Source organism: Altererythrobacter sp. KTW20L, from assembly GCF_023501975.1.
In the GTDB taxonomy this organism is placed as follows: domain Bacteria; phylum Pseudomonadota; class Alphaproteobacteria; order Sphingomonadales; family Sphingomonadaceae; genus Alteraurantiacibacter.
The window spans coordinates 1-113010 of record NZ_JAMFLH010000009.1 but is presented as its reverse complement, the minus strand read 5'-3'; the positions used below and the strand labels follow the sequence as shown (position 1 = coordinate 113010).

The window sequence follows — 113010 nt, the reverse complement described above, 5'->3', positions numbered from 1 at the left end:
GGGGGCGGGCGAAAATCCGTAGAAGTTCGGCTGGCTTTCGGGGCTGGTCAGCTGCACCACTTTCATCCCGTTAACGCCATCGGCGACATAGGCGAACAGGCTGGCGTTGGTGCTGGCGACGATCACGTCCTCCACATCGTTCATCGTCCCGCCGAAAGTCTCGCGGCGGTAAACGGTGGGGGCCAGAGGGCGAGTCACGTTGACGATCACCAGCCCCTCGGCCTTGCCCGCGACATAGGCATAGGTGCGGGCGAGGTAGATCTTCTGCGCGTTTGCCATGGCCACGAAGCCCTCGGGCCGCTCGACCGGATTGCGGAGGCTCGTCACGTCGAACAGCTTCATGCCATCGGCGTCGCTCACCCACAGGTAGCGGAACTGGATCGCGCTGGCCCGTGCATCGCGCATTTCGCGCACGGCGGCCAATTGCGGATTGGCCGGGTCAGCCAGGTCCACCACCACCAGGCCAATGTCCGCCGTGATATAGGCAATCTCGCCTGCCAGTGTGATGTGCCGCGCTCCGCGAAGCACGCCATCGGGGTTCCACGCATCGCGGCCATTGCCGAAGGTCAGCCGCGACACATTGTTGTTGCGCAGTTCGCCATCGGCAAAGGTATCGACATCGACCAGGATCAGTCCTTCGACCGCATCGGTCACCACGGCATAGGAGTAGATCGGCAGGAACGGCTGCTCCTCGTTCATCAGGCGCAGCGCTTCGGTGTTCCGCGTGGGTGCGATGGCCTGCATCGTGGGCAGGGCCATGCAGGTGGCATTGCGGCTGGGCACCCGGGTGTTGTTGCTCAGGGGGCTGAACGGGGCGGTGATGATCCGTTCGGACACGCCCTTGTTGGCGATCGAGGCAATGTCATAGACGCGGAAGCCCCCGCGCCCTTCGGCCACGAACATGTATTCGCCGCGCATTTGCAGGCAGCGCACGGCATCGCGCGTGCCTTCGTGCACGTTGAAGAATTCCTCCATCGCGCGCGTTTCGCCCGACAGACCGTCGCTGAAGGTGGGGCCACGGGTCCAGTTCTTCAGCTCGCGCCCGTTATCCTCCACGTGGCGGCGGAAATAGTCGGGGTACGAGAACCGCTGGAGGTACGAGCCGATCACCGCCTGCGGCTCGTCCCATTCGGTCACGCGGGTGGCCTGGAAGCCGCCTTCCAGCCCGGTCCAGGCATTGAGCCCCACGAAGTTGACGTAGTTGGTGCCCAGCAGCAGCAGCTGCGCCATGATGGCGTTGTTGTCCTCGTTCTCGGACAGGTGGCAATCGGTGCAGGTCTTGGTCTCGGTCAGCCGCACGGTATGCGGGAAGTGCGGGGCGAAGGCCTGGCTGGAAAAGCCGATCGAGCTGATCGGCGGCTGCTGGATATAGATCCGCTCGCGGTTGATGTTGGTCGAGCTGAGGACCAGCGCGCTGGACGACCGCACCGGAGCCACCTGGTTGCCCTTGGTGGTCTGGTGAATGCCAAGCTGGAACATCTCGTCACGCGCCACCTGCGGGTTGTAGGTGGCGAAATTGCGGGTGCTTTCGCCTTCATAGCGGTGGATGGGCGAGCTCCAGTTGGCCTCGATTGGCAGGTGGCAGCCGCCGCAGCTGGTGGTCCAGCTAAGGTGGCAGGTGAAGCAGGCCATCTCCTCCTCGCCATGGGCGCGGTTATCGCGGCCGATGCCGAGGCCGAATTCGAAATTGCCGGTTTCCGCGCCATCGCGGCTCATCAGCTTGGCGCGCGCGCTCTTGCCGTTGAAATCGGGGCTGGCGGGATCGACCGTGTCGCGCACCAGGCTCATTTCCCATTCAATGCTGGGATCGACCAGCGAGCGCTGGATCAGCGTGCGGCGGCCATTGGGCCCATCGATCCATTCGAACCGGCGGCGGCCATCGGGGTTGCGCAGGATCGACAGGTCATGCCCGCCGGGAGGGGCAGCGGGGCCAGAGGTGCGCAGGTTGGGCAGGGCATCGGCCGTGCCGTGGCAGTCCTTGCAGCCGATCTCGATCGCATTGGCCACTTCGCCATAGATCAGGCCGTTGCCGTGGCTATCCTGCGCAAAGTGGCAATCGGCGCACTGCATGCCCTTTTCGGCATGGATATCCATCATGTGGACCGTCTTGCCGGGGTTTATGCCTGCGGGAACGAATTGTTCCTCGCCCTCGCGCCGCCAGCGTTCGGGATCGTCGGGCGCGACAATGCCGCCTTCGGCATCGAGCAGGTTGCCTTCGCGGTCACGCTTCAAGATGGCGCGGAAGTTCCAGCCGTGGCCGTGGTAATCGCCGAACTGGGTGTGCTCCAGTTCGGGGTTCAGGTCATAGACGTTGCGCAGGAAATCGATGTCGCCCCACAGCCCGCGCGGCGCGGCGCCTTCGGGGTTGCGATCGTTGATCTCGCGCACCTGGGCGGCGGTGGGATAGCGCTGGGTCAAGTAGGTCGCGGCATAGTCCGTTTCGCTCATCCCCGCCGGGCGCGGGGTGCGGTTCTCAGGCCCGGGCCACATGAACGGCGCATCGGCCTCGTAATCCCACATGGTGTAGCCGAGGAACGAATTGAGGAAGATATTGGGCTGGTGCATGTGGCAGTTCATGCACTGCGCAGTGGGAATGGCGCGGGTGAACACGTGCTGCAGCGGATGGCCGCTCTCGCGTACGGGTTCTTCGTGTTGATCGCCAGCACGGATCAGCGCGCCGTGGCCGGTGTTATGGTCCTTGCGCATCAGCCGGTTGATTGTGGGATCGACTGTCACCGTCTGCCCGTCACGCCCGTGCTGGGCATAGACCAGCGAATGGCGCGGCTCGCGGTCATTGGCATAGACCACGTGACAGCTCGCGCAGCCCGAATGGCGATAGTCGCCCGGCTGGTCATTCGTGCCCATGAACCAGGTGAACGGATCGTTGAGGCGGGTCTTGTGGATGTTGAGCACCGGGATCGCGGCACGCAGGCCCGTGGCTGGGCCGCGGTTGGACTGCCGCAGGTCGGGGCGGCCCGGTTCTTCCAGCCGCTGGATCAGGCCGGTGGGATTGGGCAAGCCGATCTCGGGAAACTGGCTGGCGATATTGCGCCCGCCGCGCTCGAACACGCGGAAGATATCGCCCGGCGGCACCACGTGCCAGGTGGGCAGCGGATAGAGCGCACCCAGCGCCCCGCGTGCTTCCTGTTCCGGGGTGACCGTGCCGAACGGCTCACCCGGAGCGAGGATCATGGCCGGTTCGCCATCGCGCGTATAGGCTTCGCCCAGGGCGTAGTTCTTGAACGGCAGGATGCCGTTGTTGTAGCTCGCCCCGCCCCACAGCATCGCGCCGGTGGCCATGAGCGAACGCTCGGCCGCCTCGATCACCGGCATGTGGCAGGCCCCGCAGGCCTCTCGCGCCACGCGGTAGTCGCTGGGATTGACGAAGCGCAGGAAGGCGGGATCCTCGCGGTTCAATAGCGAGTAGGACCGCACCGGATTGGCGGACGAAGGGAAATGCCAGCTTTCGGGCAGGGTCGGCAGGACGTGGGCGGAATCGCGCGCCATCACATAGTCCGGATGGTCGAAATCCAGCTCCGGATTGCCGCGCACCGTGGGATTGCCGCCATGGCAATCGACGCAGCCCAGCACCACGGCATCGCTCACATGCATGGTCGGCGCATCGGTCTGGACGTGGCACGAATTGCAGCCATCAGACTTGGCCATCATCTCGGCGCGCGACTGGTTCTGCGGCGCGGGCGCGGCAAGGACCAGGCTGTAATCGCGCGGCACAGGGGTCTCGCCCTCGGCAGCGCGGGTCTGCGGGCCGAGCACCAAGGCAACGGCGGTGATGGCCAGGCTGGCAGCCAGGACAAATTGGCGTGGGGCGATATGGCGGCGGGCGATCATCATCAGTATGTCAGTGTCACATTAGCGAGCACCGAAACATAGGCCCGGTGGTCATTGAAATTGTCGAACAGGTCACGAAAGCCCGCGCCGGGGATCAGCGCGGCGGCGCTGAGGCGCGCGACGATGTTCTGCGTGGCCTGAGGGCGCCAGATCGCCGCGGCGGACAGATCGAAGCCGATGTCGCGCGGGATCGATCCCTCCACCCGCAGGGCCTGCAGGCTGGAGGTATTCTCGAACCACAGGTGGTTGGCATTGGCGGACAGCCGCAGTTCGGGCGAGATGTCGAAATCGGCCCCCAATCCAACCAGCATCAGGCCCGGGTTGTTGAAGTTGGACTGGCCCTGTTCTTTCGATGACCGCAGCGAATTGAGGATGCCGTTGCGGCCATTCAGGCTGATCGCCCGCCCGCCGCCGGCAAAGGGGATGGTCTGGCGGATCCAGTAGCTTGTGTCGGCCCCGGCAAACACGGGGTTCTCGAAAATCGCGTCGAACCCGGTTACCTTGTCGTCGAACGGATCGCCGTCGCCGCTGGCCCATGCGCCGGACAGGCGGAAACGCATCCAGTCCCGGTCATAGGAGAGCTCGGTCGCGGCGAAGAAGGCGCGGATATCGGCTGGGCGGTCGGTGAAGAAGTTGTTCCGATCTTCCCCCAGCGCGGCATAGGTGCTGGCGGTGACATTGATCCGGCCGATCCGTCCGTCGGCGTTATAGCCCAGGTACACCACGTCATAATCGCGGCCCCGCAGGCTTCCGAGCAGGCCGGGGCGGACGGGAAAGCCGTTGGTGTCCACCTCCACATTGTCACCTTCGCGGTTGCGGTTGTAGACCACGGTCACCTGGCTGGTCAGCGCCGGGATCAGGAAATCCTGGCGGTAGAGATTGGCGAGGAAAACCAGGTCATCGCGCGGGCGCTGGACCACGGAATTGAGGCCGGAATTGGTGTCCTTCTCCAGCCGCCAGAATGCGCCAAGGTTGAACTGGAAGCGGTTGTTGTCGCGGTTGCCGAACAATCGCACGCCAAGCTGGCTGTCGTTGAACAGGAAACCACGGAAATCGGACTGGAACGGCTGGATGCCGGCGCGGATCGAGATGAAATCGTAGCGCTCGGTATCGTACTTGCTGAAGTGATAGTCGATGAAAGCTTCCTGCACGCCTAGGAAATGATCGGTCCGATGGGTCGGTTTGGAAGGTTCGACAAACAGCACGCGGCGTTCGGGCACGTCCACGTGGTTGATGTTGTAGGCCAGCGTCAGGCGATATTCGACCGACGGCGGGGCATAGGCGGTGGAGCCCTTGAGCAGGGCGAACCCGGCAATGAAGGTCTGCGACAGGACATAGGACACATCGCGCCCGAACACGTCGAGCCGGTCCGGGTCCTGCGTGGTCTGCACGCCAACGGGAATGGGGAAGGTGCGCGGTTCGATTACCGTGTCCGAAATGGCATTGACGATGAAGAACCATTTGTCGCTGGAAAGGCCGAGGAAGGCAGGCGTGCGGCATACCGCGCTGCCATAGGGAGGCTCCTCGCCGCGCTCGGCCGCAGCTTCGCGCAGCAGGCGGCGGCGTTCGTTGTCCTCTGCATTGTTGGGGCAGATCGGGCGATCGCCCTTGTAGGTGTTCTGGTTGTAGGGATCGAGCGGGTTTTCCACCACCAGCCCCAGGTTCTCGATCAGCCGCCAGCGATCGGGAATGGCAATCTGGTCTGTCGGGAAGGCCGATGGCGGTGGCGCGCGGACAGCGCCGGGATTGTCCTGCCGCATTTGGTCGGGAAGGTCGGCATTGAAGCCGGGGCGGGTGCGGCCTTCGAGGACTCCGGGATCGACCGGGCCTGCGGGCGGTTCGATCATGGTGCCCAAACCGCCTTGGGGGCCGCCCCTGGGAGCAGTCTCGGCAGGCACTTCGGGCGGCGGTGGCGGTTCCTCCGGCTGGGCCGCGAGTGCCAGCAGGGGCAATATGGCCAGTCCCGCGCTCACAGGCCCTGGCACACGTTCTGCGCCGCCGTGTCGAGGAACGGGGCGAAGGGGCAGGAGACATAGCGCAGCCGCACTTCGCGCCCGTCTCCCAGATCCACCACGATGCGATCGGCCCGAATGCCAGGCGCGGCATTGCCGATGCCGCCTACCCGCAGGCCTGCGTTATGGAGGCCGAGGAAGCTCACCATGTCGTCCTGGTCGATCCCGTCACCCGATACGCCGATGCCGCCCACCAGTTGCCCGCCGCGATAGATCGGGACGGAACCGGGGAATATCTGGATGCCGTTGGCCAGCCGCTTCTGTCCCGCAACCACATCGGGCACAGTGCCGCAGCCGACCGGCGTATCCGCGCCTGCGCCGCCATTGGCGATGAAGGTGACGTGCTGCACCACGTTGCCGCCGATCAGGTCCGATTGCAGGCCCACGGCAAAGGGGCTGAACTGCGCGGTGTTCTGCACCGAAAGCGGTCCCGGCGGGCGGCTCACCTCGCCATCTGGGAAATATGGGCGGGCAAGGTTGCCGCCCGACCGGTCGGCAAAGGCCACGGTGCCGGTCAACGCGGCAGGATCGCCAAGGAAAGTGCGCAAGCGCTGGACATAGGGCGATACCGCGCCGCCTGCCGCCTGCAACTGCGCGGCGGCGGCGGGGTTGGAAAAGAATGTGGCCGTGCGCGCCTTCTGCAGGCTCACGTCCACCCCGAATACCGGGCCATCGGGCGAACGCACGAGGCCGAGCACTGCGCCGTGGGTATCGACCACACTGACGCTCGCCTGCATCCGGCTGTCGAGCGGGCGGCGGATCTGCGCGCGGGCGCGGCTGAGGACGGCGAAGGCCTCCTCCATCACCGCGCGCACTTCGGCGGCGGTCAGCGGCTGGGCCACGCTCGCACCGTCGGTGCCGCCCCTGATCGGATAGCGCGGGTTGCCGCTGCCATCGGTCAGGACAAAGGCATCGCGGTTGGAGAACTCTGCCGGAGTGGCGGCGCGCAGGCCCGAAGCCTCGGTGCCATAGGCCGTGCCGGGGCGCAGGGTGCCGTCGCTGTAGCCTGCCACCGGCTGCAGGCTGCCGAGCGCGGGGCTGACCGTGGCGAAGGCGGTGACAAGCGGGCCGAGCTGGGCAGGGGTGGCATCGGAGAACCGCAGCGACGTGCCATCCACGAAGATGCGGTCGGCGCGGATGTCCTCGGGTGGGGTAAAGCCGATGGTGCCTGCCAGTGCGATGGCTTCCTCGGCGTCCATGTCGGTGTCGAGCACATTGGCATCGAAGCCATAGTCGCCATCGCCCATCACGCCGACACCGCCGACGACCACGCCGTTCTTGTAGAGCGGGAAGCCGCCGGGGTCTGCCGCCAGGCCCAGTGGACTGCGCTTGGGGCCGATCAAGGCGCCCGCACCGCCGCCGGGCAGGAACCGGGCATTGAGGTCCGAACACGGAAGCTGGCTGAACTGCACGCCGAACAGCGGTCCGGATTCCAGGCCCACGGTGGTGGGGGCAGGCGGGAAATGCTCCTGCACGATCATGCTGGCCGTGCGGCTGGAAAAGGCATTGCCGCTGCTGGAAAGGTAGGCGCCGGTAATCGCCTTGGCGATGGCCGCCGCGCTGGCTGGGATCATCGCGCCCTGCAGGCCGATCTCGCTGCCCGGCGCGGCATTGCCGCCGATGGTGCGGGTGGACACGCGGGTGAGATCGGGCGCGCCGGTCATGCGGAAAGTGGCGAGCACGTTGCCCACCCGGTCGGTCACGGCGATCCAGCTCGGCTGGCCGCGCCGGTTGGCCTCGCCCACGGCCTGGGCCAGCACCTGCTGCACATCGGCCGTGGTGAGGAATTCGAGCGCGGGCGAGGTGAAAAGGCCGCCTGCCGAGGGGGGCGTTGGAGTGGGGGTGGGGGTCGGCCCGCCTCCGCCTCCGCCCGGAGTGGAGCTGCCGCCGCAGCCCGACAGGACCAGCGCGGCGCTGGCGAAAAGAGCAGTGGTCCCCCGCAATGCCATCAGCGCAGCCGCCCGATCGCGCCGACAGCCTGGCCCAGCGCGGCGCGGAAATCGCCGGGGTTATAGCTTTCCGGACTGCGCACGGCGGCATAGGCGCGGTTGATATCCGCCCGGATGCTCGCCGCCGCGCCCACGGTAATGCGGCCCTGCGTCACCAGCGAATTGAGGAGGGTATCGACCGCCATCACCGCCTGGGCCGATCCGGCATAGTCGGTGAACCGGCTGCTGGTCGCCCTACCGCCAATGATCGCCACCACTTCGAAGGCATCGTTGCCGCCATAGGACCGCGCCGCCAGGGCATCGGACAGCCGCTGCGCCTCGGCATTCAGGGTGGCTGCGGCGGCCACGGCAGGCTCGCGTCCGCGGTTCATCGCGGCGTGGAATTCGCGGCTGGCGCTGCGGAAGCCCTCGGCGCGGGCGGGGGCCAGAGCGGTCGCCACGGCGTCGAGCATGATCACGTTCTCGTCATTGAACGGCGGCTGGCCGAAGATGATCGGGCGGCCAGGATTGACCTCGAAAGTCAGCCGCCGCTCGGCCCCGTCGGTGATCTGGCGGTGGCAGCTGTGGCAATCGAAGAAGGTCAGTTGCGGGAACAGCCCTTCGGTGGCGAGGCGCGGGTTGGTGAACAGGTCGGTCGCGCGGGCCACGGCTTCGGCCTGGCCCACGGCCCACAGCTGCACGCCATCGGCCACGCCCTTGCGCGCCATGTAGTCGGCATCGACATCGTGGTGCTGCTGGAAGCTGGAGAACAGGTCGAGCTCGAACGAGATGCGCGGATGGCCTGCCGCCATCATCGCATGGGTCACGAACTGGCCTTCCTTCTCGCTGCCGTAATGGCAATCGAGGCAGACGCCGGCGCGGACCTGCGGCTGGTCCAGCGCCACCATGCCGCGGCTGATATTGGCTGCATGGGTACCGCCGACTTCGTAATGGCTCGCCAGCCAGCCCGCCGCCGGGCCGTGGCAGCTTTCGCAGCCCACGCCATCGGTCACCTGGAAGCGCGGTCCGCGATCGCTGGCGGGGACATAGGTGGCATGGCACCCCAGGCATTCGCCGCGCGAGGTGGCATCGTCCCACCCCAGCGACTGGGCGATCTGCTGCCCGCGCCGACCGCTTAGGACGGCATAGGCGCGGCTGTGGGCGCCGCTGACGGCGAAGGGCGATTGCCAGGTGGCGATCTCGTCCTGCCGCACAACTGCGCCATTGCCTTCGCTGCGTCCATGGCAGGTGGAGCCTGCGCAAGTCGCCACGCCGGTATAGGAATAGCCGCCCTGGGCTTGCGCGCTGGAATCCTGCGGCAGGCCGATGAACAGGCCGCCTGCCACCAGGGCGAGGCCGGACAGCGCGGACAGGATGGCGCGGGGCGACAGCAGGCGCGCAAGGCCGGGGCGTGCCGCCGTGCCGGTGCGCGCGTCGCGTTTCGTCATGCCCAACCCCCCACGTTAATTCACTCGCCGGCGCCCCCGCGCCCGATTGCGCGGAACGCTATTCGGTCGTCATCATGGCTGCCGACATCTGTTCCACCTGCACCATGCAGCCGTTGGAAATGAGCGTTGCCGCCAGGTCTTCCGGCGCTTCCGGCACCTGGTCGAGGAATACAAAACGCACCTCCACCGGGCCGGTGTTGATGCCGTGGCCGATGCGATAGGCCGTGCCGGGGGCAGGCGCGCTGCCCGCGGCCCAACCGGCCAGCATCTCGCCCGCCGGGAATGTCACGCTGGTGGCGGCCTCGCTGCCTTCGGCGGCAATGGCATAGGTGCTGGCGGCCTGGGTATCGGCGCGCCACAGGCGCACGTTGCTGCCCGCTGGCAGGCAGACGGTGCCGGGCCTGGCCACATCGACATACCACAGGCTGGGATTGCTCACCTCGGTCGATCCGGTGGAGCGGACCGCCCCGGTGCGGGCCCGAGCGGCGGCGCGCTGGGTGGTGAGCGAGGCGAAGGCGCGGTTGCTGCTGGCGGCGCTGGCCGATCCCAGCGAATGGCTGCCTGCCCCGCGGAACACGCGGGTGCCGCCGTTTTCAAGGATCGTCACCGTGTCCCCGTCGCGCAGGGTGATCGTGGCACTGGACGCGATCTGGCGACCGACCGGGTACTGGCCTGCCGATGGCCCGCTGGACGAGACAACCACGCCTGCTTCGGCCGGTTCCGGCGTGAACATGATCGCCGAGGCGGCCAGCGCGGTTCCGGCGAGTATTCCCTTAGCCCAGGACATAAGACCCTTCCTCGTTCAATGCTTGCATCCGCACTAGCAGATTTTCGAGCGCCTTGTCAGCCGCATTGCGTTCCACAAGTCCGGCCATGATCGCCACGGCCTGTGCCGGGTCGCTACTGGACAGTTGCACGGCCTGCGCCAGCAGGGCGCGCTCATCCGCCGGAAAATCGGGCGCGGGTTCGAACAGGTCCACCGGCTTTGCCCTGCCGCGCAGGCTGACGCGGCCCATCGGCCGCCACCAGTCCAGCGTTGTGCGGCTGGCGAATTCCGCGCTTGCCATCACCGAACTGTCGAGCGCCTTGTTGGCGGCTTCCAGCCGGGCGGCGGTATTCATGGAATCGCCGAGGGCCGTGTACTGGATGCGGTTTTCGCCGCCGAAATTGCCCACCACGGCCTCGCCGAAATGCATGCCCACGCGGGTCTTGCCGATCTTCGGCAGGTCGGGGTCCATCGCCGCCACTTCGGCGCGGAACGCCTCGCCCGCCTGCCACAGGGCATAGCCTGCGCGCGCGGCATTGTCGGCATCGTCGGGCCGGCTGATCGGCGCGCCCCAGAAAGCCACCACCGCATCGCCCACGAACTTGTCGAGGATGCCGCCATGGTCGAGCACCACCTGGCTAAGCATTTCGAGATAGCGGTTGAGCAGCTTGGCGACCATTTCCGGCGGAATCGCATGGCTCATCTTGGTGAAGCCTTCGAGATCGGAGAAAATCACGTAGATCTCGCGCTTGGCCCCGCCCAGTTGCAGCAGTTCTGGCTTGTCGATGATTTCCTGCGCGATGGAAGCGGGCAGGTACTTGCCCAGCGCTCCTTGCGCGAAACGCCGCTGCACTGCCCCAGCGGCACGGGCTGCCGAAGTGACGGCCACGAAGGCCAGCACCCAGCCGAGCACCGGGCCGATCGCGGGGAAGCCATAGGTATCCATCCCCTGCCAGTGGAGGACAAATGGCAGGCCGAGGAACAGCGCCAGCTGGACCACCAGCAGCGGCACGAACCGCCAGCTGCGTGCTTCGAGCAGGCCGGTCAGCGCGGCGGCGATCACGGTCAGGAAAGCAAAGGCCCACAGGTAGGCGGACGATACCTGTGGCAGGCGTGCGCCATCGAGCATCTGGGCGATCTTGTGGGCGTGGATCTCGATCCCCGGCGGGCGGACATTGCGCGCGCCGCCTGCCACGGCATCATCGTCGATCCCGGAAAACGGCGTCAGCGCCCGGTCATAGTCGAGGATATCGCCGCCGATCAGCACATAGGCATCGCGGATCGCGATTTCGGCTTCGGCGCGCACTGCGGGGATCGCCATCAGTTCGTCGTCGGCGAAAAATTCGATGCTGGAAGTGGGGAAGATCGGCACTTCGACCAGCGCCGGCTTGCGATAGCGGATCGCGCCTTCATAGCCGGGGAAGGTGCTTGTTTCGGGTTCCCCTGCGCTGGCCAGCATGGACCGGCCAAGCAGCGGCACCCCGCCCGGCACGAGTTCGGGCCAGGTTCTTGTCACGCCGCCGCGTTCGCTCAAGGTGACGCTTGCAGGCCGGGCATTGCTGCCTTCCAGCCGGGCCATGAAGCTGTCGAGAAACTGCTGCTGTTCGAACTGGATATCGAGCGCGTTGATATCGGTCTGGGCATAGCCGACCGAAACCGGCGTCTGCATGCTGCGCAAGGTGGCGATCAGGTCGTCATCCTCGTCCTGCGGCTGGTCGAACAGCATATCGATGCCGATCGCCCTGGCGCCCATGCCATCAATGTTGCGCAGCGCCCGCGCCAGCATCCCGCGATCAAGCGGCGAACGCTTGCGCAACTGGATCAATGTGTTGTCGGTATAGGCGATGATCTGGATGCGCTCGTCGCGCTCAACCTGTTCCGCGAGCACGTAGCTGCGCCAGTCGAACAGGGCGCGCTCGGCATTGTCGGTAAACGGCAGGACCCACGAAAACCGCGCCAGCAGCAGGGCCAGCACCAGCAGCAGCCCGGTCAGCGCCAGCCGCTGCGGCCCCGCCTCGCGCACGTTGCGCCAGCCGGCGGTGAGGCCGAGGGACAGGAACCTGCGTGCAGCGCTGCGTGGAATGTCCGGTCTCCCCCCAAATCCCCGACCGGCCTTAAGCCTGCGGCATGGGGCCAATCAAGGCAAGGGCAAAGCCGCGCTTTATTTCGCCCACGCGAAGTGTTCTGATGCGCGCGGCAAATAGCGGTCGAGTCGCGGCGGGCGGAATGGTCGGCCCTGCACCTCCGGCCACAGCCTTGGGGGAAATATCATGGCCGTTACCGATCACGTCGACTTTCCGACATTCATGGAAGGCGTCAAGAAGCGCAATCCGCACCAGCCCGAATTCGTCCAGGCGGTGCAGGAAGTGGCCGAGGACATCTTCGATTTCATCGAGGACAAGGAGGATTACCACTCCGAACAGATCCTGCGCCGCATCGCAGAACCTGACCGGGTGGTATCGTTCCGCGTCTGCTGGGAAGACGATGCCGGCAACATCCGTGTCCAGCGTGGCTGGCGGGTGCAGAACAACAACGCCATCGGCCCCTACAAGGGCGGTATCCGCTTCCACCCCTCGGTCAACGAAAGCGTGCTCAAGTTCCTGGCTTTCGAGCAGACCTTCAAGAACGCGCTGACCGGCCTGCCGATGGGCGGCGGCAAGGGCGGGTCCAATTTCAATCCCAAGGGCAAGAGCGTGCGCGAGATCATGCGCTTCTGCCAGTCGTTCATGACCGAACTCTACCGCCACATCGGTGCGGACGTTGACGTTCCGGCCGGCGATATCGGCGTGGGCGGGCGCGAGATCGGATTCATGTTCGGCCAGTACAAGCGCATCACCGGCGAATTCACCGGCGTGCTGACCGGCAAGGGGCTGGAATGGGGCGGCAGCCTGATCCGCACCGAGGCGACGGGCTATGGCGCGGTCTATTTCCTCGAGAACATGCTCAAGCACCGGGGCGAAAGCCTCGATGGCAAGACGGCGGTGATTTCGGGCTCGGGCAACGTGGCCACGCACGCGGCGGAAAAGATCGTCCAGCTGGGCGGCAAGGTGCTGACCCTGTCGGACAGTGGGGGCTTCATCCACGATCCCGATGGCCTGACCCAGGAGAAGATCGACTGGGTGAAGACCCACAAGACCCACCGCCGCGGGCGGATCAGCGAATACGCCGATCACTTCACCGGGGCCACCTTCCATCCCGATGCCACCCCGTGGAACGTGCCGTGCGACTTGGCGCTGCCCTGTGCCACGCAGAACGAACTGCTCGGGCCCGATGCCAGGGCGCTGGTCGAGAACGGCTGCACGGCGGTGTCCGAAGGGGCCAACATGCCGAGCGACCTTGAGGCGGTCCACGTGTTCAAGGACGCCAAGATCATGTTCGCCCCGGGCAAGGCGGCCAATGCCGGCGGCGTGGCGGTGTCGGGCCTGGAGATGAGCCAGAACTCCGAACGCCGGGCGTGGAAGGAGGATGAACTCCAGGCCATGCTGCACGACATCATGGACGGCATCCACGATCGCTGCATCACCTATGGCGACCAGGGAGGCGGCTATGTGGACTATGTGAAGGGCGCGAATATCGCCGGGTTCAAGAAGGTGGCCGACGCGATGCTGGCTTTCGGTGTGGTCTGACGGGTATCAGGGGACAGTCCCGATTGGATCGAACGGGACGGTCCGGATACTGAGCCTGCCGTAACCCCCGGTTAACCATGATGGGGAGCCGGGAGTTTACTTCATTGCGCCTATGATGCGGTCCATGCGCATCAAGACCCTCCCGATTGCACTGTTCCGCGCGCTGATGCGCGACTTGACAGCGGGCGTCACTACGCTTGCCACGCTGGCTCTGCCGGTCCTGATCGGCGCAGGCGGGCTCGCTTTCGACCTGAACCGGGGATACCAGCAGCGGGTCATCAGCCAGCGCGCGGCGGACATGGCCGCGCTGGGCACGGCGATGGCCTTCGTCCAGTCACAAAGCGCCGGCATCCTCAACCCGACAGCGCAGGATATCGTCCTGGCCAACGGGTTGGCCGATTCCACCGTGGCCGCGAGCCTCGTGGCCGACTATCCGACTGCCGGAAACCAGGCGGTGCGGGTCACGATCGATTCCGAGCTGCCCTTTTCGCTGGCATCGGTTCTGGGCTTCTCCGGCACGTTCGGCGTCAGCGTGGAATCCTACGCCAGCCTCAATTCCACGCCTGATTTCGCCGCCCCCTGCTTTCTCGCGCTCGATGGCGGATCGGCTGCGATTTCGGTCACCGGCGGCGCTTCGATCAACGCGCCGACCTGTTCGATCGCGGCCGTGGGCACGATCGAGAACAAGGGGCAGCTGATCCGCGGGGCCGACATCATTTCGGGCAGCGCCGACGTGACGGTCAATTATGGCACCCTGGATGCCAACACCCTGCGCTATGCCGGGATATTCTCGGCACCGGCATGGAACACGAATGTTCCGCCCGCGGCAGACCGCGTCAACCAGCCGACCACTCTGGTCGATCCGTGGGCGACCAACGCGGCCCTGCTGGCAGCCTATGACCAGATCGGCGACTACCAGGCACCGGTGACTATCGCCCAGCCCAGCCTGGCATCTGGCACCAACTGGAATGTCCGCAACAACAACCCGACCTCGGCAATTTCGGCCTTCCAGCAATCGAACAAGGCCCACTTCGTATTTCCCGCAGGCACCTACAATATCGGCAACCTGACCATTGCCGGCGGGATGAATGTCAGCTTTGCCGATGGCTCGACCATCAACGTGGCGGGCAATGTCTCGATCGGCGGAGGTTCGACGGTCAACTTCGGCAACAGCGACATCACCGTAACGGGCAATTTCGCCAGCGGATCGAGCGGCGTCACCATCGGTGACGGTGGTCTGTGGATCGGCGGATCGGCCAAGTTCGAAGGCACCAATTCAAAGGGCAACGGCGATGTGTTCATCGCCGGGGCGACCGACTTCTGGGGCGGCTCCACCACAGTCATGGGTGCAGGCGATCACCTGTTCGGCGCTGTCGGTGTGGGCGGCGGAGGCAAGGTGCGCCTTGGCGCGGGCCGGTTCCAGGCGACTTCCGGCGTCAACATGAGCGGCGACAGCGAACTGGCGCTCGGCAACGGCAACGTGGTGATCGGCCCGGGCAACGGCAACAACGCGATCAAGATGATGGGCTCGGCCCGCTTCTTCATGGGCGATGGCACCTTCTCGGCCAACGGCTCGATCGATACGGCAGGCGGCACCCGGCTGGTGTTCGGCCAGACGGCCAACCATTACATCAACGGCGACCTCAAGCCCAAGGGATCGGTCCTGTTCGGGCGCGGGCGCTATACCATTGCCGGTGATTTCGAGAACGGGACCGGCGGCACAACCTGGCCCTACACCTCGTCGCTGACCGGCCAGACTTATGGTGACGTGGTCGAAGGCGTCAGCGGTTCGGGCTACGACATGGTCGGCGTCGATGTGACCTTCATCCTTGGCGGGGTCATCAAGCTGGCGGGTGGCGCCAGGACCAGGCTCTACGCCGCGACCTACAGCACTACAGGCGCCCAGATTTCCGAACTGCTCGCCTCCAGCCAGAGCAGCGACGATGCCAACTGGACGGGCGGCTCGGTCAACTCCTTCTCGGGAACGATCCACTTTCCCAATGCCCAGGTGAAAATGGCGGGCGGAAACACCACCGATCCCAACGGGCGCTGCATGACGCTGATTGCCGATACCATCCGCGTGAACGGCGGGGCGGCAGCGGGCACGGCCTGCAACATGATGGATAATTCGATTGGCGGCGGGGGCGGAAACGCTTCGATAAGGATTATCGGCTAGTTAACCATCATGATCAGCCGTTTCTTCCATTCCTTGCGCCAAGACCAGCGCGGCGTTGCGGCGGTGGAATTCGCGCTGTGGACCACGTCGTTCTTTTTCGTGATCATGATCGCCATTGATTTCGGCGGCTATTACATGCAGCGCAGCAAGCTGAACACGGCGGTGGGCGCGGCCGCCGTGGCGGCGTTCAACGATGCCGACAACGTCAACTTCACCGACATGCCCGGCTATGTCCGCAGCCTGAGCGGCGACCAGTCCGCCACCGTCGGACTGAGCTGCAACGGGGTGGCGGCCAGCTGCACCAATCTCAACCGCACCTGTTCCTGCCTCAAGACCGATGGCACCTATGCTTCGGCCGCGTGCGGGGCCAGTTGCACCGGCACCGGCATGACCGCCGGTTCGACCGCCGGCTACTACTTCACGATCGATGCTTCCCGGCCGTTCAATGCGATGATTATTCCGCACTCGGTTCTCGACGGGGTCGCCGTAGCCCAGCGCGCCACGGTGCGGCTGCAATGAGCGCTCGGCGCAGCCAGATGAAGGCCCTTTTGAAGGCCCTGATGCAGGATCGGTCCGGCGCGACAATTGTCGAATTTGCCATACTTGCCCCGATCTTCTTCACCTTCCTGTTCGGTACGATCGAAGGCAGCCGCCTGATGTGGGTCCAGCAGACGCTGGAAACCGTGGCCTATTCGACCTCGCGCTGTGCTTCGGTCAGCGATGACTGCGCCACGTCCGCCACGCAGCAAAGCTATGCCGTGGCGCGGGCTGCCGGCTTCGGTATCACCATTGCCTCCTCAGACGTGGTGGCCCAGGCCAATGTGACCTGCGGCGGGTTCCCGGCCTCGAACAGGGTGGCGATTACCACGTCCTTCAATTCGGTGCTGGGCGGGCTGGTGCCGGTCTTCCCCGACACCCTGACGGCGGAAAGCTGTTATCCGGTTCTGGCTGCTGCCTGACCGGGCGCCTGACCGGGCGCCGCCAGCAGGCACTGGCCTGCTGCATCTATCTGCACTTCTGCCAGGCTGGCCGCCAGGGCGCACTGCCCCGGCTTGGCGGGCTCGCCTGCCACCACCACATCGCCTGCCAGGGGAATCACCAGCAAGGCGCCGGGATAACGTGCGGCGGCTTCCTCTTTCAGCGGGCCTTCCACGCGGTCGAGCACGAAATGCGGACCATCGACCAGCGTCACATTGCCGCTGTCGGCAAGGTGGCGGCGCAGCGCCGGATCGTGCGGCTGGCCGCGGGCCACGGCGATGCCTGCATCAAGGTGCAGTTCGCGCGGGCGGCCATAGTCGTAGAGGCGATAGGTGATGTCGGAGTTCTGCTGGATCTCGATGATCGAAACGCCGCCGCCGATGGCGTGGACCGTGCCTGCCGGGATATAGAAGAAATCTCCCGGCGCCACCTCGTGCCAAGCCAGTAGCTGTTCGATCGACCCGTCGAGCGAGGCACTGCGCATGGCGTCGCCGTCTATCGCTTCGGCAAAGCCCACACCCAGCCGCGCGCCCGGCTGGGCATCGATCACCAGCCAGCATTCTTCCTTGCCCTGGCGGCCCAGTCCGTCAGCCTGCGTTTGCGCGTCCGACGGATGGACCTGGACCGACAGCTTCTCGCTGGTGAAGATATATTTCACCAGCAGCTGGGGCAGTTCCGGCGGCGGCTCGAACCAGATCTCACCGATGCGCTCACCCCCCTCGGTACTGGCCGTGCCGGTGAACGGCGCGGGCAACTCGGCGCGGCCCCAGGGCTTTTCGACGGTGCGGGTGAGAAGGATCATCTTGGTCGTTCTCCAGCCGGGGTGCCCGCGGCGGCGGTAGCGAATGCCGCAGATCGTTTCGCCGGAATGGGTGGACTGCGTCAAGGTTCCCTGTACGCCCCCCGAGCGTTCGTGTGCCGATCAGGCGGAATCGCGCAGGAAGATGTCCTCGATCGGCATGGCGAACAGGTCGGCAATGCGGAAGGCGAGCGGGAGGGAGGGATCGTACTTCCCCGTCTCGATAGCATTGACGCTCTGCCGGCTGACGCCCAGCCGGTCGGCCAAGTCCTGCTGGCTCCACTGCCGCTCGGCGCGCAGGACGCGGAGGCGGTTGTTCATGAGCGCCATCTCACGATGGGTGCGGCGATGCCGAATGCCGCCAGCCATATGACGCCAACCCATGCCGGTCCCTCGGTTAGTACCTCGTAGACTACGAGGTACTGCCAACAGGTGGTTATCGCCAGGGTGAGGGCGGTCGCCAGCAGTGTCTGTTTTACCAGCAGCAGCCGCTGGTACTCGTCATCGCATTCGGCAAGCAGCCGGAAGATCGCCCAGAACACGCCCAGGATCATCGCTGCATTAAGGAAAGCGAGGAACACCCGAACAGGCAAGGGAATGCCTGCCATTGCTATGTAAAGGCCGCCGATCAGGACGGCGGCATAGGCTGCCATGAATCCGCCAAGCCGACGGTAGTAGCGCCGCATATACTGCGGGATTTGGCGCGGGAATGGGGCAGTCATTTGTCAAGCTCCATTGAAACTATGTCAAGGTAACTAGACACGATTCGCTGCGATGTCAAGGTCGATTGACATGCTTCCTCAGCGCAGGTCTATCTATGCCTAAGGCGAAAAAGAAAGGCCCGGCTGCGCCATGCAATGGCAGCCGGGCCTTCCCATCAGCGGGTGGTGCCACGCGATCAGCACCACCTGCCCGCAAGCTCGTCAGAACCTCTTGGTCACTCCCACCCGCACCTGGCGTGGCTCCACGATGCGGCTGTTGATGCCCGCCACGCCTTCTGCCGGTTCGCCGGGGAAGCGGGTCTCGTAGAAATAGGTGATGTCGCGGTCCTTGCTGTCGAGCGCGTTGAGCAGTTCGGCATGGAACTCGAACCCGCCCAGGTTGCGCGGCGTCCAGGCGGCGCGCAGGTTGAGCAGGACGGTGGGATCGGACCGTTCCGAATTGTCCTCGATCAGCGATGCCGGGCCGAGATAGCGCAGCCGCGCCGCCGCGTTGAACTCGCGGAAGATCGCCGACAGGCCCAGCTCGCCCGCACTGTCCAGCGCGCCGGGCAGGAAGTTCTCGCCATCGGGCAGGCCGACGATGCGGGCCCGCGATCCGGTCCACACGGCATCGACCGCCAGCCAGTTGTTGGGCTTCCAGAAGGCAGTCAACTCATAGCCGCGGCGCTTGCTGGGATCGTTGGGCTCCACCGCGCCAGCATCGCCGACATAGATGAGCTCGCTGTCGATGGAGCTCCACCAGTAAACGCCGGTAAAGATCAGCCCGCCGCGCTCGAACCGCAGGCCCACTTCCTGGAAATCGCCTTCGACCAGGCCGGGGGCCGGGCTGTCTGGATTGGTGACACCGCGGGCATCGTTGGAATGGAAACCTTCGCCATAGTTGGCATAGAGCGCGATCCCGTCGGCCACTTCGTAGTTCGCGCCGATCTTCAGGCCCAGGGCATCGTCGGAGACATTGCCGTCCCAGGCATCGGCCCCGTCGAGTGCGCGGGTCTTGAAGCCATACCAGTCGTTGCGCACCCCGCCGATCAGCATCAGCCGATCGACCGGCTGCCAGATCACTTCGGCATAGGTGCCGAGCGAAGTCTCGTCTGCCGAGAAGGCGCCGACGGTGAATTCCTTCACCCCGTCGATCGTCTCGTCGAGGCCGACGCGGGCGATGTCGTCATAGCGGCCTTCCGCCCCGACACGCAGCGACAGGTTGTCAGTCAGTTCGGCGGTGTGCTCGATCCGCCCGCCATAGGTCCACAGGTCGCTGTACTGGCGCAACTGGTCGCCATTGACCGGATCGTCGAGGAAGAATGTGAAGTTCGATAGCAGCTCCCAGTTGTAATGCTGGACGTAGCCTGTGATCCGCCAGTTGTCGGACTGATAGTTGGCGGTCAGGATCTGGCGTTCGGTAAAGCCGTTCTGCGTGCCATCGAGCGAGCAGAACGCATCCTCGCACAGCGGCGTGCCGATCAGGCGCTCGGGGATTTGCTCGGTCGGGTTCCAGCTTGCATCGAACAGGTTAAGCGAGACCTGGAAATCGCCGTCACCAAGCGGAGTGGAGTACTTGAGCAGGCCCGAATAGCCTTCGAAATCCTCGGGCAATTCCCACGGCCCGTCGTTCAGTTTCACCTGACCGATCGCCAGCAGGTCGCCGGTGCCCAGGCTCAGCGATCCACCGGCTACCAAGCGGCGATAACCGAACGAGCCGACTTCTGCCGTGGCAAACGGATCGATCCGGTCACGCGTGGTGATAAAACTGGCGCCGACAAAGCTGAAATCGCCGGTATCGGCCCGGTAAGGCCCCTTGCGGTAATCGACTCGTTCGACACTCTCGGGGATCAGCCCGTTCACATCAAGGTAGCCCTGGCCGTGTCCGTGGGTGCGGAAATTGAGCGGCATGTCATCGACATAGACGGCATAGTCGGTGCCGTGGTCGAGGTTGTAGCCGCGCAGGAAAAACTGGTTGGCCTTGCCACCGCCCGAATGCTGGGTTGCCATCAGGCCGGGCGTGGCCTCAAGGATTTCGCCGGGTCGCAGCAGCGGACGGACTTCCAGATCGGCACCCGCTACGCCGCCTTCGCTGGCCGCGCCAGCCTCACCGATGCGCCGTTCGCCGCGGCCATAGACATAGATGATATCGCCGCTGGCCGTATCCCGCACCACGCCGATGTCCTCGCGCTCCTGTTCCTGCACCTCGTCCTGCGCTACAGCGGGGTGGGCAACGGTAGCGCAGGCGAGGGCAGCCGAGCCAGCCATGAAAGCGGCGCGGAAAGACTGGGCAAACTTGACAGAACCGGGCTTGGACAAGATGTAACGGACCTTGATGGTTGACGTGCGAGCCAGATGGTTCACCCTCGCGCGTGAAGCTACGTAAATTACGGTAATCGGCCCGTTACAAGGACGTTACATTGCCAGCAGGATCACACTTTGGACGCTCGCCTGACCAGTAACGTTGCCCAGGATGCCTTCCGCGCAGAGGTCGAGCGACTGCGCGAAACTGGTGCTCCGGGCCGCAGCGGGCGGTTGCGCGAATTGTTCGACTACCTGGCCGAGCGTGGCCCAGATGCGCCCTCTGCAACCCAGGGCGAGATCGCCGCCGCCGTTTTCCACCAGGCCGAACCCGATGCCGACGATGCGACGGTGCGGGTCTATGTCCACCGCCTGCGCAAGAAGCTGGAAGACCATTACCGCGACCATCCGCCTGCCGCCGGCGCACCGGTGCTGGAGATTCCCTCGGGCATCTATGCCCTGCAACTGGCGGGTTCCGATGAGCCAGCCCTCGCCGCGCCGGACGTTGGGGTGGGACGCGCCGTTCCCCGATCCTGGGCCGTCCTTGCCGCCCTGGCGCTGCTCGCAGCATTCCTTGGCGGCTGGGGGTTCAACCGTGGGCCAGGCACCCCTTCCAACACCATCTGGGATCCGCTGGTGGCATCGGACCGGCCGGTGCTGCTGGTGTTGGGCGATTACTACCTGTTCGGCGAGATCGATCCGGTCAGGCCCGAGGAAGGCCGACTGATCCGCGATTTCCGGGTCAATTCGGCGGAAGACCTGCTACGCCTGCAGGAGGCCGATCCAGCGCGTTTCGGCATGGCCGAGGATGTCGGCCTCAACTATCTGCCGTTCCAGACGGCCTTTGCGATCGAACGGATCGCTCCACTGCTGGCGAGCGGCGGCAAACAGGTGCAGGTAATTCCCGCATCGGAACTGACCTCCACCATGCTGACCAGTCACGATGTGGTCTATCTCGGGCTGTTGTCAGGCATGGGCCTGCTCGAACAGATTGCCTTTGAAGGCAGCGGATTCCGCATCGGCGACAGCTATGACGAGATCATCGACCGCGAGACCGGTCAGCGCTGGGCGAGCGACGAGGCGAGGCGGCTTGCCTCGCCTGCCTTCTACCGCGATTTTGCCTATGTCACCCGACTGCGCGCACCGGGCGGCGGACTGGTCACCGTGGTGGCGAGCGAAAGGGTCACCGGCCTGCGCGGCATCGGTGCGATCGTGTCGGCTGTCGATCTGCCAGACGAGTTGGCAGACAGCGCAGGCGAGGAAGAGTTCGAGGCCTTGTTCCAGATCACCGGGCAGCAGGGGGCGGACCTTTCGGACCGGTTGATCCTCGCCCGCGCCCGCCAGTAGGAAATTCGGGCAGCAGGAATCTGTCTCTCCGTTATCTTGCCATTCACCGGGCAAATCCTACATTGGACGCCTGAAAGGAATCTCCTGAACATGAGCGACAATCGCGAACCCGAGAACAATGCCAATCCGTGGATGAAAAGCCTGATGGTCTGGGGCGGCATTTTTGTAGCCCTGCTGCTTGTTGTTTCCCTGTTCAGCAATTCGGGCCAGACCCCCGGAACGCAGATTTCCTATTCCGATTTCCGTGCCAAGGTTGCCGAAGGCAGCGTGGCACAGGTCGAGATTTCGCCCAACCGCATCGTCGGCACGATGAAGAATGCCGAGGCCTTTACCACGGTGCCGGTCAGCAGCGATCCGTCGCTGACCACGCTGCTCGAAGAGAACGGCGTTCAGTATTCCGGCGCGCAGCCCGAACAGATGAACGTGTTCTGGGCGATCCTGATCAACACCCTGCCCTTCCTGCTGATCCTGGGTGTGGCGTTCTTCGCACTGCGCCAGGTGCAGAAGGGCGGTGGTTCGGGCGCCATGGGCTTCGGCAAGTCGAAAGCCAAGCTGTTGACCGAGAAGCAGGGCCGCGTGACTTTCAACGACGTGGCCGGCATTGACGAGGCGCGCGAGGAGCTGGAGGAAATCGTCGAATTCCTGCGCGATCCGCAGCGCTTTTCCAAGCTGGGCGGCCAGATCCCCAAGGGCGCCCTGCTGGTCGGATCGCCCGGCACCGGCAAGACCCTGCTGGCCCGCGCCATTGCGGGTGAGGCGCGGGTGCCGTTCTTCACCATTTCGGGTTCCGACTTTGTCGAGATGTTCGTTGGCGTGGGCGCGAGCCGCGTGCGCGACATGTTCGAACAGGCCAAGAAGAACGCGCCGTGCATCGTCTTCATCGACGAAATCGACGCAGTGGGTCGCCATCGCGGCCATGGCCTCGGCAATTCGAACGACGAGCGCGAACAGACATTGAACCAGCTCCTGGTCGAAATGGACGGCTTCGAGGCGAACGAAGGCATCATCATCATCGCCGCCACCAACCGGCCCGACGTGCTCGACCCCGCGCTGCTGCGCCCGGGCCGGTTCGATCGCCAGGTGGTCGTGCCGATCCCCGACATCGACGGACGCGAGAAGATCCTTGCCGTGCACATGAAGAAGGTGCCGCTGGCGCCCGATGTGAACCCGCGCGTGATCGCCCGCGGTACGCCGGGCTTCTCGGGCGCGGACCTCGCCAACCTGGTCAACGAGGCTGCCCTGCTGGCTGCCCGCCGCAACAAGCGGCTGGTCGCCATGCAGGAATTCGAGGACGCCAAGGACAAGGTCATGATGGGCGCGGAACGCCGATCCATGGTCATGACCGACGACGAGAAGAAGATGACCGCCTATCACGAGGCCGGCCACGCGCTGGTTTCGGTGAACGAGCCGGCATCGGACCCGATCCACAAGGCCACGATCATTCCGCGTGGCCGCGCGCTGGGCATGGTGATGCGCCTGCCCGAGCGGGATAACTACAGCTACCACCGCGACAAGATGCACGCCAACCTGTCGGTTTCGATGGGCGGGCGCGTGGCCGAGGAAATCATCTTCGGCTATGACAAGGTCTCGTCCGGCGCTTCGTCCGACATCCAGTATGCCACCAGCCTGGCGCGCAACATGGTCACCCGCTGGGGCATGTCCGACAAGCTGGGGCCGCTGCAGTACGAGGAAACGCAGGAAGGCTATCTCGGCTATGGCGGCAGCCAGCGGACGATGAATTCGCCCGAGACCAACAAGCTGATCGATGCCGAAATCCGCAGCCTGGTCGATGGTGCCCATGCGCGGGCGACCGATATCCTCAAGACGCAGGAGGACAAGCTCCACCTGCTGGCCCAGGCGCTGCTCGAATACGAAACGCTGAATGGCGAGGAGATCGACCAGTTGCTCGAAAGCGGCAAGATCGACCGTCCGGACGTTCCCAAGGGCCCGTCCAACGTGCAGCCGGTGCGCGGTTCCGCCATTCCCAAGGCCGGCAAGCGCTTCGGCGGCGGCGAGGCTCCGGCGGGAGCCTAGCGGTCGCTCGCTACTGTCGCCCAACGAAAAAGGGCCGCTCCTTGTTCAGGAGCGGCCCTTTTTTCATGCGGCTTCGCGTGAAGCTGCGGCTTAGCCGTCGTAGTCGCTGCCCAGCGATGATGTGCGGGCGGGGGCGGCAGCCGACAGGCGCATGGCTTCGGCCGACTGGCTGAGCGAACCGATCTCGTCTGCCTCGTCTTCCTCATCGGGCAGGAAGTTCTGCATCGACTGCACCAGCGATTCCTTCAGTTCCTTCGGGCGCACGGTCTCGTCGGCAATTTCGCGCAGGGCCACGACGGGGTTCTTGTCGCGGTCGCGATCGATGGTGAGTTCCGCGCCGCCCGAAATCTCTCGCGCACGCTGGGCAGCGAGCAGGACGAGGTCGAAACGGTTGGGGATCTTGTCGACGCAATCTTCGACTGTAACGCGCGCCATAGGGGCACTCCAGAATCAGGGCAGCTTGTGCGGTAAGGTGGGGCAGATAGGCGGGCATGCTGCCAGCGTCAAGGTTTTCCCCGGTGCCCGACCTCGCTACAAGCGGGCCGATGGCAGAGCAAATCCAGACAGCAGCGGCGTTCCGCGACCCGCCGCCCTTCGCTGTCGAGGCTGTCGGGCTGTCGCTCGAATTCCTTCCCGGCGGGCCTGACCGGCTCGAGCACCTGCTGGCCATGATCGACGGGGCGCGGGCCAGCCTCAAGATGGTGTTCTATATCTTTGAGTGTGACGCATCGGGAGGAAGGGTGCGCGATGCCCTGGCCGCTGCTGCCGGGCGCGGGGTCGATGTCTGCGTGATCGTGGACGGCTTTGGCGCCAATGCCGAGGAGGAATGGTTCGCCCCGCTGGTGGAGGCGGGCGGGACTTTCCTGCGCTTCCATCCCAAGTGGACACGCCGCTATCTCATCCGCAATCACCAGAAGATGGTGATCGCCGACGGGCGGTTGGCCATGATGGGTGGTTTCAACGTATCCGATGCCTACTTCGCCTCCCCCGAGGCCGAGGGGTGGAACGACCTTGCCTTCACCATCGAAGGGCCGGTCGTGGCGCGGATAGAGGAGTGGTTCGGCCAGCTGGAGGACTGGGTCGCCCGTCCCAGGGCGCAGTTCCTCGCCATCCGCCGTGCCGTGCGCGAATGGGACGCGGGGACGGGGCCGGTGCGGCTGTTGATCGGCGGGCCAACACGCGGGCTGTCCACCTGGGCCAGGGCCGTGGGCGAGGACCTGATCCATTGCCGCCGGATGGACATGATGATGGCCTACTTCACGCCCCCGCGCCGCCTGCGCAGGCGGATGCGGCAGGTCGCGTCGCACGGGCAGACCCGGTTGCTGATGGCCGGCAAGTCCGACAACGGCGCCACCATCGGGGCGAGCCGCCTGCTCTATCGCCGCCTGCTGAAGGCCGGGGCGAAGATCTGGGAGTTCCAGCCCACCAAGCTGCACACCAAGCTGATCGTGCTGGATGACGCGGTCTATCTCGGCAGTGCCAACTTCGACATGCGCAGCCTCTACCTCAACCTAGAGATCGTACTCAGGATCGAGGACGCCGGGCTGGCCGAGCGGATGCGCGCCCATATCGACCACCACATTGCCGCGTCCGAGGCGATCACGCCGCAAGTGCTGGCGGCCAAGGGCGGCGGGCTCACCCGGCTGAAATGGATGGCGAGCTGGCTGCTGGTGGGTGTGATCGACTACACCGTCAGCCGCCGCCTCAACCTGGGGCTTTAGGGGCGGATCACTCGAAGTCGCTGCGCTGTCCCGGATGAAGGTCGCCGAACTTGGTGAACTCGCTCTGGAACATCAGCTGGACATTGCCGGTCGAGCCGTGGCGCTGCTTGGAAATGATGACCGTGGCCTTGTTCATCACTTCCAGATGCCGCGCCATCCAGGTGTCGTACTTGGCGATGGCATCGGCCGAACTGGTCTCGCTCGGATCCTCGGGCTTGGCGGCGTTGTGGTAATACTCCTCGCGGAAAATGAACCACACCATGTCGGCGTCCTGCTCGATCGAGCCCGATTCGCGCAGGTCGGACAGCTGCGGGCGCTTGTCCTCGCGACTTTCCACCGCGCGGGACAGCTGCGACAGGGCGATTACCGGCACAGACAGTTCCTTGGCCAGGGTCTTGAGGCCCCGGCTGATCTCGGAAATCTCGTTCACCCGGTTGTCGTTGCCCCGGCCCGAACCTTGCAGCAGCTGCAGGTAATCGACCACCACCAGCCCGATATCGTGCCGCCGCTTCAGCCGCCTGGCGCGGGCGCGCAGGGCAGCGATCGACAGGGCTGGGGTATCGTCGATGTACAGCGGCAGGTTGGCGAGCCGCTGGCTGGCGAACGAGATGCGCTGGAAATCGTCGCGGCTGATTTTGCCCATGCGCAAGAGTTCACTGCTGATTTCCGACTGTTCGGCCAGGATACGGGTAGCGAGCTGGTCGGCGCTCATTTCCAGGCTGAAGAAGGCGACGGGCGAGCCGACCGACTTGGCGGGATCGATCCCGTCCTTCAGGTCGGTCTGGTAGCGGTGCGCGCAATTGAAGGCGATGTTCATGGCCAGCGACGTCTTGCCCATGGCGGGACGGCCGGCGAGGATTATGAGATCGCTGTCGTGTAGGCCGCCGACCTTGCTGTTGAGGTCGCTGAGGCCCGTGGTCTTGCCGGAGATGTGGCCGCCTGAATTGAGCGCCCGCTCGATCTGCTGCAGGGCGGCGACGCTGGATTGCCGGAAGCTTTCGGCCTCGTTCCCGCTGGAGGCGCCTTCGGCCACGCGATAGAGCGCGGCTTCGGCCTCCTCGATCTGGCGCATCGGTTCTACTTCGACCGAGGTGTCGAGCGCGCTTTCCACCAGTTCGCGGCCGACGCTGACCAGTTCGCGCAGCAGCGCCAGGTCATAGATCTGCTGGGCCAGTTCTCGTGGGGCGAGCAAGCCCTGGCCGTCGGCCGTCAGCCGCGCAAGGTAGGCCGTGCCGCCCAGGTCCCTCAGCGCCTCGTCGGTCTCGAAATAGGGTTTCAGGGTAACCGGCGTGACCACCATCTGCCGGTCAACCAGGGTCAGCACCCGCTCGAACACGCGGGCGTGGACCGGGACGAAGAAATGCTCGGGCCGCAGGGGAACGGTCAGTTCCTCCAGCACGCGGTTGTCGATCAGCACGGCACCGAGGAAGGCGGCCTCGGCCTCCATGTTGGCGGGCAGAGCGCGGCCGGCAGGTTCGGCATTGCCGGTTGTTCCGGCAGAGGATTGAGGGCGGATCAGCAGCTCTTCATCGGTCATAGGGGCCTGATGCGCGCCCGCGCGGCCTATCGCAAGATGCCAAGGGGCCGAACTCGCCCTAGCCCCCTGTGGATAGCGGGAAGAACTTTTCGCCGCCGCATTTCGCGCCCTGGTCTGCATTTCGCATTTGCAGCACTGCGCCGGGTCTGCGAAACCCGCTGCCCCATGACACCTGCCGCCCACCTCGACCGGATCGCCTCCATCACCCTCGACGAGGCGACGATCCTGGCGCGCAGCGAGCAAGTGGAAAGCGAGCGGGCCGTGGCCCTGCGCGACCTGGTGGAGGCCAACAGCTTCATCCCGCTGCGCGCGCTGGAGCGGGGGCACCATGGTCCGTGGGCGCTGCACCTGTCGGTGATCGACGGCAAGCTGGCGATCAGCTTGCGCGATCATGTCGGCGAAGATGCGGGCACCATCGGTCTGGGGCTGGCGCGGCTGCGGCGGGTGATCCGCGAATATTTCGCCATCTGCGATTCCTATTACAAGGCGCTGAGGAAGGCCACGGCAGCCGAGATCGAAACGCTCGACATGGCCCGCAGGGCGATCCACGATCGCGGCACGCGGCACCTCGTCGAAGTGCTTGATGGCAAGATCGAAACCGATTTCGATACGGCAAGGCGGCTGTTCACATTGGTCTGCGTGCTGCATATAAAAGCCTGAGGCAGCGGGGTCGGTTCAAGCAATCATGGGCAGGAAAAGGGCATTGTCCTGGCGGACGCGCATTGCCGCAGCAGTGGTGTTGCTGGCTCTGGCGGGCGCTGTGTGGCTGTGGTGGACCGCCCAGCACTGGACCCCGTCGCGCGCCGAGTTTCCCACCCAGGGCGTGCTGGTGGGCGCGGCCGACGGGCCGGTGGATTTCCGCGCCCTGACGGCCGTGGGTGCCAATTTCGCCTATATCGAGGCGAGCAAGGGCGAGCGCGAACGCGACGCCATGCTGGCAGAGAACCTGCGCGCGCTGGCTGCGGCAGACCTGCCCTATGGCGTGGTCCATGCCTATGATCCGTGCCTTCCGGCCGAGCGGCAGGCGGGCAATTTCGTCACCATCGTGCCGCGCGATGCGGCCATGCTGCCGCCGGTGATCGCGTTGGAAACTACTGCTGCCGAATGCGCCGATCCGGTGACCGAGGCGGGCGTGGAAAGCGAACTCACCACTTTCATCAACCAGGTGGAAAGCCACATGGGCCAGGCCGCGATCCTGAAACTGGGCGAGGACTTCCAGCAGCGCCACCCCATTGCCGCGCGGATAGAACGCAACCTGTGGCTCGATCGCGCCTTCCTCCAGCCCGAATATGCCGGACGGCCTTTCACCCTGTGGACCGCCAACCCGCGCCTGTGGAGCGATGTGACCAGCCAGCCGGTACGCTGGGTGGTGGTGCAACCGTGAGTTTTGATCGCGAAGCCCTGGTCGAAGCGGCCCGCGCGGCGGCGGACATGGCCCATGCGCCCTATTCGCAGTTCCGCGTGGGCGCGGCGCTGCTGTTTGCCGATGGTGCGGTGGTGACCGGCGCCAATGTCGAGAATGCCAGTTACGGCCTGTCGCTCTGCGCCGAGACTGTCGCGGTGGCGAAAGCCATGAGCGAAGGGCGGCGCGGCGGACTGGTGGCAGTGGCGGTGTCCGGTCCCGACGCAGCCGAGATCAGCCCCTGCGGGCGGTGCCGCCAGGTGCTGACCGAGCTTGCCGGACTTGATGGTAGCGACCCGTTAGTGCTGGGCGCGGGAACCGGAGGGGCGCGTGAGTGGCACCTGTCGGACCTGCTGCCCGATGCCTTCGGGCCGGATGCGATTGCAACCAAACCCTGATCGGCATAGCCTGCCCGCCGAGGGACTTTTCGGAGAGGGTTGAGCCATGAAAATTGTTCGTTTTGCCGGGGTTGCACTGGTTGCATCGCTGGTCGCCATGCCTGCCTTGGCGCAGGATTCGCCGGTTGTCGGCGTGTGGAATACGCAAGCCGTGACCGATTTCGGCACCTTTGCCAGCACGGTCACCGTGATTGAGGACGAGGGCGGCTATCTCGTCACCATCGAAGATGCGCCCGCCGAAGGAATGCCGCCGATGGAAGGCTCGGTCAGCGACGTGGTGGTCGAAGGCGCGAGCTTCTCGTTCAAGCGTAACCTCGCCGGGCCTTAGGGGCCGATGGTGCTGGCCTATACCGGCAATGTCGAAGGCGATGCGCTGACCGCCACGGTGGCCAGCGATTTCGGCAATATCCCGGTGACCGGAACCCGCGCAGACTAGGGTTCGAACCCTAACCTCTCAGCGCTGCTCCAGCCATTCGAGCAGCGCGCCGAGGCAATCGCGGCCCAGCGCCTGGCAGCGTTCCGGACTCCACCCTTGTGCCAGGTCGGGCAGGGGATCGTGGTCCTTGAACGGCATTTCCAGCGTCATCGCCACTGCTCCAAAGCGTTCGGCCAGCTGGTTGGTGCTCATCGACAGGTTGGCCTTGCCCGGCCCTGCGGCTGGATAGCCCAGCGCGGTCTGGAAGTCGGGCGTGCGGCGTTCGAGGATCTGGCGATAGAGCTTGAAGCCCGCGCCCTGTTCGTCGGTCCATGAGGGAATGCCCTCGAACCCGGCGAGGAAATTGGCGGCAATCGCCTCGTCCCCGTGCACGTCCATCGCGAAGTGGACGCCCGTGGCGTCCATCGCGTTGCGGATCGCCAGCACTTCGGGTGAGCGCTCGGGCGAGGGATTGGCCCATTCGCGGTTGAGGTTCACGCCTGCTGCATTGGTGCGCAGGTGCCCGCGAACTGAGCCATCGGGATTGCAGTTGGGCACCACATGGAAAGTGCAGAGCTGGCGCAGGCGGCGGCCGACGGGGTCCGACGGGTCGCACAGCATGTCGAGTGCCCCGTCCATCCACCATTCGGCCATCGATTCGCCCGGATGCTGGCGGGCATAGAGCCAGACCTGCTTGTCACCTGTGCCGAGGTCGAGGCAGTCGATGGTGCGTCCATCAAGCGTAAGGCCGAGCGTGCGGTGCGTCACGCCCTCGCACAGGGCCGCATCGGCCACCAGGTCCTGGTGCTGCTCCCAAGAATAGGGCGCGAAATAGGCGAACCAGGCGAGGTCTCCCACTGGCTGGAAGCGGATCGTCAGCGTGCCGCCCTGTTCGGCCTTGTCATAGCTCGTGTCGGCGCGCCCCCAGTAGGCGCGGTCTTCAGAATAGCAGGCGCGATAGTCCGGCCAGCCACCTGGATAGGCCGATTGCTCCAGCCCGGTGATCTTCAGCTCAATTTCGCGTCCGCCACAGCCCGAAACCCGGAAATGGAACCACTGGAAGAACTCGCTGTCCTTGTCCTTGCGGATGGCGAGGCGCGCCTTGGTGCCGGAAATTTCCAGCACCTCGATGTTGCCCGAATCGAATGCGGCATTGACCTGGATATCACTCATTCGAATTCGACCGTCTCGCCCGAATTGCCCGGGAAATCGGCGAACAGTGCACCCATCGAGCGCGTCGCGGCGGTGGCTGGCTGGGCGAGTTCGTGGTTGACCGTGGCGGCATAGGTCGCCCGCCCTTCCCACAGGTTCTGGCCGCCCGCCGCGGGCCGGATGGTGACGGCAACCTCGCGCTCAACCCGGTCGGCGGGGGGCGGTGTCAGGTCGATACCGAGGCCGAGGCCCACGCTCGATCCATAGGAGCCAACGCCAGCACCTCCGCCCACGCTGACAGGGCCGCGCCGCTGGCCTGCAGGAACCACCCGCTCGTCAACGGACAGGGTGGCCACCTGCGCCGCCTGGCCATCGACCACGCGATAGCCCAGCGCCGCCAGCTCGGCCGCCAGGGCATCGCGATAGAGGCCATATTCGACAGAAGCGTCTGCCAGCATGGAGTCCGATGAAATGCTGATCGTGCCCGTGCCCAGCTGCGCCGGGGCGGAGCCGACAAACCGCGTGACCTCGACCGGCGAGACCCATGCGGGGGTGGAACAGGCTGCCAGCGTGGTGGCGGCAAGGGCGGAGAGGATCAGGGATCGGTTCATGCCAGCCAAACGCCTGAAAAGGCGAAGGGTTGCGGCTTCGAGACCAATGGTGCGATTATTGGTGCTCACAGTTAATGCTTGCTTTGCCTTGTGGTGGTATCGCGACTGCATGAGCACTTCACTCCCCGTACTTGTCACAGGTGGCGCCGGCTATATCGGCAGCCACGCGGTGCTGGCCCTGCGCGACCGTGGCACCCCGGTGGCCGTAATCGACAACCTTTCAACCGGTTTCCGCTTCGCCATACCCGACGATGTCGCCTTCTACGAGGGGGATGTGGCGGACGAGGCGCTGCTGGCGCGGATTTTTGCCGAACAGCAGATTGGCGCGGTGATGCATTTTGCCGGATCGATCATCGTGCCCGAATCGGTCGAGGATCCGCTCAAGTACTATCACAACAATACTGCCAAGAGCCGGGCGCTGATCGAAGCCGTGGTCAAGGCGGGCGTGCCGCACATGATCTTTTCGAGCACGGCGGCGACCTATGGCATTCCTGCAGTGTCGCCGGTATCGGAAGACATCCCGAAGCAGCCGATCAATCCCTATGGCTGGTCCAAGCTGATGACCGAGCAGATGCTGGCCGACACGGCCTTTGCGCATCCTTTCAACTATTGCGCGCTCCGGTATTTCAACGTGGCAGGGGCCGATCCGCAGGGTCGCTCGGGTCAATCGACCGCAGGCGCGACACACCTCATCAAGGTGGCGGTGGAAGCTGCGCTGGGCATGCGGCCCAGCGTGGGGGTGTTCGGCACCGACTATGCCACGCCCGATGGCACCGGCGTGCGCGACTATATCCATGTCAGCGACCTCGCCCAGGCCCATGTGCTGGCGCTCGATGCACTGGTGGAGCAGCCGGAAAGCTCGCTGACGATGAACTGCGGCTATGGCCGGGGTTTCTCGGTGTTCGAAGTGCTTGATGCGGTGGACCGGGTAACCGGCGGCACACTGACCCGCGTGCTCGGCCCGCGCCGCGCAGGCGATCCCGATTCGCTGGTGTCCGATCCTGGCCGCATCAAGGCGACCCTGCCGTGGGTTCCACGCCATGCCGATCTCGACGAAATCGTCGCCCATGCGCTGGCCTGGGAGCGGAAACTGGCCGACCTGCCGCAGAACCATCAGTCTGCCGCCTAAACCACGCCTGACTCCTGTTGACTTTGCAGGGGGGCTTGCGTAACCGCGCCTCCATGAATTCCGGCATCGGAGAGACAAACTCCGGTGCCGCTTATTTTTCAGGATTTGTAGTCATGAAGATCGTCAACAGCCTCAAGTCGCTCAAGGGCCGTCACCGCGACAACCGCGTGATCCGTCGTCGCGGCCGGGTCTATGTCATCAACAAGACCAACCGCCGCTTCAAGGCCCGCCAGGGCTGATGCCGGCCGTGCCGCGACCTGTTCGCGGTTCGGGTCTTTTGCAAAGCCCCCGCCACCGCGGGGGCTTTTTGCATGTCTGAGGGTCAGGAGCGGATGGGCCGTCCGGTCGCGGTTGTGTGGGACGTGGGCCGCGTCCTCTACCAGTGGAACCTGCGGTTCCTGTTTGCCAAGCTGATCGCCGATCCGGACGAACTGGAATGGTTCGTAGCGAACGTGGTGACCGAAGAATGGCATTTCCAGAGCGATGCCGGACGCCCGCTGGCCGAGATGGTGCCGGAACTCAAAGCGCTCCATCCCCGGCATTCGGACCTGATCGACGCCTATGTCGAACGGTTCGTGGAAACCCTGCCGCACGCGGTGCCGGGCACCCATGCGCTGGTCGAGCGACTGGGCGCGCGCGGGGTGAAGCAGTTCGCCCTGTCCAACTTCGGGGCCGAATTCTGGGCCAAGCTCCGTCCGCAGTCGCGCATTTTCGATCACTTTGCCGATTGCGTGATTTCCGGCGAGGAACGCTGCGCCAAGCCGCACCCGCAGATTTATGCCGTGCTGGAACGGCGTGCGGGGCTGGCGGGGACTGACCTGCTGTTTATCGACGATCGGGCCGACAATATCGCCGCAGCCCGGGCGCTGGGCTGGCACGGCCACCTGTTCACCGATGCCGCAGCGCTCGAAGCGGACCTTGCGGCCCACGGCCTGATCGCCTGACGACAAAAAGGCCCCGGCACGCAATGTGCCGAGGCCCTGAGGCTTGTCCCGGGATGGATTGCGGGACTGGAAGGGTGTTCAGCCGTTGCAGCGGGCGAGGTCAGCCTCTGCCAACACCGCGTCCCCGGCCGAGAAGCTTACAACCTGGCCGAGCTTGCGATTCAGTTCGCGGCAGACGCGCAAGGGCCGGGTTCCGTTGACGGGGGCCGAACAGGTCGTGCCTTCACACCGCCAGGCAATGCCGCCTGCCACCACCCGCGCATCGGCAACCGGCGCGGCCAGCTCGGCCGTAAACCGCGCGGCAGGCGCCTGGGCCGAAATGGCCGCAGGGGCCAGCGACAGACCGACAGCCATGGCGGCAAGAATGGCGAAGCGGGGGCGGAGCGACATGGCGATTCCTTCTCAACAGTTTCATTGAACAACTGGTTTCGAATCGCTACCTATGTTGGTGCATTTCAAAATGCAACGGGAATTGCTGCGCGAAGCGAATTTTTTTGGCTTTGTCCCGATTGGTTGTAGGACGAATACAGGAATGGGACCGAGCGATGGGTGAATTGCGCGAACAGTTGCGGGACATGACCGATTGCGGCTTGCCGCAGGCGCTTGAAGTCATGGGCGAGCGGTGGTCGTTCCTGATCCTGCGCGCCGCCTTCAACGGCTTCATCCATTTCGAGGAATTTTCCAGCGAACTGGGCATTGCCCGCAACATCCTGTCCAACCGGCTGGGGCGGCTGGTGGAGCACGGCGTGCTGACGCGCGAGCCCTGCGCGGTGGACAAGCGCAAGATCGAATACCGCCTGACGCCCAAGGGCGTGGACCTGCTGCCCGCCATGCTGGCGCTGCGCCAGTGGGGCGAAAAGCACGGGGTGAATGTCGATCCCGAACTTGTCCTGGTCGATGCCGCGAACGGCCAGCCGGTGGCCCCCATCGCCATCCACGCGGACGACGGGCGCGAACTGGGCTGGCACGATCTTGCCTGGCAGAAGCGCGAGGATGTGGGCAAGGGCGGCCCCGGCTGCTGCTGAGCCTTGGTCCGCCTGCGTCTAGCCCAGGTGTTCGAGCAGGATCTTCGCGCCCAGCCCCACCAGCACCACGCCGCCGGCCCCTTCCGCCAAGCGGCCATATTTCCCGCCGATGCGGCTGGCGAACCAGTATCCCGGCACGCACAGCGCGGCTGTAACCAGCGCGATCACCGCGCAGGCGAGCCACACCGGATAGCCGAACAGATCCAATGTCAGCCCGGCAGCGGCAGCATCGATCGAGGTGGCGATTGCCGCTGCTCCCAAGGCCAGCCAGTGCGCGCGCAAGCTGGTGCCCGCGCCCTCCACCGCGTCCTCCGCATCGGCGGAAAAGGCGGCGATGAGCATGCGTATGCCGAGGAAGGTCAGCAGCCCAAAGGCGATCCAGTGGTCGAATGCCTCGATCCATCCGGCGAACAGTGCGCCAAGGCTCCACCCCAGCAGCGGCATGAGTCCCTGCGCCGCACCAAACACCAGCCCGGTTTCCAGCGCGCGGCCCAGCGAATGCTGCCCGCCCGCCCCGCGCGCGATGGAAACGGCAAAGGCATCGGCGGCCAGCGCCAGCGCGAGGAGGAACAGTCCGATCATTGCGCGCCTTCCAGCTTACGATACATGACCAGGGCATCGACCGTGCTGCCATCGGGCAGGCGGAAGGCATCGGGCAGGCGGCCCACCTCTTCCATCCCGACCGATTGCCACAGGTGCAGCGCTGCCGCATTCGTCGCCACCACCAGGTTGAACTGCATGGCGGCGAAGCCCTGCACCGCCGAGCGGGCAAAGCTGTCGTGCGCCATGGCCCGCGCCACGCCGCGTCCGCGTGCTGCGGGATGGACCATGTATCCGGCGTTGGCGACATGGGCGGCGGGGCCGGTGGAATTGGGTTTCAGGTAATAGGTGCCGACCAGCACACCGCCCGTCTCCGCCACGAAGACCTGCTTGTCCGATGCGAACCAGTAGGCGAACACCTGCTCGCGGCTGGCACCGGGATCGACGGGGTAGGTTGTTCCTTCGCGCACGACCGGTTCGAGGATCGCCCATAAGGGATCGTCGTCAGCCGGGCGCATGGCCGGGCGAAACACCAGATCAGCCACGCCGCCCCCCGTCGAACAGCCCCGCAGCAACAAGCCCGAACAGGAAACCGCCAAGGTGCGCTTCCCATGCGATCATGATGCCGGTGCCCCCCAGGAAGAACGGCACGGCAAAGATCGCGATCAGGATCAGATTGGCCTTGGCAAATTGCCAGATCCGCCGCCCCAGTTCGCGGCTGAACAAGGGCAGCAGCCGCCCCTTGCTGCCGACCCGCGAGACATAGCCGATCATGCCGGAAATCGCGCCCGATGCGCCGACTGCCGGGATGGCGCCGTCAGGGTTGAGGCCGACGAACATCGCTGCCCCCGCCAGTCCCGACAGGAAGTAGAAGGCGAAGAACCGCAGGCTCCCCCCGGTCCAGTCGCCGAATGACGCGCCCATCGCCCAGACCAGCGGCCCGGCAAAGCCCAGCAGCACCGCGCTGTTCATCCCGATATGCAGCAGCCCCGCATGGGCGAACATGTTGAGCACGATCGTATCGTATCGCCCCTGCTCCAGCGCGAGGGCCGAAATGCCCCATTCGCGCATGTCGCCTGTCGGCAGGTGCGACAGCCAGGCCGCCCAGATCAGCGCCAGCAGCACTGCGGCGGGGATGTGGACGGCCTTGGGCAGGTGCATCCTGCCCGGCGCGGTGCGAGGGACAGACACGGTGACCTGCGGCTTCTGTTCTTCTTCAGGCACGGGGCGCCTGCCGCCGATAGCTCAGCGCCTCGGCCACATGGATCCGGGTGACCTGCTCACTGCCGGCGAGGTCGGCAATGGTCCGCGCCACGCGCAACATGCGGGTATAGGACCGGGCAGAGAGGCGCATGGCGGCGGCGGCCTGCATCAGCAGCTGCTTGCCCGCATCGTCGGGCGTGGCGTGTTGTTCCAGCAATTCGCCGTCCAGCTCCGCGTTGGAGCGCACCCCGCGTGCGGTCTGCAAGGTGCGGGCCGCCAGCACGCGGGCGGCCACCTGGGCGCTGCCTTCGGCGGGAGGGGGCAAGGCAAGGTCGGCGGCGCTGACGGGATCGACTTCCACATGCAGGTCGATCCGGTCGAGCATGGGACCGGACACCCGCGTCTGGTAGTCCGCCGCGCAGCGGGGCGCGCGCGAACAGGCCAGCGCCGCATCGCCCAGGTGCCCGCAGCGGCACGGGTTCATCGCGGCGACCAGCTGCACCCGTGCTGGAAAGCTGACATGGGCATTGGCCCGCGCCACATCGACCTTGCCCGTTTCCAGCGGCTGGCGCAGCGAATCGAGCACCGGGCGCTGGAATTCGGGCAGTTCATCAAGGAACAGCACGCCGAGATGGGCCAGGCTGACTTCGCCCGGACGCACTTTCAGTCCGCCGCCGGTGAGCGCGGCCATGGAGGCGGAATGGTGTGGCGCGCGGAACGGGCGGGTGCGGCTGATCCGGCCGCCTTCGAGTGTGCCCGCCACGCTCGCGACCATGCTCACTTCCAGCGCCTCGGCAGCGGTGAGCGGGGGGAGGATGCCCGGCAGACAGCTCGCCAGCAGGCTTTTGCCTGCGCCCGGCGGCCCGACCATCAGCAGGTTGTGCCCGCCCGCTGCAGCGATTTCGAGAGCGCGCTTGGCCACTTCCTGGCCTTTGACCTGTTTCAGGTCCGATCCGTGGTCGGGTTCGTCCACTTCGCCCGGTGGCGGGTCGGGCAGGGGGCCGATGCCTTTGAGGTGGTTGAGCAGGCTGACAAGATCGGGCGCGGCCACCACCGGTACGCCGCTGGCCCAACGCGCTTCGGAGCCCTGGGCAGCGGGGCAGATCAGGCCCAGTTCGCGTTCGCTGGCGTGCATGGCGGCCAGCAACACGCCGGGCGAGGCAACGATCCGGCCATCCAGCGCCAGTTCGCCCACGGCGACATATTCGGTCAGTTGTTCGGCATCGGCCACGCCCATCGCCGCCAGCAAGGCCAGCGCGATCGGCAGGTCATAGTGGCTGCCTTCCTTGGGCAGGTCGGCGGGCGACAGGTTGATGGTGATGCGCTTGGGCGGCAGGGCGAGGCCCATGGCGGCGAGTGCGGACTGCACCCGCTCGCGGCTTTCGCCCACGGCCTTGTCGGGCAGGCCTACCACCGCAAAGCGCGGCATGCCGGCCGCCACCTGGCACTGCACCTCCACGGCGCGTGCATCGAGCCCCAGATAGGCGACGGTTGAAACCAGAGCGACCAAGCGAAAACCCTTCCTCCTGCCCCTGATAGCGATGCCGCCTGCCGTGTCGAGCGGCGGCTATGGTAAATCCCTCGAAAACCGTGCTTCTTCATCTTTCGGCAGGGCGCGGCGCGCAGTGCATGGGCCATGCGTTTTGCCGCTGCCCTTGCTGCCCTGTTCGCCATCGGCCTTTCCGCGCCTGCCGCGGCGCAGACCTATGTCTATGAAGTGATGGTCGAGGAATGGGTCGAGACCACCTCCTCGCGTTTCGTGTCGCCTGCGCTGGCCGAGGCGGAAAGCCACGCCGTCGCCGCCTACGGCCCCTTTCGCGTGCTCGGCAATGGCCGCGCCGCGCTGGTGGGGGTGACCGATTTCCACTCGCCCCGGCAGTTCGCGGCCATGCTGGCGGCCTATCCCGGCATCGACACGCTGGAATTCGTCGAATGTCCCGGCACCTATGACGACCGGGCGAATCTGGCGCTTGGCCGGATGATTCGCGTCGCCGGGATTGCCGCCGTGGTGCCGGAAGGCGGATCGGTCCGCTCGGGCGCGGTCGAGCTGTTCCTGGCGGGCGCGGAACGCTCGATTTCCGACGGGGCGGAATTTGCCGTCCACGCCTGGCTCGATGACCGGGGCATGGGCGCGCACGACTATGCCGCCGATTCGCCCGAACATGCCAAGTACCTCGCCTATTACCGCGAAATGGGCATGGCGGCGGACGAGGCTGCGCGGTTCTATGCCATGACCAATTCGGTGCCGTTCGAGGACGCGCTGTGGCTGACGGGTGAGGAGATGCGCGATTGGGTCGGGCTGGAGCGCCCTGTGCCCGCGCAGCAGGAACTGCCGCGGCTGGCATATCTTGACTTGGAGGCTGGCCTCAACTAATCGCCCGCCCCAACACGGTTGCCCCTGTCGGCGGCCCTTTTGCCTATTCTATTTTGCAGGAATTACCCATGAAGCGCACTTTCCAGCCGAGCAACCTCGTTCGCGCCCGCCGCCACGGCTTCTTCGCCCGCAAGGGGACAGTCGGTGGCCGCAAGATCCTTGCCGCCCGCCGTCGCCGCGGCCGCAAGACGCTCTGCGCGTAACCTGTTTTTCGAAGGGCCATCCGGCCCTTCGTCCTCGGTGCTGATCCCTCCACTTCGTTGCGGGGCACCTGCGGGCGCGCAGTCGCGCTTGCGGGCCACTTTCAGCGGCCCGTCTTCTTACCTATATCTGCGACCGTGACTCTTACGGTTCTCACCAAGCGCGCGGATTTCCTCGCCGCCAACCGCGGACTGCGCAATGCGCGGCCAGGGTTTGTGCTGCTTACCAGGCCGAACGACGGGCGGGGCGTGCGGTTCGGCATCACGGTGACCAAGAAGGTCGGCAATGCCGTGGTGCGCAACCGGATGAAGCGGCGGTTCCGCGAATTGCTGCGCGATGCGCTGCCGGTGCAGGGCCTGCCGGATCATGACCATGTGCTGATCGGGCGCGATGGCGGGATCGAGCGGGACTTTGCGCGGATGAAGCTGGAACTGGGCCACGCGCTCGTCGCTGCCGCCGAGGGCAAGGGCGACAAGGGGCGCCCCCCGCGCAAGGTGAAGCGGTGAAGCAGGTCATGATCTTCGTGGCGCGGGCCTGGCAATGGGGCCCCAGCCGGGTCCTGCCGCCATCGTGCCGCTATCAGCCAAGCTGTAGCCAGTACGCCATAGAAGCCCTGCAGAAGCATGGTGCAATCAGGGGTGGATGGCTGGCGGCGAAGCGTCTATTGCGCTGCCACCCTTGGGGGGGACACGGCCACGATCCCGTTCCCTAGGCCTGTGTCCCAGGAACAATCTTTCATGGCATACGACGATCAACTGACGGACGGAAGCAGACCTTGAACAACCAGAAGAACCTCATCCTGGCCGTCGTGCTCAGCCTCGCCCTGATCCTCGGATGGGATCTGGTCATGACACGTTTCTTCCCGCAGCCGGAGCCCGCACCCGTCGTCGCCACATCGGCCGAACAGCTCGATGCGCCGATGGTCGAGACCGAACTGGTGCGCGATCTGGACACCACCCTTGCCAGCACCGACCGCATTGGGATCGACGCGCCGGAAGTGGGCGGCTCGATCAATCCGGTCGGCGCGCGGGTGGACGATATCGTGCTCAAGTCCCACCGGGAAACCGTGGACCAGGACAGCGGCCCGATCCGGTTCTTCTCTCCGCTTGGTACCCCGGGCCAGCACTTCGCCCGGTTCGACTGGGTGGGCGAGGGCGTAACCGTGCCCGACGCGCAGACCGTGTGGACCGTGACTGCGGGCGACCGGCTTACGCAGGAAACCCCGGTCTCGCTGGCGTGGGATAACGGCGAGGGCCAGCTTTTCGGGCTGACCTTCGCGATAGACGACAAGTACATGATCACCACCACCCAGACGCTGACCAACAATGCGGCGGGATCGGTGGCAGTGCGTCCGCGCGGGATCATCAACCGCACGAGCCTCAACGCCAGCCAGAGCACCTGGAACGTCCATTCGGGACCGATTGCCGCGGTTGACCAGAAGGTGAATTTCGACTGGGACTATGACGACGTCAACGAGGAGGGTGGACAGGTCAACCTGCCGGGCCGCCCTGACTGGGTTGGCTTTACCGATATCTACTGGATGTCGGCCCTTATCCCGCAGACCGGCCTGGCGTCCCAGGCCAGCTTCAGCGAGGCGGGCGCCAACCGCTATGCCGCCGTGCTGCTCTATGACGTGGTCACCGTGCCACAGGGTCAGCGCGTTAGCCATACGACCCAGTTGTTCGCCGGCGCCAAGGAAAGCGCCGTGCTGGACCAGTATGAAGCAGCCGGCGTGGCCAAGTTCGGCCTCGCCATCGACTGGGGATGGTTCCGCTGGATTGCCTGGCCGATGTGGCAGGTGCTGATCTTCCTGTTCGACCTGGTGGGCAATTTCGGCCTCGCCATCATCTGCCTGACGATCATCGTACGGGCGATCATGTTCCCCATCGCCCAAAAGCAGTTCGCCTCCATGGCGGCCATGCGCGCGGTACAGCCCAAGATGAAGGCGCTGCAGGAACGCTACAAGGACGACAAGCCGCAGCTCCAGCAGCAGATGGCCAAGCTCTACAAGGACGAGAAGATCAATCCGCTGGCCGGCTGCCTGCCGATCTTCCTGCAGATCCCGATCTTCTTCGCCCTGTACAAGGTGCTGCTGCTGGCGATCGAGATGCGGCACGAACCGTTCTACCTGTGGATCAAGGATCTCTCGGTCCCCGATCCGGCGCATATCCTCAACCTGTTCGGCCTGCTGCCGTTCGATCCGCCGGGCTTCCTTGCCATCGGCGTGATGGCGGTGATCCTGGGCCTGACCATGTGGCTGCAGTTCAAGCTGAACCCCGCCGCCATCGATCCGGTGCAGCAGCAGATCTTCATGATCATGCCGTGGGTACTGATGTTCGTGATGGCACCCTTTGCCGCTGGCCTGTTGCTCTACTGGATCACGTCCAACATCCTGACGCTGGGCCAGCAGAAATACCTCTATTCGCGGCATCCGCAGTTGAAGGCCATGGCCGAGAAGGAGGCCGCACCCGCTGCGGCCGACAAGGGCTGATTGCGTGCCAGACAAGCAACCCGAAGCCCAGCCCGAACAGCCTGACAACCATCTGGCCGAGGAAGCGCGCAAGCTGTTTTCCGGCCGGGTGGAGTTCCTGAAAAGCGCGCCGACGCTGCAGTTCCTGCCCGATCCGGACTTTCCGGAGATCGCCTTTTGTGGACGGTCGAACGTGGGCAAGAGCTCGCTGATCAATGCGCTGACTGGGCGCAAGTCCATCGCCCGCGCCTCGGTCACGCCGGGGCGCACGCAGGAACTGAACTTCTTCGAGGTGGGCGACCCCACCCTGTTCCGCCTGGTCGACATGCCGGGCTATGGCTTTGCCAAGGCGCCCATCAAGGTGGTCGACAAGTGGCGCGCGCTGGTGCGCACCTTCCTGCGCGGGCGGGTGGTCTTGAAGCGTACGCTGGTGCTGGTGGACAGCCGCCACGGGCTGAAGGATACCGACCTCACCATGATGCAGATGCTCGACGAGGCGGCGGTCGGTTACCGGCTGGTGCTGACCAAGGCCGACAAGATCAAGGCGAGCGAATTGGCTGCAGTCGAGGCCAAGGTGGCGGCAGAGGCGCGCAAGCATTCCGCCGCCCATCCGCAACTGCATGTGACCTCGGCCGAAAAGGGTATGGGCATCGCCGAACTGCGCGCCGCCGTGCTGGCGGACGTGCACAGCTGAGCACCAGGCGCGCGCAGCCAAATTCCATTATGCCACAACGGAAAAGGGCGCCCCGAGGGACGCCCTTTTCAAAACTCGTTGTGTGGTGGCTCAGCCGGCCTTGCGGCCCAGAAGCCAATCCCAGAAAGCGCCCATGTCACGTCTCCTTGATCAGACGTGGTTTCAATGCGTTAACCAGGTTTGTTTGTAAAGCCTAAACCATGTTTGCCTTGCGCGTTTGCGGGTCAAGTTGTTGGAACTTAAGGATTTCATCAAACGAGATGGGCCGCGATATGGCGAAGCCCTGGGCCACGACACAGCCCGAATCGCGCAATATCGTTAACGTGGCCTCGTCTTCCACTCCTTCGGCCACCACTATGATTCGCAAGTCTTTTCCCAGGCTGAGCACGCTGCGCACGATGGCCAGCGCCTTGGGATCGTCCTTGATGGCCGAGGTGAACAGGCGGTCGATCTTGATCTCGTGGAACGGCAACCGCTGCAGCGCTTCAAGGCTGGCGGCGCCGACGCCGAAATCGTCCATCGAGATTTTGGGGCCCAGTGCGGCCAGTTCGCCCAGCACCTCGGCAGCGCGGTCGTGATTGGAAATGCGGTAGGTTTCGGTGATTTCGAGCGTGAGCAGTTGCGCATCGAACCCTGTCTCGGCCAGCACCTCGCTGACCATCCGCACCACATCGCGTTCATGGACCAGCGTGGCCGAGATGTTGACCGCCACGGCCAGCGGCAGGCCGTTGGCGGCAAAGGCATTGCCCGCCCGGCAGGCCTCGGCCAGCACATGGCGGGTCAGGTGGCTCATCCGGCCGGCGTTTTCGCACTGGCGGATGAAGTGGTCGGGCGGGATCAGGCCCTTTACCGGATCGCGCCAGCGGACCAGCGCTTCCACCCCGATCAGCTCGCCGGTACGGACCAGCACCTTGGGCTGGTAGATCGTGTAGATCTCGCCATTGGACAGGGCCGTATCGATCCGTGCCTGGAGCGAGATGTTCCAGATCAGGTCCTCGTCGCTCGCCAGTTCGGCAATCAAAATCGGGTCATAGGTTTCGGTCGTGCGCTCGGCCGCATCGAGCGCGGCGGCGAGGCGGCGGGCAACATTGGGGCTGGGGGTGATATCGACCCCGAAGGTGATGCCAACATCGACCTGGTTCTCGCCCACCAGCAGCGGAGACGAGAACAGGGCCCTGAGGCCCTCTAAGTGATCGCGGATCAGCGCCGGTTCCTTCTCGGGGAAGGTCCAGGCGATCGAATGGCCCTGGCCGAGATAGATCACCGCATCCTTCTTGGCCGCTTTGAGGCGACCGACAATCCGCAGCAGGTATTCGGCGTGCAACTCGGTCGGCAGGGTCTTGCGCACTTCCTCGAACCGGTGGATCCGCGCCACTATGATCGCGGGCACCGTGTCGGCCACGGTCTTGTCGTTCTCCAGCGCGGCGAAAGTCGGCAGGCCGGTATCGGCATCGACCATGCGGTAATTGCTGCGCCAGTTGGCGCGGGCACGCATCAGGCCGTAAAGGCCAAGCAGGACCAGCGCGCCGACAATACTGATCATCAGGCCCATTTGTGCCGTGACGAGGAGCGCGACCGGAAGCGAGGCGATCAACAGGCCATAGCCGGTATAGCGAATGGCCTTGCGCCCGATCTGGCTCAGCAGGAACAGCAGCGCCAGGACGATCAAGGCAACCATCTGGCTTTCGGTGCGCTGGGTATAGCCGGCCTTGAGCGTTTCTGCGGCGTAGATGTCGATCATCGGCGCAGGAACCTCCATCTGGCCCGGGATGTTGGGGTCGACCGCATCGGACCGGTTGAAGCTACCCAGCACCAGGACCTTGCCGGCCAGTTCCTGCGGGATTTCACGCTCGATCCCCAGCGGACCCTTGTTCGCGGAGAGGTCTTCCACGCGGTAGCTGGGAATGCTTGCCAGATCGAAACCGTAGTTGATCCGGAACTCACCCGAATACTGCTGCATCCCTGCGATTGATGCGGCCAGCGAAGGATACTGGCGGTCGTTCAGGTTGACGGTAAACGGCACGTCCCAGACATAGCCGAGGAAGTTGCGCCAGCGCAGACTTGCAACCAGGGGGATGTCTTGCCCGATAGCCGGAGTGGTTTCGGTCATCTGCAATTGACCGTTCATTCCGCTGGAAATGTTCTCGACGAGAAAGGCTTTGCCTTCGAAGTCGTTCAAAGCCTGCCGCAGACGCGCATCTGCTGCGGGCGTTGAAGACGCGTCGAACGACATGGTCACATATACCCGGTCCACCCCGGCATTGCGCAGCCGGTCGAGCGTTTCCGCCAGGGCTATCCGCCGTTCTGGCGCGTTTTCGTCTGTCAGGTTCTGGTTCGACCTGACATAGACAATATCGCCCGATGCCTCGAAATTGGCGAACCGCGCCTGCATCATCCAGTTGAACTGGTCGAGCGGCACGAGCAGGGTGGAGAAGGCGAGGCCGAGCGCGACAAGGCCTGCCCAGGAGGCATGCCTGATGCGCTCTACGGCGCCGTTTCGTTCCTTGCTCATAGGCATAGGAATGTCTCGCGTTCACCCTTTTATCGCCCGGTTTCGGGCTATTCCATCAAGCTCTAGGCCTGCGATGGTAAACAAACCCCTTCCAGCGGAGCTTTTGTAAGGAGCAGGTTAACCTCTTTGCGGGACAGATGGGCGGGACAGTCCGCCGGGCTGTTCAGGCTCGACAGCCACTGGGTGAATGCGTAGGCCTGACCCTGTTCCAGGGGCAGCAGACACAGGATGGCCGCATGAAGCTGATAATCGGCAACAAAACCTATTCCAGCTGGTCTCTGCGCGGCTGGCTGGCGGCCAAGCAATCGGGCCTGATGTTCGAGGAGCTCACCGTCCATATCGACGGCGACGACTGGCAGGCGATGAAGCGCGAGGGCGGCGAATTCCAGCCATCTGCCGGCAAGGTGCCGGTGTTGTGGGACGGGGACGTGGTGGTGTGGGACAGCCTGGCGATCATGGAATACCTGTCCGACCGGGTGGGCCGCGACCGCTTCTGGCCCAAGGACGATGCAGCCCGCGCCATGGCCCGCTCGATGGTGGCCGAGATGCATTCGTCCTACCTCCCGTTCCGCCGCGAATGCCCGATGAATATCCGCCGCCAGGTGCCGATCGACCTTAGCGACGATTGCCGCGCCAACATCGTCCGCATCCTCGGCCTGTGGGCCGAAGCCCGGGCGCGCTATGGCCAGGGCGGCCCGTTCCTGTTCGGCACCTTCTGCGCGGCCGACATCTTCTATGCCCCGGTAGTCAGCCGGTTCATCACCTATGGCATTGCCGTGCCCGGTTTTGCCCAAGCCTATATGCAGGCGCTGTGGGAACATCCGTGGATGCAGGAATGGGTCGATGGTGCCATGGCCGAGGAGTGGCAGATCGCCCAGTTCGAGGTGACGCCGGGCGCCTGAGCGGAAGGCCCACGATAACCATAGCTGTTAGGCATACCGGGCAACCAAACCCCGCTTTGGGGCAAGCGCCTGCTTGTCTCGTCAGGGCTAAGTCCATATGCCGCCAAGCTCAAGATAGAGGATGGCCCATGCAAGACCCGGTCGATCTGGCCCAGCAGTTGATCGCCTGCGAAAGCGTGACCCCTGCCACCGGCAGCGTATTCGATTGCCTTGAGGAGATGCTGGCCCCGCACGGGTTCACGGTGCATCGCTTCATCGAAGGCAAGGACGCCGCCGCCAGCAACGAAGGCCCGGTGGAGAACCTGTTCGCCGTGCGTCACGGCCCGTCCGGCAGCCGCCACTTCGCCTTTGCCGGCCACCTCGATGTGGTCCCTGCGGGCGATGATTGGACCAGCGGGGCCTTTGCCCCCGAGATCCGCGGCGACCTGCTCTATGGCCGCGGCGCGGTGGACATGAAAGGCGCGATTGCCTGCATGGTGGCGGCCCTGGCCGATATCCCGGCCGACGCGGGCACGATCAGCCTGATCATCACCGGCGACGAGGAAGGCGAGGCGCAATATGGCACCCGCGCGCTGATGGACCGGATGGCCGAATTGGGCGAAAAGCCCGACCTCATCCTGGTGGGCGAGCCGACCAGTGTCCACCGGCTGGGCGACATGATGAAGATCGGGCGGCGCGGGTCGATCAATGCCTGGTTCGTGGTCGAGGGGCGCGAGGGGCACGTGGCCTATCCCCACCTGGCCGACAATCCGCTACCCCGGCTGGTGGCCCTGCTGGCCGATCTCGATGCGATGGAACTGGACCACGGCACGGACTGGTTTCAGCCGTCGAACCTGGAAATCACCGACATTGCCGTGGGCAACAAGGCCACCAACGTGATCCCGGCGCGGGCAACGGGCCGTATCTCGATCCGCTTCAACGACCTTCATTCCGGCGCCGGGCTGGTGGCGCGGCTGGAGGAGATTGCCGCGCGGCACGGGGCACTGGCCCGCCCGGTGATCTATGGCGAGCCGTTTCTCACCCCGCCGGGCGAGTTCTCCACGATGATCGCCGATGCGGTGGAGGCCGAAGCTGGTATCAGGCCCGAACCCAGCACCAGCGGCGGCACGTCCGATGCGCGGTTCCTCAAGAATATCGCGCCGGTGATCGAATTCGGCCTGACCAATGCCACCATGCACAAGCGCGACGAGGCGGTGGCGGTGGAAGACCTTGGCGTGCTGACCCGCATCTACCGGCGCATAGCGTTGGCGGCGCTGGCTGGGCCCTGATCCCCTACGACAGACTGCGCATGACAGGGCCGCCTGCGGTCTGATAGGCTCTGCACCAAAGCTGCGTGCGACAGGACGGCGCGTGAAAGAGGGAACTGCCCATGCTGCGATTGTGGTTTGCCACGGCCTTGTGGAAGCGCGTGATTGCGGCGCTGCTGCTGGGGATCGTGACCGGCTTCCTGTGGGGCCCGGAAGCCGAAAGCATCAAGTGGATCGGCGATGCCTTCGTGCGGGCGATCCGCATGCTGGTGGTGCCGCTGGTGTTCCTCTCGCTGGTGGCGGGCGTAGCCTCGATCGGAGACTTGCGGCGACTGGGTGCGGTCGGCTGGCGAGCCTTGCTGCTGTTCGTGGTGACCGGGCAGATTGCGGTATGGCTGGGTATTGCCCTGGGCCTGATCTTCGCGCCGGGCAGGGGGCTCGATACCTCGGCGCTCAATCCCGGGCCGACACCCGTGCCTGCGACCACCAGCGCGGTGGAAATGATCCTGTCGATCATTCCGGAAAATCCCGTGGCGGTCATGGCCAGCGGGCAGGTGCTGCCGCTGATCGTCTTTGCCATGCTGGTGGGCATCGGCATCGTGATGGCCAAGGAGGATGGCCAGCCGCTGGCCCGCCTGTTCGACAGCGGCGCGGTAGTGATGCAGAAAGTCACGGCCATCGTGATGGAACTGACGCCCTTCGGTGTCTTCGCGCTGATGGCCTGGGTTGCGGGAACGCTGGGGCTGGATGCGCTGTCGGCGCTGGGCCAGCTGGTGCTGCTCAACTACGTCGGCTGCCTGCTGCTGATTGCCGTGGTCTATACCTCGATCGTGCGGTTCATGGCGAAGCTGCCGGTAGTGGCCTTCTTCCGCGGGATCGTGGACGCCGTGGCCGTGGCCTATTCCACCGCCTCATCCAACGCTGCCCTGCCGATCACCCTGCGCTGCGCCCAGCGCAACCTGGGGGTCAGCCGCCCGACATCGAGCTTCGTGGTGTCGCTGGGGGCAACGATCAACATGGACGGCACGGCCATGTACCTGGGGCTGGCGACAATCTTCGGCGCGCAGATATTCGGCGTGGACCTGAGCTTTGCCGATTACCTACTGATTTCGGTGCTGGCGACGCTGGGCTCGGTGGGAGCGGCGGGGATTCCCGGCACCGGCCTCATCATGATGGCGCTGGTGTTCGGCGCGGTTGGCGTGCCGCTAGAGACAATCGCCTTTGTCGCCGGGGTGGACCGGATCATGGACATGATGCGTACCGCCACCAATGTAACCGGTGACAGCGCGGTGACCGTGGCCGTGGCCACTGCCACCGGCGAGATCGACCGGGCAGAAATGATCAGCGCTGACGACGTTTAGAACTAGCGCGCCCCCACAATCTCCACCGGCACGAACTGGCCGAGGCCGCAGGTCCCGACCTGTCGACCATCGCTGTCGAGCACACGGATGATATCGTTGCTGCACAGCTGGGTCGTGCCGCGTAGGTCATAGCCGAAACGCTCCTCGAACCCCAGCCCGGCGCACCGGTTCGGCAGGGTGTTGCGATAGACGGTATCGCCCAGCATCTCGAAGTCGATGGTGTAATCGTCATGCACGTCGGTGCTGTCGATGCGGTTCACTGCCACGCAGTTGACAGGCTCGCCCACCACTCTTGCCTGCGGAGCGCGGATATCGGCCTCGCGGGTGGTGGAGCTGTCCTGCATGCAGGCGGCTAGCGGCAGCGCGGCCAGGATGACGATGAACGGACGGATAGGGCTGGTCATGGCAGGTCCTCTCGAAATGCGATCCTCCCTTGCCAGACGGAATGGATCAGGCGGAGCCTTGGTTGCGGTTCTGGCCTGCCGGGGGTGATAGCACTTTTTGGCGGAACGAGCACAGATCCACTACCGGGCAGCGCCAGCATTCTGGAGTGCGCGCCTTGCAGATGTAGCGCCCGTGCAGGATCAGCCAGTGGTGTGCGCCGAGGCGAAAGGGAGCAGGCACGCGCTTTTCCAGCTTGGCCTCGACCTGTTCGGGCGTCTTGCCCTTGGCCAGGCCCGTGCGGTTGCCGACGCGGAAGATGTGGGTATCGACCGCAAAGGTCTCCTCGCCGAACCAGCAGTTGAGCACGACATTGGCCGTCTTGCGGCCAACACCGGGCAGGGTGACCAGCTCCTCGCGCGTGGCCGGAACCTCGCCGCCGAAATTGGCCACCAGCAGCCGCGCCATCTCCATCACGTTCTTCGCCTTGGAATTGAACAGGCCGATGGTCTTGATATGCTCGCGCAGGCCTTCCTCGCCGAGGTCGATCATCTGTTGCGGCGTTTCCACCTTCGCAAACAGCGCCCGCGTCGCCTTGTTCACGCCCACGTCGGTCGCCTGGGCGCTCAGCGTGACAGCCACGAGGAGCTGGTAGGCATTGCCAAAGAGTAGCTCGGTCTCGGGCGATGGGTTGTCCTCGGCCAGGCGGCGGAAGAACTCGAAGATCTGGTCGCGGGTCATGGCAGGATGGCTCAGCTGCAATCCCAGGTGAAGGCAAGCCGGCTGAAATTGCAGGCGCGCAGGTCTGTCGGAGTGATCAACACATTGGCCTCGCCCACATCTCCCCAGATCACGTGATCGTCCGATGTCAGACGCAGCAACACCCGGTCATAATCGTCGCAATGGCCGGGGTAGCGGACATCCTGCTGTACGAAGACCGGGTGCCCGCCGATATGATGGCGCAACGGCGGCATGCGAGCCTCGTCATTATAAATGTCCTCGATCCGTTCGATACCGGGACGGCGCAGTTGCCCCTCGAGTCGCTGGACGATGCGCCAATCGCTATAGTCGGGTTCCATCGCCTCAAGGCTGCCTGCCGCTAGCGCCACGCCAACCTCTCTTGCTACCGAAGAGAACGGGCTGACCGGCTCCGGCGCAGGTGGTTGAGTGGTGGCCACGCGCCCTTCGTCCGGTCGGGCGAACCATCGTGCATGGATGCTGCTGGCGCGCGGATCGTCGAAATCGACACCGTGGCTATCGGTCTGCCCGACAAACAGCAGGAGCACGCCGCTGGCGGGATAATCCGGCAGCGGCGGCAGGGCGGCAAAATCGATCTGGACGAGGAACTCCATCGGCACGCCGTCGCCATCTTCTGGCCACGTCTCGCCCGGGGGCAGGAAGGCGGGCACGCCAAGATGGCAGCCGACAGGGCCCAGCGCACGTGCCGGATCCGGCGTCAAGGCAACGCAGGGCAACGCGAGACCAGAAAGCCATTGGCGAAATTCGGCGACTTCGAGATCGATGACAGGCTCGCCCACCGGATTGGCGGCTTCGTATTCGGCCTGCCAGGTTTGCTGGCGTTCCAGCCATTCACGCCGCGCACGGCGCTGCTGCCACCACCGGCGCGCGGGACCAAAGCACAGCACCAGCACCACGATCGCCAGAGCGATCATCCCGCCGAGGCTCATGGTCACAACCCCAGCACGTCCCGCATGGTATAGCGGCCCGGTGGCTGGCCGATCAGCCAGGCCGCCGCGCGCACCGCGCCGTGGGCGAAGATCATGCGGTTTTCGGCAGAGTGCGACAGGACGATCCGCTCCTGCTCTCCGGCGAAGATCACGCTGTGTTCGCCCGCCACGGTGCCGCCGCGCAGGGCCGCAAAGCCGATCGCGCCTTCGGCGCGCGCACCGGTGTGGCCGTCCCTGCCGCTCTCCATATGCCCGGCCAGCGCGATGCCGCGCGCCGCCGCAGCGGCCTCGCCCAGCAGCAGGGCCGTGCCCGAGGGTGCATCGACTTTCATGCGGTGGTGCATTTCCAGAACTTCGATATCCCAGTCCGTCGCCAATCGCGCCGCCGCCTCGGCGACCAGATGCGCCAGCAGGGTGACGCCCAATGAGGTATTGCCGGTCTGCAGCACGGCCACGGCCTGGGCGGCATGATCGATGGCCATGTGGTGTTCTTCAGCCAGACCCGTGGTCCCCACTAGGATCGGCACGCCCGCGCCGATGGCGGCGTGGAGGTTGTTCTGCAAGGCGGCAGGCGCGGAGAAATCGACCAGCGCCGCGCTCGCATCGGCGAGGCGCGAGACGTCTTGGCCCTTGTCCACTCCACCTGAAAGCTGGTGCCCGGCAGCGGCGATGGCCTGCTCCAGCGCCTGGCCCATGCGCCCCGAACTGCCGATAATTCCGATTGCTGGCCCAGAACTGGTCATTGATCTTCGTCCCTCTTTGCGGCTTCATGGGGGCAATGGACGATATCCGCAACATCGTGATCCTGACAGGTGCCGGGATAAGCGCCGAGTCCGGCCTGCGCACCTTCCGCGCCAGCGATGGCCTGTGGGAGGATCACCCGGTCGAGGAAGTCGCCACGCCCGAAGGGTTTCGCCGCGATCCGGGCCTGGTCCAGCGGTTCTACGATGCGCGCCGGGCCGATGTGCAGGCAGCCGTTCCCAATGCGGCGCACCTTGCACTGGGCGAGCTTGATATGCGGTGGAAGGGGGAACTGCTCATTGTCACCCAGAACATCGACGACCTGCACGAGCGCGGCGGCGCGCGGCGAGTGCTGCACATGCATGGCGAGGCGTTGAGCGCGTGGTGCACCTCTTGCGATACGCGCCGCCGCTGGACCGGCACCCTGCGCGACAATCCGCCGTGCCCGGCGTGCGGGATGGCTGCCTTGCGCCCCGATATCGTGTGGTTCGGCGAAATGCCCTACCGCATGGGCGAGATATTCCAGGCCATCGGCCGGGCTGACCTGTTCGTTTCCATCGGCACCAGCGGCGCGGTCTATCCGGCGGCGGGTTTCGTCGAGGAGGCCCGGCGGACGGGTGCGCACACGCTGGAACTCAATCTCGAACCAAGCCTTGGCAGCCGCCTGTTCGATGAAGCCCGCCTCGGCCCGGCGAGCGAACTGGTGCCCGCTTTCGTGGCTGAATTGCTACAAAAGTAACCCCGCAGCCGGAATTGTCGCAACCTGTGTCAATTCGTCGCACAATAGTGTTGCACCGTTAGAAAGCTAACGGCATTATCACCCACGGAGAGAGACGGATTACCCGCAAAAGCGGCGAATCCACCTGGGGAAGGGGCGCAATCACTATGGGGCGAGATACCAGCGCAATGGGTCAATCGGGGACTCCGATTACGATCCGCGCGCAATTCCTGGCCGATTGGCAGGACGAAGTCGGCCATGCCGGGGCATCCGGCTTCACCATTCCCGTTGAGCAGCCTGACACCCGCGCCAATCCCCCGCGCGGCCACTGGAAGCAGGCCGATGTAAAGCGCGCCATTGCCGCCGCCCAACAGGCCGGATTGCAGCACTACCGCGTCGAAATCGCACCCGATGGCACGCTGGCCATCGTGGTGGGCGGACCTGCGGTGGAAGCGGCGGAACTGGTGGCGGTTCGGGGCTAGGGCATCCCACAAGCCCGGCACGCCGGATCCTTGGCGATCTTCAGCGTCCGCATCCCCGGCTTGAGCCCGTCAAGCAGGTGCAACTGGCCCCACTGCGGATCGCCCATGGAACCCACGATAATCCGCACGGCCTGCATGGCGGCAAAAGTCGCCGCCCAGCCGGCCATCGCGCCCAGCATGCCGTCTTCGGCGCAGGTATCGCAATCCTCGGCATCGAAGGCATCGCCGACATAGCAGCGATAGCACGGGTTTGCGGGCAGGTGCCCGGCAAAGGCGCCGACCTGCCCCTGGAACCGGCCCACGGCGGCGCTTAGCAGCGGCACGCGCTCGGCCACGCAGGCGTCCGACGCGGCCAGGCGGGTGGCGAAATTGTCAGTGCCATCCAGCACCAGGCTTACCCCTTCGACCATGCCCGGTGCGGTTTCGGGCGTGATGCGGGTGTCCGATATGGTCACTTCCAGCGCCCGGTCGAAATTGGACACCCAGCGCCGCGCGGCCACTGCCTTTCCATGGCCGATGTCGCGTTCGGTATAGATCGTCTGGCGTTGCAGGTTGCTGGCATCGACCACATCATCGTCCACCAGAGTCAGCCGCCCGATCCCTGCGGCGGCCAGGTATTGCAGCGCCGGTGCGCCGATCCCGCCCAGCCCCAGCAGCAGCACATGGGCATTGGCCAGCGTCGCCTGCCCCGTGCCGCCCAGTTCGGGCAGCACGATGTGGCGGGCGAAACGGTCGAGCCGCTCAGGGCCGAGGAGGGCGGGGGACGAAGATGCCATAAGGCTTCCTAGGACCAGTGCGGCAGGAACGAAACGAAAAGCTTTTGGGAGGGTTAGGGAGCGCGTGGGTTCGTTTGCGGCGGAAGAAGGAAAGAAGAGATTTGTCACACGAAGACACGAAGAGTCCGGGCTGCGTCGCAGGCCCTCGTTGCCTACCGTGCCGCCTCGACATAGGCCGGAACTTTAAAGCGGCTTCGCCGCAAGTTCGGCATCTTCGTGTCTTCGTGTGAGACCCCTTCCTTCCTTCCTTGCGGCACACCTCGCCAAGCTAGGAGAACACTTTCCTACAACCTGTGGACGGGTGCAGCAGGGCGCACGGCTCTTTGTGAATTGTGGACAGCAGGCCTTAGGGCGCATTTCTCCCGGGCAGGTGTCACTTTGACACTTTGCCTGCAAGCTCTTGATATTCTGTCGAAAAAGGGTGCGAAATGAAGGTGACACCCTGTCACTTCTGTCACCTTTGCCGCCAGCCCTGCTCCTGTGGACAAGGCAGTGGATGGATGGCCGACAAGCCTGTGGACCCGCCCGGCACAAGTGCGCGGGCAGGCCACGGCAGCCTGATGGTGGATTACTGCGGAAAGATCAGCTTTCGAGCTGGCGCAACAGGCTCCGCACGTCACCGTCCATGTCGGCATCGCGCTTGCGCAGGTCCTCGATCAGGCGGACCGCGTGGATCACGGTGGAATGGTCACGCCCGCCGAACTTGCGGCCGATTTCGGGATAGGAGCGCGGGGTCAGCACCTTGGCGAGGTACATCGCCACCTGCCGCGGACGGACCACGGCGCGGGCGCGGCGCTTGGAGCTCATCTCGCTGCGGTCGATGCGGTAGAACTGGCAGACGGTGCGCTGGATTTCGTCAATCGTGATGCGGCGGCGGTTGGCCGAGAGGATATCGGTCAACTGTTCCTCGGCCAGTTGTAGCGACACGACCTGGCCGGTCAGCTGGGCAAAGGCGATCAGCTTGTTGAGGCCGCCGACCAGCTCGCGCACATTGCGGCTGACGGTGCGGGCGAGGAACTCGATCACGTCGCCCGGCACTTCGAGCGGGGCAAAGCGGGTGAGCTTCGACTCGAGGATCTGGCGGCGCAGCTCGATATCGGCGGGCTGGATATCGGCCACCAGGCCCATCGACAGGCGGGAAAGCAGGCGCGGCTCCACCCCGTCGAGCGCCTGGGGCGCACGGTCGGCGGCGAAGACCAGCCGCTTGCCTTCGGCCAGCAGGGCGTCAATCGTATAGAGCAGCTCCTCCTGGGCGCTGGCCTTGCCGATGATGAACTGGATATCGTCCACCAGCAGCAGGTCGAACCCGCGCAGGCGCGACTTGAACTCCATCATCTCGTTCGACTTCAGCGCCTGGACGAATTCGACCATGAACCGCTCGGCGCTGCAGTAGAAGATGCGCGCGCGCGGGTGGTGCTGCAGGTAATCGTGGCCGATGGCATGGAGCAGGTGGGTCTTGCCCTGGCCGGTGGCGGCCTTGAGGTAGAGCGGGCTGAACTGTGGCTTTTCGGCCTTGGCCATGCGTTCGGCCGCGTTCTTGGCCAGCACGTTGGTGGTGCCGGTGACAAAGGCGGCAAAGGTCAGTGACGGATCGAGGCCGACGCTGGAGGTGAAGCCATCGTCGCCGATCGATTCCATAGCCAGCACGGCATCGTTGGCCGCGCGGTGGCCGAAGCCATCCTCGCCGCGCAGGTCGATATCGGCCAGCTTGCGGCGGCCCGGATGGACCTTGATCGACACCTGGCGGACTTCGCTGCGGGCGATCTTCCAGGCCAGCGACAGCCGGTCATGGAACCGGTCGTTGACCCAGTTGGCGGAAAAGTCGGTCGGCAGGAACAGCTCCAGCGTGCCGGTTTCCTTGTGGAACAGGCCAAGCTGGATGGGGCGGATCCATTGCGTGTAGAGCTGGTGGCCAAGGTCCTTCTTCAGACCCTGGCTGATGTCGGACCAGTCTGCTGCCAGGTCCAACGCTTCTTGTTCTTCCATCTTGTCCGACGCCCCAATACCCACAGTCTCACGCTTGCCCGAATCTGGCTGGCCGCCATGCGGTCCCACACGAATCATTGCTTCAATGTCCCCGTCCCTACGGCCTGCCCCGCCACGTCCTCCGAGCCAGGTAGCGGGACGCAAAAGCTCCCCTGCCGGAGCGCCGCATGGCAGCATTCCGGGTCCCGATCCAATGGCTCACTTGTTGTTGGCTGGGGCGGTTGCTCCCGGCCATGGCCCCGTTATGAACGCGGGAGCAAAAGGGGCAAGTGCCGGGCTGTAAAAAAAGCTAAATATAGGGAGTTGACTCGGCGGGAGGCGGCAGGCTTGCGTTCAATTGCTTGAATTAAAACGATAGTTTTGTGACAGTCCTGCGAATCGTGAGAATACCTACACTTGCTGCGATGCGGTGCAGAGCTATGCTGGACATGCGAAAAGGGCCGGTGGATAAACCCCCGGCCCCCTGGTGTCTTGGTTCCGATTTCGTTCCGCTGAAACGGGTCAGCGGCAGCGAATCATGCAGTGCCTCAGAGGGCAGCGATTCGCTTCGACAGGCGGCTCATCTTGCGGGCCACGGTGTTCTTGTGCAGCACGCCCTTGGCAACGCCGCGGGCCATTTCGGGCTGGGCAGCCTTCAGGGCTTCGGCAGCGGCGGCCTTGTCGCCATCGGCGCAGGCAACTTCGACCTTCTTGACGAAGGTGCGGATGCGGCTGACGCGGGCGCCGTTGATCTCGGCCCGGTTTTCGTTGCGACGGATGCGCTTCTTGGCTTGCGGCGTATTGGCCATGTTCGTCCTTGTCTCGGGCAACCGGAGGTGCCGGATGTCATCTTTGTCTGAATGTCGAAAACGGCAGTTACCCGCCGGAAAGCGCGCGCCTTAGCCTCGGCTCGGCGAATCGTCAAGCTAACGCTGGCACTTCGGACAGAACCAGGTGCTGCGTCCGCCTTGCACAATCCGCCGGATCACGCCGCCATCATCGTGCAGGCAGGCCTCGCCCTCGCGGCCATAGACGGCAAAGCGGGTGGCGAAATAGCCAAGTTCACCGTCGGGCTGCATATAGTCGCGCAGGGTCGATCCGCCGTCGGCGATGCTTTGCATCAGCACGGCGCGGATCGCGGGGACCAGCCGGGCAAGCGCGGGCTTCGATACCTTGCCCGCCGCCTTGCGCGGATCGATGCCGGCGGCAAACAGCGCCTCGCAAACATATATGTTGCCAAGGCCCGCCACCACTTTCTGGTCGAGCAGCATGAGCTTGATCGCCTGGCTGCGCCCTGCCAAGGCGCGGTGGAGATGGGCGGTGTCAAGATCGTCACCCAAAGGCTCCGGCCCCATCACGGCAAAGGCGGGCCACTGGCCAAGAAGCGGCGTATCGACCAGATCGACAAAGCCGAAGCGGCGCGGATCGTTGAGCGTGAAGCGGTGGTCGCCCGCATCCAGCACAAGATGGTCGTGCTTGTCCGCCGCAACAGGATCGATCCGCCATGTCCCGCTCATCCCGAGGTGGAAGATGAGCGTGCTGTCGCGATCGGTATGGATCAGGCCATATTTCGCACGACGGCCCAGCGATGTGACGGTCGCCCCGACGAGCGCCTGGACCAGCCCGGCGGGAAAGGCAAAGCGCATGTCCGGGCGATTGAGCTGCACATGGGAGATGCGCTGGCCGAGCAGGAACCTCTCCAGCCCGCGCACAGTGGTCTCGACTTCGGGCAGTTCCGGCATGAGCGGGAGGTAGGCGGCGACACTGTGCTTGTCCATGTGTAGCAGATTGCCACGCATGGGGCGCAGTCCTAGAGCGACGGAGCAACAACAAAGAGGAATACCCCTTGTCGATTTCCCCCACCCAGGCCTTCGTCCCGGCCGCAGTCGCCATGCTGACCAACATCAAGGCCCTGCTCGACAAGGCGGCCGCCCAGAAGGACGAGGCAACTCTGGTCGAAGCGCGCCTGGTGCCCGACATGTTTGCCCTTGCCCGCCAGATCCAGATCGCATCCGACATTGCCAAGAATGGCGCGGCACGGCTGGCCGGGATCGAGGCGCCATCGATGCCCGATACCGAAGCCAGCTTTGCCGAACTGAAGGAGCGATGCGACAAGACTATCGCCTTCCTGCAATCGGTCGATGCGGCGGCGATCGATGCCGGGATCGGACGCGAAATCGAGATCCGGTTTCCCAGGGGCGGCGGCATGAAGTTCGACGGGCTGACCTACCTGACCGGGTTCATCCTGCCCAACCTCTACTTCCACACCACCATGACATATGCCATTTTGCGGGCCGAGGGTGTCGGGATCGGCAAGCAGGATTTCCTGGCCCACCTGGCGGACAACATGTTCGCCCCGCCGGAAAAGGCCGAGTGATGGTGATCAGGCCAACGCTTTCGCTGGAACGCTGCGAGCCGACCAGCTAGGGCGCTATGCCATGAACGACACCGTTTCCTTCGGCTATGAGGACATAGCCCCGCAGGAAAAGACTGCCCGCGTGGGCGAGGTCTTCTCCAATGTTGCCGCCAAGTACGACGTGATGAACGATGCCATGTCGGGCGGCATGCACCGGCTGTGGAAGGACAAGTTCGTCCGCCGGGTAAAGCCCCAGCCGGGCGAGGCGATCCTCGATATGGCCGGCGGCACCGGCGACATTGCCTTCCGCATGGAAGCGCTGGGCGCCGATGTAACCGTGTCCGACATCAACCAGGAGATGCTCGACGTGGGCATCGAACGGGCGGTGAAACGCGGCATCGATACGCTTGTCTGGTCGCGCCAGAATGCTGAGGAGCTGACTTTCGAGGACCGGATCTTCGACGCCTACACCATCGTTTTCGGCATTCGCAACGTCACCCACATCGACAAGGCGCTAAAGGAGGCACACCGTGTGCTGAAGTACGGCGGGCGCTTCTACTGCATGGAGTTTTCCAGCACCGACTGGCCCGGCTTCAAGGAGGTCTACGATCTCTATTCGCACCGGCTCATGCCGCTGATGGGCAAGCTGATCGCTAACGACGAGGACAGCTATCGCTATCTCGCCGAATCTATCCGGCGCTTCCCGCGGCCTGCCGAGTTCGAGCGCATGATCCGCGAGGCCGGCTTCGCCAATACCCGGGTTGAGACAATCCTTGGCGGCGCGGTCAACATCCACTCGGGGTGGAAGATCTAGCGCCTGTGACCCGTCCTTCCACGCATGTCTTCCGGCTCGGCAAGTGGGCGCGGATCCTGGCCCGCCACGGTGCCCTGCGCGGCATTGCGCGCGATCCGAACACGCCGCTGCCGGTCAAGCGGCTGATCGGCCTGTTCAGCATGGGCACGATCAAGTCGCGCGAGCCCGACTATGCGAGCGCCTTTCGCGCCATCGGTCCCGCCGCAATCAAGCTGGGCCAGACGCTTGCCACCCGGCCCGACCTTGTGGGCGAGGATGCGGCGAGGAACCTGCTCAGCCTGCAGGACAGCCTGCCGCCGGTGCCCTATGCCGCGATAGAGGCGCAGATCGAGGCGAGCTTCCAGCGGCCGATTTCGGACCTGTTCGCCTCGATAGACCCGGTGCCGGTGGGCGCGGCGAGCATCGCGCAGGTCCACAAGGGCGTGACGACAGATGGCCGCGTGGTCGCGATCAAGGTTCTGCGGCCCGGCATCCGCGAACAGTTCGCCGCCGATATCGCCACCTATGAATGGGCCGCCGCCCACCTGGAGGCCCTGGGCGGCGAGGCATCGCGCCTGCGGCCGCGGCTGATCATCGCCAATTTCAAGCGCTGGACCAACCGCGAGCTGGACCTGCGGCGCGAGGCGGCCTCCGCATCCGAGCTGGATGGCCACATGCGCGGCATCCCGGACTACACCATCCCCGCCATCGACTGGGACCGGACCTGCGGGCGGGTGCTGACGATCGAATGGATCGACGGGGTAAAGATCAGCAATGTCGAGGCGCTGAAAGCGGCCGGGCACGACCTGCCCGACCTGGCGCGGCGGCTGGTAATTGCCTTCCTTACCCAGGCGATCAGCGCGGGTTTCTTCCATGCCGACATGCACCAGGGCAACCTGTTCGTGCGCGCCGACGGCTCCATCGTGGCGATCGATTTCGGCATCATGGGCCGGATCGACCGGCGCGCGCGGCAGTGGCTGGCGGAAATCCTCTATGGCCTGACCACCGGCAATTACCGCCGCGTGGCCGAGATCCATTTCGAGGCGCAATATGTGCCCAGCTACCATTCGGTGGATGAGTTCGCCACGGCCCTGCGTGCGGTGGGCGAACCGATGCGCGGCAAGCCAGTGAGCGAGCTGTCGGTGGGGGCCATGCTCGACGGGCTGTTTGCCATCACCCGCGATTTCGACATGCAGACCCAGCCGCACCTGTTGCTGCTGCAAAAGACCATGGTGATGGTCGAAGGCATCGCCACCCAGCTCGATCCCGGGATCAACATGTGGGATGTCTCCGCGCCCTTCGTGCGCGACTGGATCCGTGACGAGCTGGGGCCGGAAGCGGCCATTGCCGACCGGATCAAGCAGGACACCGATACCCTGCTGCGCGTGCCCGCGCTGATCCGCCGGCTGGAGGAGATGTACCCGCCCAAGGGTGGCGCCCCCGAACCGCCGCCGCTGCCCGATATCGAACTGGTGTGGGAGCGCCGCCGGGGCCCTGACCGACGCTGGCCGGGCTATGTTGTCGCGGCCCTGCTGGGCGGCGCGGCGATCTGGGGAGGGTTCGCACTGGGATGGTTGGCCTGAGGGGACGCGTCGCGCGGTGGGACCGCTTCGCGCGGCTCGCGCCCGGCGCCGCCATGCTGGTGATCGCCTTCGCCCTGTTGCTGCTGGCCGCGGCTGCCTTGACCCCACGAACCGACCGCACTCCCGTCTCTGCTCCCGAAAGCAGTGTCACGACCATGGCCCCGCGCGACAAGGACCTGGCGCTGTATGACGAGATTGCCCGGCGCGTGGGCGCGGGTGAGGCTTACTACCGCGTGGCGGTGGAGGAACAGCGGGCGCGCGACTTTCCGGTTAGGCCGGGTCTGTCGGTGCGCCTGCCGACCCTCGCCGTGCTGTTCGGCTGGCTGGGTACGGCGGGCATGGCCGTGCTGGCGGGTGTGCTGGCCGTGCTGACGCTGGGCGCATGGTGGCTGCGGCTGGGCGAGGAGCCGGGGGGCGAGGAGCGGCGGACCATCGGACTGTTGTTGCTGGTGATCGGTACGGGGACGGGCCTGAAACTCGATTACCTCGTGCTGCACGAAGTCTGGGCAGGCCTGCTGCTGGCGCTGGCCTTTGGCCTGCATCGGCCCGGGAAGTGGGGGCTCGCTTGGCTGGCGGCGGCGGCTGCCCTGGCGATCCGCGAACATGCCCTGCCATTTGTGCTGCTGCTGGCTGCGATGGCCGCCTGGCGGCGCGACTGGCGCGAGACTGCGGCATGGGGCGTGCTGGCGCTAGCCTTCGTCATCGGGCTGCTGGTCCACCTTGGCCAGGTGAACCTGGTTCTCTCTCCCGCCGATCCGGTTGCCCCCAGCTGGCTGGTATTTCGCGGGCTGGGCGGTTGGACGGCGAATGTTGAACTGTCCACCGCGCTCCACCTGCTGCCGGGCTGGCTGGCCGCGCCGCTGGTGCTGCTGCCGCTGCTCGGCTGGGCGGCGTGGAAGACTGATGCGGGCCTGACCGGCCTGCTGCTGTTTGCCGGATATGGCCTGCTGTTCATGATCGCCGGGGGAGACGATACCTTCTACTGGGCGCTGATGGTTACGCCGTGCTGGTTCATCGGCCTCGCCTTCGTGCCGCGTGCGGTGCGATCGCTGGTCAATTCGGCGCGCGGGCTGTGAGCAGCATCGGTGCCATGCCAATGCGTCGCTTGTATAAGCCGCGCTGAAAAGGCACAAAAAGCCAATCTTAACCAAGTTCCGGCAAGGACATGCCCGGAAGGACCGACAGGACAATGGACAAGCCAAGCGTTCTCCTGGTGATAGGCGGAGGGATCGCTGCCTACAAATCGTGTGAACTGGTGCGCCTCATCCGCAAGGGTGGGGCCGATGTGACCTGCGTGCTGACCAATGGCGGCGCGCAGTTCGTCACCCCGATGGCGCTGGCCGCCCTGTCCGGCAATCAGGTCCACACCAGCCTGTGGGACCTCAAGGACGAGGCCGAGATCGGCCATATCCAGCTTTCCCGCCAGGCCGACCTGGTGGTCGTCTGCCCTGCCACGGCAGACCTGATGGCCAAGATGGCCGCCGGCATCGCCGACGACTTGAGCACCACGCTGATCCTCGCGACCGACAAGCCGGTGCTGGCCGTGCCCGCGATGAATGTGCGCATGTGGCTGCACGAGGCGACCCAGCGGAACGTCCAGTGGCTGGCCGACAGCGGCGTGCGGGTGATGCTGCCCGATGAAGGCGAGATGGCCTGCGGCGAATATGGCCCCGGTCGCCTGCCCGAACCCGAAATGATCTGGCTCGAGATCGCCGATATCCTTGGCCTCGAACCGGGCGATGCGGGTCACGAGAATGTTGCCGCGTACCTGCGTCGCATGGCCGAGGATGAGGTGGCCGAGGAAGAGGATTACGGTCCCGTTGTCGCGCCCGTTCCCGAAGTTGAAGGTGGTGGCCTTGGCGGACTGCTCAGCTCGCTGATCCAGCGCACCACCGCTCGCCGCATCCGCGAGGACGAGGCAGGTTACGAGGACATGGGCGAACTGCCCGCCGAAGAAGTGGCAGACTTCGATCCCGATTATGTCGGCCCAGACCTGCCCGAACCCGATCCCGCGCTTGGCCCGGTGCTTGCCACCAAGGGTGCTGCCGTCGCCGCTCCGCCGACCGATCGCGAGGCGATCAACCACGAGGTCAACGCCCGCCAAGCCGCCCCGCAGCCTTTCGAAGGCGAGGAAGCGGCCATCCCGGTCGGCGGTCCCGTCAGCACACTGGCACCGGTTCCCGCAATGGCCAAGACCATTGCCGAACCGCCGGGCGCTCCGCCGGTCTTCGCTGCCAGCGAGCACCAGCCGCTGAAGGGGCGCCACGTTCTCGTAACCGCCGGGCCCACGCACGAGGCGATCGATCCGGTGCGCTATCTCGCCAACAGGTCATCCGGCCGCCAGGGCTTTGCCATCGCCGGTGCGGCTGCCGCGGCAGGGGCGCGGGTGACGCTGGTGACCGGCCCGGTCCACCTCGCCACGCCGGCAGGCGTCGAGCGGGTGGACGTGGAAAGCGCCGAGGACATGCTGAAGGCAGTCAAGAAGGCGCTCCCCGCCGATTGCGCGATCATGGTCGCCGCCGTGGCCGATTGGCGCCCGCGCGACTTCCACGCCGAAAAGATCAAGAAGCGCGGAAGCGCTCCACCCGCCCTGATGCTGACCGAAAACCCCGATGTCCTCGCCATGGTGGCCGCCAGTTCCAAACGGCCCGACCTGCTCATCGGCTTTGCCGCCGAGACTGAGAACGTGGTCGAAAACGCCCGCAAGAAGCGCAAGAGCAAAGGCGTGGACTGGATCGTGGCGAATGACGTATCGGGCGCGCCGGGTGAAAGCGTGATGGGCGGCCTGACCAACACGGTCCACGTGATCCGCGAACGCACGGTCGATGACTGGGAGGAGATGGGCAAGGACGACGTCGCCTTCCGCCTGGTCGAGGAAATCGCCCTGCACCTGGAGAAGGCCCATGCCTGACAACGACCGGGCCGAACATGAGTTGTTTGACCGCCGCATGCAGATCAAGGTGCCGGTACGCATCAAGCGCCTGCCGCATGGGCACGGCCTGCCGCTGCCCGAATATGCCACGTCGGGTGCGGCTGGGATGGATGTGGTTTCGGCCGAACAGCTGATCCTGCGCCCTGCCATGCGCCATGCCGTGTCCACCGGGTTCGCCGTCGCCCTGCCGCCGGGCTACGAGATGCAGGTACGCCCGCGCTCCGGCCTGGCGCTGAAGCACGGGATTACCGTGGCCAATTCGCCCGGCACGGTCGATGCCGATTATCGCGGCGAGGTAAAGGTGATCCTGGTAAACCTGTCGGACGACAACTTCACTATCCAGCGCGGTGACCGGATCGCCCAGCTGGTCGTCTCGCCCGTCACGCTGGCCAGCTGGGCGGAGGTGGACGAGCTTGACGATACCGCCCGCGGCGAGGGCGGCTTCGGCTCGACCGGGGGCCATGCGGGGCTTACCTAGGTCCGCAACCCCAGCCCCCACTGGATCGCCGGCCACCATGCTTGCGTGAAGAAGAACCAGGTCGCCAGCAGCAGGAAACCGGTCGCGACGAGCAAGGTGGTTCCCGCAGCGACCCTGCCGCCTGCAGACAGGACGAGACCGCCCCGCGACCTGATGAAGACTTCTGCCACCAGCAGGTTGGGCAGGAAGAACCACAGGTTCATTACCCGGTCGAACCACCCGTCGAAGTGGTCGGTATGGCCCGCACCATCGGCAATCGCGAACCAGAAGCCGTAATCCATCCGGTAGAGCCACGAACCGATGGCCAGCGCGAACAGCCGGATGGCCCATCAGATCGCGCGCCATGGCGTGGCGTACTGTCTGGACCGCTGTTGCCACCATCAGCACGCCATAGAGCGCGAAGGACAGGCTCATCATCGTCCCTCCGACAGTCCCGCGCAGGGCGATAAACAGGAGTCCGCCGAGGCCGGTGAGGACGGCGCTGGTCACATAGATCCGCCCGGTGACGCGGTGCAGACGCGGCCAGCGGCGGCGGACCGATGACAGCAACTGGATCGGCCCCAGCAGCAGGAGCAATGCGCCGAGCGCGAAATGCACCCCGATACCTGCCGTTGCCGATGTCGAGCCATCTGCGACATGCAGGCCCGGTAGGAAGGCATTCCAGCTCGACAGGTCATCCTGCCGCAAGGCCCCAAGATAGAATGCCAGGATGAACAGCGCGAACAGGGCGCTGCTCAACCAGACGGTGGCCGTCAGCGCGACAACCGGCCAGCGCAGCCCCATTGCCGGTTTTGCGGCAGGCATGGCGACGGCGCTGGTCATATGCGTGGCGTCATATCCCCCGCATCCATGCCAGGAACGGGCCCGACAGGCTTTCGTCTGCCGACCCGATGCTGGCGCCTTCGGTCATGTGGTTGTGATCGCGCAGGTACAGCATGCGCGGGCACTGGCCGCTGGCTCCTTCGGCGCACAGGGTGTCGCGGGCTGCTTCGGCGAACTGGTGGAACATGTCTGGATCGTATTCGGCCCAGCCGATCATCACCGGGATGCGCGTCGTGCCAAGCCGGGCGATGGCGGGAGCTGCCGTCTGGCGGCTCGGATCGTTGCCGTAATAGGCGTGGGCTTCCTCGCCCATTTCCAGCGCATAGGCGGGCGACAGCAGCAGTGCGCCCCTGACCCCGGCTGCTTCGGGCCCCTGCATCTCGGTGTACTGGACATAGTCGGCCACGTGGCTGGCGCCGGCTGAATGGCCCCACAGGAATATCCGGTTCGGATTGCCGCCATATTCGGCGATATTGGCACGCACCCAGGCGATGGCGGCGGCCAGATCGTCGCGCCCGGCGGGGAACTGCGCAGCGGGGGCAAGGCGGTAGTCAATGTTGACCCCGACCATGCCGTTCCTCGCCGCCCAGGCCGTGGCGCTTTGCGGATAGTAGTTCCCCTGTTTCGATCCACCGGTAAACCCGCCGCCGTGGACATAGACCAGCACCGGGCGCTGCTCGCCTTCGGGGGCGTCGTTGAGGGTATAGACATCGAGTTTGTGCAACGGATCGCTACCATAGGACACGTCGGTGGTCATGGTTACGTCGTCATAGGGCGGGGGCGGTATCAGAGGGGCGAAGATGTCGAAACTGGCGGGATCGATCACTTTGCCGGCCGCGCGGATCTGGGCTGCCTGTTCCTCGGGCACGCCGGGCCACGTCTGTTCCAGCGTGGTCACTTCCTCGCTTGGTGTCTCGCCACAGCCAGCCAGCGCCACTGCCGCAACCAGCCCTGCGGTCGCCAGAATCGCCCTCATCCCGTCTCTCCCCTTGTCGCTTTGCGCCAGCCTGCCGCAAAGCGCGGGCAAAGAAAAGGCGGGCCTTCCATTCATGGAAGGCCCGCCCGCTTCTTCCCGCAAGGGGACCTGCCGGATCAGCGCTGGTCGCGGCGAACCGGCTGGTCTTCCGGCGCGATCGAAATGCGTACCGTCTCGCCCGAATTGCCGGGGAAATCGGTGAACATCGCTTCGACCAGGTTGGGCACCAGGTACTGTAGGCGGTTGGAAGTCGAGACCGCTTCGGCCTGGCCTTCGAACAGACGCTCGCCGGTGCGTGCGTTGTCGATCTTCAGTTCGATGCCGCTGGTATAGATCGTGTAGCTATCCACCTCGCGGTTGAACCGGCTGGCGCCGAAGAACGGATCATGCCAGCCATAGCCCCAGCTGCGGCTGGGCACATTGGCCACCCGGCTGTTGCCACGACGGTCACGATAGATCACCGGCTGGTAGGAGAACCACGGATCGTAGAACGGATCGCGATAGAACGACGAAGGACGGCTGCGGACGCGCTCGCGCCCCTGGTCCACGCCATAGTCGAACCGTACCAGCAAAGTGGCATTGTCCGGGCTGGATGCCTGCGAATAGCCCAGCCGGGCCATCGCTGCTTCGACATGGTCGGCGTAAAGCGAGAACTCGAGGCCGCCAGCCAGCGCCGGATCATCTGCCACCACGGCAAAGGCCTGGCCTTGTGGGGCGGGCAATTGCGATTCGAAGCGCGACACATCGGCGCGGAACGGGGTGGCGCAGGCGGCCAAGGCACCGAGCATTATCGGTACCGCCGCCAGTTTCCATCCCCGGCTGAATTTTGAGAATAGGGACATGGCTAATTCTTCCTGTTCGATGCGACCCACCCTTGGGGTTGAACGCATATGTTCCAACATGGTCCCCACGATAGCCAGTGTGGGCTGAACAACGATTGAATGGAAGTCCTGTAAAAATCGTTCAAATTCAGCAAGGTGTATCGGAATGCCGGGTGGTTAGCCGCGAATCAGCCCCAGTGCGTCATAGGCTGCCTTCAGGGTCGGCACGCCGATATCGCGGGCGTGCAGTGCTCCGCGGGCGAGGATGGCATCGAGCGATTCCCGGTCTTCCTTCAGTTCGACGAAGCGCTGGCGGATGGGGCCCAGCGTCTCGACCACCAGTTCCGCCATGGCCGGCTTGAACGCGCCGAAGCCCTGTCCGGCAAAGCGCGCCAGCACCGCTTCGGGGCTGGAGCCTTCGATAGCGGCATAGATCGACACCAGGTTCAGCGCTTCCGGCCGTCCGGCCAGTCCGGCCAGCTCCCCGGGCAGGGGCTCGGGATCGGTCTTGGCCTTCTTGACCTTTTTTGCCATCGTATCGGGATTGTCGGCCAGGTTGATGCGGCTCATGTCGGAGGGATCGGACTTGGACATCTTGGCCGTGCCATCGCGCAGGGACATGATCCGCGCCGCTTCGGGCGGAACGATCGGATCGGGCAGGGTGAAGACCGGCGCGTCCGGCTCACAGAAATCGTTGTTGAATTTCTGGGCGATGTCGCGGGCCAGTTCCAGGTGCTGCTTCTGGTCCTCGCCCACCGGCACGTGGGTGGCCTGGTACAAGAGCACGTCGGCCGCCTGGAGCACGGGGTAGGTATAGAGCGCCACGCTGGCGCCTTCCCGGTTCTTGCCCGACTTGTCCTTGAACTGGGTCATCCGGTTCAACCAGCCCATCCGCGCCGTGCCGGTCAGCAGCCACTGCAGCTCGGCATGGGCGGGCACCTGGGCCTGGTTGAACAGGACAGAGCGCGCCGGATCGATTCCGCAGGCGACCAGCGCCGCGGTCATCTCCAGCGTGGCCGCGCGAAGTTCTGCCGGGTTGTGCGGCATCGAAATGGCGTGAAGGTCGGCCAGGAAGAAGAGGCACTGGCCACCATCCTCGGCCATCGCGTCCTGCATCCGCACCCAGTTGCGGATCGCGCCCAGGTAGTTGCCCAGATGGAGCGACCCTGTTGGCTGGATACCGGAAACGACGCGCATGGTGGTCACCTGTCAGTTTTGATGATGGATTGAAGGTAGTTGGAAGAAGGATCAGGCCGGTCGGCGGCGCAACTGGTCAAGCGTGCGGCGGTCGATCACGCCCAGCGCCACGGCCGCGCCGAAATAGACCACGCCGCCCGTCGCCACCAGGGCAACGACGGAGCCGATCCTCTCGAGCACGGAACCTGCATAGAATTCGCTTCCATAGGGTGCCGCATACCACAAAACCGCGCCCATGAAAGCTGTTGCCAGCACGATCCGGGCTATCCGGCCGAGCGACAGCGCGGTGAGGCGGTAATGCCCCTTCATTGCCAGAATCGTGTAGAGCGCGCCGACATTGCACCAGGCCGCGATCGAGCCCGCGATTGCCAGCCCCTGCACCCCGAAGCGCGGCACCAGCATGAAGTTGAGCGCCACGTTCACCAGCAGCGATCCGCCTGCGGTATAGACCGGCGTGCGGGTGTCCTTGCGGGCGAAGAAGCTGGGGATCAGCACCTTGATGAGCACATAGGCGGGCAAGCCGATGACCAGGCCCGATACCACCGCGCCGGTGGCCATGGCATCGTCCAGCGTGAAGGCGCCGCCAGTATAGAAGGCGCGGGTAAAGGCGCTGCCGGTGACGAACAGCGCGACCGCTGCGGGCAGGGTCAGCAGCATCGCCAGTTCCACTGCGTTGCCTTGCAACCGCGCCGCCTCGTCCGGCTGGTCCTGCGCCACGAAGCGGCTGAGCGCTGGCAGGATGGCCGTGCCCAGGGCGATGGCGATAATGCCCATCGGCATCTGGTTCAGCCGGTCGGCCATGGCGAGGAAGGTGTAGGAACCGTCGGGCAGGGTGGCGAGGAAGAACAGGTCGATAAAGCGGCTGATCTGGTACACGCCGGCACCCAGCACGGCAGGGCCGATCAGGATGAACAGCTCCTTCACGCCGGGTGTCATGCGCGGGCGCTGCAACCGCAGCTTGAAGCCGTGACGGGCGGCGAACCAGCCAAGCCAGACCATCTGCAGCAGGCCCGATATGGTCACCGCCACGCCCAGCCACATGCCGACGTTGCGCCTCAGTTCGATGGAATCGGGTTGCAGCGCGCCCCAGGTCAGGACTGTCAGCAGGCAGATATTTAGCAGGATCGGCGCGGCCGCCGCCGCTGCAAAGCGCGACAGCGAATTGAGCACCGAGGCAAAGACCGTCGCCAAGCTCATGAAGGCAAGATAGGGGAAAGCTATCCGCGCCATCAGCACGGCCAGATCATAAAGCTCGGGATCGCCCTCGATCCCCTCGTTAGCGAACAATCCTGCGATCCACGGCATGGCCACCAGCGCGATGGCCGAGAACAGGATCAGGATGGGGATCAGGACCGCCATCACCTCGTCGGCAAAGCGGCGCGCTTCCGACAGGTCGCCATCCGCCGTCATGCGGCGGTTGAACAGTGGCACGAAGGCGCTGGCGAAGGCGCCCTCGGCAAACAGGCGGCGGAAGATGTTGGGCAACTGGAATGCCAGCTGCCACGCATCGGCTACCCCGCCTGCACCCAGCACGCGGGCCAGCAACATGTCGCGGGCGAACCCGAAAATGCGACTGACCATGGTCAGCCCGCCGATCGTGCCGACGTTCCTCAGCAGGCTCATTGCAGCAGGGCCGCCGGGCCTGCCGTGGTCAGGCCTCGCCAGCCGGCGGAGCTTCTACCCCGGCTGCGGCATCCTGCTGCCGCTTGGCAGCCAGCTGCTGCACATAGAGCCCGTTGAAATCGATCGGATCGAGCAGCAGCGGGGCAAAACCGGCATCACGCACGGCATCGGCAATCACCCGGCGCGCGAAGGGGAACAGGATACGCGGCGCTTCGGCATAGGTGAACATGTGCTTCTGGTCCTCGCCCATGTTGCGCATGCCGACCAGGCCGCAGAAGGCTAGGTCCACGATATAGGCAGTGCCCTGTTCGGCCTTGGCGGTGGCGGTGATCTTCAGTTCGACCTCGGACACCTCTTCGCTGATCTTGCGGGCAGCGATATTAAACTGCACGTCCATCTGCGGTTGGCTGTTCCACTGGAAGCTGTCAGGCGCCTTGGGGTTCTCGACCGACAGATCCTTGACATACTGGCTGATGATGCCGGCAACCGGCTGGGTATCGGCGCCATTAGGCTGGGTTGCATTGTCGAGGTTGGTCAGGACGTCGCCTTCTTCGGCCATGGTAGATGGTGCTTTCGTATCGCTGGCGGGAGACGGAGAGTCGGCCCGGCCGGTGGAACTTGTGTACTGGCTGGCGCGCCTAGCACCGGCACGGGATCATCGCAACGCCGGGCTGGGCCAAACTGTCGTTGCCGCGACCAATGCAGATGCCACTTATGTGGCACGAGAGGGACGGATCGTGCGGAATTGTTGCCCATCCGCCGTTGTCCATTTGTAATTCGGACCTATCTGGGCCACAAATGCATTATGCGCGGGCCGGAATCCGACGTGCCAGGTCTTTATGGCATGTGATTGCGGCCTCCAACGCCTAACGGGAACTGCCTGTGATACCTGAGATCATCATCCTTGCCATGATCGCCGCCTTCCTCGGCTTGCGGCTCTATTCCGTGCTTGGCCGCCGCGCCGAACACGAGGAAGAGATTGTGCCTGGTGGCTATGAGCGGAACGAAGATCAGAAGCGCGTGGCTCCTGCAGCGCAGGTCATCGACATGCCGCGCAGCGAACGGCAGATCTCGGGCTTTCCTCCTGCAGTCGAACGGGGCCTGCGCGAGATCGCTGCAGCCGACCGCCGGTTTGACCTTATCGGCTTCCTCGAAGGCGCGCGCGGGGCCTATCAGATGGTGCTCGAAGCCTTCTGGCGCGGTGACCGCGAGGAACTGGCCGAACTGTGCGACACCGATGTGCTGGAAGGCTTTGTCGGCGCGATCGACGCGCGCGAGGCAGCGGGCCATACGCTCGACAACCGGCTGATCCGGATCGAGGAAAGCAACATCCACTCGGCCTCGCTCGAAGGGCATATGGCGCGGATCGGGGTCAGCTTCGTGGCCGACATTGCCGCTGTCACGCGTGACAAGGATGGCACTGTGGTGGCCGGGTCTCTGGATGACGCGATCGAAAGCCGCGACGTGTGGATGTTCATGCGCGACGTGCGCAACACCGATCCGGCATGGCTGATCGACGAGACCGACGAAGGCTGAATTTCCGCAGCAGGAGATGCGCGTGAGCGAAGTGAAGGCTGCGCGCAGTTTTGTCTCGGCCCGCCGCTGGTCGCTGCTGCCTGCCCTGGCGCTGCTCGCCTCCTGCGTGAGCGCCGGACCCGATGTGCGCCCCGGTCCGCCCACTCCCGTTGCCCAGAACGCCGCCCTGCTGGGCGTGGCCCGTGGTCCGGCCATTTCCAGTTTCGGCCTGCTGCCGCGTGACAGCGCCAGCGCGCTCGATGCTTTCCAGCTGTCCTGCCCGGTCCTGCTGCGGCGGGCCGACGAGACGGGCCTGACACGGCCCGCCGACTGGCAGGATGCCTGCACCAGCGCTGCCACATGGCCCCGCACCAATGCCCCGGCATTCTTCGAGACCCATTTCGAGGCGGTGCGCGTGGGTGATGGGCAGGCCTTCGCCACCGGTTACTTCGAACCCGAGATCGCCGGATCGCGCACGCGCCGCGCAGGCTATAAGGTGCCGGTCTATGCTGTGCCGCCCGATCTTGTGCGCTGCTGGCGCGATGGCACCGCACAAAGCGAACGTACCGGCCGCGCCCCCCTGGGGCGCATCGATGAACGCGGGCGCTGCGTGGACTATTACACCCATGCCGAGATTGCCGACGGAGCGCTCGCCGGACGCGGGCTGGAAATCGGCTGGGCGGCAGACCCGGTGGAATTCTTCTTCCTGCAGATCCAGGGCTCGGGACGCCTGTTGACGCCCGAAGGCGAAGTAATCCGCATCGGCTATGCCGGGCAGAACGGGCATGGTTACACCGGCATCGGCGGGCTGATGCGCGAGCGGGGCCTGCTGGGTAGCGGACCGGGGCAGTACTCCGGCTCGATGCAGGGGATCATGCAGTACATCCGCGAGAACCCGGCGGCGGGCCGCAGCCTGATGCGCGAGAACGAAAGCTTCGTGTTCTTCACCGTGCTGGAGGGTGACGGGCCTTTGGGCTCCATCGGCGTGCCGGTGCGGGCGGAAAGCTCGGTTGCGGTTGATCCCAAGTTCGTTCCCTATGGCGCGCCGGTGTTCCTCTCGACCGACCGGGAAGAGGCGCGCGGCTTGTGGGTGGCGCAGGATACCGGCGGGGCGATCAGGGGCGCCAACCGCTTCGACACATTCTGGGGCGCTGGCGCCCGCGCCCGCGAAGTGGCCGGCGGAATGAGCGCGCGGGGCGAGGCCACACTGTTCCTGCCACGCGGCACGCTCGACCGGCTCGGCGTGCGCCGGTGAAACCCCCGCGCGGGCTGAGCCATGACGAGGCCGCGCTGTGGGCCCGGGTGGCCAGCACGGTCACCCCGCTGCATCCTCCCCGGAACGGGGAGGGGGACCAAGCGAAGCTTGGTGGAGGGGCGAGCGAGGCCGTGGCCCCGGTTCCGGCGCCAAAGAGGATCAAGGGCCGCGTGCCGCCGGTTCGAGCGCCCCTCCACCCCCCTGCGGGCGGTCCCCCTCCCCGTTCCGGGGAGGATCGTGGCGGTCTCGATTCGCATTGGGAGCGGCGCCTCGGCAGGACATCGACCGAGCCCGATTTCACCCTCGACCTGCATGGCCACAACCTCGAACAGGCGCACCGGCGTCTGGATGACGGGCTGATCCAGGCCAAGGCGATGGGTGCGCGGCTGGTGCTGGTGGTCACCGGCAAGCCGCGCACGGTAGAGGCGGCAGACCGGGGCGAAAAGCGCGGGGCGATCCGCGCCAAGATCCTCGACTGGCTGGCCGCCGGACCACACGGCTCCGACATCGCCGCTGTCCGCCCCGCCCAGCGCAAACACGGCGGCGAGGGGGCGATCTACCTCGTCCTGCGCCGCCCGCGCTGACCGGAACGATAAAAGGCCCCCGCCATTGCTGGCGGAGGCCTTTCCCTTGCGACCCTTGTAGGGCTTAGTGATACTTGGCGTAGGAGAGGTCGAACCGGTCGGCGTTCATCACCTTGGTCCAGGCCTTGACGAAGTCCTTCACGAACTTCTCGTCGCCGCCCTTTTCGGCATAGACTTCGCCCACGGCGCGCAGTTCGGAGTTGGAACCGAACACCAGGTCGGCCCGGGTGGCGTGCCACTTTTCGCCGCCTTCCTTGCGGTCGGTCGCGACATATTCCTGGTCATTCGATCCTTCGACCGACTTCCACACGTTGGTCATGTCATAGAGGTTGACGAAGAAGTCGTTGGTGAGCTTGCCCGACCGCTTGGTGAAGTGGCCATGGCCGCGCTCGCCGTGGTTGGCACCCAGCACGCGCAGACCGCCCACCAGCACGACCATTTCAGGCACTGACAGGCCGAGCAGGCTGGCGCGGTCGAGCATCATTTCCTCGGTCTTAACCGCCAGCTTCTTCTTGCCGACATAGTTGCGGAAAGCGTCGGCCTCGGGCTCCATCACGGCGAAGCTTTCGACATCGGTCTGGTCCTGGGACGAATCGCCACGACCGCCGGTGAAGGGCACCGGAACACTGATGCCGGTGTCCTTCATCGCCATTTCGAGGGCCACCACGCCGCCGAGCACGATCGCATCGGCCAGGCTCATGTTGCCGCGCAGGCCGTTGAGCGTGTCGATCACCTTGGAGATGACCTGCGGCTCGTTGACCTCCCAGTCCTTCTGCGGAGCCAGGGAAACCCGCGCGCCATTGGCGCCGCCGCGATGGTCCGACTTGCGATAGGTGCTGGCAGAGGCCCAGGCGGTCTTGACCAGCTGGCTTACAGTCAGTCCGCTATCCGCGATCTTCTGCTTCACCGCCGCCACATCGGCATCCGACGGCATGGTTCCGGCGGGCACCGGATCCTGCCAGATCAGGTCTTCGGCCGGCACTTCCGGGCCGAGGTAGCGGATCTTGGGGCCCATGTCGCGGTGGGTCAGCTTGAACCAGGCGCGGGCCCAGGCATCCTTGAACGCCTCGTGATCAGCGCGGAACCGTTCGGAGATGGCGCGGAATTCGGGATCGCGCTTCAGGGCCATGTCGGCGGTGGTCATCATGGTCGGAACCTTGATGCTGGGATCCCAGGCCGCCGGGGCCATGTCCTCTTCCTTCTGGTTGATCGGCTGCCACTGGTTGGCGCCCGCCGGGCTCTTCACCAGTTCGTAGTCATAGTCGAACAGCAGGCGGAAGTAGTTCTCGGTCCACTGGTCCGGGGTGTTGGTCCAGGCGCCTTCGATGCCGCTGGTGACGGTGTGTTCACCGATGCCGCCGCTTTCATGGCTGGAAACCCAGCCGAAGCCCATCGCCGCCAGGTCGCCGCCCGCAGGAGCCGCTCCCAGCAGGCTGGCATCGCCATTGCCGTGGGCCTTGCCAAAGGTGTGTCCGCCAGCGGTGAGAGCTACGATCTCTTCTGCATCCATTGCCATGCGGGCGAAGGTTTCCTTCATGTCGCGGGCCATGCCCTCGTCATCGTGCGGGTTGCCGCCCGGGCCTTCGGGGTTGACATAGATCAGGCCCATCTGGATCGCGGCGAGCGGGCCTTCGAGCATTTCCATGCCGTGCTCGGGCGCAATGCGGGTCTGCACGCCTTCGTTGACCCACTTGTCTTCAGAACCCCAGTAGATGTCACGCTCGGGCTCGTAAACGTCGGCACGGCCGCCGCCGAAGCCGAAGGTCGGGCCGCCCATGCTTTCGATGGCCACATTGCCGGTCAGGATGAACAGGTCGGCCCAGGAGATATGCTTGCCGTACTTCTGCTTGATCGGCCACAGCAGGCGGCGCGCCTTGTCGAGGTTGCCGTTGTCGGGCCACGAATCGAGCGGGGCGAAACGTTGCTGGCCGCTGTTGGCCCCGCCGCGGCCGTCAGCCGTGCGATAGGTGCCGGCGGCGTGCCACGCCATGCGGATGAAGAACGGGCCGTAGTGGCCATAGTCGGCCGGCCACCAGGGCTGGCTGTCGGTCATCAGCGCGGTGAGGTCGGCCTTCAGGGCATTGTAATCCAACGCGTTGAACGCTTCGGCGTAGTCGAAGTCCTCGCCCATCGGGTTGGAGGGGCCGTTGGGGGTAAGGATTTCGGTCGCCAGCATTTCCGGCCACCAGTCCTTGTTGGTCCGGCCCAGCAGGGCGCGCACGCCGCCATCACCACCCATCGGGCATCCGCCGCCCGAAATCGAACCTGTCTTGGCGTCCATCGTCTCTCTCCTGTTCTATGGCCTTTCGGCCCGGGACTCGAGTCCCTTGAAGTGGGCTAGGAGAGGAGAATGACCGCTTGATGATAAACAGTCTAACCGATTAATTGACGGACATTGATCGATTTTGCCGCTGGAACTGGCTTAGGCGGAAGCCTCGGCCAGTTCTTCCACCCGCTCGTTGCGGATCAGGTAATCGAAGGCGGAAAGCGCAGCCTTGGAGCCTTCCCCCATGGCGATCACGATCTGCTTGTAAGGCACGGTGGTGCAATCGCCCGCAGCGAACACGCCGGGCAGGTTGGTGGCCGCCTTATGGTCGATGGCGATCTCGCCGTGGCGCGACAATTCGAGGCCGCTGTCCTTCAGCCATTCGGTGTTGGGCACCAGGCCGATCTGGATGAACACGCCTTCCAGCGCCACGGCCTGCTCCAGTCCGCTGGTGCGGTCGAGATAGACAAGGCCGTTCACCCGCGCACCGTCACCGGTCACTTCGGTGGTCTGGGCGGACAGTATAATGTCGACATTGGGCATCGAGCGCAGCTTCTTCTGCAGCACCTCGTCGGCGCGCAGCTTGTCGTCGTATTCCACCAGGGTAACATGGCCGACAATGCCGGCAAGGTCGATCGCCGCTTCCACGCCCGAATTGCCGCCGCCGATCACGGCCACGCGCTTGCCCTTGAACAGCGGACCATCGCAGTGCGGGCAATAGGCGACACCCTTGTTCTTGTAGGTCTCCTCACCTGGCACGCCGAGATTGCGCCAGCGGGCCCCGGTGGACAGGATCACGCTGCGCGCCTTCAGCACCGCGCCGTTGTCAAAATGGACCGCGTGATAGCCGCCGAGTTCCCTGGCGGGCTCAAGCCTGGTGGCGCGCACCAACTTCATCACGTCGATATCGTATTCGCCGACGTGGGCTTCCAGCTGAGCAGCCAGCTTGGGGCCTTCGGTATAGGGAACGGAGATGAAGTTCTCGATCCCCATGGTGTCGAGCACCTGTCCGCCGAAACGTTCGGCGGCGATCCCGGTGGAGAAGCCCTTGCGGGCGGTATAGATCGCAGCGGCAGCGCCAGCGGGGCCGCCGCCGACCACCAGCACCTCGAACGGCGCTTTTTCTGCCAGCTTTGCGGCAGCGCGTTCGACAGCGCCGGTATCCAGCTTGGCGATGATCTCTTCCACGCCCATCTTGCCGCTGGCGAACATTCCGCCATTGAGGAAGGTGGCGGGCACGGCCATCACGCCGCGCTCCTCGACCTCGGCCTGGAATGCGCCGCCTTCGACAAGAGTGGCGGAAATGCGCGGGTTGAACATGGCCATCAGCGTCAGCGCCTGCACCACGCCGGGGCAGTTGTGGCAGCTCAGGCTGAAATACATCTCGAAATCGTAATCGCCATCCAGCGCGGCGATCTGTTCCAGCACCTCGGCTTCCACCTTGGGAGGATGGCCGCCGGCCCACAGCAGGGCGAGCACCAGCGACGTGAACTCATGCCCCATCGGCAGCCCGGCAAACCGCACGGCGCGCGTATGATCGCTGGCGCGGCGGATTTCGAAGCTGGGCTTGCGGCCGTCGTCACCATCGAAACTGGCGGTGACGAGCGGCGACAGCGCGGCGATCTGCTCGATCAGTGCACGCATGTCAGCCGAACGCTTGTCGTCAGCCAGACTAGCGACAAGCTCCACACCCTCGCGCAGGTTGCCGAGATATTGTGCCAGCTGCTGGGTCATCGTCGCATCGAGCATCGCGGGTTCCTTGTGGGGGCGGGGTTTGAAAGTGAAACGGCCCGGGAGCCTCCGCGGGAGGAGGGAGGGAGGCGGGAAGCCCCCGGGACCGTCGTGCGACCCGTCGGCTTTCGACGGGATCAGCGGGTCGGCAGGATCAGATCTTGCCGACGAGATCGAGCGAGGGAGCCAGCGTTGCTTCGCCTTCTTCCCACGCGGCCGGGCAGACCTGGCCCGGGTTGTTGCGGACATACTGCGCGGCACGGATCTTGCGGGTCAGTTCGTTGGCATTGCGGCCAACGCCTTCGCAGGTGATTTCCATGATCTGGATCACGCCATCGGGATCGACCACGAAAGTGGCGCGATCGGCCAGACCCGAATCTTCACGCAGCACGCCGAAGTTCTTGGTCAGCACGTGGTTCTGGTCACCCAGGAAAGCATACTGCAACTTGCCGATCTTCTCGCTGGTGTCGTGCCAGGCCTTGTGGCTGAAATGGGTGTCGGTCGAAACGCCGAACACTTCCACGCCCAGCTTCTGCAGCTGCGCATAGTGCTCGCCCAGGTCTTCCAGCTCGGTCGGGCAGACGAAAGTGAAGTCCGCCGGATAGAAGAAGAACACCGCCCACTTGCCGGCGATGTCGGCTTCCGTCACGTCGAAGAAGTCCTTGCCGGCTTGGAACGCGGTGGCTTTGAACGGCTGGATGGTGCTGCCAATGATACCCATGTCTGTATGTTGCTCCGGTTGAATGCCCTTGTTCGGGCGTTGTGAATTCCGGAGCTGCAGATAGACATTGATATGCCGCAACAAAGCAGGTTGTTGCGATGGAATTGATCGACTGAAGCGATCACCTCCGTGCAGTGTTTCGATTAGTGCAACAGGTGTTGCGTTTTTTGCAGCAATCGCCCAGCGTGCCGCCGGAAATGCCAAGGGGGAGGGGATGAGGATGAATCAGGACCGGGGGTTTCGGCCGTCCTTCTCGCTCGTCCTTATCCTCGTGATGTGCCTGTTCGTGGTCGGCGGGTTCGGGATGCATTCGGCGCTGCCCGCCCTGCGCGGCGATTTCCCGCCTTCGCCCCCGATCGTGCACCTGCATGGTGTCGTTTTCCTTAGCTGGATGCTGCTGCTGGTGGTCCAGGCTGGCCTGGTGAATGCGGGCAATGTAACGCTGCATCGGGCGCTAGGGCTGTGGGGCATTGCCCATGCCACGGCCATCATGATCCTCGGCCTGTTCCTGCAACTGATCGCCAGCCGGGCGGGAATGCTGGCCGGGCGCGATCCGGGGACCGATGGCCTCTACCTCGGCTTGCTGGCCTTCGTCGGCTTCACTGTGCTGTTCACCCTGGCGATCCGCAATGCCAAGCGCCGGCCGCAGGTCCACCGCTCGCTGATGCTGCTGGCCATGCTGCCGGTGCTGCCACCGGGGGTGAACCGCTTCTGGTTCCGCGCACTGGGACTGGATGATCCGATCCCCACCTTCTGGCTTTACCTGACACTGTGGACGATGGCTGCGGCGACCCTGTGGAACGAGCGGCGCAGTACCGGCCGCATAGCTGTGCTGACGTGGTTCGGGGCGGGCTGGATATTCGTCCAGGGCGCGGTGCACGAAATGGTGGTCGGCTCGGCATGGTTCAGCGACTTTTCACGCGCCGTGCTGTCTTTGGCGGCCTATCGCTGAGGCTCAGCCGACCTGCGCGCGGTGGAGCATCTTGTGATCCGCCAGCACCAGCGCCATCATCGCTTCCACCACCGGCACGCCGCGGATGCCCACGCAGGGGTCATGCCGCCCCTTGGTGCGCACATCGGTCGCCTCGCCGGCGGAATTGATGCTCTCCACCGGCGTCAGGATCGAACTGGTCGGCTTGAACGCCACGCGGCACCGCACAGGCTGTCCGGTGGAAATCCCGCCCGCGATGCCGCCTGCATGGTTGGCGAGGAACTGCGGCTTGCCATCGGCACCCGGGCGCATGGGATCGGCATTTCCTTCGCCATTGTTGGTGGCAGCGGCAAAGCCGTCGCCGATTTCCACGCCCTTGACCGCGTTGATACCCATCATGGCAGAGGCGAGATCGGCATCGAGCTTGGCATAGATCGGCGCGCCCCATCCGGCGGGAACGCCCGTTGCCTCGCAAGTCACGACAGCGCCGATGGAGGAACCTGCCTTCCGCGCCTCATCCACGATCCGCTCCCATTCCTTGGCCGCAACGGCATCGGGACAGAAGAACGGGTTGTTGGCGATCTCCGCCTCGTCGAAGCGGGCATAGTCGATGGCGGCATCGCCGATCTGTTCGACCCAGGCGCGCACGCGCACTTCGGGGATCACCAGCCGTGCCACGGCGCCCGCGGCCACCCGCGCTGCCGTCTCGCGCGCCGATGACCGGCCGCCTCCGCGATAGTCGCGATGGCCGTACTTGGCGTCATAGGCATAGTCGGCATGGCCGGGGCGATAGGCCTTGGCGATCTCACCGTAATCCTTGGAGCGCTGGTCGGTATTCTCGATCATCAGGCTGATCGGCGTGCCGGTGGTCTTGCCCTCGAACACGCCCGACAGGATGCGCACCTGGTCCGGCTCGTTGCGCTGGGTGGTGAACTTGCTCGTCCCCGGACGCCGCGCGTCGAGGAACGGCTGGATCACGCTCTCGTCCAGCAGCAGCCCCGGCGGGCACCCGTCCACCACCGCGCCCAGCGCAGGGCCGTGGCTTTCCCCCCAGGTGGTGAAGCGGAAGACCCGCCCGAATGTGTTCATGCTCATGGCGCATGGCTTTGGCGCAAGTGTCGGGCAGTGTCCATATTTGGCGCTCGCAGAGGCACAGAGGCGCAGGGAAGCGGGAGCAGCGCCGAAGGCGTCATCGCCCTTTCTCCTCTATGCCTCTGCGCCTCTGCGAGCGTCCTCACTTTTGCCACTGGCAATTGGCCAAACTATCCGGCAAGAACAAAGCATGATCGCAAAGCACGCTACATGATTGCGAAACTTCGGGGCCTGCTCGACGAAACCGGCGCGGACTGGGCGGTGATCGACGTTCAGGGCGTGGGCTACCTGGTCCACTGCTCCAGCAAGACGCTGAGCGCCCTTGGCATGGTGGGCGAGGCCTGCACGCTGTTCACCGACCTGCAGGTGAGCGAGAACGACATGCGCCTGCTCGGCTTCGCCAGTGCGGACGAACGCGACTGGTTCCGCCTCCTCACCACGGTGCAGGGCGTGGGCTCGAAAATGGCGCTGGCGGTGCTGTCTGCCCTGTCCTTGAGCGAGTTGCGCGATGCCTGTGGCAGCGGCGATGCCGCCACGGTGGCGCGGGCGCAGGGCGTGGGGCCGAAACTGGCCGGGCGCATTGTGAATGAGCTGAAGGACAAGGCGGGCGCCTTGCCCGGCGGCGGTTCGCTTGGCGGTGGGGTTGCCTTGCCCAGGGGCGGGGCGAGCGCCGATGCCGTCTCCGCCCTGCAGAATCTCGGCTTCAAGCCGCTGGTGGCGGCAAACGCGGTGGCTGCAGCGATTGCCGAACTGGGCGAGGGCGCGGCCGAGGGCGATGTGATCCGCGTGGCGCTGCGGAGGGCGGCGGGGTGAACTACCTAAGCCTTAACCGCCCCCGTCATCCTGAACTTGTTTCAGGATCCATTTCTCGGTCCACGCGGAGCAAGGGGTGGAATACCCAGACCGGGGGCAAGATCGTACCAATCCGGATTTCCGCTCTGGATCAGGTTCACCTTCCACTGCCTGTGCCAGTTCTTGAGCTGCTTCTCGCGGGCGATCGCCGCGTCCATGCGGTCGAACTGCTCGAAATGGACCAATCGATAGACTGCATAACGGCTGGTAAAGCCAGGCACGGCGCTCGTGCGGTGCTGGTATATGCGGGCGACAAGATCGGAAGTGACGCCGATATAAACCGCACCAAACGGTTTTCTGGCAAGAAAGTGTACGCAAGGCGCGCGTTCACGGGGCATGGCTCCGTGCCTGCGGCGCGATGGATGCTGAAACAAGTTCAGCATGACGGGATTGGGCGGTATCGGATCAATCCGGTATGACCACCAACCCTGACCTCACCCCCCAGCGCCTCCCCGAGGACCCTGACGCAGCCTTGCGCCCCAAGACGCTCGCCGAGTTCGTCGGACAGGCGGCCGCGCGCGAGAACCTGCGGGTGTTTATCGAGGCTGCCCGCTCCCGATCCGAAGCGCTCGACCATGTGCTGTTCTTCGGGCCGCCAGGCCTTGGCAAGACCACGCTGGCGCAGATCGTGGCGCGGGAGCTGGGTGTGGGGTTCCGCGCCACCAGCGGCCCGGTCATCGCCAAGGCGGGCGATCTGGCGGCGCTGCTGACCAACCTTGACCCGCATGACGTGCTCTTTATCGACGAGATCCACCGCCTCAATCCGGTGGTGGAGGAGGTGCTCTATCCGGCGATGGAGGACCGCGCGCTGGACCTGATCATCGGCGAGGGGCCATCGGCGCGGTCTGTCCGGATCGATCTGCCGCCGTTCACGCTGGTGGGCGCGACCACGCGGCAAGGGCTGCTCACCACACCGCTGCGCGACCGGTTCGGCATCCCGGTGCGCCTTACCTTCTATACCGAGGACGAGCTGATGCGCGTGGTGACGCGCGGGGCCGGCTTGCTCGGCATGGACATGGATAGCGCGGGCGCGCGCGAGGTGGCCCGTCGCAGCCGTGGCACGCCGCGCGTGGCCGGGCGGCTGCTCAGGCGCGTGCGCGACTTTGCCCATGTGGCGGGCGATGGCACGGTGACGGCCAAGGTGGCCGATGCCGCGCTGACCCGGCTGGAGATCGACGGCCTTGGCCTCGATGCGATGGACCGCCGCTACCTCACCATGATCGCCGATATCTACAGGGGCGGGCCGGTGGGGGTGGAGACACTGGCAGCGGGCCTCAGCGAACCGCGCGACACGGTTGAGGAGGTGATTGAACCCTACCTCATCCAGCTCGGCCTGATTGCCCGCACAGCCCGCGGAAGGTGCCTCAATGCAGGCGGCTGGAAGCACCTTGGGCTCAATCCACCCGCCGATTCGCCGACAGGATCGCAGCCGGGTCTGTTCGATCCATCGAAATGACGCCAGCGCGTTAACCCTTGTTCGCGATCCCGCTGCTTTCGGTTCCATTGTGGGACAAAGCGGCCCGAACCACCGGAAATGCGGCGAAAAATCGCCCGAACACCCTTCCGTAACCCCGCTTTGGCATTGCCCATCGCGCCCCGGAAGGTCTCTTTGAAGCCTTGGAAGACCGTGAAAGGCCGCAATTGGCCGTGACCGGTTGCAGGGAATTGCGAAGAGAGACTGTTCATGTCGGTAAGAATGGCCCTTGCGAAATTGTCGGCCGCTGCGGCGGGCACTGCCCTTGCGGCAGGCGGCGCGGTCCACTTGGCAGAGCCGCAGGCAGCGGTCGTCGGCTTCAAGTCCGACAAGGACGCAGCCGAACTCACCCTGGTAAAGGACCGTCCGGCAGCCCGCGTCATCCCCGAGCGCGAAACGCGCCGCATCCGCCGCGTGATTGAAGTCGAGCAGGAGCCAGAGCCTGAACTGCTTGCTCTCCCCGCGCTTCCCCTGCCCCTGCCGCAGGAAAGCGGCATTCGCGGCGGCGGCGGCGGCCAGCCGATCATCATCGGCGGTTCGGGCGGTTTCGGTGGCGGCTTCGGTGGCGGGTTCTTCGGCGGCTTCTTCGGTGGCAGCGGGGGCGGTGCCAACGTCAACCTGTCCACCACCACTTCGACTTCCACCAGCGGCTCGTCCGGCACCACGGGATCGAGCGGCGATATCATCATCGATATCGACATCGATAATTCGAGCACAGGCTCGTCCACTTCGACCTCGTCGGGCGGTAGCGGCGGTTCGTCCACCTCGACTTCGACCGGCGGCTCCTCGACCAGCTCCACCACGGGCGGCGTTTCGACTTCGACCGGTTCGGTCTCGACTACTAGCACATCGGGCAACGTCTCGACTTCGACGGGCAGCGTGTCCACCTCGACAGGCTCGGTCAGCACCTCAACGGGCAGTGTTTCGACCTCCACCGGATCGGTCAGCACATCGTCAGGCAATGTGACCAGCTCGACAAGCTCCAGCTCTTCGACTTCGTCGTCATCGAGCTCGTCTACATCGACTTCCACCTCCACCTCCACCTCCACCTCGTCGTCCACCAGCACGAGCACCAGTTCTTCGACCAGTGGCACTTCGGGTACGAGCGGTACCTCGGGAACAAGCGGCACGTCGGGGACCACCTCGGGTACGCCGGTTCCGGAGCCGGGCATGCTGCTGCTGTTTGGCGCAGGCGCGGCCACAGTGTTCATGCGCCGCCGCCGCCGCAAGGGCGAAGGCGCAGAGGAGCGCGAGGCGGCCTGACGCGCTTCAAGCGATAGTGCAAATACAAAAAGGGCGGCCTTCGCGGGCCGCCCTTTCCATTTGCGTTCAAGGCATTGCGTGCTGGCCGATCAGGCGGCGAGCTTGCGCAGCACATAGTGCAGGATGCCGCCGTTGAGGTAGTATTCCAGCTCGTTGGCCGTATCGATCCGGCACCTCGCGGTGAAGCTGAACGAGGTGCCATCGGCCCGCACCACGTCCACCGTCACATCCTGCTGCGGCTTGATCGTGGCGAGGCCGCGAATGGTGAAGCTGTCGTCGCCCTTCAGGCCCAGGCTTTCGCGGCTCTGACCGTCGGCGAACTGCAGCGGCAGCACGCCCATGCCGATGAGGTTGGAGCGGTGGATGCGCTCGAAGCTCTCCACGATCACCGTGCGCACGCCCAGCAGGGCCGTGCCCTTGGCCGCCCAGTCGCGGCTGGAGCCGGTGCCGTATTCCTTGCCGCCGATGACCACCAGCGGCGTGCCATCGGCCTTGTGCTTCATGGCCGCGTCATAGATCGCCATGGTTTCGCCGGCATAGGTGGTCACGCCGCCTTCGACGCCGGGGACCATCTCGTTCTTGATGCGGATGTTGGCGAAGGTGCCGCGCATCATCACTTCATGGTTGCCGCGGCGGCTGCCGTAAGAATTGAAATCAGCCCTGGCGACCTGGTTTTCCAGCAGGTAGCGCCCGCCCGGGCTGTCGGCCTTGATCGATCCGGCCGGGCTGATGTGGTCGGTGGTGACCGAATCGCCCAGGATCGCCAGCGGCTTGGCTTCGATGATGTCAGTGACGGGCTCGGGCGTCATGCCCATGCCTTCGAAGTAGGGCGGGTTGGCGATATAGGTGCTGCCCGGCTTCCATGCATAGGTGTCCGATGCGGAAACCTTGATCGCCTGCCAGTGCGCATCGCCCTTGTAGACATCGGCATAGCGCGCTTCGAACATGGCGCGGTCGATGGATGAGGCGCGCAGGTCGGCGATCTCCTGGGTCGTCGGCCACAGGTCGGCCAGCATCACGTCGGCACCGTTCCGGTCCTGCCCGATCGGGGTTGTGGTGATGTCCTCGGTGACCGTGCCCTTCAGAGCGTAGGCGACGACCAGCGGCGGGCTGGCGAGGAAGTTGGCGCGCACATCGGGCGACACCCGGCCTTCGAAGTTGCGGTTGCCCGACAGCACGCTGGCGGCGACGATGTCGTTGCCGTTGATCGCCTTGCTGATGGGGTCAGCCAGCGGACCGGAATTGCCGATGCAGGTGGTGCAGCCGTAGCCAACGAGGTCGAAACCGATGGCATCGAGGTGGCTCTGCAGGCCCGCCTTGATGAGGTAATCGGTAACCACCTGCGATCCCGGCGCCAGCGAGGTCTTGACCCACGGCTTGGGCTTCAGCCCGCGCTCGTTGGCCTTCTTGGCGACGAGGCCGGCGGCGATCAGCACATCGGGGTTGGAGGTGTTGGTGCAACTGGTGATGGCCGCAATCACCACGTCGCCATCGCCGATATCGTGGTTGGCGCCATCGACCGGAACACGGGCAGCGGCGGACTTGCCATAGACCTTGGCGAGGTCGGTGTTGAACAGTTCGGCCACATCGGGCAGCGCCACCTTGTCTTGCGGGCGCTTGGGGCCCGCCAGGCTGGGGACGACCGAGCCCATATCGAGGCTGAGAGTGGAGGTGAATACCGGGTTGTTGTCCGGCGTGAACCACATGCCCTGCGCCTTGGAATAGGCTTCGACCAGCGCGATGTCTGCCTCGCTGCGGCCGGTCAGGCGCAGGTAATCGAGGGTCTTGTCGTCGATTCCGAAGAAGCCGCAGGTCGCGCCATATTCGGGCGCCATGTTGGCGATGGTGGCGCGGTCGGCCAGGCTGAGTTCCGACACGCCGGGGCCGTAGAATTCCACGAAGCGTCCCACCACGCCATGCGCGCGCAGCATTTGCACGCAGGTGAGCACCAGGTCGGTCGCGGTCACGCCTTCGTTCATCGCGCCGGTCAGCTTGAAGCCGACGACTTCGGGGATCAGCATCGAGACCGGTTGGCCTAGCATCGCGGCCTCGGCCTCGATCCCGCCCACGCCCCAGCCCAGCACGCCCAGGCCATTGATCATGGTGGTGTGGCTGTCAGTGCCTACGCAAGTGTCGGGATAGGCAACCAGGTCGCCGTTCTGGTCGGCGGAGGACCAGATGCCCTTGGCGATGTTCTCCAGGTTCACCTGGTGGCAGATGCCGGTGCCCGGCGGCACGGCGTAGAAGTTCTGCAGCGAGACCGCGCCCCACTTCAGGAAGTCATAGCGTTCGGCATTGCGCTCGTACTCCAGCGCCATGTTGTTCTCGAAGGCCTTGGGATGACCGAATTCGTCCACCATCACCGAGTGGTCGATAACCAGGTTGACCGGCACCAGCGGGTTGATCTTGGCCGTATCGCCGCCGAGCTTGGCAATGGCATCGCGCATGGCGGCCAGATCGACGACACAGGGCACGCCGGTGAAATCCTGCAGCAGCACGCGGGCCGGGCGGTACTGGATCTCGTCACCGGTGGAAGGATCGTCCTGCCACTTGGCCAGCGCCTCGATATGTTCACGCCCTACGGTAAAGCCACCGTCCTCGAATCGCAGGAGGTTTTCCAGCAGCACCCTCATGCTGAATGGCAGGCGGCTGATGTCGCCGATCTGTTCGGCTGCCTTGGCCAGCGAGTAGTAGGCGTATGTCTTTCCGCCTACGTCCATGGTGCTGCGGGTCTGAAGCGTGTCCGAGCCGACCTGGGTCATATAGTGCCGTATCCTTTGCCGATTGGGGCCGAATGATGTTGCTGTTTTGGCAGCCTTGGTAAAAAGGGATGCCGTTGCGGGGCGGACTGCTCTTTTGACGGCCCAAGGTCAAGGGGACAGGCCGGTTTACGGTTAAGAGAGGGGTTTTTCACCTATCATGGTGCTGGGGCGATCCGACGGACCTGAGCCGGTATTCGGCGTGTGGCGCATGGCGCTGGCCCTGGCGCTGGCCGCGTTCCTGGGTGGAGCGCTGGGCCTGGTGTGGCAAAGTGCGGGCTTTGGCGAGGATGACGAGGCGGAAGTAGCCGAAGAGCCGGTCGAGCCGGTCGATCCGCCGTCCAACTGATATTGCCTCAAGTCCCCTCGACCCCCGGAGCGGAGGTGGCCACCTGTTCGCTGTGGCGGCGCGGGGCGGCGATCCAGCAGCCGATCACGATCAGTGTGGCGCCCGCCAGCGTCGTCAGGCGCACTTCCTCGCCGAACAGCAGCCAGCCGAACAGCGCGGCCCAGGCAAAGCCGGAATATTCCACCGGGACCAGCACCTGAGCCTCGGCCCGGGCATAGGACCAGGCGAGCAGCAGCAGTCCTAGAGTGCTGAGGACAGCGGCAGCCGCGATGGTGACCCAGGTGGCGGGCAATTGGGGCGGGGAAAGGAATAGTGGCGCTGCGGGCAACAGCACCAGCGCCGTCAGCGCGCCCTGGAACGTAGCGATTTCCAGTGGTTTGGCGACCTGCGCCTGCTGCCGCTGGAGGATGAGGTTGACGGCATAGAGCACGGCAGAAACCAGCACGAGCATGATGCCGAGCTGCGCATCGTCGGTCATCCGCTCGCGCCCCAGCCTGCCGCCCACGATCACCACCACGCCCGCCAGCCCCAGCGCGGCGGCAGTCACGGCCTTGCCTTTGATCCGCTCCTTCAGCACGAGCGCGGCGAGGGCCAACGCAATCAGCGGGCTGATGAAGCTCAAGGCAATTGCTTCGGCAAGTGGAAGGCGGACCAGCGCGGAGAAGAAGGTGAGCGCGGTGAACGCGCCCACGAAGCCGCGCGCCAGGTGCAGTTTCAAGGCAGGTCGTTCCGGCCAGCGCATGCCCTGGAACGACCACAGGCCGCCCGCCAGCACGAAGCCCATGCCGCCCCGGAACACCAGGGTGGAATAGGCCCCGACCACGAGCGCCGCGCTTTTCATGAAGCCGTCCATCAGGGTCAGCAGGGCAATCGCCAGCAGGGTGGCGAGGAAGGGGCCGAGTGCGGCTGCAGGCGGTGCATGGCGATGCATCAACGGCCCATATTCCCGAGCGGAATGAAGGTCACGCGGATAAGCTGCTCGAATCCCTGCGCCTTGCCAGAATCGTCGCCGGGCTGCACATGGAGGGAATGGTTAACGCCCGCCGCCTGCCCACCGCACTTGCCGCGCTGTCCGCACTGCTCCTCGGCCCGGTCGTTGTGGCGCAGACGCTGCCCTTTGCGCCGGTGCTGGAAAGCGATGCGGTGCAGGTCATGGCGGCGCAATGGTCGCCCGGCACGGCGCGCCGCACGATTGCCCCGCGCATGGCGTCGGAGCTTTACTGGTCGGCTACCCGCGCCCAGGCGCTGCTCGATGCTATTCCCGCCGTGGCGATGGAAGGGCTCGATCCGGCGGACTACCGCCCCGATGCCCTGCGCGCCGCGATTGCTGCGGGGGAAGGGCCGGAGCTTGACCGCGTGGCGACCGCGATCTTCACCTGGCTGGTCGAGGATTACCGCGACGGGCGCACGCCGGTGTCCGCCCGGCGCGCCTACCTGATGGAAGACAGCGACTCCGCACAGATCGAGGCAGGGGCGGTGATGCAGCGTGCGCTTGCCAGCGGAGATATTCGCGGTGCGCTCAATTCATTGCTGCCGAGCAGTCCGGACTATTCCGCCCTGCGCGCGCACCTGTCGATCACGCCGCTGTCCGAAACCGACAAGCGCAACCGCATCCGCGCCAACATGGACCGCTGGCGCTGGCTCCCGCGCGATCTTGGCGGGATCCACCTGATCGTCAACGTGCCCGAATACATGCTGCGGCTGAACGTCAACGGTGAGGTGCTGCGCACCTATCGCACCATCGTGGGCCAGCCGGGCCGCAATGCCACGCCGCAGATGGTCGAAATGGTCGAAGGGGTGATATTCAATCCCAACTGGACCGTGCCGCAATCCATCGTGGTGGGCGAAGGGCTGGGGCGGCGGGTGCTGGACAACCCCGCCTGGGCGCGTACCATGGGATATACTGCCACCCGCGGGGCCAATGGCTTTGTCAGCGTGGTCCAGGCCCCCGGCCCGCGCAATGCGCTGGGCATGATGAAGCTCGACATGCCCAATGCCCATGCGATCTTCCTGCATGACACGCCCAACCGCAACCTGTTCGCCAATGCCAACCGCGCGCTGAGCCATGGCTGTGTGCGGGTGGAAGACGCAATGGAACTGGCGGTCACGATCTCGCTGCTCGGCGAAGGGGCGAGCAGCGAAGAAGCGATGCGTATATCGGAAAGCGGAACATATACCCGCGTGCCCTTGGCGCGGCAGGTGCCGGTATTCCTGACCTATTTCACCATGCGGGTGGACGAGAACGGGCAGCTGGTCGAATATGCCGACATCTACAGCCGCGATGCTCCGGTGCTGGCCGCGCTTGCCCGACCCAGCGGCAGGCAGCTTTAGGGTAGTTCCTCGCCGAGCGGCGGAATGCCCGTTTCGGCATCCTCCTGCATCATCTCCGCCTGCCTTTGCGCCACCACCGCAGCGAAATCGATCGCGGCCTGCGGTGGCATGGTAACGTCGCTCCCGTCCTCGCCGATACCCAGCCGGTCGGCGAACAGCAGCCTCCCGCCCGAAAGCTGGTAGAGCGCGCCTGACAGCTCCTCCGGCCCAACCGCAAAGCAGCCGTTGGACCGGCCTGCCCGACCCCATCGGGCAACATGGGCGGGCGTGGCATAGGCGGCGGCATGCATCACGATGGCGCGCGGGTAGGCCTGGTCGCAGGTGGGGTCGAGGCCTTCCAGCCGCATCGAGGTGCCGAAGCGGCCTTCATACCATTCCCAGGAAACATAGGCGCCGCGGCTGGTGGCCCAGCTATCGTGCAGGTTGGAAAAGTCGTTGAGCCAGCCATCATGCTCAGGGTCCGATCCGCTGCCGTGGGCCACCAGCAGGCTGCGCACCGTCCCGGCTTCCATGTTGGCGATATGGAAGCGGGGGATTGCCGAATGGACACCGAAGTCGGCGATGGCCGCCATGTCGCGCCGCCACAGCGCGTTACCTGCGCGGGCGATCTCCGCGCGTGCGACTTCGAGGATCCGCCGGGTTTTCCCATCGGGGCCCGGCTGGGCTGCCACGCGCAAGGGCGAGGCCAGCGCGGCTGCGCCGATTGCGGAGGTGGTCAGGAAAGTTCGCCGGTCCATCTGCCTGATATAGGCATTGCGGCGGCGAATTGTCAGCTAGGCTGTGAGGCGGTCGATCACCGCACGGCTGGCGGCGGTATAGGCCCCGTTGTCATAGCGGTGCGTGCCGACGAAATGGACGAAGGCAGCATCCGTGCTCCAAGGCTCATTCCAGTAATTGAGGTAGCGGCCATAGGGCAGGGCCAGCACGTCCCGCTCGTTGGCCAGCTGGAAGTTCGAGGCGACCTGCTCGGTGCCCCAGATGAAGGTATCCTCGTGGCCGACGAGGCGTTCCATTTCGGCCAGGAATGCGCGCGCAAGATCGCGTCCGGCGCCCCCCGCAGCAAAGCCGGTGAAGCCCGAACAGCCACGGATGTAGCGCCAGCCATGGTCCGGCGAAACGGTGTCGAGGCGCGATTCGATCCGCGTCTGGACGTGGCCCTCCTGCGGGCCTGCGGGATAGAGGCGACGGGCGAAGTCCGCCACGGGCAGCGCGCCCACTGCCGCATCGCCGCCGCCCAGAAGGCAGAAGCTGCGGTTGCGCGAAATGGCATCTAGCAGTTCGGGCACTGCACCAATGGTGACAGTGTCGCTGTCGAGCTGGATCCAGTATTCGCCTGCGCGCCGGTCGAGGATGGTCAGCAGGCGTTCCCATGTGCCCCCTTTCGGGAAGGGATGGGTGGGTACATCGGCAATAGCCATGATCTCCGGATCACCGCAATGCTGCGCCAGGATTGCCCGGTCTGCCGCCGTCAGCGTGCCATCATCGAGGATCGCGATGCGTCCGCGCCCAAGCTGCGACCAGAGCGACTTTACCGCCACCAGGTAGGGCAGGACCACCGCGGTGCCGATCATCGAGAAGATCACCAGACCGTCGCGCCGGGGCACGATCGGGGGCGTGTCGAGAATGCCGAGGATGGCCTCGTTGTGGCGGCCCGCCTCGCGCTTTACGCGCCAGCGGTGCGGCAGGAGGCTTGGCGGCAGGAGGGCGGTCATGTTCATGGCTGTCAGCTTTCCAGGATCATCCGGCCATCGGCGATGCGGACCGATCCCAGGGTGCCGAGGAACGACTGGCCAAGCAGGGATACAGCCAGTCCTTCGGGAATGATGATGGCCTGGACCTGGCTCGCCTCGTGATCGCCGAGCGCCACGCGCGAAAGGGTGATGTTGACTCCCTCGACCGGCCCCGAAGCACCCTGCGCCACCGGGCGGACTTCGTCGTCATGCCAGGTGAGTCCCATGGCCTCGGCATCGGCGCCGGTTAGCGCGATCACGGTGGCACCGGTATCGACCAGCATGCGGAACGATTGGCCGTCCACCACGACATCGGCATAGAAATGGCCGTCGCCATCGCGTTGCAGCACGGCGGCACTGGCCCACCCGCTATCGACCTGTGCGGCGGCGAGCCGGGGGAGGTCTGAACCCGCTTCAGGGCCTGTTGCAGCCCCGTCGGCCTGCCGGTCGAGCGGGCCCCCGGGCGAGGCGACGCCCACGGCGGCACCGGCTATCAGGACGCAGGCAAGGACAATGCGGAAATCCATGCGCCCGCATAGCCGCTTGCCGGTTACTGCGGGGTTACCTTCGCTACGGTTATTCGGCTGCTACCGAAGGCTGCCCCGCATCGGTCATCTCGGCCTCGATCTGGGCGGCCTTCGCCTCGACCAGGCGGACGATATGTTCGACCATGTCGGCATCGTTCACATGGTGGTCGGTCACGCCCGACAGATAGACCATGTGCTTGCCCGCGCCGCCGCCGGTCAGGCCGATATCGGTCTCGCGTGCTTCACCCGGCCCGTTTACCACGCAGCCCAGGACCGACAGCGACAGCGGCGTCTTGATGTGGCTTAGGCGTTCTTCCAGCGTCTGCACGGTGCGGATCACGTCGAACCCCTGGCGCGCGCAGGACGGGCAGGACACCACCCGCACGCCGCGCGTGCGCAGACCAAGCGACTTGAGGATTTCGAACCCGACACGCACTTCCTGTTCGGGTTCGGCGGACAAGGACACGCGGATCGTATCGCCGATCCCGGCCCACAGCAGGTTGCCGATGCCGATAGAGCTTTTCACCGTGCCGCCGATCAACCCGCCTGCCTCGGTAATGCCGAGGTGGAGCGGACAATCGACCGCATCGGCCAGGCCCATGTATGCGGCCACGGCAAGGAACACGTCGCTCGCCTTCACGGCCACCTTGAATTCGTGGAAATCGTGGTCCTGCAACAGCTTGATATGGTCGAGCGCGCTTTCCACCAGGGCTTCGGGGCAGGGCTCGCCATACTTTTCCAGCAGGTCCTTTTCCAGGCTGCCGGCGTTGACCCCGATGCGGATGGCGCAGCCGTTGGCCTTGGCGGCGCGGACCACTTCGGCCACCCGCTGGCTGGATCCGATGTTGCCCGGATTGATCCGCAGGCAGGCAGCGCCCTTGTCGGCCGCTTCGAGCGCGCGTTTGTAATGGAAGTGGATGTCGGCCACGATCGGGATGTTGGACCCCCGCACGATCTGGTCGAAGTGCCGCGTCGATTCCTCGGTCGGGCAGGAAACCCGGATTATATCCGCGCCCGCTTCCTCGCACCGGCGGATCTGGTCGATCGTTGCCGCCACGTCCTCTGTCGGGGTGTTGGTCATGGTCTGCACGGTGATCGGCGCATCGCCGCCAACGGGCACCTTGCCGACCATGATCTGGCGGGACTGGCGGCGCGCGATATCGCGCCAGGGTCTGATGGATGATGACATGGAGAGCTTATAGGGCGAATGCAAACGACTTGAAAGCAGCCTTTGGGACGCATCGGGAACCGGGCGAATGACCGGCAAACACTTGGCGTGGCGTGCCTTATCGCCTGTTCACGCACCCGCAGCCCGAATTGTCGGCCCCCCCTACTTGACTGTGCGCCGAATAATGGGCCCTGTGGTTCAGCCTATATTGTAGGCGTTGGCATGTCGGCGGGCAGATAAGGAAACCGATTTTGGACGTTGTGCTGGAACTCGTCACCGAAACAACTTTTGGCGAGATTGCCGCGTTGCTGGCACTGGCGGCAGTTGTCGGCTTCATTGGACTTGCGGCGCGCCAGCCCTTGATTGTCAGCTTCATTGCGGTGGGTTTGCTTGCCGGCCCCTCGGTTCTGGGGCTGGTTCAGTCGGCAGAGCAAATCGAGTTGCTGTCTGAACTCGGGATCGCCCTGCTGTTGTTTCTCGTTGGCATAAAACTTGATGTAAAGCTGATCCGCTCGCTTGGTTCAGTGTCCTTGCTTACCGGGCTGGGGCAGGTCGCCTTTACTTCGATATTCGGCTTCCTGATCGGCCTGATGCTCGGGCTGGATCAGGTGACGAGCCTCTATGTCGCTGTCGCACTTACATTTTCCTCGACCATCATCATCGTCAAACTCCTTTCGGACAAGCGCGAGATTGATACCCTGCATGGCCAGATCGCCCTGGGTTTCCTCATCGTGCAGGATCTGGTGGTGGTGCTGGCCATGATCGTGCTGTCGACTATCGGCATAGGAGCAAGTGACGATGGGCCCGGCATCCCCTTCGTACTGATTTCCGGACTGGTCATGGTGGGCACGGTCTTTGTGTTCATCCGTTTTCTGGCCGATCCGCTGACATCCCGGCTGGCGCGGGCGCCCGAACTGCTGATGATCTTTGCCATCGCTCTTGCGGCGATGTTTGCTGCGGTGGGAGATTTCGTGGGTCTCGGCAAAGAGGTGGGCGGCCTCATGGCAGGCGTGGCGCTGGCCTCCACCCCGTTTCGGGAAACCATTTCGGCCCGTTTGGCGCCACTGCGTGATTTCCTCCTGCTGTTCTTCTTTCTGGCGCTGGGCTCCAGCCTCGACCTTTCGACACTGGGCAGCAATGTTACCGCGGCAATCGTCTTTTCGATCTTCGTGCTGGTCGGTAATCCGCTGATCGTGCTGATCATCATGGGGACGCTGGGATATCGCAAGCGCACCAGCATGCTGGCAGGCCTGACCGTGGCGCAGATCAGCGAGTTTTCGCTGATATTCGTGGCGATGGGGGTAACGCTGGGGCAGGTTTCGCCAGATGCTCTCGGTCTTGTCACGATGGTGGGGATCGTCACAATTGCGGCATCCACCTACATGATAACCTATTCGCACCGCCTGTATGATTGGCTGGAGCCGGTCCTCGGAGTTTTCGAGCGCAAGGGGACACCACGCGAACCCCGTGATGCGGCTGTCATCTCGGGCGCCAAATACGATGTGCTGGTGTTCGGCCTGGGACGTTTCGGCTCGGCGATCGGACGACGCCTGAAGGAAAAGGGCATCAGTGCGCTCGGAGTGGATTACAGCCCGGATGCCGTGCACAAATGGAGAAGTCTGGGCCTTGAGGCAGAGTTCGGCGACATGACCGATCCGGAGATCATCGCGGAATTGCCGATAGCCTCCGCCAAGTGGATCATTTCTACCGTGCCGATCCAGGTGCAGGGGCTGACGCAGGAGGATTCGCGCCGCGCCTTGATCCAGCTGGCCGGGCTAGCTGGTTTCGAAGGACAGATCGCCGTCGTGTCCCACAACGAGGAAGAAACGCGTGGACTGGCTTCGGCTGGTGCGGACGTGGTCCTCGAACCGTTTGAACTGGCAGCCGAAAGGGCCGTGGAAAACGTGCATCTGCAAGGAACTGAGAGCGGTTCGAGATCCTTGCCGCCGAAAGCGTACTAGCCGTTGGCCGCCAGCAGCGGCTGGTCGTTGCTGGTGGGATCGCCGCGGGTTTCCGTCGCCGACAGATCGGGCGCAGCGTCGTCTTCGGCAAGGCCCAGCATGTGGCGCTGGGCAGCCACCACCGGCAGCGGGCGGGCGAAGAAATAGCCCTGGCCATAATGCACGCCGAGGTCGGCCATGGCGTCGCGTTCCTCTACGGTCTCGATCCCTTCGGCCACCAGCTTGCAGCCAATGTCGCGCGCCAGTTGCACCAGCGCGCCGGTCAGCGCGCGGCGGGCAGGATCGCGGTGGATGTCGCGAGTGAGCGCCATGTCCATTTTCAGGATGTCGGGTTGCAGGTCCACGATGTGTCGCAGGCCCGAATAGCCGGTGCCGACATCATCGATAGCGATACGCACCCTTTCCTTCAGCCGCGCCAGCTTGCGCGACAGCACGGTGAAATCGGGCACCTGCTGGTGTTCCGTCACCTCGATTACCAGGCGGCCGAGATCGACCTGTTCGCTGTCGATCACGTCGAGCTCGCGTTCCAGGGCGCCCGACAGGATCGTGGCGGGCGAGGCGTTAATGGCGACATATTTGCCGCCCGGCACATGGCCGAGCGTTTCGAGCGCGGCGCGCACGGCGGCCATTTCCAGTTCCACCCCAAGGCCCACGCGCTCGGCATCCTCGAACCACTGGTCGGGGCCGCGGCGGGTGGTGTTGGGGAACCGGGCAAGGCATTCCACGCCCATCGGCTCGCCTGTGGCAAGGTCATGGATCGGCTGGTGGAAGATGGTGATGGCATGGCCGTCGAGCATTTCGGATACCCGTGCACGCGCTTCGGTCAGCTCCAGTTCCTCGGCCATGCTCGCTTCGATCCGTTCCGCAGCGAGGCTGGCGAAAGCGCGCACAACGTTGAGGTCGCGTGCACCCAGCGTGCGGTCAGGCTCGCGCCCAAGCGCACAGAAGCTGCCCCAGACGCGTCCATCCGATAGCTTCAGCGGCACGTTGAGGTGGCAGCCCACGGGCAGGAAATCCGTGATCGCCAGCGTCTTGGTGAACGGGTGATCGACCGCATCGAGGATCAGTTCGGGCAGGCGGCCTTCCAGGATGTGCCAGCAGTAGCTCTCTTCCATCGGCTCGCGGAAGCCAGCGCCCATCGGCAGTTCGAGATCGGTGTGCACATGGGTCAGCTCCCGCTGGCCGCCATCGACATAGCGCGAGACGAAGGCGATCTCCAGCCCGAGATGCCCGCGCACGGCGGCCAGCACGCGGTCGATCGCCTCGTCGTGCAGCAGTTCGTCGGACAATGGCCCGGTATTGATGCCCGGCGCGGGCAACTGGATTTCGGCAACGGCCATGGTGCATTCCCAAATAGTATGGGGTGGACCATGCCCGACAATCCCTAAAGCCGGCTTAAACCGGGATTACAGCTTCAGTTCGTAGAGGAATTCGTCGTCGCACTGGTTGCCGACCCAGAAGTGGATATCGGCAATCTTGGCAAAGCCATAGCGCTGATAGAACCGCTGGGCGCCGAAGTTTTCGCTATAGACCGACAGGGTAATAGCATCGGCCTGCCATTCGCGGGCCTGGGCGATGGCCCAGTCCATCAGTGCCGCGCCCAGGCCCAGGCCGGTCATCCCGCCCGCGCAGTAAAGCTGGTTGAGGAAGGCCGGGCGTGCGGGGCGCGGTTCGGGATGTTCATCCAGCAGGTGATCGCGCTGGAGGATGCAGTAGGCGCCAAGCTTGCCGTCCACCTCTGCCAGCTGGACACGTGCTGCTGGATCGGTGATTTTATGCAGGTAGCGCTCCGGCGTGCGCCATTCTGAAATGAAGGCATCGAAGTCTTCCGGTTTGTAAAGGTCGGCAAAGGCCGCTTTGAAAGCGTCGCGGGCGAAGTGTGCCAGCATGGTGGCATCCTCGGGCGTGGCGGGACGCAGGTTCATCGGCACATCCTCATGAATGCTTGTCCGCCTTGCGCTGGCCGAACCGCATGCCGCGTTCAAGGTGCGCGCGCAGGGCGGAGTAGAAGGCTTCAAGGAATTCGCGCTCGTGCCCGGCGCCCGGCTCCCACCCGATCTTGCGGCAGATGGCCAGCATCACTTCGCGCATGGCTTCGGGGTTGTCCTGCCTGAGCACGCCTTCGAGCACTTGCAGTTCGTGCTCGCCATAGACCCTCAGTTCCGCATCGCCGAAGCGATAGTCGCGGCCGTGGTTGGGCGCGATCGACATGGCCTGGGCCAGCCTTACCCGCGAAGCCTCGATCACCCAGGTGCCTGCCACCAGGTCACCGCCGCGCAGACGGTCCTTGTTGAACAGCGGGAAGAGCAGGAACACCATCAGCCAGACGAAGGCCGCCCAGCCCATCACGCCATCGGCCTGCCCGCCCGATGCGAGCATGCCCAGAAGGTAGAAGGTGGGCAGGAACACCTCGATGTCGCGCAGCAGGTTGCGGGCGATCACCGCCTCTGCCGTCAGCCTGCCGCCTCCTGCATCGGCATTGCTGGCAGAAGGACGCGCTGCCACGCGGATGCCCATCAGACGCTTGCCCGGCGTGGCCCCGCGCGGGCCAAGCTCGAAAAACAGGAAATAGCCGTAGCGCGCCAGCCAGAAGGCCATGATCAAGGCCACTGTCGCCAGTTCCTCGGCGGGTGATTGCCCCTCGCCCGACCTGTTGCCCGCCAGTCCCTCGCCAAAGGCCACCAGCACCAACAGCACGACAAAGGCCCCGCCGAACAGGATGATCATATCGAGCAGCAGCGCGCCTGCCCGCGCGCCCCGGCCCGCCACGGTCACAGGCAGGGCCAGCCCTTCAGGCGTCACCATCTCGCGCCTGCGGCTGGCGAGGCTTGCCTGATAGCGGCGACCGGATTTTTCGGCGCTCATGCCTGGTCCTCGCGGCCGTGGGTTCGCGGGCGGGGCATCAGGATGAAATAGGCCAGCCACAGCACCAGCATCACGCCGCCAATCGTCGCGCGGCCCTCTGCCGAGGCGACAAGCTGGCGGGCATAGCCTTCGAGCAGGCCGGCCACGACCAGCATGAGGATGCAGCCTGCCATGACCTGCGCCGCGCGCTTGCCGCTGGCCGAAGCCGCCGCCATGATCGATCGGTTGCCCGGAAAGGCCATCGCCCGGCCGATATGCAGCCCCGCCGCGCCCGACAGCAGGATGGCAAACACTTCGGTCGTGCCGTGGACTGCCAGCCAGGCGGCGAACTCCCAGGTCAGGCCCGCATCGTCGAACAGCCACAGGATCGCGCCTATTGCGGCCATGTTGTACACCAGCAGCAGCAGGGTCGGCACGCCGAAGCAGAAGCCCAGGGCAAAGGCCAGGATGCAGACGCCTGAATTGTTCGAGAACAGGTAGGCGGCAAAAGTTGTCAGCCCTTCGGCGTCCTCCGTCCCTTCCAGCGTTGCAGCCAGGGTCTCGACGCTGGCGCCGGGCTGCCGCTCGCCTGCGAGGCCGCCGGGCATCAGGCGGTAATACCATTCGCTGTCGCGTGCCACGAGCAGCCAGCCGACCACGGTCCCGGCCACCATCACCGCTAGCGCGATGCAGATGTCGAGCCACAGGTCGCGCACAGATGCGCTCCACCCGCCGCCCAGGAAGCCGCGCAGCCAGGCAAACAGCCCGGTGCGCGGGCCATAGACCTGGAACCATGCGCGGCGGACCAGCGATTCCAGATAGGCCAGGGTCGCGGCATCGAGCGATGTCTCGCGCGCTACTGCCAGGCTGGATGCGGCCTTGCGGTAGAGCACCGGGAGGTCGAGCAGGTCATCGTCGGAAATGCGCCGGGGGCGGTTCTTCTCCAGCGCTTCGACGATGGCTTCCAGCCGCTGCCAGTCGGTCTCGCGCTCCAGCCGGAAGCGGTCGGACCTCAGGCTGGCCGCCTCGATTGCAGCGGGCGGTTCGATGGTCTTGCGGGCAAACAGGTTGAGCGCCATCAGCCGATAGCCTCCAGCCGCTTGGCTTCCAGATAGCGGTCGATCAGGCGATAGCCGATGGAATCGTGCGGCGCCTCGATCACGTCCACGCCCAGCCGCCGCAGCCGCTGCAACACGATGGCGCGCTGTTGTGCCAGGCCTGCCGCGACCACGGCGGTGGAAACCTGTTCCAGCGTGACCGGATCGGCGGCGGTAAGGCTTTCCAGTTCCTCGTCGCGCATGGTCACGAAGATCACCAGGTGATGCCGCACCAGTCGTTCCACGCTCTCGACCATTAGTTCGGCCGAGGTCGGATCGGAGAAGTCGGAGAACAGCACGATCAGCGAACGTCGCTTCAGCCGCGCTGTCAGGGTTGCGAGCGCGAGGGTGAAATTGGGTTCGCGTGGCACATAGTCGAGTTCGGCCGCGGCGGTCTGCAACCGGTGGAAGCTGCGCGTGTCGGTGATGAACGGGGTCATCAGGCCCGGCTTGTCGGCAAAGCCGAACAGCGCCACCCGGTCGCCCCCTTTGAGCGCGACATAGCAGGCAGTGAGCGCGGCAGAGACCGCCCGGTCTATCCGTGGCAGGCCATCGACCGGCTCGCACATGGCCTGTCCGCAGTCGAAGGCAAAGACGATCTGGTTGTCGCGTTCGGCCTCGTTCTCGCGGGCATAGAGCGCCGTGTGGCGGGCGCTGGCCTTCCAGTCGATCCGGCGGCGGTCCATACCGGCCTCGTACTCGCTCAAAGCCTCGAACTGGGTGCCTTCGCCCCTGATGCGGCGGGCGATCAGGCCGAACTGAGCATCGCGCAGGAAGGCCTGCAACAGCGGGGAACGGGTGGGGGTAAGATCGGGCCAGACGCGGATCTGGTGGTCGATATCCTGCCGCGCCTGCCGCAGCCCCAGGCCAAGCGGTCCGTGCCACCGCAGCCACACGGTATCGATCCGGCCGGTTCCGCGCCGTTGCGGCACCAGCTCCACGCGGCCAGCAAAGCGGCTGGGCTCGCCGGTCCCGGCCAGCTCCAGCAGCGCCATGCCGCCTTTGCCAAGGCGCGGATCGAAACCCAGCGCCACTTCCGGTGGCCGGGCATCGCTGTCGCGATCAATCTCTGCCCGCACTGTCACGGCGGCAGGCTGGCCCACCTCGGCATCGGCCACCGGTTCGACCGAAAGCGACACAAGTCCTCCCGCCAGCCAGCCATCGACTAGCATGACCCCCAGCAGCGCCAGCGCGATGGCAGGCGCTGCCACCCATGCGCCCGGCGTGGTCGCGGCCACCACGACCGCCAGCGGCGCCAGCAGCACAAGCAGCCCCAGCATGCGGGCCGAAGGGACGATGGGAAAGGTCATGGGCCTAGCGCCGGTTGCTCATCGGGGCGCCTCGGTCTGTTCCACCAGCGTGGCCACCAGGTCCTCGATCTGCCGGCCTTCGATCTCGGCGGCGGGAGACAGCAGCAGGCGGTGGCGCAGGGTGGCCGTGGCCAGCGCCTTCACATCGTCGGGGATCACATAGTCGCGGCCCTGCAAGGCGGCGCGGGCGCGGGCGGCATTGGCCAGCAGCACTGCGGCACGCGGGCTGGCGCCGCTGGTGATTTCGGCATGGTCACGCGTTGCCCGCACCAGCCTGACGGTGTAGTCGATGATTTCGGCCGCCAGGGTCACGTCCTTCAGGGTGGACTGCGCTGCGGCGATGGCGGAACTGTCGGCCACGCGGGCGATGCCGAAATCCTCGGGCCGGACGGGGCCGGTCGAATTGCCGAACCGTTCCACGATCCGCGCCTCTTCCTCAACGCTGGGATAGGGCACGATGATCTTGAAGGCGAAGCGGTCAAGCTGGGCCTCGGGCAGGGGATAGACGCCCTGGTTCTCGATCGGGTTCTGCGTTGCGACGACCATGAAATGATCGCCAAGGTCGTGCGTTTCGCCATCCAGCGTCACGCGCCGTTCCTGCATGGCTTCCAGCAGGGCCGCCTGGGTCTTGGGCGGCGTGCGGTTGATCTCGTCGGCCAGCAGCAGCTGGCAGAAGATCGGCCCGCGCGTCAGGGTGAACTGGCTGGTCTGGAAGTTGAACAGGTTCGAGCCCAGGATATCGCCCGGCAAGAGATCAGGCGTGAACTGGATGCGCCCGAAATCAAGGCCCGTTGCGCGGCTGAAACACTGCGCCATGAAGGTCTTGGCCGTGCCGGGCGGACCTTCCAGCAGCACGTGGCCGCGCGATACCAGGGCGATCAGCAGGTGCTCGATCGTATCTTCCTGGCCGACCACGGCCTTGCCCACTTCGGTCCGGATGGCTGCCGCCAGGGCGCGGGTGTCATCCAGGGTCATGCTCGTTTCAGCGCTCATTGCAGAAGCGTCCTTTCAAGTGATCTCAATGCCAGCGCCGCGCGGACCAGTTCGGCCGGACGGCGCGCTTTTCGCAAGGTTTCGGCGCTGGCGGCAAAGCCGGGGCCATCAGCACCACGCTGGACCAGCACGGCATCGATCGCCGCATCCCGCCTGTCCGGCTCGGTTTCGCGAATGTTCAGTGCGACGGCTATCCGCGTCGCCACCATGGCAGCATAGGGCGCGCCAAGCAGGTGCCAGCGGCGGGTGCGCTCGACCAGGGCCGCTCCGTTGCGGGCGAGCTGCGTCTTGCCGTGCGCCATTTCGGGAATGTCGGCCAGCGGCGGGCCGAAGCGATGGAAGGCGCGCCAGCCGATCACCAGTATGGCCAGCAGCAGGCACAGCGTGGCAGCGAGGAAAGGCGGGCGGAACGCCAGGGTCAGCAGGTTCTCGCTGTTGCCGAAGCCCGGCATGGCGAGGTCGAACACCACCGGCACGTCCATATCTTCCATCGCCAGTTCGACCAGCGTGACCGCGGCCAGGGCCCGTGTCCGGTCGGCCATGCCGTAATTGTTCATCAGGTCGGGCTCTACCACCACGACCAACGGGTAGAGATCGCCGTCCTGTTCGTCCTCCTGGTCTACGGTAAACACGACGCCCGCCGCATTGGCCAGGCCGGGATGGAAGCCGTTGCGGTTCCAGTAACCGGCCAGCAGATCCCCCTCGCTGTCGGTGATAAGCGGGAACAGCTCCTTGCCGGACACTTCGGTCACGGCCTGGACAATGCGGTTATCCGGCAGGTTGCCCGCCAGTCCCATTCCGCGCCAGCCGGAGGTGCCGCCGTGGCCAAGGGTCAGCGGCTCGAACAGGGGTATCTCGTCGAACCACGCCGGGGACCACCCTGGCGACAGCCGGACCCAGTCGTCCCGCGCTTCATCGGGCGCGTTGTCGGGCAGGGGGCTGCTCATCCACTTGGGCAGGATCACGATTGTCGGGCCGACATAGCGGCGCTGCTGCAACACATCGTCCAGCACGGTTGGATCGGTGAAGATGCCGGGCGTCAGGACCAGTAGCGTATCATATTCCTCGCGCGACGATTGATCGCGCGACGTGCCGACCTCGAACCCGCGCCGCTCAAGCAGGTCAACCAGTGCGGAATAGCCGTCAAGCGCGTTGGAATTGGCATGGGCGGTCACCCGCATCCGATCACCCGTCCAGCCAGCGCCGATCGCATAGAGAAACAGCAGGAACGCCCCAGCGCCCACCACCAGCACGGCGGCGACAGCCTTGGGGTTGAACGGATTGGCCGCGCGGCTCATCGGCCTTGCCCCGCTTTTAGTCCGCCATAGCCGAGCGCGAATTCGGCATAGGCGGCGCGGGCGGCGTGCCAGTCATCGGCCGATAGACTGCGCAAGGCGAACAGGCTGCGCTCCACCCGCTCGGCAATTGTGGCAAAGGCCTTGCGCGCCACTTCGGGCAGTGCGGGCAGGGCGGAAATCTCGCGTGCGGTGCTGGATGGATCGATCAGGTCGGGCCGGGCATCGGCAATCTGGCCCACCGAACGGCGGAGCAGCAAGCGCGTCGCTTCGTCGTACCGGCCTTCGGCTGCCAGCCGGTCAGCCTCGTCGAGCAATTCCAGGGCGCGTGCCTGGTCGGGCACGAACCCGGCTTCCTCAATCGGGCGGCTGCGGGGCGCAAGCACCAGCGGTTCGACAATGCGCCAGATGGCGAAAGCGACCAGGGCGACGACCAGCGCCAGGAGCACCCATTTGATCACCGGCCAGTTGGGCCCGACAAACCGGGCGACCGGATCGAGGGCCGAGGCGAGCCATTCGAACAGGTGCGACAGCCAGCCCGGTTCGCTTGGCGGCGCGACCGGGATCTCCACCGGGGCGAACTGCACATCGCCTTCGGCACGCATTGCGTCCCAATCGCGCGCAAACTCGCTGTTGTCCTCCGGCCTGGCCCCCGCTGTCCTCGTCACAGCAGCGTGGTGGCATGGCTTGCGGGGCAAAGCAAATATCCATTGGGCCTGATCTTTTTACCGCGGCCAGATCGCCGACGAATGCCGACTGGCGGCAGGGCGCCTGCCGCTCCACGCCGATTTCGTGCGCGATTACTGTGCGGCGGAAATGGTCTGAGGCCTAGCCCCGTTTGCGGGCCTGGGCATAGGTGCCGAGCATGCGCACCTCCTTGGCGTGGAAGCGCAGTTCGGCCAGGGCATTGTCCACCCCCAGATCGCCCGGTGCGCCGACGATATCGGCATAGAACATGGTCGCGGCAAAGCTGGAGCCCTGCTGGTAGCTTTCCAGCTTGGTCATGTTGACGCCATTCGTCGCAAAGCACCCCAGTGCCTTGTAGAGCGCGGCGGGCACGTTGTTCACCTCGAAGATGAAGGTGGTCACTGCGTCCTGGCCCTTCAGTGACGCAGGATCGCGCGGCTCTTTCGCCAGCACGACGAATCGGGTGGTGTTGTCCTCGGTGTCCTCCACCCGGTTGTCGACAATGGTCAGGCCATAGAGGTCGGCGGCGATGGCTGGCGCAATGGCGGCAATGGCCGGATCGCCCAGCTCCTTGACATGGGCTGCGGCTCCCGCCGTGTCGGCATGGCTCAGCGGCACCATGCTGCGTTCCGCCAGGTAGCGGCGCGACTGGTTGAGGGCGTGGATATGGCTGAAGGCCGCCTTGAACGGCCCGAAAGTGCCATCGGCGTTGGGCAGGGCCATCAGTGCGTGGTGGATGGCCATGAAGTATTCGCCGACGATGGACAGGCCGCTTTCGGGTAGCAGGAAATGGATGTCGGCCACGCGCCCGGCCTGCGAATTCTCGATGGGAATCATCGCGCAACCGGCGGCACCGCTTTTTACCGCATCCAGCGCATCGCCGAAGCTGAAGCACGGCAGGGGCAGGCATTCGGGCGCAAATTCCATGGCTGCGCGGTGCGAATTGGCCCCGGGAGCCCCTTGAAAGGCAATGGCGCGCGAAGGATCTGCGGCGGCGGCGGCGCGCATGCTGGCGACCAGTTCGAGCGCGGGAGCGGGGAAAGAGTCCATAGGCAAGGCCGCGTAAAGATACGCGACGCGGCGGACAAGCCACTATCGGCACTTGCGCCAATCGCTCCGCCTTACTAGAGCGCGCCCAAACAGGCTTATGCCTTCGGGTTCACTCTGGCAGATGATTGTTCCATGACAGACCGTCTTAATACCATTTTCGGCTGGCTGCTCTTTGCCGGTGTCGTCGCCCTTCTGCTGCGTTTCGTGGTGGGATTTGCCATTCCGGACACCGAGCGTCCGGAAAACCTCGGCTATGTGATCGAGGGCGTGGAAACAGGCAGCGCGGACGAAGGTCCGTCGTTTGCCGCACTTCTGGCCCAGGGCGATGTCGCTGCCGGCGAGGCATCCTTTGCCAAGTGTATTGCGTGCCACACGATCGCCCAGGGCGGCGCCGATGGCATCGGTCCGAACCTGTGGGGCGTGATGGGAACCGGGATCGGGCAGCACGCGCCTGGTTATGCCTATTCCAGCGCCCTGGCAGAACATGGCGGAGTATGGGATTTCGACAACATGTCGGCCTGGCTGGCCAGCCCTCGCGCTTTCGCCAACGGCACCAAGATGAGCTTTGCCGGCATTGGCAATGCGCAGGAACGTGCCAACGTGATTCTGTACATGCTTGCCAACGGCGGCGGCCCCGCCCTGCCGCCGGTGCCGGTGGAAGAACCAGCCGGGGGTGAAGGCGATGCCGGACTGATCGGCGATATCGATACCGTCGATACGCCGGACGTTGATGCCGCCGCAGGGGTTGACCAGAGCCCTGCAGTGGGCTCGGTCAGCTAGGTCCCGCCATGCCTTGAGAACATGAAAAAGGCCGGGAGCGATCCCGGCCTTTTTCGTTTGTGCGTTGATCAGCAATCAGTCGGGGGGAATCAGGTAGTCGGCGGGAATCAGGCCGGCCGTCCCTTGAACCCCTCTGCCACGACATACCATTCCGAGGAGCCCTTGCGGCTGGCGGGTGGCTTGGCATGCTTCACCGTGCGGAAGTGCGTCTTGAGATAGGCCAACAGGTCGGTATCTGTGCCGCCCGCCAGGACCTTGGCCACGAAGGCTCCGCCTGGCTCCAGCACGTCCACCGCGAACCACGCGCCCGCCTCGACCAGCCCCATGGTGCGCAGGTGATCGGTCTGCTTGTGGCCCACGGTATTGGCGGCCATGTCCGACAGCACCAGGTTGGGCGGACCGTCGAGGGCAGCGGTCAGCAGTGCCGGGGCCTTTTCGTCCATGAAATCCATCTGCAGGATGGTCACGCCTTCAAGCGGTTCGGTTTCCAGCAGGTCGATGCCGACGATGGCCGCGCGCGGGGCCAGCTTGCGCACCACCTGCGCCCAGCCGCCCGGCGTGATCCCCAGGTCCACCACGCGGGTGGCGCGCTTCAAAAGATCGAATTTTTCATCCAGTTCCAGCAGCTTGTAGGCCGCCCGGCTGCGGTAGCCATCGGCCTTGGCACGCTTGACATAGGGATCGTTCAGCTGCCGCTCGAGCCACTTGGTCGAGCTTTGCTTGCGCTTCTTGTTGCTTTTCAGCCGACGATCTACGTCCTGTCCTGCCCGTGCCATTAGCGCCGCGCCCCCGAGTTTTGGCGCGGACCAAGGGCAGCAGCGGCCTGGGCGCCGCGCACGTCCGCCGTCATCAGGGATCGCAGGATACCTTCCCGGATACCGCGATCTGCGACACCAAGCCGCGTTGCAGGCCAGATGTCGAGGATCGCTTCAAGGATGGCGCAACCAGCCACCACGAGGTCGGCCCGCTCGTTCCCGATGCAGGCCAGTTGGCGGCGATCGGCAGGACCCATGGCCGACAGACGTGCGGAAATCGAGCGCATGGCATCGGACGGCACGATCAGGCCATCCACCGCGCGCCGGTCATACTGTGGCAGTTCGAGGTGCAGGCTGGCCAGGGTGGTGACTGTGCCACTGGTGCCCAGCAGCCGCAGGTCGGGTGCGCGGCGCGCTTCCAGCCGCTGGGCAAAGGGACTGAAACTTTCGGCCACCAGTTGCTTCATTTCGGCATAACGGGAAAGCCGTTCCGCCTCGGTTTGCCCCTCGTCGCCCACCGTTTCCGACAGCGAAACCACGCCCCACGGTACCGATTGCCAGTCGAGGATGCGCGGGATCGGGCTGGCATCGGCGCCACCCTGTTCGATCAGCACCAGTTCGGTGGAACCACCGCCGATATCGAAAATGACCGCCGGGCCGCGCCCGTCTTCCAGCAGGATGTGGCAGCCCAGCACGGCCAGCCGCGCCTCCTCCTCGGCGCTGATGATATCGAGCACGATGCCGGTTTCTTCGCGCACGCGGGCAATGAATTCACCGCCGTTGGTTGCCCGGCGGCATGCTTCGGTGGCGACCGACCGGGCAAGGTGGACGTTGCGCTTCCTCAGCTTGTCGGCGCAGATGCGCAGCGCGCCCACGGCGCGATCCATCGCCTGCTGCGACAGCTCTCCGGTCTGGGCCAGCCCTTCGCCCAGCCGAACTACGCGGCTGAATGCGTCGATCACCACGAAGCTTTCATCGTGCGGGCGAGCGATCAGCAGGCGGCAGTTGTTGGTGCCAAGGTCGATTGCGGCATAGGCCTGCCGAGCGATGGGGTGGACCGATGGAAAGGTCACGGGGGAGGGTGGAGCACTCTGGCGCGGGGCTGCCGGGTTGCCAGATCGCGCGCGATCGGGCTTGTTGCCAGGTCCGGTGCCGGTGCCCGGGCGCGGGCTGTCCGGTTTCCTGCCGGGGTGCCCACGCGGCCTGCCCCTTGGTCCACCGGCGCGGTTGGTGCGCCCGTCCGGCGGAATCACGTCCGCCATGGTGTAAAAACTCACAATCGAAAACCCGCCACACGAGCGGAACCTGACATCGGGTTACCCCATGCAGTCACCGGGAGCAAGTCGCGCGGCTCTGCATTGCAGGGATGTGGCCCTGAAGTGGGCCATGAAGTGAGGAAGCACCCCTTGACCGAATGCGGACCGCCCTATAGAGGCGCCTCCTCGCGATTGCCCCGTCGTCTAACGGTAAGACTACGGACTCTGACTCCGTCTATTGAGGTTCGAATCCTCACGGGGCATCCATTTTCTATTTATATATCAGAGATATATGAGAGAAATGGCGCGAGGCATCTCCTCGCGCCATTTCCTTGTATTCCCATGCATTTCTGCGCTTTTCCAAGTAGTCTCGGCAGCTCCATGCAACATGGATGCAACATGGTGCAACGCCGGAGCGGGCCGTTCCCTCGCGCATGTTGCGGTATTTCGACCCCTCCTAATCGCCTGGGGGAAAGCAAAATGGCTCGTGCCAACGCAATGATGGCCGCACATTGACTGCGACTTTTGATGCATTCAAAACGCTGCTAGGCCGCACTGAGTATGGTCTATCAGAGAACTACAAGCATGAGGTGATCGGGCATGCCAAGTCAGCGCTAGACAAGCGCTACATTCAGGAGATTCCGCTGGAGGACACATATCCTGCGATGCGACACTGCGCATATGCAGGGCTGGTCTTGCCACCCAGTCCATGACGTCATTCAATGCGGCAGCCGCCGGGGATCGTGCGTAGGTATCATGCCTTAAATCGTGCGGTGTGCGTCGGAAGTCCGATGGGTAAGCCAGTGCCCGGCACCGGCTTACCCATGCGGTTGCTACCGCAGCAAATAACCCACTATGCTGATCAGGATGAGGCTGACCAACACCATTGTTAAATGACGGCCCGACATAGGCAGTCGATCAACATGATCTTTACGGAAGTCAGCATATCCAGGCGCAATATCCTGATTGCAACTCATCATGGCAACGTCGAGCGAAGACGCCTCCTTGGCCCACCAAGTTTTGATGTCTCGAATTTCCGCATCGGACAAGTCTGGGTATCGCCCAAAGAGGGCGGCAATGTGCATATCGCGCTCCGACTTAACGGAGTCGCCAGTGTCTTGAGAATCCATGATCTATCCTGAATTTTTCGGATTGTGGCTCGACCTGATCTGGTCAGGTCGACGAATTGGTCAGGAGATGTGGGGAGGTGCGCGGGGGCGCGAGGCCGTTCGGAGCCAGTTTGCCGAATGTACCCTATGACTGGGCCCGGCAAATGGGACAATGATCGTAAACGATAGCGCTCCTGCGGGAACCAGCGGAGGGCGGTCGGGCAGCGGCGGAAGTGTGGGTTTTTTCGGTGTCGGCGTGGTCTGGGTCAGACGTTCCCGCGGACCGGGAAGCGCTACACTGCTCGATTCCGCGCTGAACGTCGGTCCATTCGCTGGGCTGAGAGCAAGTGGTCCCGAGGGTATGGCCTGGAGCGCGACAACGGCCAGCAGCAGGATCGTGACGATTTGCAGCCGGAGGAGCTGAGTCAAAGTTGGTCGTGTATCAGGCATCTGCCAGCCTTAACGACTTCTAACCGCTGGTGTCATGATATGCGGGCACCACGATCATCTTGAAGGGAACAAACTGCGAAAGGGGCGAAGGTAGCTTAGCCTTAGTGCGGCATGCGAAAACATCACTGCCACATACCTCCATGGTCCGGGCTCGGCTACTCTCTTATCGTTGGTGTTGGTGGATCTTCCCGCCTGAGGTCAGTCAACCTTTATGGCGTTGCGCAACAGCGTTGCTGCGGTGAGGTCGCCCGTCACGTTGACGACAGTTCGACACATGTCGAGTAAACGGTCCACGCCGAGGATGATGACCAGACCTTCCGCAGGGATGCCAAAGCCGGTTGCGACGCTTGCCAGTATTGCGATGCTAACGCCGGGAGTGCCAGGAGCTCCGATTGATGAGGCGACCAAGGTGCCTACCAAAAGAAAAACCTCGGCGCCGTGCAGATCAACACCGGCCATTTGGGCAAGGAACAGTATGGCTACGCTTTGATAAAGTGCTGTTCCCGCCATATTCATCGTTGCACCCACTGGCACCACGAGATTGGCAACCGGCTCGGGCACGCCAAGCCTTCGCGCAGCTTGAATGGTGGTAGGCATAACGGCGGAGGAACTTGAGGTGGAGAAGGCGAGCAGCAGATTCTGCCCAGCGGCCTGAAGGAATGTACCCAAACCATGGCCCCCGAGCACTCGCAGCGATATAATGTAGATCGCAAACAGCAGGACAAGACCGAGCAGCACTGTGCTTACATAGGTGAGTAAGCCCATGATCGACCCAAGACCGATCTGCATCATCAACTGCGCCATCAACCCGAATACGGCCAGCGGAGTGAGCATCATGGCCCATTTCACGACAGTCATGGATATCGACATCAGCGAATCCAGAAGTGCAAGGAAAGGCCGAGCCTGCTCCGTTCTAACCTGAGTGGCCGCTAAGCCTGCAAGAATTGCAAGGATCACAACGGCTAGGAGGTCACCTTCTATGACCGATGCGGCTGCATTGGTGGGCAGAACGCCAACCAGAAGATCCGGCAACATTTTGAAATCGAAAGAATGCATGCCGGATGGAGGCACTTGGGCTGGAGCGGCGGCGGGAAGATCAAGCCCGTCTCCTGGACGAAGTAGCTGAGCAAGGGCAACGCCGATCAACGAGGCGATCGTCGTTGTAAGAATGATGAATGCGCCCAGCTTGAGACCGATCTTGCGAAGGGCCTCATTAGAATTTCCCCCGGCAAGGCCCCCCACAATCGAAGAGAACACCAGCGGCACCAGCACGATGGCGATGAGACCAAGAAACAATTTGCCGGGAATACCGAACCAAGCTCCCAGAGTCCGGGCGGTCGATTCTGACACCACACCCGTCTCCGGCCCGAGTACAAGCCCGACACAAATGCCAAGTCCCATGGCAAACAGCACTTGTGCCCAAAGTCGCGAACGCATCCAGATACGAAGCTTTGCCCGTTGTTGGTAAAGACCGGCGGCGCTGGGAGTTTTATCGCTTGAAAAAGTAATGGGGTTGCCTCGCTCGGTTTGAACTCGCCGTAATCTAGCCCATCGCCACACCAGACAGCAAACCCTACAAGCGCATCGACGACATCCGTGATTGCATCGAGAGGCGAGAAATGACTCCTCGGAGGGAGGCATGGCGTAGGTTGTGCTTGACGGCTTTAGCGACAGTGACGAGATGGAAGCCATGTCAGTGGCAAATCCCGAAATCATGCTTCTTGCTGTCGGGATATTGCTGTTTCTAACGGTATTCGCAGGCACTCTGTCGAGCCGCTTTGGCCTTCCTGCGCTAATTGGCTTTCTTGCGCTGGGGATGCTGGCCGGGGAGGACGGGCCGGGCCGGCTGTTGTTCGATGACTATGTCCTGGCCCAGTTCATCGGTGTGCTGAGCCTCATCTTCATCCTGTTCTCGGGGGGACTTGATACGGTTTGGAAAAGTGTCCGACCCGTCGTGAAGCCCGCCCTGCTGCTGGCCACTCTTGGGGTCTTGATAAGTGCCAGTGTGACCGGAGCCGCGGCGGTTTACCTGTTGGACTTCACCCCGATCCAGGGCTTCCTGCTCGGGTCTGTCATTGCTTCCACCGACGCTGCGGCCGTGTTTGCGATCTTGCGAACCAAGGGAGTCGATCTTCGATCCGACGTGCAGGCACTGATCGAGTTCGAATCGGGTTCCAATGACCCCATGGCGATTTTTCTCGTGGGCGCGGCCTTGATGCTTTTGGCGGCCCCCACAGCTCCCATCGGCGGTCTGGCAATCGACTTTTCCATGCAAATGGTCGGTGGTGCCGGCGTCGGTCTGATAGTCGGCTATTTGCTGCCAGAGACATTGAACAGGGCGCATTTTCGCTATGGCGGATTGGGCTTCGTGATTTCGATTGCTGCGGCCCTGCTGGCCTATGGTTTGGCAGAGGTCTTGGGGGGCAACGGATTCCTTGCAGCTTACGTGGCCGGGCTCCTGGCAGGTAATCGCGTGTTTGCGGCCAAGCGCGCGGTATCGACCTTTCAGGATGGGTTGGCATGGTTGGCGCAGGTCGCGATGTTCTTTACGCTCGGCCTCCTCGCCACACCCACAGAGCTGCTCGACATCATGGGGGCAGGTTTCGCGATTACAGCGGTGTTGATGTTCGTGGCTCGGCCCATCAGCGTATTCGTCTGCCTTGCTCCGTTCAATTTCGATCTTCGCGCCAAGCTGCTGGTTTCGTGGGTAGGATTGAGGGGAGCAGTTCCTATTGTGCTAGCGACCTTCCCGATTGTTGCAGGGGTTCCAGGCGCGTTCACGATCTTCAATATCGTTTTCTTCGTGGTGTTGGTTTCCAGTCTCATCCAGGGGCCAACCCTCGGCTTGGCCGCGCGATGGCTGCGGCTTTCCAGGGAGCCTTTACTGACTGAGGCGGACCTGGGTACTGACGGGATTGAAAGTGATATGCCCTCGCGTTAGTCTTGCTGAAAAGGAGCCCAGCTTGCTTGAGCAAATACTTGTGGCGTCCGATCTTTCACATCGGTCGGAAATAGCAATTGCCCGCGCAGCGGAGCTTGCCAAGCGTTTTGGCGCTCGGCTGTATGTGCTCCATGTGGTCGAGCACGATCAGCCTGATAGCTACGTATCGAGCGAAATACGACAGACCGAAGAAGCTCTCACCGTAGAGGGCAGCCGTCTGGAAGATCAGTTCGGAATCGAGGTCGCGGTGCATGTTGTTTCAGGTGACCCATTCGAAATGATCGGCGATTTTGCGGCCCAGGTTAACGCGCATCTGATTGTGATGGGCCGGCATCGGCGGCGACCGCTGCGCAATCTGTTTATCGGCACGACAGCCGAACGGGTAATCTGGCGGGGCACCCATCCGGTCTTGATGGTGAAGGGCGAAGGTGCCGGCAGGTATGATCGCATCGGCATTGCGCTGGATTGTTCAGAGCCCTCGGGCGCAGCTTTGAAACTGGCTTACTCATCGGGGCTTCTGGAAGATGCGCAGGTCTCGGTAGTTCATGCCAGGCTCCCATTTGCAAAGACAATGCTCGCAGCTCACGCGAACCATGAAGCGATAGAACAGCATGTATCCTCGGAGATGAGGATTGCTCGCGCAGAGTTAACCAATTTTCTGCGGGAGAACGATGCCGGTGATTTGACGAGCCGCGTCTACCTGGAGGAAGGCGAGCCAATTGCAGTGTTAAGTTCCTTCATAGACCGCTCGGTGCCCGATTTACTGGTGATGGGAACTCATGGCCGACAGGGACTTGGTCGCTTGGTGCTTGGCAGTGTAGCCGAGGAAGCCTTGCGGACACTTGAGGTGGATATCTTGGCGGTGCCAGTTTAGGTATTCCGCTTATCGGTAAGCTCTCCGCTGTAGCCATCGGGTTAGAAATGGGGAGCGGTTATGTCGGGCGGCATCGAAGCCTTTGCCGCAATTGCTGCGGTATGGAGGCTTCAGAAGCTCCCGAAAAAGGTCCCGATTGTAACAAGCAGGATTAGCGATATGATCGGGATCAGCATCGCCACAACCGCAATGTCCTTGTAGGCTTCGCGGTGGGTCAAGCCGCAAATTGCGAGCAAGGTAATGACGGCGCCGTTGTGAGGTAGCGCATCCAGCCCCCCGGTCGCGACGGCAGTAACCCGGTGCAGCAGGTCGGGAGAGATCCCTGCTTCTTGTCCCATTTGCATGTAGGTCTCACCTAGGGTGGAGAGTGCTATGGACATTCCTCCCGATGCCGAACCCGTCATACCAGCGAGGATATTCGTTCCAACTGCCAGCGAAATAAGGGGATTGTCACCACCGATCGTCACGACCCAATCGCGGATCAAGCTGAAAGCTGGAAGCGAAGCAATAACAGTGCCAAATCCCACGAGGCTTGCAGTGTTGAAAATAGGCTTCAGCGAGTCCTTCGCACCTTCATCAAGCGTCCGGCTCAATCCGTCGGACAGTCGCCGCCAGTTCAAAGCCACCAGCGTGAGCGATGCGATTGTCAGTGCAGCGATGATCGACCAGACACCGCGCAATGAAACAACGTCTGCCTCGCCAAACTCTGGCCATGCGAGATAGTCAGTGTTCATGCGCGGGATGATCACAAACGTGAAACCCAAATTGAGCACTAGGACCAGCACCAGCGGTGCCAATGCGACAGCAAGCGAGGGGACTGAATGAGCCAAAGTGTCCTTTACTGGCGTTGCGTCCTGCCATGGAGCGGGCCCCATTCTGCGGGCACGCCATTCGAGCCATGCCCATCCGAGGGCAAACATCAAGGTGCCGGTTATTAAGCCCAGACCAGGTGCAGCAAATGTCGTGGTGCCGAAATATGGCATGGGGATTGAGTTTTGTATGGCTGGCGTCCCCGGCAGTGCTGTCATGGTGAACGTGAAGGCACCGAGGGCGATAGTGGCTGGAATCAGGACCTTGGGAAGACCGGATTCGCGGAACAGCGCAGACGCAATGGGCCATACTGCAAATGCCACAACAAATAGCGACACCCCGCCGTAGGTCATCAGGGCGCAGGTGAGAATCACTGCCAAGATTGCCCGGTCTGGGCCTAGTCCGCTGGTAATGGCCTTGGCAATCACCTGCGCCGAACCGGACACCTCAATCAACTTGCCGAAAACAGCCCCCAGCATGAACAGGGGGAAAAACTGGATGATAAACTCGCCGGTGGAGCGCATGAAAATTTGCGTATAACTGGCCAGCAAGGGCCCGCCCTGGCTTGCCCAGACCGCTAGCAATGCAAGCGCAGGAGCCAGCAGCAAGAGACTTAGGCCGCGATAGGCGAGAAACATCATCCCCAACAGGGCGACAATAATGACCAGTATGCCGAACACGGATTAGCCCCTACGTCGCCTGCCGGAGTGAAAGTCAGTAGCTTGCTTAGTGGATGCCCCCTAGCCCTAAGAACGCCGCTGGACAGGCACTATCCTGGCGGGAGGCAGGCTCCATTCCTTCTACTTCCAACTCCTCAGCGTATTGGCAATCTCAGCCGAGGCTTTGCTGCTCAGGCACCAGATAACGCGCGACAGACGCTCGCCCGCGCGATACCGAAGGTGTTTGCAACCTCGGTGTTCCCCAGCCCATGGTCACGAAGAGCTGTCGCTCCCGGCCAATCAGGTTCGTCAACATGGCAACGATAGACGGTCAACGATCAGGCATTCAAATCACAGCATTTGCTACCACAAGGACATCGATCGCCGAATTTCCGGCGATGTCCTGGGCTACGCTGCCCAGCACGAACTTCTCTATTCCCGATCGTCCGTTGGTGCCGATGACGATGAGATCGGCCTGCTCGCGTTCCGCTACCCGCCGGATGGTCTCGGCGGTCGCAGTAGCCAGGGGAACGATCACTGTTTTCGAAGGAGTGATGCCGCTCGCCCGCACGTAATTCCGCATACTTTTCGCGGCCTCGTCCTGCTCGACTGTTTGCGTATTCTCCAGTTGGCCGATGAGTTCGCGCTGCACACTGCCGACATCGCGTTTCTCAAAACCATGCAACACAATTACGCGGACATCATCCAGCATTCCAAGAGCGGAAACTGCGCGCGCTGCGATGATCGAGCAATCTGAAAAATCGGTTGCGATGAGGATGCTGGAATAGTTTGCAGCGGGCATTCCATTGGCGATCAAGACCGGACAGGGTGTTTCTTTGAGAACCTTTTCCGCAGTCGTCCCGAGAAATATGTCCTTAAGTTGATTTGACCTATGCGGCCCCAGTACAATTAGTTCGGCTGCCCGGTCCCGGGCAGTTTCAGCGAGCGCACGGTATGGGGATCCTGTCATCAACGTGTACTCGCACGGCACGCGATCGTGGCGGCTAACCGTACCGGCCGTTTCGCCGAGGACAGTCCGCAGTTCGACGGCCTTTTGCTCGACGTCGAATGTATTCTCGGGATCGTCGCTCATGGTGTGTGTCAGGATCAGACTGGCGCCGGATTGGCGTGCTAACAGAACGGCCCGCCTTAACGCTCGATCAGATCGAGGAGAGAATTCTGTTCCGACAATAAAGGTGCGCATTCCGCCTCCTGAAAGCATTCCAAGCCTTCGCTTTCGCCGCCGACGCCGCTTGATGTCAGTTCCTGGACCGGGCTGCCCTGCATCCTCGCATCTGGATCGAACGTCTTGGCTCTGAGTATCATCTGGCTGCTCACAGAAGAGCATAACATCAATGATAGTGCGCAGCCAGATAGTCCATCAATGGAAGAGTTCACGCCAAGGTACTAAGTCAAATATGATGGTCCTGGTTTTCGGCCCAAACCTTACAAGCAC

General features: G+C 64.5%; 106 protein-coding genes, 1 tRNA gene and 1 pseudogene (1 of these 108 only partly in view). 46 read left to right on the top strand and 62 right to left on the bottom strand.

Annotated features, from left to right (window positions below; translation table 11 throughout):
* The 6 genes from M3P36_RS10630 to M3P36_RS10605 form a co-directional block, all read right to left on the bottom strand.
* Positions 1–3852, bottom strand: partial view of a hypothetical protein gene (locus M3P36_RS10630; protein ID WP_249703231.1) — the 5' portion only. 255 nt of this gene lie to the left of the window's left edge; 3852 of the gene's 4107 nt are visible here — the first part of the coding sequence; it begins with the start codon at positions 3850–3852; its stop codon lies off the left edge, out of view.
* The gene (locus tag M3P36_RS10625) at positions 3852–5696 is read right to left on the bottom strand and encodes a hypothetical protein (RefSeq protein WP_249703230.1); all 1845 of its coding nucleotides are present in this window, start codon (positions 5694–5696) and stop codon (positions 3852–3854) included. Before M3P36_RS10625 ends, M3P36_RS10630 begins: the two co-directional genes overlap by 1 nt.
* 122 nt (positions 5697–5818) lie before the next feature.
* A complete protein-coding gene (locus M3P36_RS10620; RefSeq protein WP_249703229.1) occupies positions 5819–7810 on the bottom strand; it encodes a heme-degrading domain-containing protein in 1992 nt (663 codons plus the stop codon).
* The gene (locus tag M3P36_RS10615) at positions 7810–9237 is read right to left on the bottom strand and encodes a multiheme c-type cytochrome (protein WP_249703228.1); all 1428 of its coding nucleotides are present in this window, start codon (positions 9235–9237) and stop codon (positions 7810–7812) included. The genes M3P36_RS10620 and M3P36_RS10615 overlap by 1 nt, the downstream gene beginning before the upstream one ends.
* Before the next feature lie 58 nt (positions 9238–9295).
* A complete protein-coding gene (locus tag M3P36_RS10610) occupies positions 9296–10024 on the bottom strand; it encodes a hypothetical protein (RefSeq protein WP_249703227.1) in 729 nt (242 codons plus the stop codon).
* Positions 10011–12026 (bottom strand): CHASE2 domain-containing protein, encoded by a 2016-nt coding sequence (locus M3P36_RS10605; protein WP_249703226.1) that lies wholly within the window; start codon positions 12024–12026, stop codon positions 10011–10013. The genes M3P36_RS10610 and M3P36_RS10605 overlap by 14 nt, the downstream gene beginning before the upstream one ends.
* Before the next feature lie 247 nt (positions 12027–12273).
* Here M3P36_RS10605 and gdhA point away from each other — a divergent pair, with 247 nt between their 5' ends.
* The 4 genes from gdhA to M3P36_RS10585 all read left to right on the top strand — a co-directional run bounded on the left by gdhA (position 12274) and on the right by M3P36_RS10585 (position 16764).
* On the top strand, positions 12274–13629 hold the full coding sequence (gdhA, locus tag M3P36_RS10600; RefSeq protein ID WP_249703225.1) for an NADP-specific glutamate dehydrogenase: 1356 nt from the start codon (positions 12274–12276) through the stop codon (positions 13627–13629).
* 124 nt (positions 13630–13753) lie between these two features.
* Positions 13754–15805 (top strand): Tad domain-containing protein, encoded by a 2052-nt coding sequence (locus M3P36_RS10595; RefSeq protein ID WP_249703224.1) that lies wholly within the window; start codon positions 13754–13756, stop codon positions 15803–15805.
* 9 nt (positions 15806–15814) lie between these two features.
* Positions 15815–16324 carry a TadE/TadG family type IV pilus assembly protein gene (locus tag M3P36_RS10590; protein WP_249703223.1) on the top strand — a complete coding sequence of 170 codons (510 nt, stop codon included), beginning with the start codon at positions 15815–15817 and terminating at the stop codon, positions 16322–16324.
* Positions 16321–16764, top strand: a complete 444-nt coding sequence (locus M3P36_RS10585) for a TadE/TadG family type IV pilus assembly protein (RefSeq protein ID WP_249703222.1) — start codon at positions 16321–16323, stop codon at positions 16762–16764. Before M3P36_RS10590 ends, M3P36_RS10585 begins: the two co-directional genes overlap by 4 nt.
* On the opposite strand, the gene M3P36_RS10580 is transcribed toward M3P36_RS10585, so the two are convergent.
* The 4 genes from M3P36_RS10580 to M3P36_RS10565 all read right to left on the bottom strand — a co-directional run bounded on the left by M3P36_RS10580 (position 16740) and on the right by M3P36_RS10565 (position 20551).
* Positions 16740–17585 (bottom strand): class I mannose-6-phosphate isomerase, encoded by an 846-nt coding sequence (locus M3P36_RS10580; RefSeq protein WP_249703333.1) that lies wholly within the window; start codon positions 17583–17585, stop codon positions 16740–16742. The two genes, M3P36_RS10585 and M3P36_RS10580, sit on opposite strands and share 25 nt — an antisense overlap.
* A 120-nt stretch (positions 17586–17705) precedes the next feature.
* Positions 17706–17903, bottom strand: coding sequence for a helix-turn-helix transcriptional regulator (locus M3P36_RS10575; RefSeq protein WP_249703221.1), 198 nt, complete (start codon positions 17901–17903; stop codon positions 17706–17708).
* Positions 17900–18304: a hypothetical protein gene (locus M3P36_RS10570; protein ID WP_249703220.1), complete on the bottom strand. Its 405-nt coding sequence runs from the start codon at positions 18302–18304 to the stop codon at positions 17900–17902. The genes M3P36_RS10575 and M3P36_RS10570 overlap by 4 nt, the downstream gene beginning before the upstream one ends.
* A gap of 201 nt (positions 18305–18505) precedes the next feature.
* Positions 18506–20551, bottom strand: a complete 2046-nt coding sequence (locus M3P36_RS10565) for a TonB-dependent receptor (protein ID WP_249703219.1) — start codon at positions 20549–20551, stop codon at positions 18506–18508.
* A gap of 171 nt (positions 20552–20722) precedes the next feature.
* Between M3P36_RS10565 and M3P36_RS10560 the strand changes: the two genes are divergently transcribed.
* The gene (locus M3P36_RS10560; RefSeq protein WP_249703218.1) at positions 20723–21931 is read left to right on the top strand and encodes a helix-turn-helix domain-containing protein; all 1209 of its coding nucleotides are present in this window, start codon (positions 20723–20725) and stop codon (positions 21929–21931) included.
* A 90-nt stretch (positions 21932–22021) separates the two neighbouring features.
* A complete protein-coding gene (gene ftsH, locus M3P36_RS10555; RefSeq protein WP_249703217.1) occupies positions 22022–23965 on the top strand; it encodes an ATP-dependent zinc metalloprotease FtsH in 1944 nt (647 codons plus the stop codon).
* Positions 23966–24055: 90 nt separating this feature from the next.
* On the opposite strand, the gene rpoZ is transcribed toward ftsH, so the two are convergent.
* Complete coding sequence (rpoZ, locus tag M3P36_RS10550; RefSeq protein ID WP_249703216.1) at positions 24056–24400, bottom strand: DNA-directed RNA polymerase subunit omega; 345 nt, start codon at positions 24398–24400, stop codon at positions 24056–24058.
* A 110-nt stretch (positions 24401–24510) separates the two neighbouring features.
* On the opposite strand from rpoZ, the gene M3P36_RS10545 reads away from it, so the two are divergent.
* A complete protein-coding gene (locus tag M3P36_RS10545) occupies positions 24511–25686 on the top strand; it encodes a phospholipase D-like domain-containing protein (protein WP_249703215.1) in 1176 nt (391 codons plus the stop codon).
* 7 nt (positions 25687–25693) lie between these two features.
* On the opposite strand, the gene M3P36_RS10540 is transcribed toward M3P36_RS10545, so the two are convergent.
* Positions 25694–27223 carry a replicative DNA helicase gene (locus M3P36_RS10540; RefSeq protein WP_249703214.1) on the bottom strand — a complete coding sequence of 510 codons (1530 nt, stop codon included), beginning with the start codon at positions 27221–27223 and terminating at the stop codon, positions 25694–25696.
* Between the two features lie 165 nt (positions 27224–27388).
* Between M3P36_RS10540 and M3P36_RS10535 the strand changes: the two genes are divergently transcribed.
* From M3P36_RS10535 to M3P36_RS10520, 4 genes are read left to right on the top strand one after another with little or no spacing between them, the layout of a single operon-like run.
* A complete protein-coding gene (locus M3P36_RS10535; protein WP_249703213.1) occupies positions 27389–27883 on the top strand; it encodes a UPF0262 family protein in 495 nt (164 codons plus the stop codon).
* A 43-nt stretch (positions 27884–27926) separates the two neighbouring features.
* Positions 27927–28607 (top strand): glycoside hydrolase family 25 protein, encoded by a 681-nt coding sequence (locus M3P36_RS10530; RefSeq protein ID WP_249703212.1) that lies wholly within the window; start codon positions 27927–27929, stop codon positions 28605–28607.
* Positions 28604–29023, top strand: coding sequence for a cytidine deaminase (locus tag M3P36_RS10525; RefSeq protein ID WP_349630569.1), 420 nt, complete (start codon positions 28604–28606; stop codon positions 29021–29023). Before M3P36_RS10530 ends, M3P36_RS10525 begins: the two co-directional genes overlap by 4 nt.
* Positions 29024–29069: 46 nt before the next feature.
* Positions 29070–29351, top strand: a complete 282-nt coding sequence (locus M3P36_RS10520; protein ID WP_249703211.1) for a hypothetical protein — start codon at positions 29070–29072, stop codon at positions 29349–29351.
* Between the two features lie 126 nt (positions 29352–29477).
* Here the strand turns inward: M3P36_RS10520 and M3P36_RS10515 are convergent, their stop codons facing one another.
* Positions 29478–30611, bottom strand: a complete 1134-nt coding sequence (locus M3P36_RS10515; RefSeq protein WP_249703210.1) for a M14 family metallopeptidase — start codon at positions 30609–30611, stop codon at positions 29478–29480.
* Positions 30608–31201 carry a hypothetical protein gene (locus M3P36_RS10510; RefSeq protein WP_249703209.1) on the bottom strand — a complete coding sequence of 198 codons (594 nt, stop codon included), beginning with the start codon at positions 31199–31201 and terminating at the stop codon, positions 30608–30610. The genes M3P36_RS10515 and M3P36_RS10510 overlap by 4 nt, the downstream gene beginning before the upstream one ends.
* A gap of 109 nt (positions 31202–31310) precedes the next feature.
* Between M3P36_RS10510 and galE the strand changes: the two genes are divergently transcribed.
* The 3 genes from galE (at position 31311) to M3P36_RS10495 (ending at position 33274) form a co-directional block, all read left to right on the top strand.
* Positions 31311–32330, top strand: coding sequence for a UDP-glucose 4-epimerase GalE (gene galE / locus M3P36_RS10505; RefSeq protein WP_249703208.1), 1020 nt, complete (start codon positions 31311–31313; stop codon positions 32328–32330).
* A 113-nt stretch (positions 32331–32443) separates the two neighbouring features.
* Positions 32444–32569 (top strand): type B 50S ribosomal protein L36, encoded by a 126-nt coding sequence (ykgO, locus tag M3P36_RS10500; protein WP_033920696.1) that lies wholly within the window; start codon positions 32444–32446, stop codon positions 32567–32569.
* Between the two features lie 72 nt (positions 32570–32641).
* Complete coding sequence (locus M3P36_RS10495) at positions 32642–33274, top strand: HAD family hydrolase (protein ID WP_249703207.1); 633 nt, start codon at positions 32642–32644, stop codon at positions 33272–33274.
* Positions 33275–33352: 78 nt separating this feature from the next.
* Here the strand turns inward: M3P36_RS10495 and M3P36_RS10490 are convergent, their stop codons facing one another.
* Positions 33353–33664, bottom strand: a complete 312-nt coding sequence (locus M3P36_RS10490; protein WP_249703206.1) for a DUF8200 family protein — start codon at positions 33662–33664, stop codon at positions 33353–33355.
* A gap of 155 nt (positions 33665–33819) precedes the next feature.
* Between M3P36_RS10490 and M3P36_RS10485 the strand changes: the two genes are divergently transcribed.
* Positions 33820–34299, top strand: a complete 480-nt coding sequence (locus M3P36_RS10485; RefSeq protein WP_249703205.1) for a winged helix-turn-helix transcriptional regulator — start codon at positions 33820–33822, stop codon at positions 34297–34299.
* Positions 34300–34317: 18 nt separating this feature from the next.
* Here M3P36_RS10485 and M3P36_RS10480 read toward each other — a convergent pair whose 3' ends face one another.
* From M3P36_RS10480 to M3P36_RS10465, 4 genes are read right to left on the bottom strand one after another with little or no spacing between them, the layout of a single operon-like run.
* Positions 34318–34881, bottom strand: coding sequence for a manganese efflux pump MntP (locus tag M3P36_RS10480; RefSeq protein ID WP_249703204.1), 564 nt, complete (start codon positions 34879–34881; stop codon positions 34318–34320).
* The gene (locus tag M3P36_RS10475; protein ID WP_349630568.1) at positions 34878–35384 is read right to left on the bottom strand and encodes a GNAT family N-acetyltransferase; all 507 of its coding nucleotides are present in this window, start codon (positions 35382–35384) and stop codon (positions 34878–34880) included. The genes M3P36_RS10480 and M3P36_RS10475 overlap by 4 nt, the downstream gene beginning before the upstream one ends.
* Positions 35377–36063 (bottom strand): rhomboid family intramembrane serine protease, encoded by a 687-nt coding sequence (locus M3P36_RS10470; protein WP_249703203.1) that lies wholly within the window; start codon positions 36061–36063, stop codon positions 35377–35379. Before M3P36_RS10470 ends, M3P36_RS10475 begins: the two co-directional genes overlap by 8 nt.
* Entirely contained in the window at positions 36056–37552 is a 1497-nt protein-coding gene (locus M3P36_RS10465; RefSeq protein WP_249703202.1) for a YifB family Mg chelatase-like AAA ATPase, read from the bottom strand. The genes M3P36_RS10470 and M3P36_RS10465 overlap by 8 nt, the downstream gene beginning before the upstream one ends.
* Before the next feature lie 126 nt (positions 37553–37678).
* On the opposite strand from M3P36_RS10465, the gene M3P36_RS10460 reads away from it, so the two are divergent.
* The 6 genes from M3P36_RS10460 to yihA all read left to right on the top strand — a co-directional run bounded on the left by M3P36_RS10460 (position 37679) and on the right by yihA (position 41781).
* Positions 37679–38416, top strand: a complete 738-nt coding sequence (locus tag M3P36_RS10460; protein WP_249703201.1) for an alpha/beta hydrolase — start codon at positions 37679–37681, stop codon at positions 38414–38416.
* Between the two features lie 68 nt (positions 38417–38484).
* On the top strand, positions 38485–38619 hold the full coding sequence (rpmH, locus tag M3P36_RS10455; protein ID WP_249703200.1) for a 50S ribosomal protein L34: 135 nt from the start codon (positions 38485–38487) through the stop codon (positions 38617–38619).
* A 135-nt stretch (positions 38620–38754) separates the two neighbouring features.
* A complete protein-coding gene (gene rnpA / locus M3P36_RS10450) occupies positions 38755–39123 on the top strand; it encodes a ribonuclease P protein component (RefSeq protein WP_249703199.1) in 369 nt (122 codons plus the stop codon).
* Positions 39124–39131: 8 nt separating this feature from the next.
* Positions 39132–39329 carry a membrane protein insertion efficiency factor YidD gene (gene yidD, locus M3P36_RS10445; protein WP_249703328.1) on the top strand — a complete coding sequence of 66 codons (198 nt, stop codon included), beginning with the start codon at positions 39132–39134 and terminating at the stop codon, positions 39327–39329.
* A 63-nt stretch (positions 39330–39392) separates the two neighbouring features.
* Positions 39393–41108: a membrane protein insertase YidC gene (gene yidC, locus M3P36_RS10440; protein WP_249703198.1), complete on the top strand. Its 1716-nt coding sequence runs from the start codon at positions 39393–39395 to the stop codon at positions 41106–41108.
* Between the two features lie 4 nt (positions 41109–41112).
* The gene (gene yihA, locus M3P36_RS10435) at positions 41113–41781 is read left to right on the top strand and encodes a ribosome biogenesis GTP-binding protein YihA/YsxC (RefSeq protein ID WP_249703197.1); all 669 of its coding nucleotides are present in this window, start codon (positions 41113–41115) and stop codon (positions 41779–41781) included.
* 193 nt (positions 41782–41974) lie between these two features.
* Here yihA and M3P36_RS10430 read toward each other — a convergent pair whose 3' ends face one another.
* The gene (locus M3P36_RS10430; RefSeq protein ID WP_249703196.1) at positions 41975–44293 is read right to left on the bottom strand and encodes an EAL domain-containing protein; all 2319 of its coding nucleotides are present in this window, start codon (positions 44291–44293) and stop codon (positions 41975–41977) included.
* Positions 44294–44529: 236 nt separating this feature from the next.
* On the opposite strand from M3P36_RS10430, the gene M3P36_RS10425 reads away from it, so the two are divergent.
* From M3P36_RS10425 to M3P36_RS10415, 3 genes are all read left to right on the top strand, one after another.
* The gene (locus M3P36_RS10425) at positions 44530–45195 is read left to right on the top strand and encodes a glutathione S-transferase family protein (RefSeq protein WP_249703195.1); all 666 of its coding nucleotides are present in this window, start codon (positions 44530–44532) and stop codon (positions 45193–45195) included.
* Between the two features lie 128 nt (positions 45196–45323).
* Entirely contained in the window at positions 45324–46463 is a 1140-nt protein-coding gene (dapE, locus tag M3P36_RS10420; RefSeq protein WP_249703194.1) for a succinyl-diaminopimelate desuccinylase, read from the top strand.
* Between the two features lie 101 nt (positions 46464–46564).
* Positions 46565–47803, top strand: coding sequence for a dicarboxylate/amino acid:cation symporter (locus M3P36_RS10415; protein ID WP_249703193.1), 1239 nt, complete (start codon positions 46565–46567; stop codon positions 47801–47803).
* A gap of 2 nt (positions 47804–47805) precedes the next feature.
* Here the strand turns inward: M3P36_RS10415 and M3P36_RS10410 are convergent, their stop codons facing one another.
* From M3P36_RS10410 to dapB, 4 genes are read right to left on the bottom strand one after another with little or no spacing between them, the layout of a single operon-like run.
* The gene (locus tag M3P36_RS10410; RefSeq protein ID WP_249703192.1) at positions 47806–48207 is read right to left on the bottom strand and encodes a hypothetical protein; all 402 of its coding nucleotides are present in this window, start codon (positions 48205–48207) and stop codon (positions 47806–47808) included.
* Between the two features lie 46 nt (positions 48208–48253).
* The gene (gene nth, locus M3P36_RS10405) at positions 48254–48925 is read right to left on the bottom strand and encodes an endonuclease III (RefSeq protein WP_249703191.1); all 672 of its coding nucleotides are present in this window, start codon (positions 48923–48925) and stop codon (positions 48254–48256) included.
* Positions 48926–48936: 11 nt separating this feature from the next.
* A complete protein-coding gene (locus tag M3P36_RS10400) occupies positions 48937–49872 on the bottom strand; it encodes a YwqG family protein (protein WP_249703326.1) in 936 nt (311 codons plus the stop codon).
* Positions 49873–49874: 2 nt separating this feature from the next.
* Entirely contained in the window at positions 49875–50615 is a 741-nt protein-coding gene (dapB, locus tag M3P36_RS10395) for a 4-hydroxy-tetrahydrodipicolinate reductase (RefSeq protein ID WP_249703190.1), read from the bottom strand.
* A gap of 35 nt (positions 50616–50650) precedes the next feature.
* Between dapB and M3P36_RS10390 the strand changes: the two genes are divergently transcribed.
* Positions 50651–51352, top strand: coding sequence for an NAD-dependent deacylase (locus M3P36_RS10390; RefSeq protein WP_249703189.1), 702 nt, complete (start codon positions 50651–50653; stop codon positions 51350–51352).
* Between the two features lie 146 nt (positions 51353–51498).
* The gene (locus M3P36_RS10385; RefSeq protein WP_249703188.1) at positions 51499–51813 is read left to right on the top strand and encodes a hypothetical protein; all 315 of its coding nucleotides are present in this window, start codon (positions 51499–51501) and stop codon (positions 51811–51813) included.
* Here the strand turns inward: M3P36_RS10385 and M3P36_RS10380 are convergent.
* From M3P36_RS10380 to mutM, 4 genes are all read right to left on the bottom strand, one after another.
* Positions 51810–52589, bottom strand: a complete 780-nt coding sequence (locus tag M3P36_RS10380; protein ID WP_249703187.1) for a HesA/MoeB/ThiF family protein — start codon at positions 52587–52589, stop codon at positions 51810–51812. The two genes, M3P36_RS10385 and M3P36_RS10380, sit on opposite strands and share 4 nt — an antisense overlap.
* 582 nt (positions 52590–53171) lie before the next feature.
* Positions 53172–54575 carry a chromosomal replication initiator protein DnaA gene (gene dnaA, locus M3P36_RS10375; protein WP_249703324.1) on the bottom strand — a complete coding sequence of 468 codons (1404 nt, stop codon included), beginning with the start codon at positions 54573–54575 and terminating at the stop codon, positions 53172–53174.
* A 527-nt stretch (positions 54576–55102) separates the two neighbouring features.
* Positions 55103–55363, bottom strand: coding sequence for a 30S ribosomal protein S20 (gene rpsT, locus M3P36_RS10370; RefSeq protein WP_249703186.1), 261 nt, complete (start codon positions 55361–55363; stop codon positions 55103–55105).
* Positions 55364–55480: 117 nt separating this feature from the next.
* Positions 55481–56296 carry a bifunctional DNA-formamidopyrimidine glycosylase/DNA-(apurinic or apyrimidinic site) lyase gene (gene mutM, locus M3P36_RS10365; protein ID WP_249703321.1) on the bottom strand — a complete coding sequence of 272 codons (816 nt, stop codon included), beginning with the start codon at positions 56294–56296 and terminating at the stop codon, positions 55481–55483.
* A 104-nt stretch (positions 56297–56400) separates the two neighbouring features.
* On the opposite strand from mutM, the gene M3P36_RS10360 reads away from it, so the two are divergent.
* The 6 genes from M3P36_RS10360 to dut all read left to right on the top strand — a co-directional run bounded on the left by M3P36_RS10360 (position 56401) and on the right by dut (position 62696).
* On the top strand, positions 56401–56931 hold the full coding sequence (locus M3P36_RS10360; RefSeq protein ID WP_249703185.1) for a DUF1993 domain-containing protein: 531 nt from the start codon (positions 56401–56403) through the stop codon (positions 56929–56931).
* 61 nt (positions 56932–56992) lie between these two features.
* On the top strand, positions 56993–57724 hold the full coding sequence (locus M3P36_RS10355) for a class I SAM-dependent methyltransferase (protein ID WP_249703184.1): 732 nt from the start codon (positions 56993–56995) through the stop codon (positions 57722–57724).
* Between the two features lie 5 nt (positions 57725–57729).
* Entirely contained in the window at positions 57730–59286 is a 1557-nt protein-coding gene (gene ubiB / locus M3P36_RS10350; protein ID WP_249703183.1) for a 2-polyprenylphenol 6-hydroxylase, read from the top strand.
* On the top strand, positions 59274–60362 hold the full coding sequence (locus M3P36_RS10345) for a hypothetical protein (RefSeq protein ID WP_249703182.1): 1089 nt from the start codon (positions 59274–59276) through the stop codon (positions 60360–60362). Before ubiB ends, M3P36_RS10345 begins: the two co-directional genes overlap by 13 nt.
* 113 nt (positions 60363–60475) lie before the next feature.
* A complete protein-coding gene (locus M3P36_RS10340; protein WP_249703181.1) occupies positions 60476–62197 on the top strand; it encodes a bifunctional phosphopantothenoylcysteine decarboxylase/phosphopantothenate synthase in 1722 nt (573 codons plus the stop codon).
* Positions 62198–62234: 37 nt separating this feature from the next.
* The gene (dut, locus tag M3P36_RS10335) at positions 62235–62696 is read left to right on the top strand and encodes a dUTP diphosphatase (RefSeq protein WP_249703318.1); all 462 of its coding nucleotides are present in this window, start codon (positions 62235–62237) and stop codon (positions 62694–62696) included.
* Here dut and M3P36_RS10330 read toward each other — a convergent pair.
* The 7 genes and pseudogenes from M3P36_RS10330 to secB form a co-directional block, all read right to left on the bottom strand.
* A complete protein-coding gene (locus M3P36_RS10330) occupies positions 62693–62977 on the bottom strand; it encodes a hypothetical protein (RefSeq protein ID WP_249703180.1) in 285 nt (94 codons plus the stop codon). The genes dut and M3P36_RS10330 overlap by 4 nt on opposite strands.
* Before the next feature lie 49 nt (positions 62978–63026).
* A pseudogene (locus tag M3P36_RS15335) lies at positions 63027–63479 on the bottom strand (DUF2306 domain-containing protein); the annotation flags it as partial.
* 49 nt (positions 63480–63528) lie between these two features.
* Positions 63529–64494, bottom strand: a complete 966-nt coding sequence (locus M3P36_RS10325; protein WP_249703179.1) for an alpha/beta hydrolase — start codon at positions 64492–64494, stop codon at positions 63529–63531.
* Positions 64495–64610: 116 nt separating this feature from the next.
* Positions 64611–65336, bottom strand: coding sequence for a DUF4136 domain-containing protein (locus tag M3P36_RS10320; protein WP_249703178.1), 726 nt, complete (start codon positions 65334–65336; stop codon positions 64611–64613).
* A gap of 156 nt (positions 65337–65492) precedes the next feature.
* The gene (gene trpS, locus M3P36_RS10315; protein WP_249703316.1) at positions 65493–66512 is read right to left on the bottom strand and encodes a tryptophan--tRNA ligase; all 1020 of its coding nucleotides are present in this window, start codon (positions 66510–66512) and stop codon (positions 65493–65495) included.
* 51 nt (positions 66513–66563) lie between these two features.
* Positions 66564–68135 (bottom strand): murein biosynthesis integral membrane protein MurJ, encoded by a 1572-nt coding sequence (murJ, locus tag M3P36_RS10310; protein ID WP_249703177.1) that lies wholly within the window; start codon positions 68133–68135, stop codon positions 66564–66566.
* Positions 68136–68163: 28 nt separating this feature from the next.
* Entirely contained in the window at positions 68164–68694 is a 531-nt protein-coding gene (secB, locus tag M3P36_RS10305) for a protein-export chaperone SecB (protein WP_249703176.1), read from the bottom strand.
* A gap of 323 nt (positions 68695–69017) precedes the next feature.
* Between secB and M3P36_RS10300 the strand changes: the two genes are divergently transcribed.
* Genes M3P36_RS10300 through M3P36_RS10290 form a run of 3 tightly spaced genes read left to right on the top strand, consistent with a single transcriptional unit; the run spans position 69018 to position 71489 of the window.
* Positions 69018–69671, top strand: a complete 654-nt coding sequence (locus M3P36_RS10300) for a Tim44/TimA family putative adaptor protein (protein WP_249703175.1) — start codon at positions 69018–69020, stop codon at positions 69669–69671.
* A 16-nt stretch (positions 69672–69687) separates the two neighbouring features.
* On the top strand, positions 69688–70905 hold the full coding sequence (gene mltA, locus M3P36_RS10295) for a murein transglycosylase A (protein ID WP_502798377.1): 1218 nt from the start codon (positions 69688–69690) through the stop codon (positions 70903–70905).
* Complete coding sequence (locus tag M3P36_RS10290) at positions 70902–71489, top strand: Smr/MutS family protein (RefSeq protein WP_249703174.1); 588 nt, start codon at positions 70902–70904, stop codon at positions 71487–71489. Before mltA ends, M3P36_RS10290 begins: the two co-directional genes overlap by 4 nt.
* Positions 71490–71553: 64 nt before the next feature.
* Here the strand turns inward: M3P36_RS10290 and katG are convergent, their stop codons facing one another.
* The 3 genes from katG to ahpC all read right to left on the bottom strand — a co-directional run bounded on the left by katG (position 71554) and on the right by ahpC (position 76207).
* Positions 71554–73770, bottom strand: a complete 2217-nt coding sequence (katG, locus tag M3P36_RS10285; protein WP_249703173.1) for a catalase/peroxidase HPI — start codon at positions 73768–73770, stop codon at positions 71554–71556.
* A 141-nt stretch (positions 73771–73911) separates the two neighbouring features.
* Positions 73912–75504, bottom strand: coding sequence for an alkyl hydroperoxide reductase subunit F (gene ahpF / locus M3P36_RS10280; RefSeq protein WP_249703172.1), 1593 nt, complete (start codon positions 75502–75504; stop codon positions 73912–73914).
* A gap of 136 nt (positions 75505–75640) precedes the next feature.
* Positions 75641–76207, bottom strand: a complete 567-nt coding sequence (gene ahpC, locus M3P36_RS10275; protein WP_249703171.1) for an alkyl hydroperoxide reductase subunit C — start codon at positions 76205–76207, stop codon at positions 75641–75643.
* A gap of 214 nt (positions 76208–76421) precedes the next feature.
* Between ahpC and M3P36_RS10270 the strand changes: the two genes are divergently transcribed.
* The gene (locus M3P36_RS10270) at positions 76422–77159 is read left to right on the top strand and encodes a hypothetical protein (protein WP_249703170.1); all 738 of its coding nucleotides are present in this window, start codon (positions 76422–76424) and stop codon (positions 77157–77159) included.
* 3 nt (positions 77160–77162) lie between these two features.
* On the opposite strand, the gene aroC is transcribed toward M3P36_RS10270, so the two are convergent.
* Entirely contained in the window at positions 77163–78233 is a 1071-nt protein-coding gene (gene aroC / locus M3P36_RS10265; RefSeq protein WP_249703169.1) for a chorismate synthase, read from the bottom strand.
* A gap of 207 nt (positions 78234–78440) precedes the next feature.
* Between aroC and ruvA the strand changes: the two genes are divergently transcribed.
* On the top strand, positions 78441–79043 hold the full coding sequence (gene ruvA, locus M3P36_RS10260) for a Holliday junction branch migration protein RuvA (RefSeq protein WP_249703168.1): 603 nt from the start codon (positions 78441–78443) through the stop codon (positions 79041–79043).
* Between the two features lie 41 nt (positions 79044–79084).
* Here the strand turns inward: ruvA and M3P36_RS10255 are convergent, their stop codons facing one another.
* Entirely contained in the window at positions 79085–79420 is a 336-nt protein-coding gene (locus M3P36_RS10255) for a GIY-YIG nuclease family protein (RefSeq protein WP_249703167.1), read from the bottom strand.
* A 77-nt stretch (positions 79421–79497) separates the two neighbouring features.
* On the opposite strand from M3P36_RS10255, the gene ruvB reads away from it, so the two are divergent.
* Complete coding sequence (gene ruvB, locus M3P36_RS10250; protein ID WP_249703166.1) at positions 79498–80538, top strand: Holliday junction branch migration DNA helicase RuvB; 1041 nt, start codon at positions 79498–79500, stop codon at positions 80536–80538.
* 240 nt (positions 80539–80778) lie between these two features.
* Positions 80779–81819, top strand: coding sequence for a PEP-CTERM sorting domain-containing protein (locus M3P36_RS10245; RefSeq protein ID WP_249703165.1), 1041 nt, complete (start codon positions 80779–80781; stop codon positions 81817–81819).
* 89 nt (positions 81820–81908) lie between these two features.
* Here M3P36_RS10245 and acnA read toward each other — a convergent pair whose 3' ends face one another.
* On the bottom strand, positions 81909–84581 hold the full coding sequence (acnA, locus tag M3P36_RS10240) for an aconitate hydratase AcnA (RefSeq protein ID WP_249703164.1): 2673 nt from the start codon (positions 84579–84581) through the stop codon (positions 81909–81911).
* 157 nt (positions 84582–84738) lie between these two features.
* Between acnA and M3P36_RS10235 the strand changes: the two genes are divergently transcribed.
* Positions 84739–84927 (top strand): hypothetical protein, encoded by a 189-nt coding sequence (locus tag M3P36_RS10235; protein ID WP_249703163.1) that lies wholly within the window; start codon positions 84739–84741, stop codon positions 84925–84927.
* 7 nt (positions 84928–84934) lie between these two features.
* Here M3P36_RS10235 and M3P36_RS10230 read toward each other — a convergent pair whose 3' ends face one another.
* The gene (locus M3P36_RS10230; protein WP_249703162.1) at positions 84935–85858 is read right to left on the bottom strand and encodes a DMT family transporter; all 924 of its coding nucleotides are present in this window, start codon (positions 85856–85858) and stop codon (positions 84935–84937) included.
* Positions 85859–85956: 98 nt separating this feature from the next.
* Here M3P36_RS10230 and M3P36_RS10225 point away from each other — a divergent pair, with 98 nt between their 5' ends.
* Positions 85957–87258 carry a L,D-transpeptidase family protein gene (locus M3P36_RS10225; RefSeq protein ID WP_249703161.1) on the top strand — a complete coding sequence of 434 codons (1302 nt, stop codon included), beginning with the start codon at positions 85957–85959 and terminating at the stop codon, positions 87256–87258.
* On the opposite strand, the gene M3P36_RS10220 is transcribed toward M3P36_RS10225, so the two are convergent.
* The 4 genes from M3P36_RS10220 to ispG are packed head-to-tail and all read right to left on the bottom strand — an operon-like array spanning position 87255 to position 90704.
* Positions 87255–87995, bottom strand: a complete 741-nt coding sequence (locus M3P36_RS10220) for a murein L,D-transpeptidase catalytic domain-containing protein (RefSeq protein ID WP_249703160.1) — start codon at positions 87993–87995, stop codon at positions 87255–87257. The genes M3P36_RS10225 and M3P36_RS10220 overlap by 4 nt on opposite strands.
* Positions 87996–88031: 36 nt before the next feature.
* Positions 88032–88970, bottom strand: a complete 939-nt coding sequence (locus tag M3P36_RS10215; RefSeq protein ID WP_249703159.1) for a hypothetical protein — start codon at positions 88968–88970, stop codon at positions 88032–88034.
* Between the two features lie 11 nt (positions 88971–88981).
* Positions 88982–89515, bottom strand: coding sequence for a retropepsin-like aspartic protease family protein (locus tag M3P36_RS10210; RefSeq protein WP_249703158.1), 534 nt, complete (start codon positions 89513–89515; stop codon positions 88982–88984).
* A gap of 49 nt (positions 89516–89564) precedes the next feature.
* The gene (ispG, locus tag M3P36_RS10205; protein WP_249703157.1) at positions 89565–90704 is read right to left on the bottom strand and encodes a flavodoxin-dependent (E)-4-hydroxy-3-methylbut-2-enyl-diphosphate synthase; all 1140 of its coding nucleotides are present in this window, start codon (positions 90702–90704) and stop codon (positions 89565–89567) included.
* Positions 90705–90943: 239 nt separating this feature from the next.
* Between ispG and M3P36_RS10200 the strand changes: the two genes are divergently transcribed.
* Positions 90944–92644 carry a cation:proton antiporter gene (locus M3P36_RS10200; RefSeq protein ID WP_249703310.1) on the top strand — a complete coding sequence of 567 codons (1701 nt, stop codon included), beginning with the start codon at positions 90944–90946 and terminating at the stop codon, positions 92642–92644.
* Here the strand turns inward: M3P36_RS10200 and M3P36_RS10195 are convergent.
* The 9 genes from M3P36_RS10195 to M3P36_RS10155 form a co-directional block, all read right to left on the bottom strand.
* The gene (locus M3P36_RS10195; RefSeq protein WP_249703156.1) at positions 92641–93984 is read right to left on the bottom strand and encodes a sensor domain-containing phosphodiesterase; all 1344 of its coding nucleotides are present in this window, start codon (positions 93982–93984) and stop codon (positions 92641–92643) included. The genes M3P36_RS10200 and M3P36_RS10195 overlap by 4 nt on opposite strands.
* Positions 93985–94050: 66 nt before the next feature.
* Complete coding sequence (locus M3P36_RS10190) at positions 94051–94569, bottom strand: GNAT family N-acetyltransferase (RefSeq protein ID WP_249703155.1); 519 nt, start codon at positions 94567–94569, stop codon at positions 94051–94053.
* A gap of 10 nt (positions 94570–94579) precedes the next feature.
* A complete protein-coding gene (locus M3P36_RS10185) occupies positions 94580–95509 on the bottom strand; it encodes an RDD family protein (protein WP_249703154.1) in 930 nt (309 codons plus the stop codon).
* Entirely contained in the window at positions 95506–96567 is a 1062-nt protein-coding gene (locus tag M3P36_RS10180; RefSeq protein WP_249703153.1) for a stage II sporulation protein M, read from the bottom strand. Before M3P36_RS10180 ends, M3P36_RS10185 begins: the two co-directional genes overlap by 4 nt.
* Positions 96567–97895, bottom strand: coding sequence for a DUF58 domain-containing protein (locus tag M3P36_RS10175; protein WP_249703152.1), 1329 nt, complete (start codon positions 97893–97895; stop codon positions 96567–96569). The genes M3P36_RS10180 and M3P36_RS10175 overlap by 1 nt, the downstream gene beginning before the upstream one ends.
* Before the next feature lie 18 nt (positions 97896–97913).
* Positions 97914–98870 (bottom strand): AAA family ATPase, encoded by a 957-nt coding sequence (locus M3P36_RS10170; protein WP_249703151.1) that lies wholly within the window; start codon positions 98868–98870, stop codon positions 97914–97916.
* Between the two features lie 14 nt (positions 98871–98884).
* On the bottom strand, positions 98885–100186 hold the full coding sequence (locus M3P36_RS10165) for a DUF4350 domain-containing protein (protein WP_249703150.1): 1302 nt from the start codon (positions 100184–100186) through the stop codon (positions 98885–98887).
* Positions 100183–100788, bottom strand: a complete 606-nt coding sequence (locus tag M3P36_RS10160) for a hypothetical protein (RefSeq protein WP_249703149.1) — start codon at positions 100786–100788, stop codon at positions 100183–100185. Before M3P36_RS10160 ends, M3P36_RS10165 begins: the two co-directional genes overlap by 4 nt.
* 223 nt (positions 100789–101011) lie before the next feature.
* Complete coding sequence (locus M3P36_RS10155) at positions 101012–101920, bottom strand: prephenate dehydratase (protein ID WP_249703148.1); 909 nt, start codon at positions 101918–101920, stop codon at positions 101012–101014.
* A 132-nt stretch (positions 101921–102052) separates the two neighbouring features.
* Between M3P36_RS10155 and M3P36_RS10150 the strand changes: the two genes are divergently transcribed.
* Positions 102053–102700: a c-type cytochrome gene (locus M3P36_RS10150; RefSeq protein ID WP_249703147.1), complete on the top strand. Its 648-nt coding sequence runs from the start codon at positions 102053–102055 to the stop codon at positions 102698–102700.
* A 107-nt stretch (positions 102701–102807) separates the two neighbouring features.
* Here the strand turns inward: M3P36_RS10150 and M3P36_RS10145 are convergent, their stop codons facing one another.
* Both M3P36_RS10145 and M3P36_RS10140 read right to left on the bottom strand, forming a co-directional pair.
* Positions 102808–103476, bottom strand: a complete 669-nt coding sequence (locus M3P36_RS10145; protein ID WP_249703146.1) for an RlmE family RNA methyltransferase — start codon at positions 103474–103476, stop codon at positions 102808–102810.
* Positions 103476–104717, bottom strand: a complete 1242-nt coding sequence (locus tag M3P36_RS10140; protein WP_249703145.1) for a Ppx/GppA phosphatase family protein — start codon at positions 104715–104717, stop codon at positions 103476–103478. Before M3P36_RS10140 ends, M3P36_RS10145 begins: the two co-directional genes overlap by 1 nt.
* A 187-nt stretch (positions 104718–104904) precedes the next feature.
* Here M3P36_RS10140 and M3P36_RS10135 point away from each other — a divergent pair.
* Positions 104905–104978: transfer RNA gene (locus M3P36_RS10135), tRNA-Gln, on the top strand.
* A gap of 566 nt (positions 104979–105544) precedes the next feature.
* Here M3P36_RS10135 and M3P36_RS10130 read toward each other — a convergent pair.
* On the bottom strand, positions 105545–105841 hold the full coding sequence (locus M3P36_RS10130) for a hypothetical protein (RefSeq protein WP_249703144.1): 297 nt from the start codon (positions 105839–105841) through the stop codon (positions 105545–105547).
* A 627-nt stretch (positions 105842–106468) separates the two neighbouring features.
* The gene (locus M3P36_RS10125) at positions 106469–107707 is read right to left on the bottom strand and encodes a dicarboxylate/amino acid:cation symporter (protein WP_249703143.1); all 1239 of its coding nucleotides are present in this window, start codon (positions 107705–107707) and stop codon (positions 106469–106471) included.
* Between the two features lie 214 nt (positions 107708–107921).
* Between M3P36_RS10125 and M3P36_RS10120 the strand changes: the two genes are divergently transcribed.
* Together M3P36_RS10120 and M3P36_RS10115 are read left to right on the top strand one after the other, a co-directional pair.
* On the top strand, positions 107922–109211 hold the full coding sequence (locus M3P36_RS10120; RefSeq protein WP_249703142.1) for a potassium/proton antiporter: 1290 nt from the start codon (positions 107922–107924) through the stop codon (positions 109209–109211).
* A gap of 22 nt (positions 109212–109233) precedes the next feature.
* The gene (locus M3P36_RS10115; RefSeq protein ID WP_249703141.1) at positions 109234–110085 is read left to right on the top strand and encodes a universal stress protein; all 852 of its coding nucleotides are present in this window, start codon (positions 109234–109236) and stop codon (positions 110083–110085) included.
* A gap of 110 nt (positions 110086–110195) precedes the next feature.
* Here M3P36_RS10115 and M3P36_RS10110 read toward each other — a convergent pair whose 3' ends face one another.
* From M3P36_RS10110 to M3P36_RS10100, 3 genes are all read right to left on the bottom strand, one after another.
* Positions 110196–111575, bottom strand: coding sequence for a GntP family permease (locus M3P36_RS10110; protein WP_249703140.1), 1380 nt, complete (start codon positions 111573–111575; stop codon positions 110196–110198).
* Between the two features lie 325 nt (positions 111576–111900).
* Positions 111901–112758, bottom strand: a complete 858-nt coding sequence (locus M3P36_RS10105) for a universal stress protein (protein WP_249703139.1) — start codon at positions 112756–112758, stop codon at positions 111901–111903.
* Positions 112704–112892: a hypothetical protein gene (locus M3P36_RS10100; RefSeq protein ID WP_249703338.1), complete on the bottom strand. Its 189-nt coding sequence runs from the start codon at positions 112890–112892 to the stop codon at positions 112704–112706. Before M3P36_RS10100 ends, M3P36_RS10105 begins: the two co-directional genes overlap by 55 nt.
* Positions 112893–113010 lie beyond the last annotated feature (118 nt).

Coding starts and splice junctions, on each gene's coding strand:
- M3P36_RS10625 (WP_249703230.1), bottom strand. CDS start 5,696: ATGATCGAACCGCCCGCAGGCCCGGTCGATCCCGGAGTCCTCGAAGGC.
- M3P36_RS10620 (WP_249703229.1), bottom strand. CDS start 7,810: ATGGCATTGCGGGGGACCACTGCTCTTTTCGCCAGCGCCGCGCTGGTC.
- M3P36_RS10615 (WP_249703228.1), bottom strand. CDS start 9,237: ATGACGAAACGCGACGCGCGCACCGGCACGGCGGCACGCCCCGGCCTT.
- M3P36_RS10610 (WP_249703227.1), bottom strand. CDS start 10,024: ATGTCCTGGGCTAAGGGAATACTCGCCGGAACCGCGCTGGCCGCCTCG.
- gdhA (WP_249703225.1), top strand. CDS start 12,274: ATGGCCGTTACCGATCACGTCGACTTTCCGACATTCATGGAAGGCGTC.
- M3P36_RS10595 (WP_249703224.1), top strand. CDS start 13,754: ATGCGCATCAAGACCCTCCCGATTGCACTGTTCCGCGCGCTGATGCGC.
- M3P36_RS10590 (WP_249703223.1), top strand. CDS start 15,815: ATGATCAGCCGTTTCTTCCATTCCTTGCGCCAAGACCAGCGCGGCGTT.
- M3P36_RS10585 (WP_249703222.1), top strand. CDS start 16,321: ATGAGCGCTCGGCGCAGCCAGATGAAGGCCCTTTTGAAGGCCCTGATG.
- M3P36_RS10580 (WP_249703333.1), bottom strand. CDS start 17,585: ATGATCCTTCTCACCCGCACCGTCGAAAAGCCCTGGGGCCGCGCCGAG.
- M3P36_RS10575 (WP_249703221.1), bottom strand. CDS start 17,903: ATGAACAACCGCCTCCGCGTCCTGCGCGCCGAGCGGCAGTGGAGCCAG.
- M3P36_RS10570 (WP_249703220.1), bottom strand. CDS start 18,304: ATGACTGCCCCATTCCCGCGCCAAATCCCGCAGTATATGCGGCGCTAC.
- M3P36_RS10565 (WP_249703219.1), bottom strand. CDS start 20,551: ATGGCTGGCTCGGCTGCCCTCGCCTGCGCTACCGTTGCCCACCCCGCT.
- ftsH (WP_249703217.1), top strand. CDS start 22,022: ATGAGCGACAATCGCGAACCCGAGAACAATGCCAATCCGTGGATGAAA.
- rpoZ (WP_249703216.1), bottom strand. CDS start 24,400: ATGGCGCGCGTTACAGTCGAAGATTGCGTCGACAAGATCCCCAACCGT.
- M3P36_RS10545 (WP_249703215.1), top strand. CDS start 24,511: ATGGCAGAGCAAATCCAGACAGCAGCGGCGTTCCGCGACCCGCCGCCC.
- M3P36_RS10540 (WP_249703214.1), bottom strand. CDS start 27,223: ATGACCGATGAAGAGCTGCTGATCCGCCCTCAATCCTCTGCCGGAACA.
- M3P36_RS10535 (WP_249703213.1), top strand. CDS start 27,389: ATGACACCTGCCGCCCACCTCGACCGGATCGCCTCCATCACCCTCGAC.
- M3P36_RS10520 (WP_249703211.1), top strand. CDS start 29,070: ATGAAAATTGTTCGTTTTGCCGGGGTTGCACTGGTTGCATCGCTGGTC.
- M3P36_RS10515 (WP_249703210.1), bottom strand. CDS start 30,611: ATGAGTGATATCCAGGTCAATGCCGCATTCGATTCGGGCAACATCGAG.
- M3P36_RS10510 (WP_249703209.1), bottom strand. CDS start 31,201: ATGAACCGATCCCTGATCCTCTCCGCCCTTGCCGCCACCACGCTGGCA.
- galE (WP_249703208.1), top strand. CDS start 31,311: ATGAGCACTTCACTCCCCGTACTTGTCACAGGTGGCGCCGGCTATATC.
- ykgO (WP_033920696.1), top strand. CDS start 32,444: ATGAAGATCGTCAACAGCCTCAAGTCGCTCAAGGGCCGTCACCGCGAC.
- M3P36_RS10495 (WP_249703207.1), top strand. CDS start 32,642: ATGTCTGAGGGTCAGGAGCGGATGGGCCGTCCGGTCGCGGTTGTGTGG.
- M3P36_RS10490 (WP_249703206.1), bottom strand. CDS start 33,664: ATGTCGCTCCGCCCCCGCTTCGCCATTCTTGCCGCCATGGCTGTCGGT.
- M3P36_RS10485 (WP_249703205.1), top strand. CDS start 33,820: ATGGGTGAATTGCGCGAACAGTTGCGGGACATGACCGATTGCGGCTTG.
- M3P36_RS10480 (WP_249703204.1), bottom strand. CDS start 34,881: ATGATCGGACTGTTCCTCCTCGCGCTGGCGCTGGCCGCCGATGCCTTT.
- M3P36_RS10460 (WP_249703201.1), top strand. CDS start 37,679: ATGCGTTTTGCCGCTGCCCTTGCTGCCCTGTTCGCCATCGGCCTTTCC.
- rpmH (WP_249703200.1), top strand. CDS start 38,485: ATGAAGCGCACTTTCCAGCCGAGCAACCTCGTTCGCGCCCGCCGCCAC.
- yidD (WP_249703328.1), top strand. CDS start 39,132: ATGATCTTCGTGGCGCGGGCCTGGCAATGGGGCCCCAGCCGGGTCCTG.
- M3P36_RS10430 (WP_249703196.1), bottom strand. CDS start 44,293: ATGAGCAAGGAACGAAACGGCGCCGTAGAGCGCATCAGGCATGCCTCC.
- M3P36_RS10425 (WP_249703195.1), top strand. CDS start 44,530: ATGAAGCTGATAATCGGCAACAAAACCTATTCCAGCTGGTCTCTGCGC.
- dapE (WP_249703194.1), top strand. CDS start 45,324: ATGCAAGACCCGGTCGATCTGGCCCAGCAGTTGATCGCCTGCGAAAGC.
- M3P36_RS10415 (WP_249703193.1), top strand. CDS start 46,565: ATGCTGCGATTGTGGTTTGCCACGGCCTTGTGGAAGCGCGTGATTGCG.
- M3P36_RS10410 (WP_249703192.1), bottom strand. CDS start 48,207: ATGACCAGCCCTATCCGTCCGTTCATCGTCATCCTGGCCGCGCTGCCG.
- nth (WP_249703191.1), bottom strand. CDS start 48,925: ATGACCCGCGACCAGATCTTCGAGTTCTTCCGCCGCCTGGCCGAGGAC.
- M3P36_RS10400 (WP_249703326.1), bottom strand. CDS start 49,872: ATGAGCCTCGGCGGGATGATCGCTCTGGCGATCGTGGTGCTGGTGCTG.
- dapB (WP_249703190.1), bottom strand. CDS start 50,615: ATGACCAGTTCTGGGCCAGCAATCGGAATTATCGGCAGTTCGGGGCGC.
- M3P36_RS10390 (WP_249703189.1), top strand. CDS start 50,651: ATGGACGATATCCGCAACATCGTGATCCTGACAGGTGCCGGGATAAGC.
- M3P36_RS10385 (WP_249703188.1), top strand. CDS start 51,499: ATGGGGCGAGATACCAGCGCAATGGGTCAATCGGGGACTCCGATTACG.
- M3P36_RS10380 (WP_249703187.1), bottom strand. CDS start 52,589: ATGGCATCTTCGTCCCCCGCCCTCCTCGGCCCTGAGCGGCTCGACCGT.
- dnaA (WP_249703324.1), bottom strand. CDS start 54,575: ATGGAAGAACAAGAAGCGTTGGACCTGGCAGCAGACTGGTCCGACATC.
- rpsT (WP_249703186.1), bottom strand. CDS start 55,363: ATGGCCAATACGCCGCAAGCCAAGAAGCGCATCCGTCGCAACGAAAAC.
- mutM (WP_249703321.1), bottom strand. CDS start 56,296: ATGCCGGAACTGCCCGAAGTCGAGACCACTGTGCGCGGGCTGGAGAGG.
- M3P36_RS10355 (WP_249703184.1), top strand. CDS start 56,993: ATGAACGACACCGTTTCCTTCGGCTATGAGGACATAGCCCCGCAGGAA.
- M3P36_RS10345 (WP_249703182.1), top strand. CDS start 59,274: ATGGTTGGCCTGAGGGGACGCGTCGCGCGGTGGGACCGCTTCGCGCGG.
- M3P36_RS10340 (WP_249703181.1), top strand. CDS start 60,476: ATGGACAAGCCAAGCGTTCTCCTGGTGATAGGCGGAGGGATCGCTGCC.
- dut (WP_249703318.1), top strand. CDS start 62,235: ATGCAGATCAAGGTGCCGGTACGCATCAAGCGCCTGCCGCATGGGCAC.
- M3P36_RS10330 (WP_249703180.1), bottom strand. CDS start 62,977: ATGGATTACGGCTTCTGGTTCGCGATTGCCGATGGTGCGGGCCATACC.
- M3P36_RS10325 (WP_249703179.1), bottom strand. CDS start 64,494: ATGAGGGCGATTCTGGCGACCGCAGGGCTGGTTGCGGCAGTGGCGCTG.
- M3P36_RS10320 (WP_249703178.1), bottom strand. CDS start 65,336: ATGTCCCTATTCTCAAAATTCAGCCGGGGATGGAAACTGGCGGCGGTA.
- trpS (WP_249703316.1), bottom strand. CDS start 66,512: ATGCGCGTCGTTTCCGGTATCCAGCCAACAGGGTCGCTCCATCTGGGC.
- murJ (WP_249703177.1), bottom strand. CDS start 68,135: ATGAGCCTGCTGAGGAACGTCGGCACGATCGGCGGGCTGACCATGGTC.
- secB (WP_249703176.1), bottom strand. CDS start 68,694: ATGGCCGAAGAAGGCGACGTCCTGACCAACCTCGACAATGCAACCCAG.
- mltA (WP_502798377.1), top strand. CDS start 69,688: ATGCGCGTGAGCGAAGTGAAGGCTGCGCGCAGTTTTGTCTCGGCCCGC.
- katG (WP_249703173.1), bottom strand. CDS start 73,770: ATGGACGCCAAGACAGGTTCGATTTCGGGCGGCGGATGCCCGATGGGT.
- ahpF (WP_249703172.1), bottom strand. CDS start 75,504: ATGCTCGATGCGACGATGACCCAGCAGCTGGCACAATATCTCGGCAAC.
- ahpC (WP_249703171.1), bottom strand. CDS start 76,207: ATGGGTATCATTGGCAGCACCATCCAGCCGTTCAAAGCCACCGCGTTC.
- M3P36_RS10270 (WP_249703170.1), top strand. CDS start 76,422: ATGAGGATGAATCAGGACCGGGGGTTTCGGCCGTCCTTCTCGCTCGTC.
- aroC (WP_249703169.1), bottom strand. CDS start 78,233: ATGAGCATGAACACATTCGGGCGGGTCTTCCGCTTCACCACCTGGGGG.
- ruvA (WP_249703168.1), top strand. CDS start 78,441: ATGATTGCGAAACTTCGGGGCCTGCTCGACGAAACCGGCGCGGACTGG.
- M3P36_RS10255 (WP_249703167.1), bottom strand. CDS start 79,420: ATGCCCCGTGAACGCGCGCCTTGCGTACACTTTCTTGCCAGAAAACCG.
- ruvB (WP_249703166.1), top strand. CDS start 79,498: ATGACCACCAACCCTGACCTCACCCCCCAGCGCCTCCCCGAGGACCCT.
- M3P36_RS10245 (WP_249703165.1), top strand. CDS start 80,779: ATGGCCCTTGCGAAATTGTCGGCCGCTGCGGCGGGCACTGCCCTTGCG.
- acnA (WP_249703164.1), bottom strand. CDS start 84,581: ATGACCCAGGTCGGCTCGGACACGCTTCAGACCCGCAGCACCATGGAC.
- M3P36_RS10235 (WP_249703163.1), top strand. CDS start 84,739: ATGGTGCTGGGGCGATCCGACGGACCTGAGCCGGTATTCGGCGTGTGG.
- M3P36_RS10230 (WP_249703162.1), bottom strand. CDS start 85,858: ATGCATCGCCATGCACCGCCTGCAGCCGCACTCGGCCCCTTCCTCGCC.
- M3P36_RS10225 (WP_249703161.1), top strand. CDS start 85,957: ATGGTTAACGCCCGCCGCCTGCCCACCGCACTTGCCGCGCTGTCCGCA.
- M3P36_RS10220 (WP_249703160.1), bottom strand. CDS start 87,995: ATGGACCGGCGAACTTTCCTGACCACCTCCGCAATCGGCGCAGCCGCG.
- M3P36_RS10215 (WP_249703159.1), bottom strand. CDS start 88,970: ATGACCGCCCTCCTGCCGCCAAGCCTCCTGCCGCACCGCTGGCGCGTA.
- M3P36_RS10210 (WP_249703158.1), bottom strand. CDS start 89,515: ATGGATTTCCGCATTGTCCTTGCCTGCGTCCTGATAGCCGGTGCCGCC.
- ispG (WP_249703157.1), bottom strand. CDS start 90,704: ATGTCATCATCCATCAGACCCTGGCGCGATATCGCGCGCCGCCAGTCC.
- M3P36_RS10195 (WP_249703156.1), bottom strand. CDS start 93,984: ATGGCCGTTGCCGAAATCCAGTTGCCCGCGCCGGGCATCAATACCGGG.
- M3P36_RS10190 (WP_249703155.1), bottom strand. CDS start 94,569: ATGAACCTGCGTCCCGCCACGCCCGAGGATGCCACCATGCTGGCACAC.
- M3P36_RS10185 (WP_249703154.1), bottom strand. CDS start 95,509: ATGAGCGCCGAAAAATCCGGTCGCCGCTATCAGGCAAGCCTCGCCAGC.
- M3P36_RS10180 (WP_249703153.1), bottom strand. CDS start 96,567: ATGGCGCTCAACCTGTTTGCCCGCAAGACCATCGAACCGCCCGCTGCA.
- M3P36_RS10175 (WP_249703152.1), bottom strand. CDS start 97,895: ATGACCTTTCCCATCGTCCCTTCGGCCCGCATGCTGGGGCTGCTTGTG.
- M3P36_RS10170 (WP_249703151.1), bottom strand. CDS start 98,870: ATGACCCTGGATGACACCCGCGCCCTGGCGGCAGCCATCCGGACCGAA.
- M3P36_RS10165 (WP_249703150.1), bottom strand. CDS start 100,186: ATGAGCCGCGCGGCCAATCCGTTCAACCCCAAGGCTGTCGCCGCCGTG.
- M3P36_RS10160 (WP_249703149.1), bottom strand. CDS start 100,788: ATGCGTGCCGAAGGCGATGTGCAGTTCGCCCCGGTGGAGATCCCGGTC.
- M3P36_RS10155 (WP_249703148.1), bottom strand. CDS start 101,920: ATGGACTCTTTCCCCGCTCCCGCGCTCGAACTGGTCGCCAGCATGCGC.
- M3P36_RS10150 (WP_249703147.1), top strand. CDS start 102,053: ATGACAGACCGTCTTAATACCATTTTCGGCTGGCTGCTCTTTGCCGGT.
- M3P36_RS10145 (WP_249703146.1), bottom strand. CDS start 103,476: ATGGCACGGGCAGGACAGGACGTAGATCGTCGGCTGAAAAGCAACAAG.
- M3P36_RS10140 (WP_249703145.1), bottom strand. CDS start 104,717: ATGGCGGACGTGATTCCGCCGGACGGGCGCACCAACCGCGCCGGTGGA.
- M3P36_RS10130 (WP_249703144.1), bottom strand. CDS start 105,841: ATGGATTCTCAAGACACTGGCGACTCCGTTAAGTCGGAGCGCGATATG.
- M3P36_RS10125 (WP_249703143.1), bottom strand. CDS start 107,707: ATGCGTTCGCGACTTTGGGCACAAGTGCTGTTTGCCATGGGACTTGGC.
- M3P36_RS10105 (WP_249703139.1), bottom strand. CDS start 112,758: ATGCGCACCTTTATTGTCGGAACAGAATTCTCTCCTCGATCTGATCGA.